This window comes from Roseovarius sp., from assembly GCF_040223625.1.
GTDB lineage: Bacteria > Pseudomonadota > Alphaproteobacteria > Rhodobacterales > Rhodobacteraceae > Roseovarius.
This window is the reverse complement of record NZ_JAVKFX010000039.1, coordinates 111,615-202,046: the sequence shown is the minus strand read 5'-3', so window position 1 is coordinate 202,046 and position 90,432 is coordinate 111,615. Positions and strand designations below refer to the sequence as shown.

Here is a 90,432-nt window from a genome sequence, read left to right as displayed (position 1 = left end):
GAAGACGACGCCTTCGACACCGCCTATTACTGCGAGTGGATCACCGTCTACGACTACTACGGCAACTGGGTCACCGTCTGGCAGTGCTACTGAGCGAACCCCCGCCCCAACCAAAAAGGCCCGCCACACTGGCGGGCCTTTTCCCTTTCCGACGGAAACGCCTCCCTCCCACGTAGGACTTGAAACCAGGCCCCGGCTGTGGCTGTCTTGAAAAAAGAGAAGGGTCGCGCGCGACATGGCGACTGTGTTCCTGAGCCACGCAACCAAGGACGACGCCCTGACCGGCGACCTGTTGCGATGGCTGCACGAGAACGGCTTCCGCGACACCTTCGTCGACCATCTCGACATTCTCGGCGGCGACAACTGGACAGACCGCCTCCGCGACCAGGCCGCCGCCTGCCGGGTGGTGATCTGCGTGCTGACGGAGAACTGGCTCACCTCCTCGGATTGTTTCAACGAGTTCCAAGCGGCGTGGTACATGGGCAAGAGCATCCTGCCGCTGTTCTTCGTCGACATCGACGCGCCCGGCACCGGCGAACCGGCAAGGCGGCTCGGCCGGGTGCTGGCGGAAACGCAGGGCATCGACCTGCGCGGCGCGCTGGCCCCCGACGGCACGATCGACCTCTCCCGCGATCCCGGCACCGCCGACCTGCTGGCCCGCAGCCTGCGGGCCTTCGGCGCGCAATCCGAGATCGGCCTCGACCCGACGGCGTTTTCGATCGACCCCGCCGCGCGGCCCACGCCCTTCCCCGGCCTCGTCTCCTTCGGCGACCGCGATGCCGACGCCGCGATCTTCTACGGCCGCTCGCGCGAGATTGCCGAGGCGATCGAGGAACTGCGCTCGATGCGGGCAAATGCCGACCGGAGGCCGCTGGCGATCCTCGGCGTGTCGGGGGCGGGGAAATCCTCGTTCCTCAAGGCCGGTATCCTCCCGCGGCTCAGGCGCGAGCCGCGATCCTGGCTGCCGCTGCGCGTCTTCCGCCCCGGCATCGACCCGCTCGACGGGTTCGCGCGGGCAATCTCGCAAACGCTGGCCGATCACGGCGCGGCCGAGGCGCCGGGAGAGATCCGCGCCGCGCTGGAGGGCGCGCTGGCCGCGGGCCCCGGGGGCGACGCCCTCGGCAACACCCTCGACCAGCTCTCCAAGAAACTCCGCACCGCCGCCGGCTCCCCCGGCGCGACCATCCTTATCAGCGTCGACCAGGTCGAAGAACTGCTGCGCGATGACAGCCCCGCGGCCGCAAGGCTCATCGCCTGCCTCGCCGCCGCCGGCGAGGGCCGGCGCGGCTGGATGACCGCCATGACCATCCGCGCCGACCGCCTGCCCGACCTGCAGGCGCATCCGGGTTTCGGCCGGCTCAAGACCCGCGGCTACGACCTGCGCCAGATGCCGCCCTTCCGGTTCAGCGACGTGATGGAACAGCCCGCCGCCCGCTACGGCGTGCGCCTTGCGCCCGAGCTGGTCGACGCGCTGATGGACGACGCCCCCGAGCGCGACGCGCTGCCGCTCCTGGCCTTCGCGCTGCAGCGCCTGTGGGACCAGTTCAGCGCCGACAAGGAATTGCTGCTGGAGGATTACCAGCGGCTTGGCCGGCTGTCGGGCCTCTTGCGCGACGCCGCCGAACGGGCCTTGGCGGGCGTGGCGCCGGGCGACGACACCGGCCCGCCGCCCGGCCAACAGAAGGACCGCGCGGCGCTGGCCGAAACCTGCTTCATCCCGGCCCTCGTCGATGTCGATGCCGACGGCAAGGCCACCCGGCGCACCGCGCTCTGGGCCGAATTTTCCCCCGAAGAACAGGCGCTTCTGCGCCAGTTCGAAGCGTGGCGCCTGGTCGTCCGCCGCGGCGTGGGCGAGGAGGCGACGGTCGAGGTCGCGCACGAGGCGCTCTTCCGCGAGTGGGACCGGATGCAGGCCTGGCTGGAGCCGGAAATCGCCCGCATCGCCACCCTGCGCGGGATCGGCGATGCCGCCCGCGCCTGGGAGCAGTCGGGCCGCAATCCCAGCCTCCTGACCCATCGCGGCCAGCGCCTCGCCGACGCGCGCGCCCTGCTGGCCAACCCGCGCTACCGCGACCGGCTGGATACCACCGACCGGGCTTATCTCGCCGCCTGCGCGCGGCTGCGGCGCCGGGGCATCCTGACCACCTCCATTGCCGCGGGCGTGGCCGTGGCGGCGGTCGGGCTTGGCGTCTGGTCGTGGCAGCAATCCGAACGCCGCATGGTCGCCGAGCGCGAGGCCGGGTTCGACGAACGCGTCGCCGCTGCCATGCAGGCACAGGACATCAACACGCTGGAAAGCTTCACCTATTACATCCTGCAGGACCCCTACGCCCGCACCCGCGAGGACCGCTTCGCCATCCTGCGCCGGGTGCTGAGCTCCGCGCAGACAACGGTCGATTCCGAATACGCCATCGCCGATTTCGCGCTCGAGGCGCTGGATGCCCCGGAAAGCAGCCTGTTCGAGCTGGAGTATTCCTCCGAACGCGGCGTCGATGCAGAGCTCTTCCCAATCCTCTGGCGCCCCCGCGCCGACCGGATCGCCGGGGAGTGGGGCCTGCCGGTGCCGGGCTTCCTGCAACTGGTCGAGAACCCGGCCTTCCCGCCCCGCCGGGTGGTGATCCGCCGGGCGGGCGAGGTGGTGTTCGACGCCATGCTGCCCGAAACCGACGGCCGGCACATCCTCGACGCCTCCAAGCTCGACAGCGACGACCTGAAAACGTTCTTCGAGGCCAACCGCGCCAGCTTCGCCCCCGCAAAGGCGGTGACCGGCTCGCCCGACCATTACTACGTGCCCGACTGGAGCGTGCCGATCTGGAATGCCGGGCGCGACCGCGAGGCGGGCAGCCGCGTGCTCCCGCCCGGCGCGGATTTCACCCTGCTGCTGGGCAATCTCATCGTCGACAACCCGCAGATCGTGCTCGACACGGCGGCGGTCGACTATTTTTTCCGCCGCTTCCCCGAGGCCTATGACATCACCGTCAACGAATACCTCGCCATCCGCGGGCCGCATGTGCGCGAGGACATGCTGGCATGGCTCGACGCGGGGCATTCGCTGGACGACATGCTCTTCAGCCTCGGCCTGATCGCCAGCCATGGCCCCGGCGCGCGCGAGATCGACATGGCCGCCGCGCATGAGGGCGCGGGCTGGCAGGCGGGGCTTTACATGCACGGGCCGATCCGCCGCACGCGCGAGGTGGCGGCGCTGAGCGAGGAGAACGACCCCTTCGCGGCGGGCAGTTTCGGGCAATCCGCCTACAGCCGCCCCTCGGCCCCCGCCTCGATCGCGCCGGACCGGGGCGAGCGGGTCACGCTCCGCACCGCCGAGCCGGAGGAAGCCGTGACCGGCCCCGGCCGCGAGATGACCGACCCGCTGACCGCCCCCGTCCGCCTTCTGCTGCCTACGCCCGATGCCGGCCAGCCCTTCGAGGCCTGGCACCCGGTGGCCCAGGCCCTCTACCGCGACAGCACGCTGCAGCTTTCCGCCACCTTCCTCGACACCCGCGACGCCACGCTCGACCGGCTCCGGCGGAAGACCGGGCTGGTCACGCTCGACATTGCCGTCCGCTCGGATGCGCGGCTGGGGCCGGGGGACGTGGCGGTCGAGATCCTCGACAGCGACTGGACCGAGCCGCTCACGCCGCAAACCGACGACCCCATTGCCACCATCGAGGCCGTCTTCCGGGCGCTGGAAACCCGCGTGCTATCCGACCCGGCCCGCTTCGTCTTTCCGCATGACATGGCCGGCTACCTCGACAGCGCCGCGCCGGGCCGGAAGCGCTGGGCGCTGGAAACCTTCGCCCATACCGACCTGATGCAGCTCGTGGCCGGGCTCGTCCGGCACGAAACCTCCGGCGCGCGCCCCGACGGGGCCGATGCCGCCCACCTGCCGCGGTTCGACTGGCTGCTGGGCGCGCTGGTCTTCTCCGTCGCGGCCCATGGCGTAACGGATGGCGAGGCCCACCTCGCCCTCTGGCGCGACCTTTCCGACCGGGCGGCAGGGCCCGACCCGTCCACCGCACCGGAATCAGCCGCCACCGCGGCCGTCGCCGACGGCGTGGCGCATCTGCTGGCCGACGACATCCCGGCCGCCAAGGCGGCCTTCGAACGCGCCATCACGCAGGACGCCGAAGCCGCCCGCGACAGCTTCCTCACCGCCTATGCCAAGGCCGCCCCCGACATACTGGCCGACCGCCTGCGCGACGACTGCCGCGCCCCCACCCGGCCCGACCTCGGCCAGCTCGGCATCCAACAGCTCGACCTCGTCCTGGGCACGAACCCGGCCCCCGACGACAGCACCCTCTTCGGCCTCTGCCGCCTCGCCGCACAGGACAAGGCCGGCACGCGCGACTGGCTCGACGCGGCGATCGCCTATGCCGCCACCCTCCGCGCCGAGGACGACCTCGACCCGGAAGAGGCCGTCTGGCTCGGCCGCACCATCTGGCAGCGGCACGATCCCCTCTCGGAAACCCCCGGCGCGCTGGCGGTGGGCCAGCGCTTCCTGCAAGGCGGCGTCTCCCGCATCGACGACCCCTCCCGCACGGACGCGCTCGGGCAGACGCTGGCCACCGATTGCCACGACCGGATCGACACCCGCCCCTGCATGCGCCGCGTGATGGCGCTGGCCGAACAGGCCGGCAAGCCCGAGATCGGCCTCTTCGCCGCCGAGGCGCTGGCCGCCTCCCGCGACCCGGCCGACCGCCAGCGCGTCACCGCCATGCTCGACCTCTTCCAGGCCGCGCGAGGCCTGGCACCCGGCTACGCCGGACCAAAGGCCGACTGGTACGCCGCCTATGTCAGCTTCCTGCGCGGACTCGTGGCACAGGCGGCGGGCGACGGCGACGCCAAAGCCCACCTGGCCCGCGCCATGGGCCACCCCGCCTTCCGCTTCGCCGTCCTGCCGGCTTTGACACAGGTCACCGCGGCCCATGATGGCCCCGACGCCGCCAGTGCGCTCATTGAAGACGCCCTGTCTGCCGCCGACGTGGCCTCGGTCGACCCCGCCAACCTTGCCAATCTGCACGCCCTGCACCTCGCACAGGCCATCGAGGCCGGTACGGGCGAGGACGTATTGCCCGCCATGGTCGCCCTACCCCGCGAGACCGACTGTCTTCAGGACTATACCGGCCCCTGCGCCGCCCCGTGGCTCTGGCGCGCCGCCGCGCAGGTGCTCTACCGCTACCAGGACTGGCAGACCGTCGCCCGCACCGTCACCGACCGCGTCGATCACCCCTATGCCCGGCTGGTGGCGCTGATGCTCTACGCGCAGGGCGGCGAACTGGCCGGGGCCCCCGCCCTCCTGCGGCGCAACTGGCAGCGGGTCGACCCGGCGACCTGGGACAGGCGCCTCGCCCTCGAGGATTCCGCCGTCTGGCGCGAGGTCCTGCTGGCCGCGGCGCTGGGGGAAGAGGTGGAAGGCTACCGGCTGGATCACCTGATCGGCCTCCTGCAGGATCCCACGCAGTTCAAGGGCCACGCCCTTTCGAAGATCGGCCTGCCCCGCGAGGAACTGCTGACCGAGGCACTGTTCTACTCCGCCATGCGGGAGATCGCTCAGGGCCGCACCGAGGATGGCCTGACCCTCCTCCGCCAGACGCGCGAGACGGGCTACGCCCCGGCGCTCGAACACGCTTACGCCAAGCGCTTCCTGGCCCAGCTTGAACAGGCCGAACGCTGACGCGCCTCAGCCGATGGGCACGAGGTGATTGTCCCACGCGCAGTCATGCCGGGCCAACTCGCGCGCCGCACCGCTATCGGTCAGCACCCGCCCCTCGCCGGTGGTGAACACGAACCCGCCCGCCCCCGGCGCCGCACCACAGATGTCACGCTGGTCCAGCCGCCGCGCCACCCGGCCTTCGACATCGGCGATCACCGCCATCCCCCCGCGCGGGCCGGTGACGGCGATCTCCTCGCCGCTGCCGGAAAACGCCACGCTGCCAAGATAACCCTGCAGGTCACCTTCCACGCCCGGCCCCAACCGGTGAAACGCCAGCGGCCCGCCCATCCGGTGCGTCGCCAGAAGCGGCGGCACCTCCGTCATCGCGCCCTGCCACTGGCAGGCGATGGCCACCAGCCCGTCGCTCCGCACCGTGATATGGCGCACCGAATTCTTGTGCCACGCCTCGGGCGGTTCCACCCGGTCCAGCAACGTCCCGTCAAAGGACAGGTAGCTCAGGTTCGGCCGCATCGTCGGAATGTTCAGCTTCTGCCGCCCGGCCTCCGGATGCGTCTCGATCCCGCCATTGGCAACCACCAGCGTCTCGCCATCCGGCATCAGCCGCAGCTCATGCGGCCCGAGCCCGCCCGACGGCATGGCCCCCAGCCGCGCGAACCCGGCGTCGGCATCCCAGATCCCGACCATCCCGCGACCGGTCTCGTAATCGTTCTCGGTGGTGAACAGCACCGCCCCATCCGCCGAGAACGCCCCGTGCCCGTAGAAATGAAACCCCTCCGGCGTATCCAGCCGCCGCACCGTCTCGCCGCTCGCACAGTCGATCACCAGGGCGAACTGCCCCGGCCGCCGGGCGAAGGCCACCGCCAGCGGCCGGCTGGGATGGGCCGCCGCCGCATGGCCGCGCCCCGGCAGCGGGATCTCGAACAACCACTCTCCGGCCGCGCCAAGCCCGATGAGCGTGAACACCCCCGAAGGCAGCCTCGCCGCCGCAAGGTAGGCGGGGCTGCCGGCATCGGCCCAACTTGCACGAGGGGCCAGCCCGGAGGCCAGCAACCCGGCAAGGAACGCGCGCCGCGTGGCCCCGGCCATCAGTCTCCGTCCATCGCATTGAACCCCGCCGAAACGCCCAGCGCCGGGCCAAGCGCACCCTGCACGACCTCGCGCACCTCCCGCAGGTCGGTCTGCAACGATTCCAATCGGAACCGGCCCGCCGGCTCGGCCACCGACGCAAAGACCGGATCGTCCAGCGCATCCGCACTGTCGTGAAAATCCTCGAGCTCCGCCGCAAGCCGCGCCTGCAACGCCGCATCCCCCTCCGCCAGTTGCACCGCCAGCCCGCCCGCGCCGCGCACCGCCGCCTGCAACAGCGCCAGGCTCAACCCAGACCGATACGCCTCGGCCCAGTTCGGGCGGGGCCGCTCGAACGTACCCAAAGGCCGGCCAAGCCGCATGTCCACGGCGAATTCCAGCCCGGTGCCGGCCGACTTGTAGAGCACCTGCAACACCTCCTCCTCGGTCCGGTAGGGGCTGTCACCGCCCGGCTCGGTCAGCATCGGCGCAAAACCCTCCCACGCCTTGGCCAGCTCGCCCGTCGTGCCGTGGATATCCGCCACGACCGCCCGGACCAGCGCGCAGCGGTAGTCCGGCGTGCCGATCTCCGCGAGGTCCTCCTCGTGCACCAGGTAATCCAGCGCATAGAACCCGCGCGCCGCGATCGACATGTCGGCATAGGCCTCCGGCGCAAGCACATCCTCGTTGCCCTCCGCCAGAAGCTTGCGGATCGCGCTGGCCGTCCGCCCGCGCGGGTCAGGCCAGAAGGCCAGCGCGAAGGCCCGGTTCTCCTCCTCCGACGGGCCAAAGCGCAGGTGGCTCACCCTCGCCCAGGCCAGGAACGCGGCGGTATAGCTGTCGTGCAGGCCCGGGTGGGTGCAATCCTGTCCCGCCGCCTCGACCATCCGACCGGCGGCCCGGTCCAGCTCTGCGAACCCGCCGACGATCTCCTCCTCGACGATGCCGCGGATCATGCCCGCCCGGTCCTGCGCCAGCGCGGCCAGCGGCAGGGCAATCAGCAAGGCGACAATCAATCGCTTAATCACAGGCTCTCCAGAAACGCGATCAGCGCCGCACGGTCCTCCGGCGCCATCTCCACCACAGCATCCCGCTGCGCCTGCGCCTCGCCGCCATGCCACAGAACCGCCTCGAGCAACGACCGTGCCCGCCCGTCATGCAGGAAATACGTGTGTCCCGACACGCGCTCGGTCATCCCCACGCCCCAAAGCGGCGCCGTGCGCCATTCCCGGCCCGTCGCCCGCGCCTCGGGGCGGTGATCGGCCAGCCCCTCGCCCATGTCGTGCAGCAGCATGTCGGTATAGGGCCAGATGAGCTGAAAGCTCTGCTCCGGCTGATCCTCCAGCCGGTGCGTGACATAGGCGGGCGTGTGGCAAGAGGTGCAGCCGGTCTCGTAGAACACTTCCTTGCCGCGCAGCACCTCCGGATCGTTCACGTCCCGCCGCGCCGGCACGGCAAGGTTGCGGCTGTAGAAGGTCACCAGCTCCAGCCCCTCGCCATCGATCTCGTGCAGTCGGTCATCCCCGTCGCCATGCGGCCCGGCGCGGCAATCGGCCTGCGCCTCGGTGCACTTCCCCCACGGATCGGGGAAGAGTGGGTTGGAAATCCCGATATCACCGGCAAAGGCCGAGGCCGTCTGGTGCCGCACCGTCGGCGCGCCGGCCTTGTGCCCGAACCGGCCCAGCATCGGCATGTCGAATTCCAGCGACCAGATGATGTTCGGCCGCCCCGAGATGCCGTCGCCATCCACATCCTCGGGATCGGCTCTCTCCATGATATCCGCCGCCGGGATCGCCTCGAGCAACCCCAGCCCGATCATCTGCGGCGCCACCCGCGGGCTCAGCATTGCGTCGGGGTGCAGCGGGCCATAGCCCAAATCGGCGACCTCGTAAGTGGGCACCCGCAGGCGGGCCACCTCGCCGCCCGACAAGGCCACCTCGCGCTCCTCGTAGGTCACCTTCAACCGGTACTCGGCCTTGTGCCCCGGCAGGCTGAAATCCTGCAATTGCGCGCCATAGGTCGGCTCCGGCGAGGTCGAGATGTAATCCTCGATCTCCGCCATCGCCTGTGCCTCGCCGCCCGGCACCGACACCCGCAGGAACATCGACACCGCCGAATCCTCCGGCCCCTCCGGCGGATGGCCGCGCCCGTCCTTCAGGTGGCACCGCTGACAGGACCGCGCGTTGAACAGCGGCCCCAGCCCGTCCGAGGCCAGCGTCGAAGACGGCGAAGAGACCCACAGCTTGCGGAACAGCCCGTTGCCCACCTTGAAATCAAGCTCGTCGGCAAAGGGCATATTGCCGGAAGGCTGGGAAAACGCGTCCGGGTTGTCGCGCGGGCGCACCGTGGCGGCCCCGGCGGACATCTCCTCGAAGGGCTGCGGTTTGGTGAAATCCCGCGGAAAGGCCAGCGCCCTGTCGATCCGCTCCTGCTCGGCCCCGGTCCGCGGCACGATCCGCAAATGCGGCTCGTCCAGCACGCCGGCCCACGCGGCCGCCCCGCCCGTCAGCACGGCAAGCCCGAGCCCCGTGCAGGCAAGCCAGCGAAGGTGCAACGGATGTGCCATCGGTCTCGGTTCCGGCTCTGCGGTGACGGGGCGCGAAGCCCCTTACTGGAACACCGCGCCGGGATTGTCGAGGCTGTCCGACCCCTCGAACGCGATGCCGTCGAGCCCCAGCGCGGATACGACCCGCTCGATCGAGCGGGTCTGGTCGATCAGCGCCTCGACCCCGCCCATCACCAGTGCCTCGCCCCTGTCATTGCCGGCTTCCAGCATCTGGTCATAGGCAAACCCGGCCTCGGCCGCCGTCTTGATCTGCCCAAGCTCGCGCATCGTCGCCGACAGCTTCGCCTGCATCTCGGCATCGAGCGCCTCGTCGGCCTCGGCCACCATGTCGGAAAGCGACGTCCCTTCGACCACGGTGCCGTCGATACGGACATATTCGCCGAGGTAGACGTTCTGGATGCCAAGCCCGTCATAGTAATGGCTGTTATGGGTGTTGTCCGAGAAGCAGTCATGCTCTTCCTCGGGGTCGTTCAGCATCAGGCCAAGGCGCATCCGCTCCCCCGCCTGCTCGCCATAGGAGAGCGAGCCCATCCCGGTCAGGATCGCCGAAAGACCGGCCTTCTCGTCCTCCATCAGCGCCGCACGGGCCTCTCCGCCCTCCTGCCACTGCGCGGTCATCCATTCGAGGTCGGAGACCAGCAAATCCGTCGCCGCCGTCAGGTAATCCCCCCGCCGATCGCATTTCCCATTGCTGCACTCCTCGCCCGTCGCATAATCCGTCCACGGCCGGTCGCCCGCGCCGGGGGCGTGCCCGTTCAGGTCCTGCCCCCAAAGCAGGAACTCGATCGCGTGATAGCCCGTGGCCACGTTCGCCTCGATCCCGTCTGCCTCGTGCAAGGACCCCTCCAGCAGCTCAGGCGTGATCTCGGCCGCGTCGATCTCCTCGCCCGACAGGGTGAAGCTATCGTTCGCCACCACGTTCAGCGCCGCCAGCTCATTGGCATCCGACGGCCCACCATAGGCGGCATCGACATAATCGATCAGCCCTTCATCCAGCGGCCACGCGTTCACCTTGCCCTCCCAGTCATCGACGATGGCGTTGCCGAAGCGGTAGACCTCGGTCTGCTGGTAGGGCACCCGCGCCGCCAGCCACGCCGCTTTCGCAGCGCCCAGCGCCTCGGCCGACGGATCGGAGACCAGCGCGTTCACCGCCTCCTGCAGCCGCTTGGCGGTGGTCAGGCTGTCCTCGTACTTGGCCGCCGCGATGTCGGCATAGGTGGTCAGGACATCCGCCTCCGCCGTCTGGGCGGCGGCAAGGCCCGCCTGCCCGATCGCGAAACCGAGCGCCAGCGCGCTTGTGCTGAGCATGGGGGTGGTCATCGGAAATCTCTCCTTCTTGATGGGCGGCCTATGCGGGAAATGACAAGTAGCTCGCGAAGAACTTGAGTTGTTTTGTCGGATTTGTCAAACCGCCACCGCGCCGGCCGGTTATGTTATAAAACCTTCATTTGAGAGTTCCGAAGCCGCGTGGTTGTTTACCGCCACACCATGCCGGGCCGCTGCCCGGCTTTCCAACATTTTGACTTCTTCGGAGACCGACGATGAAATCCCATACTTCCATCGCCGCGCTTGCAGCGTCGCTGGCATTTGCCGCCTCGCCCGTGCTGGCGCAGACCGAAATCAATTTCTGGCACGCCATGGGCGGCGCCCTCGGCGAGAAAGTCGAAGAAATCGCCACCAATTTCAACGAGATGCAGGACGACTACAAGATCGTCCCCACCTACAAGGGCAACTACACCGAGAACATGACCGCCGCCATCGCCGCCTTCCGCGCCGGCGAGCAGCCGCATGTCGTGCAGGTCTTCGAAGTGGGCACCGCCACCATGATGGCGGCGCAAGGCGCCGTGAAGCCGGTCTACGAGGTGATGGGCAACGCCGATATCGACTGGGATGCCGACGCCTACCTGCCGGCCGTGAAATCCTACTACACCACGCCCGAGGGCGACCTGCTCTCGCTGCCCTTCAACTCCTCGACCCCGGTAATGTGGTACAACAAGGACATGCTCGACGCCGCCGGTGTCGAAGAGGTGCCCCAGACCTGGGACGCGATGTTCGAAGCCGCCGAGAAGCTCAAGGCCAACGGCGCCGACTGCGCCTTCTCCTTCGGCTGGCAGTCCTGGGTGATGGTGGAAAACTACCTCGCCTGGCATGACCAGCCGATCGGCACCCAGCAGAACGGCTTCGCCGGCACCGACACCGAGTTCGTCTTCAACGAAAGCCAGGACCTGACCGAGCTGCTGCAGCGCATCGCCGACAGCCAGGCCGACGGCATGTTCAAGTATGGCGGCCGCCGCGGCGATTCCCTCCCGCTCTTCACCACCGGCGAATGCGCCATGTGGATGAACTCCTCGGCCTACTACGCCGGCATCTCCGAACAGGCCGAGTTCGAATTCGGCCAAGCCATGCTGCCCGTGAACAGCGCCGTCCGCGACGAGGCCCAGAACTCGATCATCGGCGGCGCCACCCTCTGGGTGCTCGAAGGCCATGACGACGCCGAATACCAGGGCGTCGCCGAGTTCTTCAACTACATGTCCACGCCAGAAGTGCAGGCCGACTGGCACCAGTCCTCGGGCTACGTGCCGATCACCACGGCGGCCTATGAACTCTCGCAAGAACAGGGCTTCTACGACGAGAACCCCGGCACCGACACCGCGATCAAGCAGCTTTCGCTGAACGAGCCGACCGAGAATTCGCGCGGCATCCGCTTCGGCAACTTCGTCCAGATCCGCGACATCATCAACGAAGAGCTCGAAGCCCTCTGGGCCGGCGACCAGACCGCGAACGAGGCGCTCGACAAGGCCGCCGACCGCGGCAACCAGTTGCTGCGCGAGTTCCAGGACACCAACAGCTGATCCCAACCGATCGGTAACACGAAAGCGGCCCGGCGCGCCCGGGCCGCTTTTCCGCACGATCCAAGACCGGAGCCCCGCATTGCGCGCCAAGAGAGTCACCTTCCGGCACCGCTGGCTGCCCTACGCGCTGATCGCGCCGCAGATCATCATCACCCTCGTCTTCTTCCTCTGGCCCGCCAGCCAGGCGATCTACCAGTCGCTCTTGCGACAGGACGCCTTCGGCCTGCGCACCGAGTTCGTCGGGCTGAAGAACTTCGCCCGCCTCTTCGCCGACCCGCTCTACCTCGACAGTTTCATCACTACGATCGTCTTCAGCACGCTGGTCACCGCCCTGTCCATGCTGATCGCGCTGGTTCTCGCCGTGATGGCCGACCGCGTCCTGCGCGGCGCGCTCACCTACCGGACGCTGCTGATCTGGCCCTACGCCGTGGCCCCCGCCGTCGCGGGCGTGCTCTGGTGGTTCCTCTTCAACCCCACCATCGGCATCATCGCCTACGCGCTCGACGGGCTGGGCTATGACTGGAACCATTACGTCAGCGGCACCGACGCCATGGCCCTCATCGTCATCGCCGCGGCCTGGCGACAGGTCAGCTACAATTTCCTCTTCTTCCTCGCCGGGCTGCAGGCCATCCCCCGTTCCCTCACCGAGGCCGCCGCCATCGACGGCGCAGGTCCGGTCAAACGCTTCCTCACCATCCAGCTTCCGCTCCTGTCGCCTACCGTCTTCTTCCTGCTGGTCGTGAACCTCGTCTACGCCTTCTTCGAGACCTTCGGCGTCGTCCACGCCACCACAAGCGGGGGCCCCGGCAACGCCACCAACATCCTTGTCTACAAGGTCTGGCGAGACGCGTTCGAGGGGCTCAACCTCGGCTCCTCGGCCGCGCAGTCCGTGGTGCTGATGGTGATCGTCATCGCCCTGACGGCGATCCAGTTCCGCTATATCGAACGCCGGGTGGAGTACTGAGATGGTCGAAAACCGCCCCCTCCTCAGCATCGTCCAGCACGGGCTTCTGATCCTTGGCACAGCACTCTTCGCCTTCCCGATCTACGTGGCCTTCATCGCCTCGACCCACACCGCCCGCGAGGTGGGCAGCGGCATACCCCTCCTGCCGGGCGGCGAGCTCTTCACCAACTACGCGCAGGTGCTGGGCGAAGGCCTCTCCTCCGTCGGCGCCCCGCCCATCGGCCTGATGCTCCTGAACTCGGCGATCATGGCCATCGCCATCACCGCCGGCAAGATCGCCATCTCGCTCCTTTCGGCCTTCGCCATCGTCTATTTCCGCTTCCCCTTCCGCGTACTGGCCTTCTGGACGATCTTCATCACCCTGATGCTGCCGGTCGAGGTGCGCATCCTGCCCACGTATGAGGTCGTTGCCCAGCTCGGCATGCTCAACTCCTATGCCGGCCTCTCCATCCCGCTGATCGCCTCGGCCACCGCCACCTTCCTCTTCCGGCAGTTCTTCATGACCGTCCCGGACGAGCTGACCGAGGCCGCCCGCGTCGACGGCGCCGGCCCGCTGAAATTCTTCCGCGACATCCTGATCCCGCTCAGCCGCACCAACCTCGCCGCCCTGTCGGTGATCCTCTTCATCTATGGCTGGAACCAGTATCTCTGGCCGCTCCTCGTGACCACGGATGAAAGCTATTACACCGTCGTCATGGGCATCCAGCGCATGGCCAACGCGGGCGAGGAACAGCCGCTCTGGAACCTGATCATGGCCACCGCCATCCTCGCCATGCTGCCCCCCGTCATGGTCATCATCGGGATGCAGCGCCTCTTCGTGCGCGGCCTCGTCGAAACCGAGAAGTAAGAACAATGTCAGACATCGCCATCGAACACGTCCGCAAGGTCTATTCCGGGGGGGTCGAGGTGATCCCCGACCTCTCCCTCTCCATCGACGCGGGCGAGCTTTGCGTGCTGGTCGGCCCCTCGGGCTGCGGCAAGTCCACCCTCCTGCGCATGGTCGCAGGCCTTGAAACCGTCACCGGCGGCGAGATCCGCATCGGCGGGCGGCGCGTCAACGATCTCGAACCGGTCGAGCGCGACATCTCCATGGTCTTCCAGAACTACGCGCTCTACCCGCACATGACCGTCTACGACAACATGGCCTACGGCCTGCGCAACCGGGGAGAGCCGAAGGACCGGATTGACGCGGCCGTGCGCGAGGCGGCGCAAACCCTCGGCCTGTCCGACTTCCTCGACCGCAAGCCCCGCCAGCTTTCCGGCGGTCAGCGCCAGCGCGTCGCCATGGGCCGCGCCATCGTCCGCGACCCCACCGCCTTCCTCTTCGACGAACCGCTCTCGAACCTCGACGCCAAGCTGCGGGTGAAGACCCGCGTCGAGATCCGCGCCCTGCAACAGCGCCTCGGCACCACCTCGATCTACGTCACCCACGATCAGCTCGAGGCGATGACGCTCGCCGACAAGCTGGTCATCATGAACGCGGGCCAAATCGAACAGGCCGGCCCGCCCCTCGAAATCTACGAAAACCCCGCCTCTGTCTTCGTCGCGGGCTTCATCGGCTCGCCGCCGATGAACTTCCTGCCCGGCACCGCCACCGGCGAGGGCGTCACGCTCGAGACCGGCCAGCAACTCACCCCCGACCGCCCCGCCATCGGCCCGGTCACCATCGGCATCCGCCCCGAGCACCTGTCGCCCAGCGCCAATGGCCCTCTGCTCCTTCAGGTACAGGTCGTCGAACGCCTCGGCGCCACGGCCAACGTGCATGGCGTGCTCAAGGACACCGGCACCGAACTGGTGGCCAGCGTCACCGGCCCCGACATTCCCCGGCCTGGCGACACCCTGCCGCTCGCGCCGCATCCCGGCGCGCTGCATTTCTTCTCGGCCGAGACAGGCCAGCGGCTGGAATAGCCAGCCCCGCTCACATGTCCACGATCGCGTAATACTTCCGAAGCGGCACGTCGCTTTTCCAACTGCAGACCGTGCCCTTCGGGATGAACAGGAACTCCCCCGGCCCGAACCGGTGCTCGGTGCCGTCCTCCTCGGTGATCACCGCCTCCCCTTCGAGGATCTGGCACATCTCGTGGACCGAGAACGGGCCCATCTCCGTCTCGAACGGCGTCGTCTCCCACATGCCGACGAACATCGTGCCGTCATCGTTGGTGAAGGCCGGCGCATCGCGCTGCTCGCCACCGCCAAGCGACTCTGCCTCCGGCGCCAGCTTGCCCTCCAGCGCCACCGGGTCCATCACCACGACACCGCCCTCGGCGCTGTCGATCTCCGGCACGGCCTTCTTCTCGTCATGCAGCAGGAGGAAGAACTTGCGCAGATACGGCGCCTCCTGAGTCCAGCTCACCGGGACGCCGTTGCGCACGGCAAAGGATTGCCCGGTCTCGACCGGCACGGTCCCGCTATCGCTCACCATGTCCAGCCGCCCGTCCAGCAGGTACATGAACTCGTCCCCCGGATAGGGGCCGGGCTTCTCCTGCATTGCTGTCGAGGTCCACACCCCCACGGTCAGCCCGATGCGCTCGTCGGTAAAATACGCGTGGATCGTCTGCTCCGGCACGTCCGAGCCCGGCGCGAACCCCGCCGGGTCCACCTCCATCGGCTGAAGCCCCTCGCCCACCGGGCCGTCCGGTTCAAACCGTATCACACCTGTCTTCGTCATCCTTCAACCTCCCTTGTTGCCGCCGGAACCGTCACCCGGCCCGGCGCTTCGTTTCCCATTCGGCCCTCGTGATCGAGAACCCGCAACAGTCGCAGTCATAGGCGCGGCGCATCCCCTCATGCCGCAGCCCGCATTTCGTCAGCACATGCTGCGAGGCCACGTTGCCAGGGTCGGTCGTGGCCTTGATCTCGTCAAGAATGGTGCTCTCGAAGGCGAATTCCAGAAGGCGCGTACAGGCCTCCGTTGCGAATCCCTGCCCCCACGCCTCGCGCACCAGCATGTAGCCCACCTCGATCTCCGCCTCCGGATAGCGCTCCGGCACCACCAGCGACCAGTCGGTATCGTCAAGCTCCACCGGCAGCGGCAAGAGGATCGACGAGCCGATCTTCTCGCCCGTATCCTTCCGCGTCACCGTCCAGATCCCGATCCGCCCGCCGGCGCCCCGCCGGGTGATCACCGGCATCTCGGCCGCCAGCTCCGCCTCGGTGAAAGTATCGCAGACATAGCGCACCACCTCCGGGTCGGTGAACAGCCGGACCGACAGCGCCAGGTCACCGGCATCACCGGCCAGCGGCCGCAGCCTCAGCCGGGGCGTTTCGAGCACCAGCTCGGCCGGCGAAAGCGGTACGATACCGCACGAAGTCATGTCCCTCTCAGCCATCGCACCGCCCTCCGGCCCGCGCGGGGCACCCCCGGCACGAGGCGGCAAAACAATGTTTCGCACCCGCGCGGGCCAACGTGTAAATAGCTGGAAAACAAGACATTTTTTACCTCACCTAAGATTGCCCAATCCTTGGGCAACCCACCACCCTGCGATCAGGATACCCGAATATTGTATTGACTCGCGATCCAAAGCAACTCATCCATTGAATGAGTATTCAATTGGTTTCGGCCCGATCCGGCCGCCGCCAAGGGGGTGCCACCACAACGAAAAAGACCCGAACGCGCCGCAAGACGCGCGACGGGACAAAGACGAAAACTCATAGGACGGCCGCCAACAGGCCGACACAACAGGGAGACCACCAAATGGATGTCTTGGACCAACTCGGTTCGGTGCGCGAAGGCAAGCTCAGCCGCCGCGCCTTCACGAAATCACTGCTCGCCGCCGGCGTTGCCGTCACCGCGGTGCCCATGGGCGGCCGCCGCGCGATGGCCGCGCCCGACGATCAGGCGACCTTCTTCACCTGGGGCGGCTACGACATTCCCGACCTTTTCGGCGAGTATCAGGAGAAACACGGCGAACTGCCCAACTTCTCGATCTTCGGCGGCTCGGAAGAGGCGCTCACCAAGATGCGCGGCGGCTTCGTCGTCGATGTCTCTCACCCCTGCAACCAGGCCCTGCCGCGCTGGGTGGCCAGCGAGCTGTTCCAGCCGGTCGAAACCTCCAAGCTCGACCACTGGGGCGACGTGATGCCCGAACTCGTCGACCTGCCCGGCAACGATGCCGAGAACGGCAATGTCTGGATGGTGCCGTTCGATTGGGGCCAGACCTCGATCACCTACCGCACCGACCTCGTCGATGTGGAGGAAGAGAGCTGGGACATGCTCTGGAACGAGGAATACAAGGGCAAGCTGGGCAGCCTCGCGGCCGGGGCCGACGCCTGGTGGGTCGGCGCGATCAAGGCCGGCATCCCGTTCGAGGAGCTCGACACGCCCGAAGCCTTCGAGAAGATCGCCGCCGTCATGCGCGAACAGCGCCCGCTGATCCGCACCTATACCGACGACACCACCACGCTTGAACAGGCGCTCGCCTCGGGCGAGCTGGTCGCGGCGATGACATGGAACAGCTCCGCCGCCCTGCTGAAATCCGAGGGTGTGCCGGTCAAGTTCGCCGACCCCAAGGAAGGCGCGATGACCTGGGTCTGCGGCGTCATGATGCACAAGGACGCGCCGAAGCCCGACCGCGCCTACGACGTGATCGACTCGCTGCTCAGCGTCGAGACCGGCAAGTTCATGATCGGCGAGTACGGCTACGGACACTCCAACGCGAAGGCGTTCGAGGCGTTCGACCAGGAAACGCTGGCCGGCCTGGGCCTGAGCTCGAACCCGGCCGACATCCTGCAGGCGGGCCACTTCCAGATCCCGCAGTCGCAGGAATGGGAAACCAAGATGAACGCCATGTTCGAAGAGATCAAGGCCGGCTTCTGAGCCGTCCCGATCGGGGCCCGCGGCACCCAACCCGTGCCGCGGGCCGGTTTCGACAGCCGCGCCCGCCGGCCCACCTGGGCCGGACGGCGTGCCAACAAGGCGGACCCCTTCCCAATGAGCGACCACTCCCTAAGCGCCTCCACCTCCGACCCGGATCCTGAAAGGCCGGCCCCGCGGGCCGGCTGGTTCGAACGCCTGATCTACCGGTCCGAGGCGGCCCGCGGTTTCGGCCTGCTGGCCCCCACGCTGATCTTCATGCTGACGGTCATCCTGGTGCCCTTCGCCATCCTGATCGTCATGAGCCTGTGGAGCGCGGCCGGCTTCGACTTCGACACCACGCTGACCACCAAGAATTACCAGCAGGCCTTCGAACGGCCGATCTACATGGCTCTGCTCGGGCGCTCGCTCTACATGTCGGCCATCGCCACGGTGGCCACGGTCATCCTGTGCTACCCGATGGCCTATTACGTCGCCTTCCACGTCCATCGCAACAAGATGCTCTGGATCGTGCTGATGACCCTGCCGTTCTGGACAAGCTACCTCCTCCGGGTCTTCGCCTGGAAGGTGGTGCTGGGCTACGAGGGCGTCATCAACTCCGCCCTCATGACCGCCGGGCTGATCAACGAACCGCTGCAATTCCTGCTCTACAGCCAGGAGGCGGTGATCATCACGCTGGCCCATGCCTGGGCGGCCTTCGCCATCCTGCCGATCTACGTCTCGCTGGAAAAGATCGACCGCTCGCTGCTCGAGGCGGCAACCGACCTGGGCGACGGCCCGGCGATGCGCTTCTTCCGCATCACCCTGCCGCTCTCGCTGCCCGGCGTGATCGCCGCCAGCCTGCTGATCTTCATCCCGACCACGGGCGATTACATCACCCCGGCACTGCTCGGCGGGCCTGACGGGGCGATGATCGGCAACCTCATCCAGAAGATGTTCGGCCCGATCAACAACTGGCCCATGGGCGCGACGCTCTCGATCGTGCTGATGGTCGTCATCACGCTGATCTGCCTGCTCTACGTCTTCATCATGCTGCTGGTGCGGAGGAAAATCTCATGAGCGACTCCTATATCCGCAAACGCAGCCGCCCGCTGCAGATCTACGCGATCATCTTCATCATCGTGCTCTACGTGCCGGTGCTGTTCATCCCGCTCTTCAGCTTCAACGACTCGATCTACGTGCGCTTCCCGCTCGAAGGGTTCACGCTCAAATGGTATGCCGAACTGTTCCAGCGCGAGCCGGTCTGGAACGCGCTGATGAACAGCGTCAAGGTCGGGCTGGCGGTCTCGGTCATCTCCACCGCCTTCGGCATCTTCGCCGCCAAGGCCATCGCCCGCTACCGCTTCCCCGGGCGCGGGCCGCTGGTGGGGTTCATCATGCTGCCGCTCGTCGTTCCGCTCATCATCTTCGGCGTGGCGCTCCTCGTGCTGCTCAGCCGGCTGGGCATCCCCCTGTCGCTCTGGACGGTGGGCCTCGGCCACCTGATCGTCTGCATGCCCTTCTCCATCGCCACCCTCCTGCCCCGGTTCGAAGGCTTCGACCCGGCGCTCGAGGAAGCCTCGGCCGACCTCGGCGAGAACGCGCTCTGGACCTTCTGGCGCGTCACCCTGCCGATGATCTTCCCCGGCGTGATCGCCAGCCTGATGCTGACCTTCACCGTCTCCTTCGACGAGTTCATCATGGCCTTCTTCCTGAACGGCACGCAGCCCACCCTTCCCCTCTACATCTGGGGCCAGCTGCGCTTCCCGCAGGAATTCCCGTCGGTGCTGGCGCTCTCGTCCTTCGTCATCGCCGCCTCCTTCGTGATCGTCTTCATCGGTCTCTGGATCAACCGCAGCGCCCATGCCGGCGCCATCAAGGTAGAGTAACCCACCATGACGGATGCCTTCATCTCGATACAGAATGTCGACAAGTATTTCGGCAAGTTCCAGGCGATCGACAACGTCTCGATCGACATCGGCCATGGCGAGTTCTTCTCGCTGCTGGGCTCCTCCGGCTGCGGCAAGACCACGCTCCTGCGGATGCTGGCGGGGTTCGAGAATCCCTCCTCGGGCGAGATCTACATCGACGGCCAGCCCATGTCGGACGTGCCGCCGCACTACCGGCCCGTGAACATGGTGTTCCAGAACTACGCCATCTTCCCCCACCTCAACGTGCGCGACAACATCGCCTACGGCCTGCGCCGGCAGAAGCTGTCCCGGGCCAAGCGGAACGAGATGGTCGACGAGATGCTGGCCCTCATCAAGCTGCCCGAATACGGCGACCGCAAGGCCAACGAGCTCTCCGGCGGCCAGCGCCAGCGGATCGCGCTGGCTCGCTCGCTGATCCTGCGGCCCAAGGTGCTGCTGCTCGACGAACCGCTGGGCGCGCTCGACAAGCAGCTGCGCGAGCAGATGCAGCTCGAACTGCGCCAGTTGCAGCGCACCGTCGGCATCACCTTCGTCTTCGTCACCCACGACCAGGAGGAGGCGCTGACGCTCTCCGACCGGATCGCCGTGATGTCGCAGGGCCGCGTGCTTCAGCTCGACACGCCCACCGGGCTCTACGAACGGCCCGGCTCGCGCGACGTCGCTTCCTTCATCGGCACGATGAACTTCTTCGAGGGCAAGGTCTCGAAGGTCGAGGGCACGAAGATCTCGGTCGATGCCGAGGGTCTCGGCGCCATCCAGGGCGACCGCGGCGAACGCGCCTTCGCGGAGGGTGATCGCATCCAGGTCGCCATCCGCCCCGAGAAGCTGGAACTGACCGAGGAGAAACCCAATGGCGGCACCGCGACCGTGCAGGGCACGCTGAAGGATTCCGCATACCTCGGAGAGCGCAGCCACTTCTTCGTCAAGCTCGACGGTCTCGAAAAGCCGGTCGCCGTCTCGACCCAGAACCGGGTCAACGCGATCTCGGCCAGTGGCGAGGCCCGGCCGATCTGGCTGAGCTGGAAGCCCGAAGCCGTCGTCCTGCTGGGCGCCGACTGATCCGATGGCGACACCTTTCGGCATAACACGGGGCGGGCCATGGCGGATGTGAACGGGCGCACGACCAAGCCCGCGAAACCCACCGGCCGCACCGCCTCGCGCGAGGTGCGGCGCCAGCAATTGATCGAGGCGACGATCGAGTCGATCGCCAAGCACGGCATATCCGGCACCACCATGACCACGGTCACGGGCTTCGCCGGCCTGTCCCTAGGCATCGTCAACTTCCACTTCCAGAACAAGCAGAACCTCTACGAGGAAACCCTGCGCCACCTCGCCGACGAACACCGCGACCAGTGGCTCAAATCCGTCCAGAAGGCCGAGCTGACCCCGGTCGCCAAGCTGCTCGCCATCGTCGATGCCAATTTTCACCCGCGCATCTGCAACCGCAAGAACCTCTCCGTCTGGTACAGCTTCTTCGGCGAGGCGCCCTATCGCCACGTCTACCGCAAGATCATGGACGAGATCGACGCCGAGCGCCTGCACTCCATGCGCGAGCTGTTCGAGCGCATCATCGAAGACGGCCAGTACGACGATATCGACGCCGCCGACGTGGCCAACACGATGGAGGCGCTCTACGACGGCTATTCCATCAACATCCTGATCTACCCCGAGAAATTCTCCGGCGCCGATGCCCGTGTGAGGATCCGCGAATTCCTCGCCAACACCTTCCCCCGGCATTTCGATCCGCCCGCCGAACCGGCCCGCAGCAACTGAAATCATGACCCGAGATCCCCGCTACGACATCCTTTTCGAGCCGGTGAAGATCGGCCCCGTGACCGCCCGGAACCGCTTCTACCAGGTTCCGCACTGCAACGGCATGGGCCGCACCTTCCCCTCCTCGATGACCGAGATGCGCCGCGTGAAGGCCGAGGGCGGCTGGGCCGTCGTCTGCACCGAGGAAGTGGAAATCCACCCCTCCGCCGACCACACGCCATGGGCCGGCGGCCGCCTCTGGGAAGACCGTGACATCCCCCTCTTCGCCCGCATGTGCGAGGGCATCCACGAATTCGGCAGCCTTGCCGGGATCGAGCTGAACCACGCCGGCGTCATGACCGCCAACCGCTACAGCCGGATGGCCCCGATGGGCCCCTCGCACCACCCCGTGGCCCTGGCCGACCCGGTGCAGGCCCGCGCCATGGACCTCTCCGACATCCGCGAGTTGCGCCGCTGGCACCGCGACGCCGCCCTGCGCGCCCGCACCGCCGGGGCCGACATCGTCTATGTCTACGCGGGCCACCAGCTCTCGACCATTTCCCACTTCCTCTCGCCCTACCGCAACCGCCGCTCCGACCAGTACGGCGGCTCGCTGGAAAACCGTGCCCGCCTCCTGCGCGAGGTGCTGGCCGACACCAAGGATGCCGTCGGCGACACCTGCGCCGTGGCCCTCCGCTTCGCCGTCGACGAGTTGATGGGCGGCGAGGGCATGACCTGCGACGGCGAAGGCCGCGACCTCGTCGAGATGCTCGCCGAAGAGCCCGACCTCTGGGACGTCAACATTTCCGGCTGGGAGCATGACAGCGCCCCCTCCCGCTTCAAGCAGCAGGGTTTCCAGGACGACTACGTCGCCTTCGTCAAGGGCGTCACGTCGAAACCCGTGGTCGGCGTCGGCCGCTACACCTCGCCAGACGCGATGGTCTCGCTGGTCAAGGGCGGCAAGCTCGATTTCATCGGCGCCGCCCGCCCCTCCATCGCCGACCCGTTCCTGCCGAAGAAGATCGAGGAAGGCCGCATCGAGGACATCCGCGAATGCATCGGCTGCAACATCTGCATCTCGGGCGACATGGGCTTCGCCCCCATGCGCTGCACCCAGAACCCGACAATGGGCGAGGAATGGCGAAAGGGCTGGCACCCCGACCGCATCCCGCCGAAACGCACCGAGGACTCGGTGCTCATCATCGGCGCCGGCCCCGCCGGGCTGGAAGCCGCCCGCGCCCTCGGCCAGCGCGGCCACGAGGTCACCCTCGCCGACGCCCGCTCCGAGGCCGGCGGCCGCCTTGTGGACGAGCGCCGCCTGCCGGGCCTGTCGGAATGGGGCCGCGTGGTCGATTACCGCACCTACCAGATCAGCCAGATGGCCAACGTCCACCTCTACCTCGAAAGCGAGCTCACCGCCGAGACCGCCACCGAGTTCGGCGCCGACCGCATCGTGCTCGCCACCGGCTCGCGCTGGACAGCTGACGGCATCGGCCGCACCAACCCCCGTGGCATCGCCATCGACGAGGGCGCCACCGTCCTCACCCCGGACGACATCATGGACGGCACCGAGCCCTCCGGCCCCGTCGTCATCTTCGACGACGACAATTTCTACATGGGCGGGCTCATGGCCGAGAAGCTCCGCGCCGAGGGCCACGAGGTCACCTTCGTCACCGCCGCGCCCGAGGTGGCGGGCTGGTCCCACAACACGCTCGAACAGCACGTGGTCCAGAGACGCCTGCTCGAGGCGGGCGTGACCCTCATCCTCACCCACAACCTCACCGCCCTGCGCGCTGGCGAGGCCGAACTCGCCTGCGTTTACACCGGCACCCCCCGCACCATCCCCTGCGACACCGCCGTGCTGGTCACCATGCGCCTGCCCGTCGACACCCTCTACCACGACCTCACCGCGCAGAATATCCCCAACGTCACCCGCATCGGCGATGCCTACGCCCCCGGGATCATCGCCGCCGCCGTCTACGCCGGCCACCAATACGCCCGCGACCTGGGCGAGCAGGACAACCGCGCCATTCCGTTCCGCCGCGAACTCACCGAACTCTCCCCGGCCCCCGAACCCCGAAAGGCAGCGGATTGACCCGCGACCCACGCTACGACATCCTCTTCGAGCCGGTGAAGATCGGCCCCGTCACCGCGAAGAACCGCTTCTACCAGGTCCCCCACTGCACCGGCATGGGCTACATGCGCCCCCGGATGCTGGCCGCCATGCGCGGGATCAAGGCCGAGGGCGGCTGGGCCGTGGTCTGTACCGAGTACAACTCCATCCACCCCACCTCCGACGACCTGCCCCACCCCTCCGCCGCGCTCTGGGATGACAGCGATATCCGCGCCCACAGCCTGATGACCGACGCGGTGCATGAGCACGGCGCATTGGCCGGGGCCGAGCTCTGGTATGGCGGCGCCCGCACCGCCAACCTGATGACCCGCGAGGTCTCGATGGACATCGCCTCCATGCCCAACCTCGCCGGCCACCCCTACCAGACCCGCGCGATGGACAAGCAGGACATCCGCAACCTCCGGCTCTGGCACCGCAACGCCGCCATCCGCGCCCGCGATGCGGACTTCGACATCGTCTATGTCTACGCCACCCACACCTACCTGCTCTCCAACTTCCTCCACCCCCGCATCAACACCCGCACCGACGAATACGGCGGCTCGCTGGAAAACCGCGTGCGGCTGGTCCGCGAACTGATCGAGGAAACCAAGGAAGCCGTGGGCGACCGCTGCGCCGTCGCCGTCCGCTTCTCGGCGGACGAGGAGATCGGCGAAGACGGCAAGCCCATCCACGGCGAACGCCGCGACATGCTGGCCATGCTCGCCGACCTGCCAGACCTGTGGGACATCAACATCGCCAATTACTTCGTGGAAATGGGTGTCTCCCGCTACACGCAGGAAGCGGCGCTCGAACCCTACATGTCCTTCGTCAAAAGCGTCACCTCGAAGCCCGTCGTCACCGTCGGCCGCTTCACCTCGCCCGACACGATGGTCTCCCAGGTCAAGCGCGGCATCACCGATTTCATCGGCGCCGCCCGCCCCTCCATCGCCGACCCGTTCCTGCCGTCCAAGATCGAATCCGGCGCGCTGGACACCATCCGCGAATGCATCGGCTGCAATGTCTGCTACGCGGGCGACAGCCTCAGCGTGCCGATCCGCTGCACCCAGAACCCAGCCATGGGCGAGGAATGGCGCCGCGGCTGGCACCCCGAAAAGATCGAACCGAAAGGCTCCGACAGCTCCGTCCTCGTCGTCGGCGCCGGGCCCGCAGGCCTGGAAGCCGCCCGCGCCCTCGGGCAACGCGGCTACAATGTCATGCTGGCCGAGGCCACCCGCACCCTCGGCGGCCGCGCCACCCTCGAATCCGCCCTCCCCGGCATGAGCCCCTATGCCCGCGTCCGCGACTACCGCGAACAGGCGCTGCAACACATGCCCAATGTCGAGATCTTCCGCGAAAGCGCCATGACCGCCGACACCGTGCGCGAGGTCGGCGCCGATCACGTCGTCCTCGCCACCGGCGCCACATGGCGCCGCGACCGCTTCGACGGCGAGGTCTACAAACGCGTCGCCGGTCAGGACATCCCGCTCCTCACCCCCGACGACATCATGGCCGGCAACCTCCCCCAAGGCCCCGTCCTCGTCTACGATGAAGACCGCTACTACATGGGCGGCCTGATCGCCGAGCACCTGCGCGCCAATGGCCTCGACGTCACCCTCGCCACCCCATCCGAGGTCGTCTCCGAATGGGCCGGCAAGACCACCGAACGCTGGTCCGTCCGCACTCGCCTCATGCAGCAGGGCGTCGCCATCGAAGTCGCGCAGAACCTCGAACGCTACGACGGCACCGACGCCACCCTCTCCTGCATCTTCACCGGCACGGAAAAACGACTGCCGGTCTCCTCCGTCGTCATGGTCACCCAGCGCACGCCCAATGACACGCTCTACCACGACCTCCTCGCCTCCGCCGGCGGCGACGCCTCGACCCTCCCCTTCACCCTCAAACGCATCGGCGATTGCGAGGCACCCGCCATCATCGCCGCCGCCGTCCATGCCGGGCACCGCTACGCCCGCGACCTCGACCTGCCGGAAGAAACCACCTGCCTCACCCGCCACGACCGCGTCGACGTGGGCACCACGCTCTCCCAACCCGGCGCGGCCTATTTGGACACGCTGCTCAGGTACTATGAGGAAGAGATCGAGGGCGAAGCCTATTTCCACCGCATCGCCGACCGTCTCTCCACGCCGGACCACGCCGACAAGATGCGCCTGATGGGTGACGTGGAAACCTTCGCCGCCGCCGCAGTCCGCCCGCTGCTCGACAAGTACGGCCTGACCCCGCGACCCGCGGCCGACCTCCACGCGTCCGGCCAGGAACAGGCCGACCGCGAACCGACAGACTGGCCCACCCTCATTGCCGCCATGCAGCAAAGCTTCCCCGGCTATATCGGTGATTTCAAGGGCCTCGAAGCCATGGCCCCGCCCGAGGACCTGCCCGCGCTCAAGGTGCTCACCGCGCATGAATACGCCGCCATCGACTTCCTCGAGCTCGAGGCCTCCAGCGCCGTCGAAAGCACGGCCCCCCTCCGTCGCTACATGGAAACGGGCCGGGCATGAGATACACCCTCCTCGCCCTCCTGCTCGCCACCCCCGCGTTCGCCAACGGCACAGACGAAGCGCAGGACGCCACACCCAACATCTACGGCGAACCCCAGGCGCAATCCGAAGGCGTCCCCCGCGAATGCGACGTCTGCACCGCCCGCCACAAGAGCCTGCAACGCTTGCAGCAGCAACGCCTTTCCCTGCCCGATGAAAAGGCCGACCCCGACAATGACGGCTGACACCGCCTTCCCGACGCTCTTCTCCCCTCTCCGCGTCGGCCCCACCCTCCTCAAGAACCGCATCTTCTCCACCGGCCACATGACGGTGATGCTCGAAGACGGCGTGCCCTCGGCCCGCATGGCCGCCTACCACGGCGCCCGCGCCCAAGGGGGCGCCGGGCTCATCATCATCGAGGCCGCCCGCGCCCACCCCTCCGGCACCTCCGGCCGCGCGGCGATCACCGCCTATGACGACAGTTGCATCCCCGGCTACGAACGCATCATCGCCGCCTGTCGCCCCCACGGCTGCAAGGTCTTCGGCCAGCTCACCCACCCGGGCCGCGAGATGGGCGCTTTGGCCGACGGCACCCAGCCCGTGGCCTACGCCCCTTCCGCCGTGCCGAACGAGCGCTTCCACGTCATGCCCCGCGCCATGCCGCAGGCCCTCATCGCCGAGATCGTCGACGGTTTCGAAGCCGCCGCCGCCCGCCTCGCCCGCGCCGGCCTCGATGGCATCGAGGTACTGGCCTCCCACGGCTACCTCCTGGGCCAGTTCCTCAACCCCCGCACCAACATCCGGCAAGACGCCTATGGCGGCTCCCCCGAAAACCGCCTCCGTTTCATCCGCGAGGTCCTCGCCGCCACCCGTCGCGGCGCCGGCCCCGGCCTCGCCATCGGCCTGCGCCTCTCGGGCGAGGAAAAGGACCATGACGGCCTCGAACAGCCCGAGGTCCTCGCCATCGCAGAGGCCCTTGGCCAGGACGGCATCCTCGACTACCTCAACGTCACCGCCGGCACCTCCGCCGGGCTATCGGGCTCCACCCACATCGTCCCGCCGATGCATTACGAGACGGCCTACACCGCCCCCCTCGCCGCCGCCATCCGCGCGCGCGTCACCCTCCCGATCTTCGTCGCCGGCCGCATCAACCAGCCCCAGATCGCCGAGGAAGTGCTCTCCTCCGGACAGGCCGACATGTGCGGCATGACCCGCGCCATGATCGCCGACCCGCAAATGCCCGCCAAGGCGCAGGCCAACCGCCCCGACGACATCCGCGCCTGCATCGCCTGCAACCAGGCCTGTATCGGCCACATGCTGAATGGCCAGCCCATCTCCTGCATCCAGCACCCCGAGACCGGCCGCGAACTTGAATACGGCACACTCTCCAAGGCCCAAAACCCCAAGCGCGTCCTCGTCATCGGCGGCGGCCCCGCCGGCCTCAAGGCCGCCGCCATCGCCGCCGCCCGCGGCCACCACGTCACCCTCCACGAGGCCACCGCCAACCTCGGCGGCCAGGTCAACCTCGCCCAAACCCTCCCCGGCCGCGCCGAATTCGGCGGCGCCGCCACCAACCTTGCCCACGAGGCCAAATCCGCCGGCGCCGAGATCCGCCTCAACAGCCCCGCCGATCTCTCGCTGATCGAGCAAACCGCCCCCGACGCCGTGATCTGCGCCACCGGCGCCACGCCCTACACCCCCGAGATCCCCGGCGCCGACGAGGCCCATATCCTCACCGCCTGGGACGTCCTTCAGGACAAGGCCAATATCGGCGGCCGCGTCGTCATCGCCGACTGGAAGGGCGACTGGATCGGCCTCGGCCTCGCCGAACGCCTCGCCCGCAACGGCTGCCATGTCCGCCTCGCGGTCAACGGCACCATGGCGGGCCAGTCCATCCCCCAGTACGCCCGCGACGCCTGGCTCGGCACGCTCCACCGCTTGGGCGTCGAGATCCACCCCTACCTCCGCCTCTACGGCGCCGATGCCGAGGACGCCTATTTCCAGCACGTGCTCAGCGGCGAACCGGTGATGCTCGAAGGCGTCGACACGCTCGTCACCTCCCTCGGCCACCAGCCGGTCACGACACTCGCCGACCAGCTCGCCCACTGGCCGGGCGAGCTGCACCTGATCGGCGACTGCCTCACCCCCCGCACGGTCGAGGAAGCCGTCTTCGAAGGGCTCAAGGCCGGCGCCGCGCTCTGACGCGCTATCCCGACAATTTCGATTAGGTATTGCGCCACACGGGGATTTGTGGTGAATCCCATTGATAAACGCCAAGCTGGGACATACCCAAGCCAGGCACGAATCCGTTCAGATCCCATGTCCCGGAGCCCAGCATGACGCGCCACGCCTTCCGCCTTTTCCCCCTCGCCGCCCTCGCCGCCACCTGCCTCACCGCGCCCGCCGCGATGGCCCAGGACACGCCCATCGGCAAGAACGTCATGGTCGAGCTGAACACGGTCAAACCCGGCGACAACGCCTGCGCGCTGACCTTCCTCGTCATCAACGGCCACGACAAGCCGATCGAGAAGGCGGTCTACGAAACCGTCCTCTTCAACGCCGACGGACAGGTCGACCGCCTGACGCTCTTCGATTTCGGCGAACTGCCGCCGGGCCGGCCCCGCGTGCGGCAATTCTCCGTGCCGGGCCTCACATGCGACAATATCGGCCGCGTCCTGATCAACGGCGCCCACGCCTGCACCGCGCCCGAGCTTGACGAGAGCGCCTGCTCCACCGGCCTGCAGGTCAACAGCCGCACCGAGGTGGAGGTGGTCGGATGACCGGACTTCTCGAAGCCCTCCGCCAGGTCGCCGATCTCGGCGGGCCCGTCGTCATGGTCCTGATCGGCGTCTCGGTGCTGACGCTGGCGGTGATCCTCTACAAGCTCTGGCAATTCAAGGCCGCCCATGCCGGGCGCCACCGCGAACTGTCCGAGGCCGTCGCGGCCTGGGATCGCGGCGACCGCGCCGGCGCGCAACAGGCGCTCTCGCGCTCGCGCAGCTACCTCGCCCCGGTCATCGAGATGGCCTTCACCTCCGGCCCCGCCGACGCCGCAAGGCTCGAGGCCGAGGCCGAAACCCGCTTCGCCCGGCTCGAAAGCGGCTTTCGCCTGCTCGATTCCGTGGCCCAGCTCGCCCCCCTTCTCGGCCTCTTCGGCACCGTCCTCGGCATGATCGAGGCGTTCCAGTCGCTCCAGCAGGCCGGCGCACAGGTCGATCCCTCGCTTCTGGCGGGCGGCATCTGGGTGGCGCTCTTGACCACCGCCGTCGGCCTTGCCGTGGCCATGCCCACCGCGCTGGTGCTGAGCTGGTTCGAGGCCCGCATGGACGCCGAGCGCGTCACCGCCGGGCGCGCCATCTCCACCATTCTCTTCCCGCAAGGGGCCGCGCCGGCCGCCGCGCCCGCCCGCGGCGCGGTGCCCGCCGGTGCGTAGATCACGCGCCCGCAAGCGCCTGTCGATGACGTCGCTGATCGACGTCATCTTCCTGCTGCTGCTCTTCTTCATGCTGTCCTCGACCTTCTCGCGCTTCGCCGAGGTCGAGATCAGCGCGGCAGCCGGCGGCGCCGCGGCCCCATCCGACACGCCCCCCGCCTTCCTGCGGCTCAGCCCCGACACGCTCAGCCTCAACGGAGAGGACGTGGAACTCACCGGCCTGAAACCCGCCCTCGACGCGCTGCGCGAAACCGAGGAGACGGAAACCCCCGTCCTCGTCAGCCTGCGTGACGGCGTCAACGCCCAGCGCCTGACCGACCTGCTGGTCGCCCTGCGCTCGGTCGGGCCCGTCCGCGTCACCGTGCTGGGAACCGCCTCATGAGACGCGCGCGCGCCACCCAGAAACGCGAGCCCACCATCGCGCTCATCAACATCGTCTTCCTGATGCTGGTGTTCTTCATGGTGGCCGGCACGCTTGCCCAGCCGCTCGACGGCGATCTCGACCTCGTGCGCACCGCCGATCTCGAAGGGCGCGCGCCGCCCGACACGCTGGTCGTCCACGCCGACGGCCGGCTAAGCTACCGGGGCGAAACCCAGGCTTCGGCCACCGCCTACGTCGCCACCCTCTCCGAGGAGGAGCGCAAGACCATCCGCCTCGTGCCCGACCGCGAACTGCCGGCCCAGACCCTCGTCGACCTCACCCGCGAACTGCGCGGGCAAGGCGCCGAGCGCGTGCTCGTCGTCACCGAACGGGGGCTGCAATGACCGCCTCCTCCCGCCTCGCCAAGACCCTCGCCGCCGCCACGGCGATCACCGTGCACGGGCTGGCGCTCTGGGCCATCACCCCCGATATCGAGATCGAGATGGAAGGCTCAGGCGGTGCGATGCAGGCCAGCCTCGGCAATGCCTTCTCCGACATGGTCGAGGGCACCGTTTCCCCCGCCGAGACCGAGGATCTGACCGAGCCCGACGAGCCCGAGGCAGAGGCCGAACCGACCGAGGCCGATACGACGGAGGCCGACCGGACGGAAGAGCTGACCGAGGAAACACCCCCCGAGGAAACCGCGCAGGACCGGCCGGACGAGGCGCGCGAAGCCGACCCCCCCGAGCAGCAGACCGCCGAGACCACGCCCGAGGAAACCCGCCCCGACGCGCCCCGGCCGGTCGCACAGGACACGCCCGACCAGCCGCAACAGCCCCAACGGGCCGAAACCGCCACCGCGCCGGAAACCCCCGAGGTCGCCGCCGACGTGGCCGTCGCGCAGGACACAGAAACCCCCGAGCCCGAAACCCTGCAACAGACCGCCCCGAACGAGGTCCAGCCGGCAGAGCCGCAGGAAACACCCCTCGCCGCGCTAGAACCGACCCGGCCCGAACCGACCCTCGCCGAACCCGTCACCTCGACCAACCTCGCCGAAAGCGCCGAAACCATCGAGGCCGAGGCCGAAACCTCCCCCGCCGTCTCCCGCTCCCTGCGCCCGAAGACCCGACCGCAGGCGATCGAGGAAGAGCAGGAACGCCTCGCCCGCCAGCGCGAGCAGGAACGGCAGGAGCGGCAGGCCGAGCAGCGCCGCCAGCAGCAGCAACAACAGCAGCAGGCCGCCCGCCAACAGCCGCAGGGCAACGCCACCCGGAACGCCACCACCGGCGCGGCCACCGGCGCCGAGACCACCCGCCAGCAGGCCAACACCGGCACCGGCCGCTCGGCCCAGTCCGGCAACGCGGCGGCCAGCAACTACCCCGGCCAGGTCATGCGCCAGATCTCCCGCGTCCGCCGCCCGCAGGTGGGCTCGCGCGGCACCGCCGTCGTGGCCTTCACCATCTCCGCCAGCGGCGGCCTCTCCGGCCTGTCGCTCGCCCGCAGCTCCGGCAACGGCCGGCTCGATCAGGCGGCGCTCGGCGTCGTCCGCCGCGCCGCCCCCTTCCCGGCCCCGCCCCCCGGCGCCCGCCGCAGCTTCTCGATCAACATCAAGGGCGGCTGACCCGCCACCCTTCCTGCCCCATCCCGGCTTCTTCTTGGCCCAAATACTCCCGGGGGGCCGGGGGCAGAGCCCCCGAAAGGCCACCTCCCGGTCCACCCCCCGCAAAACCCCGCTTGCACCCCGCGCCCCGCTCGCCCAAACTCCGGCGCCAAAGGGAGAGCCAAGATGACCGACGATCCAGACCGCCACGCGATGAAGATGGCCAAGAAGAAGGCCGCCCGCGACAAGATCATGGCCACCAAGACCGACGAGAAGGGCCTGATCATCATCCATACCGGCAAGGGCAAGGGCAAATCCTCGGCCGCCTTCGGGATGATCTTCCGCTGCATCGCCCATGACATGCCCTGCGCCGTGGTACAGTTCATCAAGGGCGGCATGAGCACCGGCGAGCGCGACCTGATCCTGTCCAAATTCTCCGACGCCTGCGCCTTCCACACCATGGGCGAGGGCTTCACCTGGGAAACCCAGGACCGCGAGCGCGACACCGAGATGGCGCAGGCCGCCTGGGAAAAGGCGAAGGAGCTGATCCGGGACGAGAAGAACCGCATGGTCCTGCTCGACGAGATCAACATCGCCCTGCGCTACGACTATCTCGACGTGAACGAGGTGGTGGAGTTCCTGGTCGAGGAAAAGCCCGACATGACCCATGTCGTCCTGACCGGCCGCAACGCCAAGGACGAGCTGATCGAGATCGCCGACCTGGTGACCGAGATGGAGCTGGTGAAGCACCCGTTCCGCTCGGGCGTGAAGGCGCAGATCGGGGTGGAGTTCTGAGCGGCGCGGCCGCTCACGCCCCGCATTGACCCCCGGCCCCGGCAGGGCCATCATGCGCCATCCCCCGCCCTGCCGCCGCCCGGAGCGCCCGATGCCGTTTCACCGTGTCACCCCCGAAAAGCTCTCCACCGCCGTCACCCGGCAGGTGGAAAAGCTGATCCTGCGCGGCATCCTGCGCCCCGGCGAACGTCTCCCGGCCGAGCGGGAGCTGGCCGACCGCCTCGGCGTCTCCCGCCCCAGCCTGCGCGAGGCGATCGGCGAGCTGCAGGAGAAGTGCCTGCTCAAGACCCGCGCCGGCGCGGGCATCTACGTCGCCGACGTGCTGGGCAGCGCCTTTTCCGACGCGCTGATCCAACTGTTCTCCGAACATGACGAGGCGGTCTTCGACTATATCGGCTTCCGCCGCGACCTCGAGGGGCTGGCGGCCGAGCGGGCGGCGCGGCTGGCCTCCGACACCGACCTCAAGGTCGTGGGCGAGGTCTTCGCCAAGATGGAAGCCGCCCACGCCAAGACCAACCCCGCCGACGAGGCCCGCCTCGATGCCGAGTTCCACATGTCGATCATCGAGGCCAGCCACAACGTGGTGATGCTGCACATGATGCGCTCCATGTTCCAGCTCCTGCGCGAGGGCGTGTTCTACAACCGGCAGGTCATGTTCAAGCAGCGCACCACGCGCGGCGCCCTGCTGGATCAGCACCGCGCCATGAACACCGCCCTCCAGGCCCGCGACCCCGAGGCCGCCCGCGCGGCGGTCGAGACCCATCTCACCTATGTCGAGACCTGTCTCCAGGACCAGAAGAAGGCCGACCGGAACGAGGAGATCGCCCGCCAGCGGCTGGCCCACGAACAGTCGCGCTAGGGCGCGCCCCGCAGACAGGGCCTGCCGCAACAGGCTGCATGGCGCCCATTTTTTACCATTTGATAAAAAATAATCCTGTGTCATACTTCCTCAAAACACGGCCAACACGTGGAGGATATCTTGACCCACAACGCCCTTTCGCCGGGGATCGTCCCCGGCAGGCTGCAGGCACAGGATTACGAAGAGAATTTCGCCGACCTGCATGAACCTCTCGACGATCACGAGGCGCTGGTCGCCGCGGATCGTTGCTATTTCTGCCACGACGCGCCCTGCATCACCGCCTGCCCCACCGATATCGACATCCCCCTCTTCATCCGGCAGATCGCCACCGGCACGCCCGAGGCGGCGGCCGAGACGATCCTGGGCCAGAACATCCTCGGCGGCATGTGCGCCCGGGTCTGCCCGACCGAGACGCTCTGCGAAGAGGTCTGCGTGCGCGAGGTGGCCGAGGGCAAACCGGTCCTGATCGGCCAGTTGCAGCGCTACGCCACCGACACTCTGATGGCGAAGGGCAAGCACCCGTTCAAGCGCGCCGAGCCCACCGGCAAGCGCGTCGCCGTCGTCGGCGCCGGCCCCGCCGGCCTCTCCTGCGCGCACCGGCTGGCCATGCACGGCCATGACGTGGCGCTCTATGACGGGCGCGAAAAGCCCGGCGGGCTGAACGAATACGGCATCGCCGCCTACAAGACGGTCGGCGGCTTCGCCCAGGCCGAGGTCGACTGGCTGCTCCAGATCGGCGGCATCAAGGTCGAGACCGGCAAGCGGCTGGGGCGCGATCTGTCGCTCGATGCCCTGCGCGATCAGTATGACGCGGTCTTCCTCGGCGTGGGGCTCGGCGGCGTGAACGCGCTCGGGCTCGAGGCCGAGGACAAGGACGGCATCGCCGACGCCGTCGATTTCATCGCCGAGCTGCGGCAGGCCAGCGATCTCTCCGCCCTCCCCGTTGGCCGCGACGTGGTGGTCATCGGCGGCGGCATGACCGCCGTCGACGCCGCCGTGCAGGCCAAGCTTCTGGGCGCGCTTAACGTCAGCCTCGTCTACCGCCGGGGCCGCGACCGGATGAACGCCTCCGTCTACGAACAGGATCTCGCCGCCTCCAAGGGCGTGCGGATCATCACCAACGCCACCCCCGTCGCCATCCACGGCAACGGCGCCGTGCGCGAGGTCGAGTTCGAATATACCGACGACACCCTCGCCCCCACCGGCGAACGCTTCCGCCTTCCCGCCGACCAGCTCTTCAAGGCCATCGGCCAGGCGCTCGATGCCGACGGCCTGCCGAAACTCGACGGCCGCAAGATCGCCGTCACCGGCGCCGGCCGCACCAGCGTCGAGCGCGTCTGGGCCGGCGGAGACTGCGCCGCGGGCGGCGACGACCTGACGGTGACCGCCGTGGCCGAGGGGCGCGATGCCGCCGAAGATATCCACGCAAGCCTCGTTTCGTGATAGGTTTGGCCGACATGGTCATGACCCGCGAAAGGGATACCGCGATGGAGAGCCTCGAAACCCGTGTGGCCGATCACTACGCGGTCGACCGGATCGTCGACACGATCAGGAAGGCGCTGGAACGCGCCGGCGCCGATCCCGACGCGCCAAGGCCGGAAGACCTCAAGCCGGTGGACGAGTTCCACACCGGCGGGCAGGAGGCGACCGACGCGCTGCTGAACCAGCTCGACATCACGAAGGACACCCGCGTGCTCGACATCGGCTGCGGCATCGGCGGCACCGCCCGCCATGTCGCGGCGCGGGCGGGCTGCCACGTCACCGGCGTCGACCTGACGCCGGATTACATCACCGCGGCCAAGACGCTGAGCAAGCTGGTCGGTCTCGACACCCTCACCACCTTCAAGACCGGCAGCGCGCTCGACCTGCCGGTGACCGACAAGGCCTTCGATGTCGTCCTGATGTTCCATGTCGGCATGAATATCGACGACAAGAAAAGCCTTTTCGCCGAGGTCGCCCGCGTGCTCGCCCCCGGCGGCACCTTCGCCCTCTTCGACGTGATGCGGCTCTCCGATGCGCCGCTGAACTTCCCCTTTCCGTGGGCCGAAACCTCCGGGTACTCCTTCGTCGACCCGCCCGAGATGTACCGCGAGGCCGCCGAGAACGCCGGCCTCGGCCAGCTCGAGGAGCGCAACCGCCTCGACTTCGCGCTCGACTTCTTCAACCGGGCCTTCGCGCGCATGGAAAAGGCCGGCGGCGCACCGCCCCTGGGCATCCACCTGCTGATGGGGACCACCGCGAAGGAAAAGCTGCAGAACTACGTCACCCACATATCCGCCGGCGACATCGCCCCGGTCGAAATGATCTTCCGCGCGCCGAACTAGGGCGTGCAGGCAACAGGGAAAGGACCAGACACAATGGCCGATCTGACATCCAACTTCATCGGGATCAAATCCCCCAACCCGTTCTGGCTGGCCTCGGCCCCGCCGACGGACAAGGAATACAACGTCCGACGCGCCTTCGAGGCCGGCTGGGGCGGCGTGGTCTGGAAGACGCTGGGCGAGGAAGGCCCGCCCATCGTCAACGTGAACGGCCCGCGCTACGGCGCCATCTGGGGCGCCGACCGGCGGCTTCTGGGGCTCAACAACATCGAACTCATCACCGATCGCCCGCTCCAGACCAACCTCGACGAAATGGCGCGGGTCAAGAAGGATTACCCCGACCACGCGATCATCGCCTCGCTGATGGTCCCGGTAGAGGAGGAGAGCTGGAAGGCCATCCTCGAGAAGGTGGCGGCCACCGGCTGTGACGGGGTCGAGCTGAACTTCGGCTGCCCCCACGGGATGAGCGAGCGCGGCATGGGTTCCGCCGTGGGCCAGGTGCCCGAATACGTCCAGCAGGTCGCCGAATGGTGCAAGAAGCACACCGACCTGCCGGTGATCGTCAAGCTGACGCCAAACATCACCGATATCCGCAAGCCCGCGCAGGCGGCCAAGGATGGCGGCGCCGACGCGGTGTCGCTGATCAACACGATCAACTCGATCACCGGGGTCGACCTCGACATCTTCGCCCCCGAGCCCACCATCGACGGCAAGGGCGCCCATGGCGGCTATTGCGGCCCGGCGGTGAAACCCATCGCGCTCAACATGGTGGCCGAGATCGCCCGCACGCCCGAATTGCAGGGCCTGCCCATCTCGGGCATCGGCGGCGTGACCACATGGAAGGACGCGGCCGAGTTCATGGCGCTCGGCGCCGGCAACGTGCAGGTCTGTACCGCCGCGATGACCTACGGCTTCAAGATCGTGCAGGAGATGATCTCGGGCCTCTCGCATTACATGGACGAGAAGGGCTTCACCTCGGTCGACGAACTGGTGGGCCGCGCCGTGCCGAACCTCTCCGACTGGCAGCACCTCAACCTCAACTACGTCACCAAGGCCCGCATCGACCAGGACGCCTGCATCAAGTGCGGCCGCTGCTTTGCGGCCTGCGAGGATACCAGCCACCAGGCCATCTCGATGTCCGAAGACCGCGTCTTTGAGGTGATCGACGCGGAATGCGTCGCCTGCAACCTCTGCGTCAATGTCTGCCCGGTCGAGCATTGCATCACCATGGAACGGCTTGCCCCCGGCGAGGTCGACCAGCGCACCGGCAAGGTGGTCGAGGAGGACTACGCCAACTGGACGATGCATCCCAACAACCCCGGCGCCTGCGCGGCGGAGTGATCCGTCAGCCAAGCCGCGACAGAAGAAAATCGGCGCGCGCCCGCACGCCGGTTTTCGGCAGGATGATGGCCTCGTAGCCCAGCGCCTCGAAGGCGGCGAGCAACCTTCGATACTCTGCTTCCGCCTCCGCCATGCCATGCCGCCGCTCGGCATCGGCGGCGAATATCTCCGGCCACGGCGGCGTCAGGAACACCTCGCGATGAAAGCGGGGCACATCGCCCAGCGTCTCCGCCACCGGCCCCCCCGCCGCATGCTCCAGCGCCACCGCCGCGTCGATCAGGCCGCGGTCGAAGACCACCCAGCCCTGACGCCCCGCCACCGTCGCCCGATCCTCCCCCGCAAGGGCCACCGCCCGCCGGGCAAATGCCGCCATGTCCACCCACGGCAACGCCCGGCCCTCGCCCCGGCTCTCCTCGGCCACGATGCGCCGGCCCGGCTCCGGCACGGTCGCAATCCCCCGCCGCGCCAGCTCGTCGAGCAACGTGGATTTCCCGCCACCGGAGCAGCCGGACAGGATGACATGGTTTGAGGTATCGGGCATGGGAAGCTCCTTAACGGTCAGGCCCAAACATCAGGCTGCGACAGAAAATGGGCGGGGAAACACCAACAGGCCAGTTGCCCACCCGCGAAGCACCAAGACCTGCGCGAACACGCTTGGCCCCGCCCGCCCCGGGCTTGACCCGGGGCCTCTGCTTCCATGCCACGGGGCCCCGGGTCAGGCCCGGGGCGCGAAGATCTCATATTACCGCCACTCGCAAAACTCCGCCGCCCCACCTTGATCCCACCCCCGAACGGATCACTTCCCCTTGAATGAAACACCTGCTTCTCCTTTCCCTCCTCTTCCTCGCCGCCTGCGGCCGCGGCGTTCCCGATCAGGCCCGCATCGTCGTCGCCGGCGATTCCGTCATGGCCTGGAACCGCTCCGCCGGTGCCTCCGTCGCCGACCAGCTTCAGGCGCGGCTCGGCGAACCGGTGGGCGATGTCTCGCTCCCGCTGGCCAGGGTGACGGGCGGCGCCGGCCCTCTCAACATCCCCACCCAGCTTCAAGGCATCACCGTCAGCCACGTCGTCCTGAACGGCGGGGCCAACGACCTGACCAGCTGTGAGTGCGGCCGGTGCAGCGCCATTCTCGACCGGCTGATTTCCGAGGACGGCACGAGCGGCGCGATCCCCGCGCTGGTCGCCGATCTGCGGCGGCGCGGGTCGCGGGTGATCTGGGCCGACTACTACACCTCGCCGAGATACGCAGGCACGGCCTGCGAGCCCCGCTACAAGGTGCTGGAATCGCGCCTTGGCCGGATGGCCGCCCGCGACCCCGGCGTCACCCTCGCCGACATGGACGACGTCTTCCGCCCCGACGACCTGACCCTCTTCGCGTCGGACAAGACCCACCCCTCGCAGAAGGGCTCGGCCCGCATCGCCGACCTGATCGCGCCGTTGCTGACGCGCCGATGACGATTTCTTCGCCATCGCCCTTGACCCTCCAGTGACTGGAATCCTTATCTGGGGCATATGACCCAGACCCGCCCCTTCCGAATCGAGATCGACGACATGTCCTGCGCCGGCTGTGCCGGGCGGGCGGAGCGGGCGATCTCCTCCGTCCCCGGCGTCTCGCAGGCGCAGGTGAACTTCGCCACCCGCGTGGCCGAGGTCACCGCCGCCCCCGGCACCGAACCCGCCATTGTCGCCGCGCTCGACCGGGCCGGTTACCCGGCCCGCACCGACATGGTCACGCTCGAAGTGTCGGAGATGACCTGCGCCTCCTGCGCCTCGCGCGTCGAGAAGGCCCTCGCCACCCGGCCCGGCGTGGTCGATGCCGCCGTGAACTTTGCCGCCGGCACCGCGACCGTTCAGATCCTCACCGGCGCCGCCACGCCACAGGACCTCGCCCGCGCCGGCACCGATGCGGGCTACCCGACCGTCCCCGCCGACGACACCCCGCGCCCCGACGGGCCGGCCGACGAGGCCACCCCGGCCCTCCGCCGCACGCTGATCGCTGGCGCGCTCACCCTGCCGGTCTTCATCGTCGAGATGGGCGGCCACCTCGTCCCCGCCTTCCACCATTTCGTGCACCAGACCATCGGCCAACAGACCTCGTGGCTCCTGCAATTCGTGCTGGCAACCATCGTGCTCCTCTGGCCCGGCCGCGAATTCTTCCTCAAGGGCGTGCCCGCCCTCCTGCGCGGCGCGCCCGAGATGAACTCGCTCGTGGCCCTCGGCGCCTCCGCCGCCTGGGCCTTCTCCACCGTCGCCCTCTTCGCCCCGTCGCTCCTCCCCGACGGCACCCGTGCCGTCTATTTCGAGGCCGCGGCGGTGATCGTGACGCTGATCCTCCTCGGCCGCTGGCTCGAGGCCCGCGCCCGCGGGCAGGCCGGCGCCGCGATCCGCAAGCTGGTGGGCCTCCAGCCCAAGACCGCCCGGGTCGAACGGAACGGCGGCTACGAGGATATCCCCCTCGAAACCGTCCAGCCCGGCGACATCCTCCTCGTCCGCCCCGGCGAGAAGATCGCCGTCGATGGCGAGGTCACCAAGGGCACCTCCTATATCGACGAAAGCATGATCTCGGGCGAGCCCGTCCCGGTCGCCAAATCCCCCGGCGACCGGGTGATCGGCGGCACGGTCAACGGCGACAGCGCCCTCACCTTCCGCGCCACGCATGTGGGCCGCGACACCATGCTCTCGCAGATCGTGGCCGAGGTGCAGCGGGCCCAGGGCACCCGCCTTCCCATCCAGTCGCTCGCCGACCGCGTGGTCGCCGTCTTCGTGCCCGTGGTCATCGCCATTGCCGTGCTGACGGTGCTGATGTGGCTGGCCGTCGGCCCCAGCCCGGCCCTTGGCCTCGCGCTGGTCGCGGGTGTCTCGGTGCTGATCATCGCCTGCCCCTGCGCCATGGGCCTCGCGACGCCCACCTCGATCATGGTCGGCACGGGCCGTGCCGCCGAACTGGGCGTGCTCTTCCGCAAGGGCGACGCCCTCCAACGGCTCGACGAGGCGCGCGTGGTGGCCTTCGACAAGACCGGCACCCTGACAGAGGGGCGGCCCCGCCTGACCCGGCTGGAAACGGTCGCGGGGCAGGACGAGAACACCGTGCTCCGCCTCGTCGCGGCGGCCGAGGCGCAGTCCGAACACCCCATCGCCCGCGCCATCACCGAGGCCGCCAGCGAGCGCGGCCTGACCCTGCCACAGGCCACCGAGATGCGCGCCATCGGCGGCCACGGGCTCTCGGCACGGGTCGACGGGCATGACCTGCTGATCGGCACGGCGCGGCTGATGGAGCGCGAAGGCATCGCGCTCGACACGCTGAACGAAACCGCCGAGGATATATCGAACAACGGCCAAAGCCCCGTCTTCATCGCCCTCGACGGCCGCCTCGCCGGCCTCATCGCCGTCGCCGACCGGGTCAAGCCCACCACCCGCGCCGCGCTCGATGCGCTGCGGCGAGACGGCTTGCAGATCGCCATGATCACCGGTGACACCCCGGCCACCGCCCACGCCATCGCCGCCGACCTGGGTATCGACCATGTCGAGGCCGGCGTCCTGCCCGCCGACAAGCGCCGCACGGTGCAGGCCCTGCGCGACACCCACGGCGCCGTGGCCTTCGTCGGCGACGGCACCAACGACGCCCCCGCCCTGGCCGAGGCCGATATCGGCATCGCCGTGGGCACCGGCACCGATGTCGCCATCGAATCCGCCGACGTGGTGCTGATGTCGGGCGACCTGACCGGCGTCGCCACCGCCCGCCACCTGTCGCACCGCACCATGCGCAACATCCGGCAGAACCTGTTCTGGGCCTTCGCCTACAACGCCGCGCTGATCCCGGTGGCGGCGGGCGTGCTCTACCCGCTGACCGGCACGCTGCTGTCGCCGATGCTGGCCGCCGGCGCCATGGCGCTCAGCTCGGTCTTCGTGGTCACCAACGCCCTGCGCCTGCGCCGCGTGGGCCGGGGCGTGACGGAACAAGCGACCAAGCCCGCGCCGGTCCTCCACCCGGCCGCGGCAGAATGACGGAGAGCGCGATGAACATAGGCGACGTATCGGAACGCACCGGCCTGCCGGCCAAGACCATCCGCTATTACGAGGATATCGGCCTCGTCCGCCCGGCGCGCGACACCAACGGCTACCGCGTCTTCCGCGACACCGACGCGCACAAGCTGGCCTTCCTCGGCCGCGCCCGCGCGCTGGGGTTCTCCATCGAGGATTGCCGCACCCTTCTGGCGCTCTACGAGGATGACGACCGCGCCAGCGCCGACGTCAAGCGCGTGGCCACCGAACACCTCCACCAGATCGAGGACAAGATCGCCCAGCTTCAGGCCATGCGCGACACGCTCAACGAACTGGTCCGCTGCTGCGCCGGCGACAACCGCCCCGACTGCCCGATCCTGAAAGACCTCGCCCGGCAGTAAGGCTTACATCTCCCGCCCCGCCTTCATCTCGCCCCACCGGATCACCGCGTTGGCCCCGAGATACGTCACCGGCCCCGGCGGCAGCCGCTTCGGCGGATCGAGCGCCAGCACCTCGGCCAGCAGCTCCGTCCGGTGACCCGCCGCCAGGTCGGCCGTCACCATCCCCAGCATCGTGCCCTTCGCCGTGCCCAGCCCGTTCTGGCAGCACGCCGAATAAAGCCCGGTCTCGACCTCGCCGGTCGCCGGTACGCTGTTCCAGCTCAGGCACAGCCGCCCGCCCCAGCGATACTCCATCCCGACGCCCTTCAGCGTAGGGAACCGCGCCGCGAAGGCCCTGTCATGATCCCGCCCGACCCGCGCGATCCGCGCGGCGCTCACTTCCATCGAGGGGTCACAGGTGAACCGGTTGCGGATCACCAGCCGGTCGCCCCCGGTGCCCGAAATCCGCCGCACCGTGGTGCCCATCGGATCGGCCGGCGTCACCCCCCAGCGCGGGGTACCGCCCAGCGTCCGCACTTCCTCCGCGCTCAGCGCCCGCGTCATCGAGGCATAGGTGAAGACATGCAGCAACTGCCGCTTGAAATACCCGAAACTGTTGGCATGCCCGTTCACCGCCAAAATCACCTTCGGCGCCACCACCCGGCCCTTCGGTGTCACGGCATTCCACGCGCCCTCGCGCTTCAGCTCCGTCACCGGCGAGTTCTCGAAGATCCGCACCCGGTTCGACCGCAACCCCCGTGCCACCCCCCGCACGAAGAGCGCCGGCTGGATCATCGCCGCGCCGGGCGTGAACAGCCCGCTCCGGTAATACGCGCTGCCGGTCAGCTCGCGCATCTGCGCGGCATCCAGCATCTCGTGCGCCTCGCCCATCGCCGTCAGGTGCTTCGCGTAATCGAGGTTGTGCCGGTGCCCCTTGTCGCTCGCCGCCGCGTTGATCTTGCCCGGCCGCGCGAAGGCCTCCTCGCCCAGCCCGAACGCCTCGGCCATCTCCCCGGCAAAGTCTATCCCCGCCCGGTTGGCGCGGGTCTGCGCCTTATCGGCCTCCACCGCCCCGCCATAATCGTCGGAGGCAAGGTCATGCGGCAGGTCGATCATGAAGCCTGAATTCCGCCCCGCCGGCCCCTCGCCGATCCGCCGCGCCTCCAGCAGCACGATCCGCGCGTCGGGGTGCAACTGCGAAAGCCGCCGCGTCGCCGCCAGCCCGGCATAGCCCCCGCCGATGACAAGGAAGTCCGCCGTCGTCCGCTCCTCCAGCACCTCCGCAGCCTCCGGCGCGGGCAGGATCTCGTTCCACCCGGACAGGCCGGGATCGACAGGCAGGCGCGTCACCTTCATGGCAGGCTCAACTGGGCGGTCCGACCGCCGTCGATGGTATAGACCTGCCCGGTCACGAAACTCGCCTCGTCCGAGGCCAGCCAGCAGATCAGCCGCGCCACCTCCTCTGGCGCACCGGTGCGGCGCAACGGGTGGATGCGCCCGATCCCCTTGCGGAACGCCGCCGGGTCGCCAAGGCTCTCGATGAACGCCTCGTTCAGCGGCGTGTCGATCCAGCCCGGCGCCACGGCATTGCAGCGCACCCCGTGCTGGCCCGCGTCCACCGCCACTGCCCGGGTCAGCCCGTGCAACCCGGCCTTCGACGCGCCATAGGCCGGGTGCCGGGGGTTGTTGCCCAACCCCTCGATCGACCCGGTATTGACGATGGCGCCCCGCGCTTCCTTCAGAAGCGGCATCGCGGAACGGATCATCAGGAACGGAATGGTCAGGTTCAGATGAAGCTGCGCGTCCCAGTCTTCCTCGCTGGTCTCTTCCACCGTCCCCTCGCGCATCATGCCCGCGTTGTTCACAAGGATATCGAGCCGCCCCGCCGCCTGCCGCACATGCTCCACCACCCGCGCGGGCGTCGCCCGGTCGGAAAAATCCGCCCCGATGCGCTCATGCGCCGTCCCGCCGCGCTGCGCCGTGAACACCCGCGCGCCGCCCTCGGCCAGAAGGTCCGCCGTCGCCGCCCCCATGCCCGAGGACGCGCCGGTCACCAGCGCCACCTTTCCCGCGAACCGTGTCATATGACGGGCTTGCCTCCATGCACTTCCAATAGCGCCCCGGTCATGTACCGCGCCGCATCCGAGGCCAAAAACAGGATCACGTCGGCAATCTCCTCCGGCTCGGCAATCCGGCCGATCGGCACGGTCGCGTTCAGCTCGGCAATCGCCTTGTCGAGGTCGAACCCCCGCGCCGCGAACCCGCTGCGCAGCATGGCCGTGTTCACCTCGTTCGGACACACCGCGTTGACCCGGATCCCCTCATGCGCATGATCCCGGCCAAGGCATTGCGTCAGCGAGGCCAGCGCCGCCTTCGACATCACGTAAAGCGGATGGTTCGGCCCCGGCCGCAAGCCCCAGCAGGACGCGGTGTTGACGATGGCACCGCCGCCCTGCCCGGCCATGATCGGAATCGCCGCCCGGCACAGGCGGAAGGGTGCCGCCACATTCACCGCCATGGTCAGCGCGTAATCGGCATCCGTCACCTGCGTGATCGGCCCCCGGGTGATCACGCCGGCATTGTTGCAAAGCAGGTCGATGCCGCCCAGCGCCTCCGCCACCTGCCCCGGCAAGGCATCGCAGAACGCGCCATCGCACAGGTCGCCGTCGAAATACGCCTCGGCCTCCAGGTGCGCCGTCTGCCGGTCGGTCACCGCCACGCGCGCCCCCTCGGCCCGCAGCATCTCGACCACCGCCGCGCCGATCCCGCCGGCGGCGCCCGTCACCAGCGCCCGCTGCCCCTCGAACCGCATCAGCCGACCTCGTACCTGATGGGCAGCCGCCGCGCGCCCGTGTTGCCGCTGTCGGGAAGCCATTCCGGCGCCCCGTCATACTCCACCGTGGCAAAGGTCTGCCGCAGCGCATCCAGCGCACAGGCCGTATCGGTGCGGGCCACGAAATGCCCGATGCAATGATGCGCCCCGCCGCCAAAGCCGAAATGCTTCCGCCGCTTGGCGGTGATGTCGAAGGCCGGGTCGGCGCAATATTCCGGATCGCGGGCCGAGGCATGCACGAAAAGATGCAGGATCGTGCCCTTCTCGATCACCTGCCCGTTCATCTCCACATCCTCCACCGCCTCGCGCGTGGCCCATGTCGTCGTCGGCCGCGCGCGGATGAACTCGTCCACCGCCGCGGGGATGAGCGACGGATCGTTGCGCAGCAACTGCCACTGCTCGGGATGCTCGATGAACAGCGAAAGGCCCAGCCCCAGCAACGCCCGCGTCGTGTCGACCCCGCCGAATATGGAAATCACGATGGTGTTCAGCAGCTCCTCGTGGCTGCAATCGCCATTGGCGTCGAACTCCGCCACCATGCGGGCGACATAGCTCTCGCCATCCCCCCCCCGCCGCACCCGCGACACCAGCTCGTCAGCCAGGTTGAACAGCCGCGTACAGGCAGCGTTGAACCGCTCCTGGTGCTGCGGCGCCTCGATCCCCATCGCCAGCCCCAGATCGCTCGCATCATGCGCCACCTCGGGCCACCGTTCCCGCGACAGGCCCAGCAGCGTGGTGATGGCCTGCCCGGCAAACGGCTCGCAGAACGCGCTCTGGAACTCGCAGCCCCGCGTCTGCCGCAGCCCGTCGCACAGGTCCCGCGCGATCTCGTCGAACGCCGGCTTCAGCCCCAGCACGTAATCCTCGGACAGCGCCGGCACCGCCAGCGCCCGCAATTTGCGATGCGCGTCCCCTTCCCGGCCAATCACCGAATCCCGCCAGAAATCGGCAAACCGCCCCTCGATCCCCACCGTGTCGGGCCAGGCGTGGCTGCCCTGCCGGAACCGCCGGTCGCGCAGGATGCGTCCCACCTCCATGTAGCGCAGCACCGCCAGCCCATAGGGCGTCTCGGCACACCAATGCGCCTCCCGCGCCGCCATCACCTCGGGCCCCCGGGTGGAAAACCCCGGATCGGTCAGGTCGAGATAGGGCAGCGCGGACATGGATCAGTACTCCTGGTTCAGCGCGTCGGCGGCCGGTATCTCCCTCTCGCGGCGCGCGATGTAATCGAGCAGCGCCTCGTTGACGCCCGCGTCGAGTGTCGGCTCTTCATAGGCTTTCAGCAAGTCCCGCGCGTGGTTGACGGCCCGGATATTGGTATCGACCCCGCCTTCGGCCACCCATTGTTCATAGGCATTGTTGTCGAACAGGTCGGGCATGAAGAACGCCCGCTGGAAATTCGCCAGCGTGTGCGCGTGGCCAAGGTAATGCCCCCCCGGCCCGATATCGGCGACAGCCGCAACCGCCTCGTCGAAATCGTCCCAGCGGATGCCCTCGGCCATCCGGTAGGCCATGGCGCATTGCTCGGCATCCACCACGAACTTGGCCATCGAACAATGCATCCCCGCCTCGTTCCAGCCGGCGGCGTGCCACATGTAATTCGTGCCCGCCATCTGCAGCGCCATCAGCGTGGTCGCGCTTTCATACCCCGACTGCGCGTCCAGCACCTTGGCCCCGCCGAGGTTGGTCGAGGACCGCCACGGCACGCCATAGAATCGCGCCATCTGGCCGATCATCATGTTCATCAGGCTGATCTCCGGCGTCCCCGCCATCGGCGCCCCGGATTTCATGCTGACGGTCGACAAATAATGCCCGTAAATCGCCGGGCACCCCTTGCGGATCACCTGCGTATAGGCCAGCGCCGACAGCGCCTCGGCATTGAGTTGCGCCACCGACGGCGCCACCGACGCGGGCGTGTTCGCCCCGCCCAGCACGAAGGGAGAGCACAGCACCGGCTGGTTCTTCCGGCAGAACGCCCGCATCGCCCCCAGCATCGTCTCGTCCCACACCAGGGGCGAGTTGCCGTTGCAGTTGCCGGTCGCGACCGGATGATCCTCCATGAACGCCTCCCCGAACAGGATCGCGCACATCTCCATCACGTCCTCGGCGTTCTTCGGGCTCGTCGTCATGCCCATGAACGTCTTGTCCGAATGCTTCATCGACGAATAGGTGATCCGCAGATGCCGCTGGCTGATCGGGTGGTCGTAGGGCTCCACGATATGATGCGCCGAGCTGTGCAGCGCCGGCAGCATATGCGCCAGCTTGTGGAAATTCGCCAGGTCCTCCAGCGTCGGGTTCCGCCGCACGTCATCGAGGTCGCGCAGATAGGGCGCGCCGGTCATCGGCACGAAGATCGCGTGATCCTTGCCGAACGGCAGGTTATTCGCCGGGTTGCGCGCATGATAGGTGAAGGTCTCCGGGATCGTCCGGATCAGCTCCCGCACCAGCCCGCGGTCAAGGTAAACGGTCTCGCCATCCACCTTGGCACCCGCCTTGCGCCAGTCCGCCAGCGCAATCTCGTCGCGGAACACCACGCCCACATTCTCGAGGATATGCATCGAGGCTTCGTCGATCCGCTCGACCTGCTCGCGGTCCATCGGCTCGGTCAGCGGCATCCCCCGCTTCAGCGCGGGCAACATCGTGAAATCACGCGTGCGGCGGGCGGAGGTCCGGGCCCCCCGGCCCCGGCGCGCGGGCTTTTCTGCAATCTCGGTCATGTTTCTTTGTCCATGCTGTCGGAGATGGAAGTCAGGATGGCAGGCAGGCCGTCGAACGCGCCCTGTTCCGCCAGCCCCTCGACCATCCGTAGGTTCAGGGTGTTGGGCGTGGCCAGCGCCATCATCTCTTGGTGCAGCTCGCCCCCGCGGTCACGCGACAGGCCGTTCAGCACCCCGGTCACCAGGTTGGAAACGTAGATCTCCGCCGCCTCCGGCTTCCCCGTCTGACCGGCCAGCCAGTCGGCCCCGCCTTCTAGCAATCCCAACGCGGCCGCCACCATTGTCGACGCGGCGAAATGGTGGTTCAGCGCGCCTTCATCGGCCTGCGGCAGAACCGGGTTGTCGTCGCCGAACAGCGCCTGCACGACGCCCGGATCGCCCGCCACCGGCAGGGGACAGCCGCCGTGTTCGATGAACCCGTAAGGGATGGTCACCGAAATGTCCGGGGCCGGCGCACAGGCCGCCGCGATCTCGGCCATCGGCACACCGGCCATGACCGACAGGATCTTCTGATCGGCGCGGAAGGGCAGGTCGCGCACGATCTCGCCCCAGACCGCCGGGCGCAGGCACAGCAGAACGATATCGCTCTGCGCCACGACATCGGCATTGTCGGCCACCGTGATGCCCAGCCCGCTTTCGGCCAGCGCCGAGGACACGGCCTCGCTTCTCCGCGAGACGGTCACCTCGTGCCCCTTGCGGGCCAGCGCCCGCGCCACCGGGGCGGCGATATGCCCCGTGCCCAGAAACCCGACCCGGCTCATCCGACGTTGTCCCCGTCCTTCGGGTCGGTCAGGTCGATCCAGATGGTCTTCATCTCGGTGAACTGGTCATGGGCATGCACGGAATTGTCCCGCCCGCCGAAGCCTGATTGCTTGTACCCGCCGAAAGGCGTGGAAATATCGCCCTCGCCATAGCAATTGACCGTCACGGTGCCCGCCCGGATCTCCCGCGCGGCACGGATCGCCCTGCGCACGTTCCCGGTAAACACCGACGCGGCCAGCCCGTACTCGGTATCGTTGGCGAGCTGGATCGCCTCCTCCGTACTCGCCACCTCGATCACCGACAGGATCGGCCCGAAGATCTCCTCCTTGGCCTTCGCGTCGGTCTTCTTCACCTCGTAAACGGTGGGCTCAACGAAATTCCCCTTGGGCTTGCCACCGCCCGCGACCGCCGTGCCTTTCAGGTACTTCGACACCTTCTTGCAGTGCTCGCCATCGATCAGCGCCCCCAGATGCATCGCCGGATCCAGCGGATCGCCCGTCTTCCAGTCGCGCATCCGCGCCACGATCCGCTCCAGCAACGCGTCCTTCACCGCCTTGTGCACGATCAGCCGCGAGGTCGCCGAGCAATTCTCGCCCATGTTCCAGAAGGCCGCGTTCACCACGTGGCTTGCCACGTGATCGAGGTTCTCGGCATCCTCCAGGACAACGGCGGGGTTCTTGCCGCCGCATTCCAGCGTGACCTTCTTCATGTTGCTGTCCGCCGCATAGCGCAGGAACCGCTTGCCGGTCTCGGTCGAGCCGGTAAAGCTCACCATGTCGACGCCCATGTGCAGGCCCAACGGCTCGCCCACCCCCGGCCCGTCGCCCGGCAACACCTGCAGCACGCCGCGCGGAATGCCCGCCATATGCGCCACCTCAGCCAGCCGCAGCGCGGTCAGGCTGGTCTGCTCGGCCGGCTTCACGATCACCGAGTTCCCCGCCGCCAGCGCCGGCCCGATCTTCCACGCCATCATCAGCATCGGGAAGTTCCACGGCAGCACGGCGGCCACCACGCCCAAAGGCTCGCGCACGATCATCGAAATCGCGTCATCGCCCGACGGCGCGGTCTGGTCATAGATCTTGTCGATCAGCTCGCCATGCCATTTGATCGTGTGGATCGTCTCCGGCACGTCGATCGTCTCGCAATCGCGGATCGGCTTGCCGCTGTCGAGGCTCTCCATCACCGCCAGCTCGTGCCGCCGCCGCGTGATCAGCTTGCAGAACCGGATCAGCACATCCTTCCGCTCCGACGGGTGCGCGCGCGACCACTCGCCCCGGTCGAACGCTTCCCGCGCCTTCCTGACGGCGAAATCCACGTCCTCGGCATTGGCGGTCGAGATTTTCTTCAGCACCTCGCCCGTCGCCGGGTTCACCGTCTCCATCACCGGGCCGTTCCCCTTGCGGAACTTCCCGTCGATGAACGGCGCGGCGGGCAGGTCGAGGTCGGCTGCGATGGCGGCATATTCCTCGCGGGTCAGAAGGTCAGTCATTGCGGCATACCCCGTCTTTGATCCCGTCCCGGGCCTGACCCGGGACCTCTTGCTCGGCGTGGAGGTCCCGGCTCGGGGGCCGGGACGCGCTGCGACATGTGTCGAAAGGTCCGGTCATTTTCCCTCTCCCGTGATCGCGGCGATGGAGGTGTCGAGCGTGCGGATCACCTCTTCCAGCGCGCGCTTGTCGTCCTTGTTGAGCGGTTGCAGCGGCTTGCGGGGCGGCCCGGCCTCGATGCCGCGCATGGTGACCCCGTGCTTGATGCACTGGATGAACTTGCCGCCCTGTTCCAGCACGCTCATCAGCGGCATCATCGCCGACATGATCCTGCGGCCCTTGGTGAAATCGCCCTCCAGCACGCAGGCCTTGTAGAGCGCCACATGCGCATGCGGTGCGAAATTCGAGCCGGCACAAACCCAGCCCCTCGCCCCCCAGGCAAAGAACTCCAGCGCCTGGTCATCCATCCCGCACAAGAGGCCCAGATGCGGATACTCCCGCGCGATCAGGTGCAACCGGTTGATATCGCCGCTGCTCTCCTTGATCCCGCAGAAATTCGGGCTCCGGCCAAGGCGGTCGAGCGTGTCCTCGTCCATGTTCACGCCCATCCGGCCGGGATAGTTGTAAAGCATCACCGGCATGTCGACCGCCCGGTCGATCGCCAGCGCATGCAGCGCGATCTCCCGCCCCGTCGGCACCGAATAGGGCGGCGTGGCGACAAGAATGGCCTCGGCCCCCACATCCTTCGCCATCTTGGCAAACTCGATGCTGTCCTCCGTGCGCAGCGCGCCGGTGCCCACCACCAGCGGCACCCGCCCGCCGATCATCTCCTTCGTGATCTTCGCCAGCCGCGCCCGCTCCTCGAACGTCTGGGCGTAATACTCGCCGGTGGTCCCGGCCGAGATGATCCCGTTCACGCCACCGGCGATCAGGTACTCCACCACTTCGGCCAGCGCCGCCTCGTCGACCGAGAAGTCCTCCTTCAGCGGCGTCACGATGGGCGTCCAGATCCCTTCAAACTGCATGCTTGCGGTCCTCTTTGGAAAGCACGTCCAGCGGCAGCGGGTCAGGGGTGACAAACCGCTCCAGCCGGTCGCGCGACAGGTTCCAGTGTTCGATGGTCAAATCGACGATGCCGTCGGCGTCATGCGCCTCGATGGCGGCGATCATCGCGTCGTGATGGTCGATGGCCGCCCGCACCCTTGCCGTCTCGTCCTCCGAGGCCGGGCGATAGAAGGTCTGGCTCAACCGCGTATGGTCGATCAGCATCCGGTTGAGACTGGCCAGCAAATAGGGGTTATGCGCCATCTCGCCGATCTGCCGGTGAAACCGGTGATTGAGCAGCGCGGCCTGACCCGCATCCCCCGCCCCGGTCGCCGCCCGAAACTCTTCCTGCGTGGCCTGCAGCGGCCCGATCTCGTCCGCCCGCCGGTTCTCCGCCGCCAGCCTTGCGACGTTGGCATAGATCATCGGCGCGGTCTGGAAGAACATGCGCATCACGGCAAGGTCCATCGACGCCACCTTCGGCCCTCGGTTCTGGCCCTGCGTCAGGTACCCCTCCCCCGCCAGCCGCTGGAAGATCTCCCGGACGGGCGTGCGCGACAGCCCGTACTCGGCACAGATCGCCGCCTCGTCGAGATCGGCGCCCGGCGCAATCTCCTGCCGCAGGATGCGCATCCGCAGATCTTCGAGGCACTGGGTCTTCCGGTCGGGGGCCATGCGAATCCTTTCTGAATACGCAATGTATACATTCTGTATTCACATGTCGAGAAGATTCAAACGACGCCGCCCGACCGCAAGGCCGGACGCCTTCGGCGAGAGTATTTTCGGAACAGTGAAAGCACAGGAGCCACGCCCCAGCTTCTTCTGGCGAACAATATCCCGGGGAGTTTGAGGGGCTGGCCCCTCAAGGCCTGCGTGGCCCGAACGCAAACCAACCGGCCGCGCCGCAAGGCGCGCCGTTCAGGTCAGGCGATCTTCGGGTCCGACGTGCTGTTTTCCCAGTCCGGCTCGAAGCCCAGAACCACCGTGTCTCCCGGAATGCCGGGGTTGAACAGCCGGTTATGCGCCATCGTCGCCTTGTGCAGAAGGTTGTGCGGCGCCAGCCGCCAGACCTTGCAGTCAAGCTCGAACCGCTGGGAATACGCCTCGAAGACGAGCGTACAGCGCCCGGCCTCGTGGATCTGCGCCGCGCCGGGCGAATCCGGCGGGAAGGTGGCGGTCAGGATGTCCGAGAACTCCGCCGCCTGCTGGTAATACCCCGCCGCGAGAAACCGGATCGCCTGCTCGCGCCGCTGCGCCGGGTCGTTGGTCTTGGCCGCCATGTGCTCCAGCTCCGGCGTCACCGAATAGCCCGGCGCCTTGCTCATCACCGTGATCACCGCGCCCAGCGGCTCGTCCTGCCCCGGCAGGAACACCTCCGGCATGATCGCATCATCCGGCCGCCCGTCCTTGTCGCGCATCGCCATCTGCCGCACCCGGCATTGCCAGCGCAGGAACCCCATGCGCAGCGGGTGGTCGGAAAAGCTCTGCCCGAATTGAGAGGCCAGCGAACTCATGCCACGCTCCTGTGCGAGGAATTGGAAAGGGTGAAGGGCCGGTCGTTCATAAGGCTGGGCACGCGCCCCTCGGCCTCGGCCACGGCGTCGAGGTCGATCCGCGCCTGCACCACGCCCGGCAGGGTGCCGCCATCGCAGATCACCTCGCCCCACGGGCTGATCACCAGCGAATGGCCGTAACTCTCGCCCCCGCCCGGCACGGGGCCGATGGCACAAGCGGAAATGACGAACCGCGTCGTCTCGATCGCCCGCGCCCGGTTCAGCACGTGCCAATGCGCCTCGCCCGTCTTCTTCGTGAACGCCGCCGGGCAGATCAATATCTCCGCCCCCGCCTGCGCCAGCGTCCGGAACAGCTCCGGAAAGCGCAGGTCGTAACAGATCGTGTGCCCGATCCGGGCATAGGGCGTGTCATGGATCACCGCCTTCGACCCGGGGCTCACCCGGGCGCTCTCGCGGTAGACCTCGGTTTCCGACAACTGGATGTCGAACATGTTGATCTTGTCGTACCGCCCGCGAATCTCGCCCGCATCGTCCAGCATGAACCCGCGGTTGATGATCCGCCCGTCCGGCCCATCGACGGCAATCGACCCGAGGTTGACCCACACCTTCCGGTCCCGCGCAAACCCCTGCATTTCCTGCAAAAACGGATGCTTTTCTTCGGGCGCCGAAGGCGGCGCCACCGCCGCCCCTTCCGTCGCCAGCCCGCCGCAATATTCCGGCAGGAAAAGGATATCCGCGCCCGCCCGCGCCGCCGTGTCGGCCAGCGGCAAGGCCTCGTCCAGCGCCGAACGGAATTCGGGCCGGGGCCGTGTCTGCAGACAGGCGATATCGAGCGGGCGCGGCATCAGGGCTTCAGAACTTCATGTAAGCCTTGCGCAGCGCCACCAGCGGGTGCCGGTCGGACATCTGGAACTTCAGAAGAAGCTCCCGCGCGATCATGTCCCGGTCCTGCTGGTTGTCGGGCAGGTCGAGCGTGTCCGGCACCCGGATCCAGCCGTTGTTGTTCCGGTCGAACACGGCAGGGGCGCCTTCCTCGTAGCCCATGTGCACGTCTTCCAGCCAGTTCAGATCGTCCCAGCCCATGACCTCCATGTATTTCTGAAGATAGGGCGTGATCCGGTCGTAATCCGGCACCAGGTTCACGTCATAGCGATAGCCGATATGCTGGCCGATTTCCTTCTCACGCTCCGAGCCAAGCCCGTCGGCGTCCTTCAGGAACTGGTCGACATCGGTGATCTCCGAGCCGCGGTACTGTGTTCCAGCCATTGTCTGTCTCCTTGTCGGAAAGGTGGGTCGTCCCACCCCACGGTCAACCCGTAGGGTGGGTGCGAACCCACCATTTAGAAGTGGTGATAATCCGCGATGCCCACGGTATGGTTGGTGCCCGCAAGCGGCACACCGGCCATGGCCGAGGCTTCCATCGTCAGCGCGGCAATATCCTCCGGCTCCAGCGAGTGGATGTAGGTCTTGCCACAGGCCCGCGCGAAAAGCTGCGCCTCGATGGTCAGCGTATGCAGGAAGTTGTAGACCCGCTCCGCCGCCGCATCCGGATCAAGCCGTTCGCGCAGCTTGGGGTCCTGCGTCGCCACGCCGACCGGGCAGCGGCCCGTGTGGCAGTGGTAGCAATAGCCCGGCTCCGCGCCGATCTCCTCGGGGTAGTTGGCCTCGGGGATATCCTTGTTGCAGTTCAGCGCCATCATCGCCGAATGGCCGATGGCGATGGCATCCGCGCCCAGCGCGATGGCCTTGGCCACGTCGGCCCCGTTCCGGATACCGCCCGCGTAGACAAGGCTGATCTCGCCCCGCTTGCCAAGGTCGTCGATCGCCTTCCGCGCCTGGCGGATGGCGGCCATGCCCGGCACGCCGGTATCCTCGGTGGCAAGGTGCGGGCCGGCGCCGGTGCCGCCTTCCATCCCGTCGATATAGATGCTGTCGGGATCGCACTTCACTGCCATGCGCACGTCGTCATAGACCCGTGCCGCCCCCAGCTTGAGCTGGATCGGGATCTGCCAGTCGGTCGCCTCGCGGATCTCCTGGATCTTCAGCGCAAGGTCGTCCGGGCCCAGCCAGTCGGGGTGACGCGCCGGCGAGCGTTGGTCGATGCCCGCGGGAAGCGAGCGCATCTCGGCCACCTGGTCGGTCACCTTCTGACCCATCAGGTGCCCGCCAAGGCCAACCTTGCAGCCCTGCCCGATGAAGAACTCGCAGCCATCGGCGAGGATCAGGTGGTTCGGGTTGAAGCCATAGCGCGACTGGATGCACTGGTAGAACCATTTCGAGCTGAAGCGCCGCTCGTCCGGGATCATGCCCCCCTCGCCCGAACAGGTCGCCGTGCCCGCCATCGTGGCGCCCCGCGCCAGTGCGGTCTTCGCCTCGTAGCTGAGCGCGCCAAAGGACATGCCGGTGATGTAGACCGGGATATCCAGCTCCAGCGGCTTCTTGGCGCGCGGACCGATCACCGTCTTGGTCTCGCATTTCTCGCGATAGCCCTCGATCACGAACCGCGTCAGCGTGCCCGGAAGGAAGGTCAGGTCATCCCAGTGCGGGATCTTCTTGAACAGCGAGAACCCCCGCATCCGGTAGCGGCCAAGCTCGGACTTGATGTGGATGTCGTCCATCACGTTGGGCGGGAAGATGAAACTGTCGCCCAGCCGGTAATTGTCGCGGCCCAGGGGCTTTTTCTGTGGCAGATCTCCGTCAGCCATAATGTGTCCTTTCACATGCGGCGTTCGCCGCCTCGGTCATCCCGTCCCGGGCCTGACCCGGGACCTCTGTTTCCTCGAGACCCCGGATCATGTCCGGGGTGATCCCGTGACACGTCACAGGATCAATTTCTTCTCGGTCGGCTCAAGATTGTCGTAGTTCCACAGCTGCTTGCCGGCCACGACCTTGGTGAAGTGATCCACCCCCTTCTCGGGCATCAGCCCGTACTGGGTCAGCTTCCGCTTCAGCCATTTCCTGTCGAGATCGGTCAGCTCGGCGGTGACGGCATCGACCCCCAGCGAGCGGATTTCGCCGCCCACGTAGATCGTCCCGTCATACATCGAGTCGCCGAGGTTCTTGCCGGCATTGCCGCAGACAACCATCCGCCCGCGCTGCATCATGAAGCCCGAGAGCGCCCCGGTGTCGCCACCGACGATGATCGTGCCGCCCTTCTGGTCGATACCGGTGCGCGACCCGACCGAGCCCTTGCAGACAAGGTCGCCGCCCCGCATCGCCGCCCCGAAGGTGGAACCGGCGTTCTTCTCGATCACCACGGTGCCCGCCATCATGTTCTCGGCGCAGGACCAGCCGACCCGGCCGGTGATCCGCACGTTGGGCCCGTCGATCAGGCCGACGCCGAAATATCCCGTCGAGCCTTCGATGATCAGGTTCAGCTTGCTCAGGATCCCCACGCCAAGGCTGTGCTTGCCGCGCGGGTTCTGCAGCACGATCGTGCCATAGCCCTCGCGCATCAGTTCGCGGATGCGGCTGTTCACCTCGGTGGTGGTCATCTTGTCGGTATCAAGCTCGGTGCGCTTGTTGAAATCGACATCCGGCGCCCAGGGATAGGTGAACCGTTCCTCGGCATCGGGGTCGAACTCGACATACAGCGACTTGCCCGTCAGCTGTTCGGTGCGCATGCCCAAGGCGGTCACCCGCTCCTCCTGGGTCATCTGCTTGAGGTCTTCGTCGCTTACCGCCATGTCTCAACTCCCTTCGCGACTGGTGTGCTGCCCGCCCCGGACTTGATCCGGGGCCTCTGGCCTGCGAGGTCCCGGGTCAGGCCCGGGACGCGGTGACGTCTCACGCCTGCCATACCCGCACCTCCTCGTCGTAGGGGTCCGTCGTGTCGATCTCCTGCGGAAGGATCGCCCGGATCGCCACCTCTTCCGAGGCCATCGCGATCAGGTCGTCGGATTCGTAGAGAACCAGCGGCTTCGCCGCCATCGTGTCCTTGGCCATGCCAAGCTGGTCCTTGGTCGCCACGAGATAGGTGAACACCCCGTCGATCTCCTCGATCGACTGCCGCAGGCTGTCCTCGAGTGACACGCCATTGGCCAGGTTATGCGCGGTATAGACCGCCAGCAGCTCGCTGTCGCAGTTCGACATGAACCGGTGGCCCTTGCGCTCCATCTGGCGGCGCATGATCCAGTAGTTGGTGATCTGGCCGTTATGCACCACGCTCACGTCGTTATAGGGGAACGCCCAGTAGGGGTGCGCCGACTTGATATCGACATCCGACTCGGTCGCCATCCGCGTGTGGCCGATCCCGTGCGTGCCCTTGAACTCGTTCAGGCCGTACTGGTTCGACACGACCGTGGCATCGCCCAGGTCCTTGATCAGCTCCAGCCCGTTGCCGAAGGACAGGATCTCGACGCCGTCGGTCTCTTCGATCCGCTCGGCCAGCTTGCCGGTGTCGTCGATATCGCTCAGCACGTAGCGCAGCGCATATTCCGTCGCCGCGTCCTTCGACTTCACGGTGACATTGTGTTCGGCCAGGATCTCGTCGACCGAAGCGATCCGGTCGGCGATCAGCTTGTGAACGCTATGGCCGCGCGCCCGGTCCTCGGCCTCGGCGACCTTGAGGCGCATGATGAACTCGCCTTCCTTGGGCTCGCCATAGACCGCGTAACCGGTGCTGTCCGGGCCGCGATGTTTGAGGGCCTGCAACATCGCGGTCATTTCCGACCCGACGTTTGCGCTCTTGCCCTTGTGGATCAATCCAGCAATTCCGCACATCTGGATGCGCCTCCTTTGGTTGTCTGGGTGTCGCGTTGCTGTTCAAGAAAGGCGGCAGGCAAGAGGGTCACCTGCCGCCTTGAGAATGGAATGCCTCAGGGCAGACACTCCATGTACATTTCGTTGTCCCACTCGGTGACGGTCGACATGAAGCGGGCGAACTCGTCCCGCTTGTACTCGTCGTAGAGCCGGTACATCTCGCCCGGCAGGCCGCGCTGCACGACATCGCTCGCCGCCAGCTTGTCGAGCGCCTCGCCAAGGCTCATCGGAAGCTTCTTCACTTCCTTGCCCTGCTCCATCGCCTCGTAGATGTTGCGCTCCTCCGGCTTGCCCGGGTCGAGATCGTTCTCCAGCCCGTCATCCATCGCCGCCAGCAGGGTCGACCCCATCAGGTAGGGGTTCACCATCGAGTCGACCGAGCGGTACTCGAACCGCCCCGGCGCCGAGACCCGCAGGCCCGTCGTCCGGTTCTGGAAGCCCCAGTCAGAGAAGACCGGCGCCCAGAAACCCGTATCCCAAAGCCGGCGGTACGAGTTCACCGTCGAACAGCCGATCGCGGTCAGCGCCTGCAGGTGATGCACCACGCCGCCGATCGCCTTCAGCCCTTCCTTGCCCGGCATCTGCGGGTCGTCCGTGTCGGGCATGAAGGTGTTCTCGCCGCCTTTCACGTACATGTAGTTGTCGGCCATCCCCGGCAGGTCGTCGGGGTTGTTGCCGCACTTGACGAACTCGTCCTCGCCGCCGCGCCACAGGCTCATGTTATGGTGACAGCCGCTGGCCGACACGCCCATGAACGGCTTGGTCATGAAGCAGGCGAAAATCCCGTTCTCCCGCGCCACCTGCGCACAGATCTGGCGATAGGTGGTCAGACGGTCGGCATTGCGCAGCACGTCGTCGAACATCCAGTTCAGCTCGAGCTGCCCGGGCGCGTCCTCGTGGTCGCCCTGGATCATGTCGAGCCCCATCTTCCGCGCGTAGCGGATCACCTGGAGCGAGACCGGCCGCAGGCTCTCGAACTGGTCGATATGATAGCAATAGGGCTTGGAATAGCCGTCCTTCGGCTTGCCGTTCTCGTCGAATTTCAGCCACATCATCTCCGGCTCGGTGCCGATCCGCAGCTTGGTGCCGTGCTTCTTGGTGAACTCGTCATGCAGCCGGCGCAGGTTGCCGCGGCAATCCGAGGTCAGGTAGCCGCCCGGATCCTTCTTTTCCTCGCGGTTGCGGAACAGCGTGCAGTAGAACCGCCCGATCTCGGGCGCCCAGGGCAGCTGCATGAAGGTTTCCGGCTCGGGGATACCGACCAGCTCCGCCGCTTCCGGGCCATAGCCGAGATAGTCGCCGCCCCGGTTCAGGAACAGGTTCATCGTCGCGCCGTAGACAAGCTGGAAGCCCTTCTTGGCCACCTGCTCCCAGTGATCGGCCGGGATGCCCTTGCCCATGATCTTGCCGGTGACCGAGACGAACTGCAGGTAGAGGTACTCGATCCCCAGCTCGTCGATCTTCTTCCGGACTTCCTTGATCTTCTCGTCGCGGCCCGGCGCTTCGACGAATTTCTCGATATCCATTTCAGCCACTGTCTTGCTCCCTGATGGTTGTGCCGCCTCTGGTCTGATGCCGTTCGGCGGCGTTGGCCTTTAAGTTGCGTGAACCAATCCTGTCATGTCCGGTACATCTCCCGACCCTTCCGGGAGGTGCGCAGCTTCCCTGCGGCACGCTTCGCGTGTAAACATGGGTGGATGACCCGTCCGATCATTTGTTCCAGATGTGCCAATGCGAAGCACTCCCAAACAAAGGTGTTGCCGTCCGCGATACGTCCGGCGCGGAGGTTTACCGCGTGATACAAGCTTTCCGCTGCGTCGGCCAAAAGTCAACCACTTTTGATCCAATAGGTAAGTTTCTGCTGGAAATTTCATCCTTTTGGTATATTTTTGGACTAATCGAGGGAGGGCGCGCATGAACGCACCGGGCGATCAGAAACTCGGCGCAGCCGATATCGCGGCACTGATCAGGCGCGAGATTTCCAAGGGAAATCTACAGCTTCACGACCGCCTGCCGCCCGAGCGCGTGCTGGCCGAGACCTATGGCGCCGCCCGCGGCACCATCCGCAAGGCTCTCACCCGGCTCGAACAGGAGGGCTATGTCGAGATTCGCGCCGGAAGCGGTACATATGTGGCCCACAAACCCGATCGAAGCACCACCGACGCGATCGAGAACGCCACCCCGCTCGAACTGATGGACACCCGATTCGCCCTCGAACCCCATGTCTGCCGCCTTGCCGTCCTCCACGGCCGCCACTCCGATTTCGACCGCATGGAAGAGCTCTGCACGCGGATGGAAGCCTGCACCGAGGATCCGGTCGGCTTCTCCGAGGCCGATACCGAGTTTCACCGCGCGCTGGTCGATTCGACGCGCAACGGCCTGCTCATCTGGATCATCGACCAGATCGGCAATGTCCGGAGCGAGGATGACTGGACCCGCATGCGCCACCTCACCCTCGATGCCCAGACCATCCGCACCTACAACGTCCAGCACCGCCAGATCATGAACGCCATCCGCACCCGCGAACCCGAGCGTGCGGCGAACATCATGAAGGAACATCTCGAAACCGCCCGCCTGTCGCTCACCCGCGCGTCGGAGACCTGAGCGAGGCACGCCTGCAAGGGCGTGACGAGCGGACGTTTCGACAATTCTCGAAATAACCCTTGCCCACACGCAAATACTTCGATATTTCTAGAATCATGAAACAATCACCCATCTCCGATCACGACCTCGCCCTCGCCGCTTCCACCTTCGCCGCATTGGGCAGCGAACAGCGCCTCGCCGTCCTGCGCACCCTCGTCCGCGCCGGCACCGACGGGCTGACGATCGGCGAACTTGGCCAACGCACCGGCGTCACCGGCTCCACCCTGACCCATCACATGAAAATCCTCGCCCAGTCCGGCCTCGTCACCCAGGAAAAACAGGGCCGCAGCATCATCTGCGCCGCCGTCGCCTATGACGAGCTGCGCGCCCTTGCCGATTTCCTCCTGCGCGAATGCTGCGCCGACAGCCCCAACCCCGCGGATCACGCCCGATGACCGACATCTCCCTCCCCGCCGCCCGCCTCTGGTGGCAGAAGACCGACAAGGCCTGGCTCGCCCTCGTCACCATCCTCGCGCTCACCGCCTTCTTCGACCCCGCGCAATTCCGCCCCACCCTCACCTTCACCGCCACCGCGCTCTGGCACACCGCCCCCTTCATCGCCTTCGCCGTCCTGGCCGTCGCCTACATGAAGGCCACCGGCGCCGAGACGCTGCTGGCCCGCGCCTTCGAAGGCCGCCAGGCCCGCTTGATCCTCCTCGCCGCGCTCTTGGGCGGCCTCTCCCCCTTCTGCTCCTGCGAGGTCATCCCCTTCATCGCCGCCATGCTCGCCCTCGGCGCGCCGCTCGGCGCGGTCATGGCCTTCTGGCTCGCCTCGCCGATCATGGACCCTGCGATGTTCCTCATCACCTCCGGCACGCTCGGCTGGGATTTCGCCATCGCCAAGACCCTCGCCGCCATCGGCCTCGGCCTCTTCGGCGGCTTCGTCACCATGGCCGCCGCCCGCTCCGCCGTCTTCGCCGACCCTCTGCGGGAAAAACCGCAGATCGGCGGCTGCTGCGGCGTGAAAAAACCTTTCCAGGGCAAACCCCTCTGGCGCTTCTGGCAGGAGGCCGACCGCCGCGACACCTTCCGCGAGAACGCCCTCGAAAACGCCGTCTTCCTCGTGAAATGGCTGGCCCTGGCCTATGTCATCGAAGCCCTGATGCTCGAATACGTCCCCGCCGACATGATCGCCCGCCTCCTCGGCGGGGACGGGCTCGGCGCCATCATCCTCGGCGCTCTCGTCGGCGCCCCCGCCTACCTCAACGGCTACGCCGCCGTGCCGCTGGTCGACGCGCTGCTGGCCCAGGGCATGAGCAACGGCGCCGCCATGAGCTTCGTCATCGCCGGCGGCGTCAGCTGCATACCCGCCGCCATCGCCGTCTGGGCGCTCGTCAAACCCCGCGTCTTCGCCGCCTATCTCGGCCTCGCCATCACCGGCGCCATCCTCGCGGGCCTCGCCTGGCAGGCCGTCGCCTGACCCCCCGCACCGGGCCACAATCTTTCCGCAACGGAAACAAAACCCGGTGCGCACCCGTGATTTTTGACGCATAATGACCTAAAATGGCCACGATTTATTGAAACATTCACCCGAATTCGGACATACTGAAGCACGAGGTTGGCTTTTCAGGCCTTAACGCAGCCCTGCCAAGAACAGGGCCGTCAGAGCAGCACCGGAGCCCTTGGATGCTCGAATTCGAGAATGTGAGCAAGTCTTTCTGGACGGGAAGCCAGCGCAAGGTCATCCTCGACCGCGTCTCCTTCCGCGTCGAGCTTGGCCGCAGCCTCGGCATCCTCGCGCCCAACGGCACCGGCAAGACCACCCTGATCAAGATGATGGCCGGGCTCGAGAAACCCGACGAGGGCGAGATCCGCCGCGGCTGCCGCATCAGCTTCCCGCTGGGCTTCATGGGCGGCGTCATCACCAAGGTCTCGGCGATGGAGAACTCCCGCTACATCGCCCGCCTCTACGGGCTCGACCCCGATTATGTCGAGGCGTTCTGCCGCTGGCTCTGCGGCCTCGGCGAATATTTCGACCAGCCCTTGGGCACCTACTCCTCGGGAATGCGCGCCCGCTTCACCTTTTCGCTGATGCTGGCGCTTGACTTCGATATGTACCTGATCGACGAAGGCATGCCGAGCTCGACCGATGTCGAGTTCAACCGCAAGGCCGGCGAGATCCTGAAAGAGCGGCTGGCGACCACCACCGTGGTGATCGTCTCGCACCAGCCGCAGACGCTCGAGAAATTCGCGCGCTCCGCCGCCGTCCTGAAAAACGGCAAGCTTCACATGTTCGACACCTTGGAAGAGGCAAGACAGCTCTATGACTACGAAACCCAAGGCTAGGAAATTCCGCATCCGCCGCACCCCGGCCACCCAGGCCGGGCCGGTGTCGGACACCGCCCGCACCCCCTCGCAAGGGCCGCAGGACGACGAGCGCGCGCATTACGAGCCGCCCGTCACCCCGCGCACCGAAACCCACGACACCTCCCACGAGGCGACGGAACCCCCCTCCCGTGCCGGCATGGTCTCCAGCGCCGCGGAAATGAGTGCCTCGCAGGATATCGACGCCATCCGCAACGAGGGCCTCACCGGCCGCCAGCTTCGCATGGCCCGCCGCATGGCCCAGAAGCACGGCCTCGCGCCCACCTCCGATTTCGACGCCGTCCGCCTTCTGCGCGCCAAGGGCATCGACCCGTTCCAGCGCTCCAACATCCTCGAGCTGGTCACCACCAACGGCCGCCAGCCCGCCGAGAGCGGAGAAGAGCGCATCCAGCTCCCCCAGACGGTGCCCGCGCAACAGTTCCACCTCCCCTCGACCGAGGTCACCCCGGCCGAGCGCCGCGCCTCCGAGATCATGCAGATCCAGCGCGACATCGGCCGCCGCCGCCGCCGCAAGCTGGCGCTGCTCATGTCGCGCCTGCTGGCCTTCGTCTTCCTGCCGACCTTCATCGTCGGCTACTACTATTTCAACATCGCCACGCCGATGTACTCCACCAAGTCGGAATTCCTGATCCTCACCGCCGACGGCTCCGCCGGCTCCTCGCCCGCCTCGGGCCTCTTCAGCGGCACGGCCTTCGCCACCGGGCAGGATTCCATCGCCACGCAGTCCTACCTGCAATCCAAGGACGCCATGCTGCGCCTCGATCAGGACGTGGGCTTCCGCGACCATTTCAGCCAGTCCTGGATCGACCCGATCCAGCGGCTCGACCCCGGCGCCACGAACGAGGCCGCCTACGGCATCTACAAGAAATATGTCAAGCTCGGCTATGACCCGACCGAGGGCGTGATCCGGATGGAGCTGTCCACCGCCGACCCCGAGGTCAGCCAGCAATTCTCGCAGAAGCTCATCGAATACGCCGAGGAACGCGTCGACCACCTCAGCCAGGAGAAGCGGCAGGACGCGGTCAAGACCGCCGTCGCCAGCCTCGAGGATGCCAAGGCCGAGCGCCGCGCCGCCCAGGAACGGCTGGTCACCCTTCAGGAAGGCTCGATCCTCGACCCCGAGGGCGAGGTCGCCAATATCCGCGCGTTGATCCAGAACGTCGAGCTGCAGCTTCAGGAAAAGCAGCTTGCCCTGAACACCCAGCTCAACAACTCCCGCCCCAACGCCGCCAAGGTCGAGGCCCTGCGCAGCCAGATCGAGGTGCTGGAACGCGAGCTTGCCAAGCAGAACGCCCGCCTGACCGACGCCACCGAAAGCTCCACCTCGCTCGCCTCGCAGGCGGCCGAGATTCAGATGGCGCAGGCCGACCTCGCCACCGCCGACCTCGTCCTCCAATCCGCGCTCGAGGCGAAACGCGCCTCCGAGATCGAGGCGAACAAGCAGGTCCGCTACCTCACGGTCAGCGTCACGCCCGTCGCTTCGCAAGATCCCTCCTATCCGCGGGCCTTCGAGAACACGGTTGTTGCGTTCCTGATTTTTGCCGGTATCTACCTCATGGTGTCGCTCACCGCGTCCATTCTGAGAGAGCAGGTATCGTCCTAACCCATGACGCATGTCGAAGTTTCCGACCTCACGATCGGCAATGACCGCCCCCTGACGGTCATCGCCGGCCCGTGCCAGCTTGAAAGCACCGACCACGCCCAGATGATCGCCGGCACCATGGCCGAGGCCTGCATGGAAGCCGGGGCACAGTTCATCTTCAAGGGCTCCTTCGACAAGGCCAACCGCTCGTCCATGTCCGGCAAGCGCGGCCTCGGCATGGACGAAGGGCTCAAGGTCATGCAGTCGGTCAAGGACACGCTCGGCGTGCCGGTGCTGACCGACGTGCACCTCCCCGACCAATGCGCCACCGTGGCGGGGGTCGTGGATGTCCTGCAGATCCCCGCCTTCCTCTGCCGCCAGACCGACCTGCTGCTGGCGGCCGGCGAAACCGGCGCGGCGATCAACGTCAAGAAGGGCCAGTTTCTCGCGCCCTGGGACATGGCCGGCGTCATCTCCAAGCTGGAAAGCACCGGCAACACCCGCCTGATGCTGACCGAGCGCGGCACCACCTTCGGCTACAACGCGCTTGTCGCCGACATGCGCGCCCTGCCGCAGATGGCGAAAACCGGCTACCCGGTGGTGATGGACGCCACCCATTCCGTGCAGCAGCCCGGCGGCCTTGGCGGCTCCTCCGGCGGACAGCGCGAATTCGCGCCGGTCATGGCACGGGCCGCGGTTGCCATCGGGGTCGCCGCCGTGTTCATAGAAACCCATGAAGACCCCGACAGCGCGCCCTCCGACGGGCCCAACATGATCCACCTCGCGCAGATGCCCGCGCTGATTTCAACGCTCATGAAATTCGACAGGCTGGCCAAGGAAAACCCCCTCGGCCTCTGATATCCAGAAGGATTTTGCCGTGACCAAACCGCTGCCCGACGTCACCCCCAATACGTGGTCCTTCCTGCGCGACCCGATGATCAAGCCCACGGGATTCCGGGAATACGACGCGCGCTGGAAATACCCTGACGAGATCAACCTGCCCGGCATGACCGCCCTCGGCCTCGGCCTCGGCACCCAGATGCACAAGCGCGGCATCGCCCCCCTCATCGCCGTGGGCAACGACTACCGCGACTATTCTCTGTCGATCAAGAACGCCCTGATCGTCGGCCTCATGCAGGCCGGCATCAAGGTCAAGGATATCGGCCCGGCCCTTTCGCCCATGGCCTATTTCTCGCAGTTCCACCTCGACGTGCCGGCCGTCGCCATGGTCACGGCCAGTCACAACCCCAACGGCTGGACCGGCGTGAAGATGGGCTTCGACCGCCCGCTGACCCACGGACCGGACGAAATGGGCGAACTGCGCGACATCGTCCTGAACGGCGAGGGCGAGAAACGCGACGGCGGCGCCTACGAATTCGTCGACGGCGTGCGCGAGGCCTATCTCGACGACCTGATCGGCGATTTCCGCATGTCCCGCAAACTGAAGGTGGTCTGCGCCACCGGCAACGGCACCGCATCGGCCATCGCGCCCGAGCTCTTCGAACGCCTCGGCGTCGAGGTCGTGCCGCTCCACACCGAGCTCGACTACACCTTCCCCAACTACAACCCCAACCCCGAAGCCATGGAAATGCTGCACGACATGGCCGACGCCGTGCGCGCCTCGGGTGCCGATTTCGCGTTGGGCTTCGATGGCGACGGCGACCGCTGCGGCGTGGTCGATGACGAGGGCGAGGAGATCTTCGCCGACAAGGTCGGCGTCATCCTGGCCCGCGACCTCTCCAAGCTCTACCCCAACTCCATCTTCGTGGCCGACGTCAAATCCACCGGCCTCTTCGCCGCCGATCCCGAATTGCAGAAGAACGGCGTCACCGCCGATTACTGGAAAACCGGCCACAGCCACATGAAGCGGCGGGTGAAGGAAATCGGCGCCCTCGCCGGTTTCGAGAAATCCGGCCACTACTTCCTCGCCGAACCCGTCGGCCGCGGCTACGATTGCGGGATGCGCGTCGCCGTCGAGATCTGCAAGCTGATGGACCGCAACCCCGACATGTCCATGTCCGACCTGCGCCGCGCCCTGCCGCAGACATGGTCGACCCCCACCATGTCGCCCTATTGCGGCGATACCGAGAAATACGAGGTGCTCGACCGCATCGTCGAGAAACTGGTCACCAAGGCCGAGGATGGCGAAAAATTCGCCGGCCGCGACGTCAAGGAAGTGGTCACCGTCAACGGCGCCCGCGTCATCCTCGACAACGGAAGCTGGGGGCTGGTCCGCGCCAGTTCCAACACGCCCAACCTCGTGGTGGTCTGCGAAAGCGCCGAAAGCGACGCCGAAATGCGCGCCATCTTCGAAGAGCTCGACACGGTCATCCGCACCGAGCCCTCCGTCGGCGAATACGACCAGAAAATCTGATCCCAGACGACACCCGCCCCGGGCCCGACCCGGGGCCTCGCCCCACAAGGCACACCCGCCCCGGGCCCGACCCGGGGCCTCGCCCCACAAGGCAAACCCGCCCCGGGCCCGACCCGGGGCCTCGCCCCATCATCCGCTCGGCAAGCCAACCAGAGGCCCCGGGTCAAGCCCGGGGCGCTTCCACCCTCACTCCGCCAACCCGTCCATCTTCCGGGCCAGCTTGACATCAAGCGAGCTCAGCCCGTCGACGTCATGCGTGGTCAGCGTCACCTTCACCGTCTTGTAGACGTTCGACCATTCCGGGTGGTGGTTCCACTTCTCCGCCCACATCGCGCATTTCGTCATGAAGCCGAACGCCTCGACGAAATTGCCGAACTCGTAGGTCTTGTTGATCGCGTCGCGTTCGCCATCCATCTCCCAGCCGGCCTCGAGCAGCGGCTCAAGCGTGGTCTTGCGGGCAGTATCGCTGAGTTTCTCGGTCACTGGCGTTCCTCTCTATTGTCTTTCCGGAACGGGCCGTAACTTGTGAGGATCTCGATATCCTCACTCACCGCGTTCCTCTCCGCCTCTAGATAATGCGCAATCGCCTCGGCGAAACCCGCATCGCGCATCCAGTGCAGGGAATATGTCTCTGCCGGCAGGTATCCGCGGGCCAGCTTGTGCTCCCCCTGCGCCCCCGCCTCGACCCGTGCCAATCCCTGTTCGATCGCGAAATCGATGGCCCGGTAATAGCACAGCTCGAAATGCAGGCACGGGTGATGCTCGGTACAGCCCCAGTACCGCCCGAACAGCGCCTCCCGCCCGATCATGTTCAGCGCGCCGGCCACGGGCCGCCCCTGCCGCTCGGCCAGGACCAGCAGGATATCGTCGCGCAGCCCCTCGTGGGCAATATCGAAAAACTCCCGCGTCAGGTAGGGCATCCCCCATTTCCGCGCGCCGGTATCCTGGTAGAAGGTCCAGACCGCGTCCCAATGCTCCGGCTCGATATCCCCGCCGGTCAGCATCCTGATCTCGCCGCCGAAACCATTGGCCTCCCGCCGCTCCTTGCGGATGTTCTTCCGCTTGCGCGACGACATCGAGGCCAGGAACGCATCGAAATCCTCGTACCCCCGGTTCCGCCAGAGGAATTGCTGCGAGGCCCGCGGCATCAGCCCCATCGCCTCGCCCGCCTCCGCCTCGGCCGCGGTGCAGAAGGTGACATGCAGCGACGAGATGCTGTTGCGGTCCGCCAGCTGCACCGCCCCCTGCACCAGCGCCGCCTGCCCCGCCTCCTCGTAGCCCGGCCGGGTCAGGAACCGCCGCCCGGTGACCGGCGTGAACGGCACCGCCACCTGCAGCTTGGGATAATACCGCCCGCCCGCCCGCTCATAGGCATGGGCCCAGTTGAAATCGAAGATATACTCGCCCTGGCTGTGGGTCTTGGCATAAAGCGGCGCACAGGCGATCACCTGCCCGTCGATCTCGGCCGCCATGTATTGCGGGTGCCACCCGGTGCCCCGCCCGACCGATCCGCTATCCTCCAGCGCCTTGAGAAACCGGTAGGTCGTGAACGGATCATCGGGCGGCCCGCCATCCTCCGCCTCCGGACAGGCGCAACCGTCCCAGTCCGCCTGACCGATCTGGTCAAGCCGGTCATGCACCGTGATGGTGACCGCCTGCCCGTCCATTGCTTGCCGCCTTCGCCGTGAGTGTTCCGCCTAGACTTGTGCCCCGCGGGCCCGAGTTCAAGCCGGAATGGCCGCGCGGTACCCCTCGAAGGTCACGTTATCGGCAACCTGCCGGGCCTCTGCCTCCGCCTCGGGCGTCTGGATCGTCCAGCACAGAACCGCCGCACCCCCGGCCTTCAGCGCCGTTACCCGGTCACGGCCCAGGTCGGGCGCGTGATGGCTGATGAAGGAACACCCGGCGGCCTCGTAATCGGGTATCTCCCGCAGCCGCCTGCGCGTGGCCACCTTCAGCAGCGGCCAGTCCATGGCCCTGAACCCACAGCTCACGATTCCCCGCGGCCATTCCGGCGCCAGCTCCGCCATCCGCACCACCATGTGCGGGTTGAACGACATCAGCGCCAGCGGCCCGTCATACCCCTGCAAATCCGCCGCCGTGGCCTGTTCCAGCGCCCCGTCGGTCTCGCCCATCTGCCCGTGCTGGTCCTTCAACTCCACCAGCAACGGCACCCGGCCATCCACCAGCTCCAGCACCTCGGCAAAGCTCGGAACCCCCTCCTGCCCGCCCAGCAGCCCGATCCGCGACAGCTCCGCCGCCTCGCGCTGGCGGATCGGCCCCTTGTCGCCGGTCAGCCGCCCGAGGTCATAGTCGTGAAACACCATCGCCCGGCCATCCAGGCTGAGCTGCAGGTCGATCTCGATGCCATAGCCGGCCGCGATCGCCGCCTCGATCGCGGCGCGCGAATTCTCCGGCCGCCCGTCCGCCACATCGTGCAACGCCCGGTGCGCGATCGGCAGCCGCAGGAAACTTTCCGGAAGCCCGCTCATCCGATCTGGAAGATGCCTTCGATCTCGACCGCCACGCCGAAAGGCAGCGACGCCGCCGAGACCGCCGAGCGCGAATGCCGCCCCGCCTCGCCCAGCGCCTCGGCCATGAAATCCGACGCGCCGTTCACCACCATCGGCTGCTCGCCATAGTCCGCCGTCGAATTGACGAACCCGATCAGCTTCACCACCCGCTTCAGCCGGTCAAGATCGCCGCCACAGGCCGCCTTGACCTGCGCCAGAAGCGCGATGGCACAGACCTTCGCGGCCTCCGCGCCGGCGGCGGTGTCCATGTCGTCCCCCAGCTTGCCGGTGATCAGCTTGTCACCCGCCTTGGGAATCTGGCCCGAGACATAGAGCGTGTCGCCCACCTGCACGTACGGCACGTAATTGGCCGCCGGCGCCGGCGCGTCGGGCAGGCTCACGCCCATCTCGGCCAGCTTCTTCTCGAATTGTCCCATGGGTTCCTCCGCCACTGGTCCTGTCGCGGCGGACGCTACCCGCGCGGGTCCGGGTTGAAAACCCTATTCGTGCGGGCGCCGCCGGAATTCGCCGCCGTCGCCGGAATGCCCCGTTGCGCGGCCCACAACATCTCGCGTGTTGCGCCCGGAACGGCGCATCAACCCCTGCCGATACAGACCCCGACACCGACGCGATACCGACGAAATACCGACGTGATACCGACGTCGGCTTCCCTTCAAAACAAGGCCGTTAACCATCGAATCACGCCGCGGCGCGGCACCGCCCTCATTCCGGCACCAGCTCCAGCACGAACCGCACCACCTTCTCCTCCGGCATCTCGCAGGGCTTCACCCTCGCCCCCTTCGCCAGCCGGTAGAGGTTCAGACTGACGTAATCCCCCCCGCCCAGCTCCTCCGCCACCAGCTTCTCCACCCGCCCGCCGGCAAGGGCCTGCCTGACCACGCCATAGCGCCGCCCCCCGGCCCGACCGGTGAAGTACCCCATGGGCAACGCGTTGAAAGCGTTCAGGAAATTCTCTATCGCTTCTCGCCGATCTTGGGCTCGGCCCCGTCCTTGATCCGGGCGATATTCTCCCGGTGCCGGACGAAGACGAGGATCGTCAGGATCACCCCCAGCACGAACATCCGCGGATGCCCCAGCGCAAAGACCCACATCGTCGACAGCGCCGCCGCCATCAGCGCCCCCATCGAAGACGTCCGCGTGACGGCGACGGTTATCGCCCAGGTCAGGCAGGCCGCGATCCCCACCGGCCACGCCAGCGCCAGCAATATGCCAAGGAAAGTCGCCACCCCCTTGCCCCCCCGGAACCCCAGCCATACCGGGAAGCAGTGGCCCAAAAATGCAGCCAAACCAGCAAGTTGCGCGGCATCCTCCCCGGTCATCCACCTGGCCAGAAGCACCGCCACGGCCCCCTTGGCACCATCCAGCACCAGCGTCGCCGCCGCCGCCCGCTTGTCACCGGTGCGCAGAACATTGGTCGCCCCGATGTTCCCCGACCCGATCTCGCGCAGGTTTCCCAAGCCCAGCCAACGTGTTAGCAGTATCCCGAACGGGATCGACCCCAGCAGGTAGCCGATCACGGCCCACAGCAGGAGAAGCATGATCGGTGTGTCCATCAAGGGCATGTGAAAGCGCCTCTTCCGTATTCAGTGATATCACTCGTCAGGCAGTAGATACGCCGCGCCGTTCTCCGGGACAACCATGACCGGCGAAACCACGTCACGCCCCCGGACAACCTCGAAAACTAGACGCGATTGCGGATGGCTCTCGGTGATGAATAGCCGCACCACTTCGGCCATCATGTCCTCGGCATGAACCAGCCGCGGATCGGTGAAAAAGACCCTCTCCCGACACGGATGCGCGACCCAGCAGCGCTCCATGCCGTTTCCGGCCATCATGTCCTGGAACAGCTTGTCATGTGCCAGAAGGGTGGGCGTCATCCACTCGTCCGACCCTTCGTAATAGAAGGCTGCCAGCCCCGCCTCGTTGACATCCTCCATACAGATCTCGCGTGCGATGCCTCGCTCGTTTTCCATTGCCCGTTCAAGGGCTTGCGGCCCAGTCAGCCCAAGTGCCCCGAGGTGCTCTCGCGTCACCGGATGCACGGTGCCCGGCGTTTCCAGCGCGGCCATCCAGACAAGGTCGCCGGCAAAGGGCGCGGCCCAGACCCCGGAGTGATCGGCCGGAAGATCTTCCCCGTTCTCGAAAAGCGGTCGCGCGATTTCCGCGTCCCGCCCCATGTAGCCGATGTGGCGGATCAGGGGCCGCAACATGCCGGCCCCCACGGTGATGTTATCCGGGTCTTCCGCCATTGCGGCGGTGAACTCGCGCAACAGGTCGTCCGTCTCCAGGCCGTCTTCGAGCATGGCCCTGTATGTCTTCCATATGTTCGTCATGTCGACGGTCGTGGGGGCCTCCTGCTGCTTGGAATGCCATAGATGCAGCCCGGCCTCCCCCTCGCTCGCGACCCTGGCTACACTGGCAGAGTCCTGAATCCGCGAACCTATCTCGTCCCGGAACGCCTTCAGGGACATTCCCCGTCTTCGGCCAAACAACTTCCTGAGCATGAGTTTTCCAAATAGATTTTCAGTTCCGCTATTCGGCGAAAACGCATTCGCCACCCACGTAAGTCGCCAGCACACGCCCCTGCATGCGCTGGCCGTCAAAGGGCGTGTTCTTGGATTTCGACCGCAGCGTTTCGCGGTCCATGATGAAAGGTTTGTCGGGGTCGAACAGCACCAGATCGGCCGGCGCCCCCTTGCCCAGACGCCCGCTTTCCAGCCCCAGCCGCTTGGCGGGATTGAGCGCCAAGGCCTTGAAAAGCTGGGGCAAACTCAGGTCGCCCGAGTGATAAAGCCGCATCGCCGCCGGCAGCAATGTCTCCAGCGCCACCGCCCCGCTCGCCGCCTCCTCGAAGGGCAGGCGCTTGCTTTCCTCGTCCTGCGGCGTGTGCATCGAACTGATCGTGTCGATCAACCCCTCGCGCACCGCCTCGACCACCGCCATCCGGTCCTCCTCGGACCTGAGCGGCGGCTTGACCTTGAAGAAGGTCCGGTAATCGGCCACGTCCAGCTCGTTCAGCGTCAGGTGATGGATCGAGGTCCCGGCGGTCACGTCGAACCCGTTATTCTTGGCCCTCTCCAGCGCCGGCAGCGCCCGCGACGCGGTGATCTGGTCGGCATGATACCGCGCCTTCGTCATCTCGATCAGCGCGATATCCCGGTCCAGCCCCATCCGCTCCGCCATCGGCGACACGGCCGGCAACCCCTTGAGAGAAGAGAACTTTCCGCTCGTGGCCGAGGCCCCGGCCGACAGCACCGGCTCCTGCGGATGGGCGATCACCAGCGCGCCAAGGCTGCGCGCATAGGTCAGCGCGCGGGTCAGCACCTTGGTATCGGTCACCACGTGGTCGCAATCGGTAAAGGCCACGGCGCCGGCATCCATCAGGAAGCTGATCTCGGTCATCTCCCGCCCCTCGCGCCCCTTCGTGAGCGCGGCCATGGCCAGCACGGTCACATCCGCCGCCTCCTGCGCCCGCCTTGCCACGAATTCCAGCGTTTCCGGGCTGTCGATCGCCGGCATCGTATCGGGCCGCGTCACCATCGTCGTGACCCCGCCCGCCGCCGCCGCCAGCCCGGCCGAACGATAGCTCTCCTTGTGCCGCTCGCCGGGCTCGCACACCTTCACCCCGATATCGACAATCCCCGGCGCCAGGCACTTGCCCCCGCAGTCGACGACCTTCTCCGCCCTGGGCGCCTCGCCGCTGCCCCGGTCCAGCACGCGGCCACCCTCGGCCAACAGCCATCCGGGCGTATCCGTTCCGGCCTCCGGATCGATCAGCCGGGCGTTGTAAAAAAGGGTTTTCAAACCGCCTGCCCCTTCTGAATGTCGCGCATCATCCGATACACCTCCGCCCCGTTCTCGATCCGTTCAAAGCCCACGTCAACGCGGTAATGACCGTTCTTCTTCCGCCGCATTTCGTGGTTGAACATGATCGAGGCCGGCGTACCACCCTCATAGTCGATCACCGTCGATTTCGTGATCGGATAGCTCTTCAGGCTGCGCCCGCGGAACGGCAGATCCGTCGCGATGAAAGCCCGCCGGTCGGTCAGCGTGTACCACGTATGCCGCCGCCGCCACGCGCTCCAGAAGGTCGATCCGAAGGCCACGCCGACCCCCACGAAGAAATGCAACAGCCCGAACATCCAGAAGAACCCGCCCGCCTGCGAGGCCAGCACCATCCACACCAGCGCAAAGCCCGCAAAGAACAGACCGAACAGGAAGCCCACGATATTCTTGGCTTTCAGCGTCATGCGCCCGTCGGGCCGCCCCTGCCAGATCACGGTCTCATCGTCGTCGAGAATACCTTCCCAGCCCTCGGCCTGCGTCATCCGCCCCTCCCCGAGCGGGCCCCGTCGCTCACCGGGCCACCAGCACGAGGGTCACTATGATCGCCAGCGCGACCACCCCCGCCACGGCCCAGAGCCAGTTGCGCTGGCGCGGCGTCACGGTCTCGCTGGCCCCGCCCGACACCGTGCCCTCCGCCGACCCCGACGGCAGCGTCTCGAAGGACACCGGCGGGCGGTCTTCCGAGAAGCTCCCGATCAGGCGCAGCGGCGCGCGCGGGGTCAGCGTCTGCGCCTTGCCACCAAGGGCTTTCGACGTCACCACCATCACCCAGCCCTGTTGCCCGTCAAGCCGGGCGCGCACGTCCTGAAGCTGTTCCCGGGGGATGCCCATCCCCTCCTCGAGATAGCCGGCAAGGCCCACCCCCTCGAGGTCGCTCGCCTGGAACACCTCGACATGCTCGGGGTCGAGCGTGTCGGCCCCCAGCGCTTTCTGCGCGGGCCATTCGCCGTTCCGGCGGTTGAAATTCGCGGCCTCGTCGCCTTCGAGGTCGACCGCGAAGACCCATACAAGGCCGCGATCACTTGCCTTCACGTTGATCTTGTCGCTCATACCATCACCTCTCTGGTTCGGCTGGCGCGAAGGTTCCGCGCCAGAAGGTCCATCGCCGCCATACGCACAGCGACCCCCATCTCCACCTGATCCTGGATGACGCTGCGGTTGATGTCGTCGGCGATCTCGCCGTCGATCTCGACCCCCCGGTTCATCGGGCCCGGATGCATCACGATGGCGTCGTCCTTGGCATAGGCCAGCTTCTCGGCATCCAGCCCGTAGCGGAAATAGTATTCCCGCTCCGAGGGGATGAAGCCGCCGTCCATCCGTTCCTTCTGAAGCCGCAGCATCATCACCACGTCGACGTCGCGCAGCCCTTCCTTCATGTCCTCGAACACCTCGACGCCGAAGTCGGAAATGCCCGAGGGCATCAGCGTCGGCGGCCCGATCAGGCGCACGCGGTTCTCCATCTTGTGCAGCAGCAGGATATTCGACCGCGCCACCCGCGAATGGGCGATATCGCCGCAGATCGCGATGCTGAGGCGATGCAGCCGCCCCTTGGCCCGCCGGATGGTCAGCGCATCCAGCAGCGCCTGCGTCGGATGCTCATGCCGCCCGTCGCCCGCGTTCAGCACGGCGCATTTCACCTTCTGCGCCAGCAGGTCCACCGCCCCGGAATGCGGGTGCCGCACGACCAGCAGGTCGGGATGCATCGCGTTCAGCGTCAGCGCCGTGTCGATCAGCGTCTCGCCCTTTTTGATCGAGCTGGCCTGCATCCCCATGTTCATCACGTCCGCGCCCAGCCGTTTGCCCGCCAGTTCGAAACTGGCCTGCGTGCGGGTGGAATTCTCGAAGAACATGTTGATCTGGGTCAGCCCGGCCAGCGCGTCGCCGTGCTTCATGTTGGACCGGTTGAGATCCACATAGCGCTCGGACAGGTCGAGAATGGTGCTGATTTCCGGGGCCGCAAGGGGCTCGATCCCCAGGAGATGGGTTTGTGAAAAGCTCATCCGCCACTCTCTCTTGACTGCCCGGGTTATAGGAACGCCGCGGTGCGGAGTCTAGCGCATCACGAAGACGTTGGCTTGCGGCGCCCATGGCGCGAACATATAGTGAACACCATGGCCGCGATGACCCTCGATCAGAAACTGGCGATTCTTTCGGACGCTGCGAAATACGATGCCTCCTGCGCATCGAGCGGCGGCGCGAAGCGTGACAGCCGCGATGGCAAGGGGCTGGGCTCGGTCACCGGGTCGGGCATCTGCCACGCCTATGCGCCCGATGGCCGCTGCATCAGCCTGCTCAAGATCCTGATGACGAATTTCTGCATCTACGACTGCGCCTATTGCATCAACCGGGTCAGCTCGAACGTCAAACGCGCGCGCTTCTCCCCCGAGGAGGTGGTGCATCTCACCCTCGAATTCTACCGCCGCAACTATATCGAGGGGCTGTTCCTCAGCTCCGGAATCATCCGCTCGCCCGACGACACGATGGCCGACATGGTGCGCATCGCCTGCACCCTTCGGACCGAGCACCGCTTTCGCGGCTACATCCACCTCAAGACGATCCCCGACGCCGACCCCAAGCTGATCGAGGAAGCCGGGCTCTACGCCGACCGGCTGTCGATCAACGTCGAGCTGCCCACTGACACCGCCGTGAAATCCTACGCGCCCGAGAAATCGCCCGACCAGATCCGCAAGGCGATGGCCGATGTGCGCATCCTCAAGGAGGAGCGGAAGGAGAAAAGCTTCACCGGCAAGCGCCCGCCGAAATTCGCGCCGGCCGGTCAGTCGACCCAGATGATCGTGGGGGCGGACGGCGCGAACGATGCCACCATCCTCAAAACCTCCACCCGGCTTTACAGCAGTTACCGGCTGAAACGCGTCTATTACTCGGCCTTCTCGCCCATCCCCGACGCCTCAGCCACCCTGCCGCTGATCAAGCCGCCGCTCATGCGGGAGCACAGGCTCTATCAGGCCGACTGGCTGCTGCGGTTCTACGGGTTCGAGCTGGGCGAGATCACCGGGGCGACGCCGGGCGGCAACCTCGATCTCGAGGTTGATCCCAAGCTCGCCTGGGCGCTGGCCAACCGCCATGTCTTCCCCGTCGACGTGAACCGGGCCGATCGGGAAACGCTGCTCCGCGTGCCGGGGTTCGGGACGCGAACGGTGACCCGCATCCTTGCCACCCGCCGCCACCGCAGCCTGCGCTATGAGGACCTGCAGCGCATGGGCGCCAACCTCAAGAACGCCCGCCCCTTCATCACCCTCCCCGGCTGGAGCCCGCGAAACACGCTCGACGCCGCCGACCTGCGTGCGCGTTTCGCGCCGCCGCCGGAACAACTGGCGTTGTTCTGATGCACCGGGTCGACCTGCCCACCGTCGGCACCTTCGAGGCATGGCGCGATGCGGCGCGGGGCTTGCTGTCGGCGGGGGTGCCGCCGGAGCAGGTAGTCTGGCAACATGGCGAGGGGGCAGGCGACCTGTTCGTTGACACCAGCCCTCTGCCGGAGGCCGAATCCCCCCGCCAGATCACTGTGCCCGAGGGTTTCCTGACCCTCACGCGCCTCGTCCTCTGGCACCGCGACCCGGAGCGTTTCGCGCGCGCCTACGCCCTGCTCTGCGCCCTGCAGGACAACCCCCGCCTGATCCACGACCGGGGCGATCCGCGCTTCGCCAAGCTCAACGCCATGGCCAAGGAGGTGGGCCGCGACAAGCACAAGATGACCGCCTTCGTCCGCTTCCGCGAAATCGGCGAGCCTGACGCCCCGCGCCGCCGCTTCGCCGCCTGGTTCGAGCCCTCGCATTTCATCACCGAACCCACCGCGCCCTTCTTTGCCAAGCGCTTCGGCGACATGGACTGGACGATCTTCACCCCCAACCTGACCGCGCATTTCGAGGACGCCAACCTGCGCTTCGCCCCCGGCGCGCCCAAGCCACCGCTGGCCGAGGACGACACCGAAACGCTGTGGCGCACCTATTTCCGGTCGATCTTCAACCCGGCGCGGGTGAAGCTCAAGGCGATGCAGGCGGAGATGCCCAAGAAATACTGGAAGAACCTGCCCGAGGCCGACCTGATCCCCGAGATGGTGGCCACCGCCCGCGCCCGCGCCGCGGGCATGGCCGAGGCCGCGCCGACGCTGGCGCCGGCGCGTGCCGGTCGTATCCTGCACCGCCTGCACAACAAGCGGGAGGAAGGGCCGCCCATCGGCAGCGAGGCCGAGTTCCGCGCCGCGCTTCAGGGCTGCCGCCGCTGTCCGCTTTGGGAATACGCCACCCAGCCGGTACCGGGCGAAGGGCCGCTCGATGCCAAGCTGATGTTCGTGGGCGAACAGCCGGGCGATCAGGAGGATCTGACCGGTCGGCCTTTCGTCGGCCCCGCCGGGCGGCTCTTCGACGAGGTGCTGGGCGAGGCCGGGATTGACCGGGCCGAGGCTTACGTCACCAATGCCGTCAAGCACTTCAAGTTCAAGCCCCGCGGCAAGCGCCGCCTGCACGAACCGCCCAATTCGCACGAGATCCAGCATTGCCGCTGGTGGCTGGATATCGAGCGCAGGCGTGTGCAGCCCGGCCTGATCGTGGCGCTGGGGGCGACGGCGCTTGAAAGCCTGACCGGCAACCGGAAGGGTTTGCTCAAGCGCCGCGGCAGCGTCGAAGCCGCAGATGACGGCACGCCCGTCTTCATCACCGTCCATCCCAGCTTCCTGCTGCGCCTGCCCGACCGGGCGCAACAGGCCGACGAACGCGCCAGGTTCCGCGACGACCTGCGCGCCGCCGCCGCGATGGTGGCCTGACCCGCTTTTCCGGGTTCAGGCCCGCCCGGCCTTGAGATACGCTGCGACCGTGGAATCGGAGCTTTCATATCACGCCGCCCGCGCCCTGCTGGAATGGCATATCGAACTCGGCGCGACCGAGGCGATCGGCGATCTGCCGGTCAACCGCTATGAAATCCCGGCCGCCGCGCTTGCGCCCAAGCCCGCGCCGGAAGCCCAGCCCACGCGGGCAACGCCCCCCCTGCCGCCACAGTCGCCCGAGGTCGACCCGGTCGACGTGGCCCGCGCCGCCGCCGCCGATGCCGCCGACCTGGGGGCGCTGGAGGCGGCGATGGCGGATTTTGCCCATTGCGACCTGAAGATGGGCGCCCGGAACCTCGTGTTCTTCGACGGCAACCCCGCCGCCCGCGTGATGATCATCGGCGAGGCGCCGGGGCGCGACGAGGATATGCAAGGCAAGCCCTTTGTCGGCCGCGCCGGGCAGTTGCTCGACCGCATGCTGGCGGCGATCGGCATGGCCCGCCATGCCGAGGACCCGGCCCGCGCGGTCTACATCACCAACGTCCTGCCCTGGCGCCCGCCCCAGAACCGCGATCCGACGCCCGAGGAGATTGCCATGCTGCTGCCCTTCGTGCAGCGCCACGTGGAGCTGGTCGATCCGGAGCTGGTCGTGCTGATGGGCAACACGAGCTGTCAGGCCGGGCTGGGCCGGCGCGGCATCACCCGGCTGCGCGGCACGTGGACACAAGCCTATGGCCGGCCCGCCCTGCCGATGTTCCACCCGGCGGGCCTGCTGCGCAATCCGCATAACAAGCGGCATGCCTGGGCCGACCTGCTGGAACTTCAGGCGCGGCTCGAGGGGCAGACATGAGGATACTGGCCTTTTCCGACCTGCACCTCGCCCGGGCCCGGGCCGCCGCGCTTGTCGAGGCCAGCAACGACGCCGACCTCGTGATCGGCGCGGGCGATTTCTGCAACATGCGGCAGGGGCTGGCCGAGGCGATGGACCTGCTGGACGGCATCACCGCCCCCTTCGTCGTGGTCCCCGGCAATGCCGAAAGCTTCGAGGAGTTGCAGACGGCGGCCAACCCGGGGATGCGCGTGCTGCACGGCACCGGGGTCGACGTGAACCGGCTGAAGGTCTTCGGGCTGGGCTACGGCGTGCCGGTGACGCCCTTCGGCGACTGGAGTTGCGACCTGTCCGAGGACCAGGCGGCGGAGATGCTTGGCCCCTGCGAGACAGCCGACATCCTTGTCCTGCATTCGCCGCCCAAGGGCGTGGCGGACGTGACCTCGGGCGGGCAGTCGGTCGGCTCGACGGCGATCTACGAGGCCATCGAGCGCATCCAGCCCAGGCTCGCCTTCTGCGGCCACATCCACGATAGCTGGGGGCAATCGGGCCGGATCGGCAACACGCAGGTTGTCAATCTCGGCCCGCGCCCCAACTGGTTCGACCTGTGATGGTCGATCTGCTGACCCTTCTCGCCTTCGTGCCTGCCGCCGTGGCGCTGAACCTGACGCCGGGGGCGGACATGATGTTCTGCCTCGGGCAGGGCCTGCGCGCCGGCCCGGGGCCGGCCATTGCCGCCAGCGCGGGCATCGCGCTGGGGGGCATGGTGCATGTGACGCTGGCGGGGCTCGGCCTCGGCGCGGCCGTCGCCACCCTGCCGTGGCTCTTCGACGTTATCCGCTGGGCCGGGGTCGCCTACCTGCTCTGGCTCGCCTGGCAGGCCCTGCGCCATCCGCCGCAAGCCGGCGATGCGCCCAAGGTACGCCCGGCCCGCGCCTTTCGCGACGGGATGGTGGTGAACCTCACCAACCCCAAGGTGATCCTCTTCGTGCTGGCCTTCCTGCCGCAGTTCATCGAACCGGCAAAGGGCAGCGTGTTGTTGCAGTTCCTGATACTCGGCTCAGTGATCGGGGTGGGCGGTTTCATCGTCAATTCCGCCGTCGGCATCTTCGCGGGCGGCCTCGGGCGCCGGATGACACAATCGCCCGCCTTCTCGCGCGGCATCGGCTATGTCTGCGCGACCATCTTCACGGGCCTCGCCCTGCGCCTTGCCCTGATCGAAAGGACCTGACCCGCCATGAGCCGCATCGACGACAGCCGGGAGTTCATTCCCGTCCGCATCGCCGTTCTGACCGTCAGCGACACGCGCGACGCCGCCGACGACCGCTCCGGCAACACGCTGGCCGACCGGATCGAGGCGGCGGGTCATGTCCTGGCCGACCGGATGATCGTGCGCGACGAGCGCGACCAGATCGTCGAGCAATTGCGCGAATGGGTCAATGACGACCGGGTCGACGTGGTCATCTCCACCGGCGGCACCGGGCTGACCGGGCGCGACGTGACGGTCGAGGCGCATCGCGAGATCTACGAGAAGGAGATCGACGCCTTCGGCACGGTCTTCACCATCGTCTCGATGCAGAAGATCGGCACCAGCGCCGTACAGTCGCGCGCCACCGGCGGCGTGGCGAACGGCACCTATCTCTTTGCCCTGCCCGGCAGCCCCGACGCCTGCAAGGATGCGTGGGACGAAATCCTGCAGCCGCAGTTCGATTATCGCCACCGCCCCTGCAATTTCGTGGAAATCATGCCGCGGCTCGACGAAAATCTGCGACGGAAGTAGCGGCCCCGCCCGTAGAACCCTCGTGCACTTGGCATTAACGCCATTCCGACTACTATCACCGGACGCCCCGAGGGGCCCGTTTCAGGGGTTCTACGAAGCCGTATGAGATTTCTCCGCCAAAGCCTGACCGGCCTGCTGTTGCTGTCGCTGACGCTGGGTCTGCTGGTCTATGCCGGCCAGATCGTGTTTTCCGCCGTTCAGGAACGGATGGCGGACGAACCGCGCGTGCCCGAGCGGCGCGAACGGGTCTTCGCCGTCAACGTGGTCGAGGCGCGCGAACAGACGATCACGCCGGAACTGACCGCCTATGGCGAGATCCAGAGCCGCCGGACGCTGGAAATCCGCGCCAAGACGACCGGCACGCTGGTGACTTTGGCCGATAATTTCGAGGAGGGCGGCGTGGTCGAGGCGGGGCAGCTTCTGGCACAGGTCGACCCGGCCGATGCGGAGTTTGCCCTGAACCGCGCCGAGAGCGAGCTGACCGACGCGCAGGCCGAGAAGAAGGAAGCCGTGCGCGGGCTGGAACTGGCGCAGGACGAGCTCGACGCGGCCGAGGAACAGGCCACGCTGCAGGAAAAGGCCTATCAGCGGCAGGTCGACCTGGAAGATCGCGGCGTCGGCACCTCGGCGGCGGTGGAAACCGCCGAGCTTGCGGCGGCGCAGGCGCGTCAGGCGGTCATCGCCCGGCGGCAGGCACTGGCCGTGGCCGAGGCCCGCATCGATCAGGCCGACACCAGCCTCGCCCGCGCGCGCATCGCCTTCGAGGAGGCCGAGCGGCAGTTGGCCGACACCCGCATCGTCGCCGGCTTCTCGGGCACGCTGAGTGACGTTTCCGTGGTCGAGGGCGGGCTCGTCTCGGCCAACGAACAGCTTGGCACGCTGGTCGACGGCAACGCGCTCGAGGTCTCCTTCCGCGTCTCCACCCCGCAATACGGCCGGCTTCTGGACGAGACCGGCAGCCTGCTCAAGGCGCCGGTTTCGGCCTATCTCAGCGCCTACGGGCTCGACTTGGAAGCCAGGGGCGTGATCAGCCGCGAAAGCGCCGCCGTGGGTGAAGGCACCACAGGCCGCCTGCTGTTCGCGCGGCTCTACGAGGCGCCGGCGATGAAACCCGGCGATTTCGTCACCGTCCGGATCGAAGAGCCCTCGCTTGAACGGATGGTGCGCCTGCCCGCCTCCTCGCTGGGGCCGAGCGGCACGGTGCTGGTGCTCGACGAGGAGAACCGCCTGAAGACGCTTCAGGTCGAGCTGCTGCGGCGGCAGGGCGACGATATCCTCGTGCGCGGCGACGACCTGCCCGGCGCCCGCGTCGTGGTCGAGCGCACGCCGCTTCTGGGCGAGGGCATCCGGGTGCGTCCGCTGACCCCCGGTGTTCCGGAGGAGGAGGCGGCTGACCCAAGCACGCTGGAGCTGTCTGCCGCGCGCCGCGAGCGGCTGATGGAATTCGTCGAGGCTAGCGCCGACATGAGCGAGGAGGTCAAGCGCCGCCTGCTGGGCCAGCTTGAACAGGAACGCGTGCCGGCGCGGGTCGTCGAACGGCTTGAACGCCGGATGGGGGGCTGACGCCTTGGCCCGCGTCCCCTCTCCGCGCGTGGCCGGCGTGCTGTCCTACTTCACGCGCCACCGCACCGCCGCCAACCTCCTGCTCGTCGTGCTGGTGGTCCTGGGCCTTGCCGCCCTGCCGAAGATGCGGGCGCAGTTCTTTCCCGACGTGGTCATCGACAGCATCAGCATCTCGGTCACCTGGGACGGCGCCAGCGCCGAGGATGTCGACAACGCCATCGTGCAGGTGCTCGAACCCGTGCTGCTGGCGGTCGAAGGCGTCGAAAGCAGCGAGGCCGACAGCCGCGAGAACGCGGCGTCCATCGCGCTGGAATTCGAGCCCGGCTGGGACATGAGCCGCGCCGCCGACGAGGTGCAGGGCGCGGTCGACACCGTGACCACCCTGCCCGACGATGCCGAGGAACCCGAGGTCCGGCGCGGGGCCTGGCGCGACCGGGTGACCGACGTGGTGATCACCGGACCGGTCGGGCCCGAACAGCTTGGCCTCTTCGCCGACGAGCTTGTCAGGCGCCTGTTCGACGCGGGCGTCACCCGCACCACGATCCGGGGCATCGCCGCGCCCGAAACCATCGTCGAGGTGCCGTCGACCAACCTCATCGCCTACGACATCACCATGGCCGAGATCGCAGCCGCCGTGGGCGCCGAGGTCGATGCCAACCCGGCCGGCGACGTGGAAGGCTCCAACACCCGCGTGCGCACCGGTACCGAGAAGCGCAACGCCGACCAGATCGCCGATATCGTCCTGCGCTCGAACCGCGACGGCACCAAGCTGACCGTGGGCGACGTGGCCACCGTGCGGGTCGAGGGGGTCGACCGGAACCGTCAGTATTTCGTGGGCGAGAACCCGGCCATGTCGGTGCGCGTCGACCGCTCGGCCCAAGGCGACGCCATCGCCATCCAGCAAACGGTCGAGGAGGTATCGGCCGAGCTGCAGAACACCCTGCCCGAAGGCGTGGAACTGTCGCTCATCCGCACGCGGGCCGAGGCGATCTCGGGCCGGCTGAGCCTGCTGCTCGACAACGGGCTGACCGGGCTGGCGCTGGTGGTGCTGCTGCTGTTCCTGTTCCTCAACGCGCGCACCGCCTTCTGGGTGGCGGCGGGCATTCCGGTGGCCCTGCTGGCGGCGGTGGCGATGATGTACCTGGGCGGGCTGACCTTCAACATGATCTCGCTTTTCGCGCTGATCATCACGCTGGGCATCGTGGTCGACGACGCCATCGTCGTGGGCGAACATGCCGACGCGCGGGTGCGCAAGCTGGGCGAATCCCCCGTCGAGGCGGCCGAACGCGCCGCACACCGGATGGCGCTGCCGGTCTTCTCGGCCACGCTGACCACGCTGATCGCCTTTTTCGGGCTGGTCGCCATCGGCGGGCGGTTCGGCGACCTGATCATCGACATTCCGTTCACCGTGATCGTGGTCTTGATGGCCTCGCTGGTGGAATGCTTCCTGATCCTGCCCAACCACATGTCGCACGCGCTGGCCCATTCGGCCAAGGCGCACTGGTACGATATGCCCAGCCGGGTCGTGAACCGCGGCTTCGTCTGGGTCCGGGAGAAACTGTTCCGGCCGTTCATCGGAATGGTGATCCGGGCGCGCTACGTGGTTTGCGCCCTGATCGTCGTGATCCTCGCGTCCCAGGCGGCCCTTTTCATCAAGGGGGACGTGACGTGGCGGTTCTTCAATTCCCCCGAGCAAAGCAGCGTCACCGGCAATTTCATGATGGCGCCGGGCGCCACGCGCGAGGATTCGGTCGAGATGATGCGCGAGATGCAGCGCGCGACCGAGGCGCTGGGGGCCGAGTACGAGGAACGCTATGGCCGCAACCCGCTGGCCTTCGTGCTGGCCGAGATCGGCGGCAACAGCGGCCGGGGGCTTTCCGGATCGGACACCAAGGACGAGGACCAGCTCGGCGGCATTTCCATCGAATTGATCGACGCCGACCCGCGCCCCTATTCCAGCTTCGCCTTCGTCGGAGAGCTGCAGGAGCGGGTCGAGCCGCACCCGATGGCCGAAACCGTCAGCTTCCGCGGCTGGCGTTCGGGCCCGGGCGGCGATGCGCTCGATGTCGAGTTCTTCGGCGCCACGGCCGAGACGCTCAAGGCCGCCTCCGAAGCCTTGAAGGCCGCGCTGGCGCAGTTTCCCGAGGTGTCGGCGGTCGAGGACAACCTCGCCTATGACAAGGAAGAGCTGATCCTCGACCTCACCCCGCAGGGGCAGGCGCTTGGGTTTACAATCGACGAGCTGGGCCGCGTGCTGCGCAACCGGCTGACCGGGATCGAGGCCGCCACCTATCCCGACGGACCGCGCAGTGCCGAGGTGTGGGTCGAGCTGCCCGAGGGCGAGCTGACCGCCGATTTCCTCGAACGGATGCAGATGCGCACGCCGTCGGGCACCTACGTGCCGCTGGCCGATATCGTCAGCGTCGACCGGCGCACCGGCTTTTCCACCGTCCGGCGCGAGAACGGCCTGCGGCTGATCAACGTGACCGGCGACATCTCGGAGGACGATGCCGCCCGCGCCTCGGAGATCATGGAGGCGCTGGAGGGCGAGATTCTGCCCGACATCGCCGCCACGCACCAGGTGGAATGGAGCCTGTCGGGCCTGTCCGAACAGGAAGACGAGTTCCTCAACGATGCCCGGTTGGGGCTGATCCTGACGCTGACGGGCATCTACCTCGTGCTGGCCTGGGTGTTTGCAAGCTGGACCCGGCCGATGGTGGTGATGGCGGTCATCCCCTTCGGCCTGATCGGCGCCGTCTACGGGCATTGGGTGTGGGACGTGCCCCTGTCGATGTTCACGGTGGTGGGCCTTCTGGGCATGACCGGGATCATCATCAACGACTCGATCGTCCTGGTCACCACGATCGACGAATACGCCAGCGAACGGGGCGTGATCCCGTCGATCATCGACGGCGCGGCCGACCGGCTTAGGCCGGTCATGCTGACCACGCTGACGACGGTGCTGGGGCTGGCGCCGCTGCTGTTCGAGCGCTCGCAACAGGCGCAGTTCCTCAAGCCGACGGTGATCACGCTGGTCTACGGGCTGGGCTTCGGGATGGTGCTTGTGCTGCTGCTGGTGCCCTCGCTGATCGCGATCCAGCACGACATCAAGCGCCGCACCGGTTCCTTGCGGCGGGCACTGGCCGCGCCGGTGGCGTCGGTCCGGCTGACCGTGGCAGGTTCACTGGCGGTCGTGGTGGCATGGCTGGTGGCGACCATGGGCCTGACATGGGCGACCGGGCACCTGCCGCAACCCTTCACCGAGGCACTGCCGATGCTGAACGGCGCCTCGCCGATGATGGCGGCGCTCGGCCTCTACCTTGCGGGTGCGCTGCTGATCGTGCTGCTGGTGCTGACCGGCGTCGGGATCGCCTTCCTCCTCCGCCGGCGTCAGCCGGCCGGGCAGCCCTGAATATCTACCGCCCGCGACTGGCCCACCACGGTGATCCGGATGCCCGAACGGTTCAGGGCAAAGGAGCGCCCCTCCACATGGTAGAGCTTCGTCTCGGCCACCAGTCGGCCACCCTGCCGCACGGTGCGGGCGGGCGCGACCCAGATGCGCGGGTCGTCCACCTCGACGATCGCCGTCTCGGCGCCGCCGGTGCGGGGCATGTCGATCTCGGCCCGCAGGCCGATGCCGTCCTCGATGGGCGAGATGCGGCACGAGACGCGGGCCACCTTCGCCTCCTTCGCGGTATAGGGCCGGCTGGCCAGCGCCGCGGCAATGCGCGGGTCGGGGGTGCGGCTGTCGCCGGGCAAGAGGCCCGAGACCTGCAGCTCGACCGGCACGCAGACATCCTTGCAGACGCCCATCTCGACCCGGCCGTTCAACGCCACGTCACGCCCCGCCTGCCCCGGCGCCACGCGGATCGGCAGGATCACCGAATCCTTGTAGCCGATGGTCCGCAGCCCGCCCTCGACGGTCACGCTGGGGGTGGGCCAGACGATCTCGACCCCCGACAGGTTGCCGGAGCGGCGCCAGTCGAACTGTGGCGGAATGCCCGAGTCGCCCGGCGCGCGCCAGTAGGTCTTCCACCCCGGCCGCATCCGCACCTCGAGCCCGGCCATATGCACGCCGCTCGCCGTGCGCCAGCCCGGCAGCACGCGCATCTCGACAAGGTCCGATCCCTGCTGTGCCTGTGCGGGCCCCAATGAAAGCGCCGCGCAGAAGGCGGCGGCGAAAAGGCGAAAAGCTTTACCCATCATGAACCCGAAATGGGCGATAAGCGTTGAAATGCCAAGTCACTTTACGGCGAGACGCCCGCGGCAATCCCGCCGCGGCGCGGAACGCGTGCTTGCACTGGGGCAGGCCAGCCCCCATCATTGGGGGGACAGACAGTTGCGGAGATACGGTTTGAGCGAGATCGACCTGAACGGAAAGCTGCTGATTGCCATGCCGGAAATGGGCGATCCGCGTTTTGCCTATTCGGTCATATTCCTGTGCGCCTATTCCGAGGAAGGCGCCATGGGGCTTGTGATCAACAAGCCTACGGATGACTTGCGGCTGACCAATCTGCTCGAACAGCTTGAAATCACGCAAAGCGACGACGCGCGCGATATCGCGGTGCATTTCGGCGGGCCGGTGGAACACGGGCGCGGCTTCGTGCTGCACGATTACGGCTATCACTCGTCGATCTCGACGCTGGACGTGACCGAGGATTTCGCCATGACCGCAACGCTCGACATCCTCGAAGATCTGGCACAGGGCCGCGGGCCGGGCCACGCGATCATCACGCTGGGATATGCCGGCTGGGGGCCGGGGCAGCTCGAGGGCGAGATTGCCCAGAACGCCTGGCTTACCTGCGAGGCCGATACCAAGCTGGTGTTCGAGACGCCCGATGCGATGAAATGGGAGGCGGCGCTGAAGAAACTCGGCGTCAGCGCCCTGACCCTGTCGGCGGAGGCGGGGCGCGCCTAGCCGCGCCCGCGCCCCGGTTCAGTTGGCGTAGTTCGAGCCTTCCTCGTTGAGGATCGCCATCAGTTCGGCCAGGTGACGATTGGCCTGGCTGGGGTAGTCCTCGATTTCCTGCGCCGTCTTCTCGGCGATCTCGTCCGACAGAACCCGCAGCGGCCGGCCGGTCTGAAGCGCGCGGATATAGGTCTCGGCGGCGCGTTCGAAATAGTACATCCGGTTGAACGTCTCGGCCACGGTCGCGCCCATCACCAGGATGCCGTGATTGCCCATGATCATCACGGTTCTCTTGGGGTCCTGCAATTGCGCGGCACAGCGGTCGCCTTCCTCCTCGAAGGCCAGCCCGCCATAGCCGTCGTCGATCACGTAGCGGTTGAAGAAGGCGGCGCAGTTCTGGTCGATCGGCGGCAGGCTGCTGTCGGCAAGGCTGGCCAGAACGGTCGCGTGAATGGAATGCACGTGCATGACACAGCGGTGATGCGGGCATTGCCGGTGGATCGCGCCGTGCAGCCCCCAAGCCGTGGGATCGGGCGCACCCGGAAGCTCGAGCGTCTCGGGGTCGTTGGCATCCAGCAGCAGCAGGTCGGAGGCCTTGATGCGGCTGAAATGCACCTGGTTGGGGTTCATCAGGAACTGCGTCCCATCCTCGTTCACGGCGAGGGAAAAGTGGTTCGCCACGGCCTCGTGCATGTTAAGGCGTTCGGTCCAGCGGAAGGCGGCGGTCAGCTCGACACGCTCCTGCCAGTGCGAGATGTTGGGGGTGTGGGCGGTCTGTGCGGCGCTTGTCATTTCGGGCTCCTGTTCAGCTTTGCCACAGGGTGCCAGCCCGCGCGGCGCTTTACAAACGATGGATTCGGCGGCATGCCATTAGGAAAACTAATGGATATGTCGTGCGTCCCTCATGAGCGGAAATGCCTTCCCTCCCCTGTCTTGGCTCCGCGCCTTCGAGGCCGCGTCGCGGCACCTTTCGTTCACCCTCGCCGCGCAGGAGCTGAACCTCACCCAGTCGGCGGTCAGCCAGCATGTGCGCAGCCTCGAGGATTATCTCGGGCGCGAACTCTTCATCCGCCGCACCCGCGCGCTGCAGTTGACCGAGGCGGGCGCGAACTACCTGCCCACGGTGCGCGAGGCCTTCGAGGTGCTGGCGCGGGGCACGCGCCGGTTCACCGGCGGCGACCAGAGCAACGCGCTGATCCTGCAATGCAACATGGCCTTCTCGGTCTTCTGGCTGGCCCCGCGCCTTCACCGGCTCTACGCCGCGCATCCGTGGCTGGTGCTGAACATCGTCACCGCCCTGTGGGACCCGGAAACCCGGGCGCGCGAGGCGGCGGTGGAGGTGCGCTTTGGCCGGCCGGGCGACATGTCGGGCATCGCCACCCGGCTGACGGCGGATGTCTGCCGGCCGGTCTGCCGCCCCGACTACATGGGCGGCGCGCCCGACCTGGCGAAGGCGCGGCTTTTCGACTGTGCGGGGATCATGGGCAACTGGGAATCCTGGGCGGGCCATACCGGGCGGCGCTTCGGCGAGGAGCGGGCGGTCAACCTGGCCTCGACCTATGTCGTGGCGATCGAGGCCGCGCTCAACGGGGCGGGGATGGCCATGGGGCACGACACGCTGACCCATGACCTCGTGCAATCCGGGCGGCTGATCGAGCCGTTCGGCGACACCGCACCGCTGCCCGAGGGATATTTCCTCCTCCTGCCCGCCCAGCACGAGCAGACCCCGGCCACCCGCGCCTTTACCGACTGGCTGACCGGGGAAATCGCCGCCTGCCCCTATGCTTTCACCGGTTGAACCGCAGCGGACCTGACGCCCGATGCAAGGCCGTCCGTCAGGCCCTTCGCCCCCGGCTCCGGCACAGTGTCGGGGGGGCGTCTCACTCGCGCGCCCGACGCTTCGAGACGTAGGGCTGGACGAACATGTAAAGCCCCGTCAGCAACAGCAGGAACAGCGGCACCAGCGCCAGCATGTAGACCCAGACCGGCGGCTCCTCTCCGCCGAAGGTGGCGGCGAAGTTGTAGATCACGGCCAGCGTAAAGACGATGCAGATCCAGCGATGGCTCTGCCGGACCCATTTGTTCAATCTCATCTCGATCTCCTTTCCTTGGCTCAGTCGAGGCGTTCCAGAACCAGCTCGAGCCGGTCGAAGAATTGCGGCCACCCGGCCCGCGCACCGCCGTAGTAACGCGGCTGGTCGCGCTTGAAGCCGGTCTGTTCCATCTTCAGCCTCGTGCCGCCGGGCACGGGGGTCAGGGTCCATGTCACCACCGATTGCAGCTCGCCGGCGTTCCAGCTGTAGACCAGCACCCGGTGGGGATCGGCCTCCTGCACCTCGCAGTCCACCTCGCCCCATTCGGCGGAGAAGGTGAAGCGGTGGCCGACCTCCGGTACAAACTCGGTTTCCATCAACCACTCGCCGATCAGATGCGAGCGGGTCAGCGCGCGCCAGATCTTCTCGGGCGAGTGCGGCAGGTCCCGTTCGACCACAACGGTGCGCGTGTCGGGGTGCGTGTCGGTCATTGATCCATCCTTCTGAGCAGGTCTTCGAGATCGTCGAACCGGGCCTGCCAGAACCCCTTCATCTGCCTCGCCCAGTCGTTCAGTGGCTCGAGCGCCTCTGGCCGGGCGGCGTAGAACGTCCGGCGACCATCGGGGCGGCTTCCGACCAACCCGGATTTCTTCAGCGCGCCAAGGTGTTTCGAGACGGCGGGCTGCGAGATGCCGGCCTGATCGGTGAGCGAGGCCACCGTCTGTTCGCCGCCGCGGCACAGACGTTCGAAGATGGCGCGTCTCGTCGGGTCGGCGAGCGTCCGGAAGACGATGTCGTGAGGGTCTGGCATGATCGACTCATATCCATTCAGTTATGAATCAACTCATAACCCTGCCGCTATGATGACGCAACCCTAAGCGGCAGACGGCGCCCCTCGGGCGCACAAACCCCCGGCACGCATCGGCCCGGCGACAGGTTCGGGCCAACGCGAGGCGCCGCACGCATTGTCCCTCCCGCGAAAGCCTGTAGCTTGGCCGAAAGACTTCGGAGACGGGCAGGATGCAGGCACCTCGACAAGACACCACCGACCCTACCCCCGACCTGATCGTGATCGGGGCGGGCTTCGGCGGGATCGGCATGGCGGCGCACGCGCTTCGGGCGGGGCTGCGGGTGCTGGTGCTGGAACGGGCCGGCGATGTGGGCGGCACGTGGCGCGACAATATCTACCCCGGCTGCGCCTGTGACACGCAATCGCATCACTACAGCTTTTCCTTCGCCATGAACCCCGACTGGTCGCGCATCTATGCCCCCCAGCCGGAAATACTGGCCTATCTCCGGCGCACGGCCGACGAGCTGGGCGTGACCGAAAACCTGCGCTGTGGCGCCGGGGTGCGCCATGCGCGCTGGGACGAGGATGAGGCGCGCTGGCATGTCACGACGGAGGATGGCGCGACGTATTCCGCGCCGTTCCTCGTTTCGGCGGTGGGCCAGCTCAACCAGCCGATGATCCCGGACTTCGCGGGGCGCGAGACCTTCGGCGGCAAGCTGATGCATACGGCCGAATGGGACGCGGGCTATGATCTTACGGGCAAGCGCGTCGTGGTGATCGGCAATGCCGCCAGCGCCGTGCAGGCGATCCCGCAGATCGCCCGCGTGGCCCGCCACCTGACGGTGCTGCAACGCTCGCCCAACTGGCTGGTGGCCAAGGGCGACCGGCCGTTCGAAGAGCGCGAGAAGCGGCGGTTCCGGGCCTTTCCGCTACTGCAACGGCTCTGTCGCTGGTCGATCTACTGGCAATGGGAGCGGAGCTGGCCCGAGTTCATCGACGGCTCGCGCCAGTCGCGGCGTCAGACCGAGGCAAACCGCCGCCACATCGCGGCAGAGGCAGGAGAGCTCGCACCAGAGCTGACCCCCGATTACCCGCTGGGCTGTCGCCGCATCCTGCTGGCCGATGATTATTACCCGGCGCTCCACCGCGACAACGTGAGCCTCGTGACGGACCAGGTCGACCGGCTGACGCCGGAGGGGCTGCTGACGAAGGGCGGGCAGCGGATCGAGGCCGACTGCATCGTGCTGGCAACCGGCTTTCACGCGCGGGATTTCCTGCCGGGGATGACGGTCGAGGGCCGTGATGGCCGGAGGCTCTCCGACACGTGGGACCAGGCCGATGGGCCGGAGGCCTATCTCGGCATGGCGGTGCCCGGTTTCCCGAATTTCTTCCTGCTGTATGGCCCGAACACCAATCTCGGCCACAACTCGATCATCTTCATGCTGGAATGCCAGGTCCACTACGTGCTGCGCGCCATCGCCCGGCTGCGCTGGCGCGGCGCGCGCCGGATCGAGGTCACGCCGGAGGCCCTGCAACGGCACCGCCGGGCGCAGGCCCGCGAACTGGCCCGCACGGCATGGGCGGGGCGCTGCACGAGCTGGTACAAGACCGCGACCGGCAAGATCATCAACAACTGGTCGGCGGGGACGGTGAAATACTGGTGGCAGACACGCCGGCCGAAGGCGCGCGACTTCACTACGCGGTGAGGCGTGGGGGTGATCGTTTAGACTGTTGTGGGGGTTGGTAGCGGAGGAGGGACTTGAACCCCCGACACATGGATTATGATTCCACTGCTCTAACCAACTGAGCTACTCCGCCGGACCGTGGCGCTAGGTAAGGCAGCCCGGCGGCCCCGTCAAGCCCGAATTGGCCGGGTTTTCGCCGGGTTGATCCGCGCGGCAGAAGCGCCTCGATCCGGCTGGTGATCTCGGGCGATTCCGGCACCGTGGCCGAGCCCCACGTGCCCGCGACGGAGCCGTCGGGCGCGATCAGCACCTTGTTGAAATTCCACGACGGCTGCCAGCCTTCGG

Annotated in this window: 85 protein-coding genes and 1 tRNA gene (1 of these 86 cut by a window edge); 45 read left to right on the top strand and 41 right to left on the bottom strand. The window is 67.3% G+C overall.

Features of this window, described 5'->3' with window-relative positions:
• Positions 1-235 precede the first annotated feature (235 nt).
• Complete coding sequence (locus RLN94_RS12500) at positions 236-5,674, top strand: nSTAND1 domain-containing NTPase (RefSeq protein WP_350128742.1); 5,439 nt, start codon at positions 236-238, stop codon at positions 5,672-5,674.
• A gap of 6 nt (positions 5,675-5,680) precedes the next feature.
• Here the strand turns inward: RLN94_RS12500 and RLN94_RS12495 are convergent, their stop codons facing one another.
• The 4 genes from RLN94_RS12495 to RLN94_RS12480 are packed head-to-tail and all read right to left on the bottom strand — an operon-like array spanning position 5,681 to position 10,625.
• Entirely contained in the window at positions 5,681-6,760 is a 1,080-nt protein-coding gene (locus tag RLN94_RS12495; protein ID WP_350128739.1) for a DUF1513 domain-containing protein, read from the bottom strand.
• Positions 6,760-7,767 (bottom strand): imelysin family protein, encoded by a 1,008-nt coding sequence (locus tag RLN94_RS12490; protein WP_350128736.1) that lies wholly within the window; start codon positions 7,765-7,767, stop codon positions 6,760-6,762. Before RLN94_RS12490 ends, RLN94_RS12495 begins: the two co-directional genes overlap by 1 nt.
• Positions 7,764-9,305, bottom strand: coding sequence for a di-heme oxidoreductase family protein (locus RLN94_RS12485; RefSeq protein ID WP_350128733.1), 1,542 nt, complete (start codon positions 9,303-9,305; stop codon positions 7,764-7,766). The genes RLN94_RS12490 and RLN94_RS12485 overlap by 4 nt, the downstream gene beginning before the upstream one ends.
• Before the next feature lie 42 nt (positions 9,306-9,347).
• Entirely contained in the window at positions 9,348-10,625 is a 1,278-nt protein-coding gene (locus RLN94_RS12480; RefSeq protein ID WP_350128730.1) for an imelysin family protein, read from the bottom strand.
• 221 nt (positions 10,626-10,846) lie between these two features.
• Between RLN94_RS12480 and ugpB the strand changes: the two genes are divergently transcribed.
• The 4 genes from ugpB to ugpC all read left to right on the top strand — a co-directional run bounded on the left by ugpB (position 10,847) and on the right by ugpC (position 15,029).
• Complete coding sequence (gene ugpB, locus RLN94_RS12475; RefSeq protein WP_350128727.1) at positions 10,847-12,157, top strand: sn-glycerol-3-phosphate ABC transporter substrate-binding protein UgpB; 1,311 nt, start codon at positions 10,847-10,849, stop codon at positions 12,155-12,157.
• 79 nt (positions 12,158-12,236) lie between these two features.
• Positions 12,237-13,121 (top strand): sn-glycerol-3-phosphate ABC transporter permease UgpA, encoded by an 885-nt coding sequence (gene ugpA / locus RLN94_RS12470; protein WP_350128724.1) that lies wholly within the window; start codon positions 12,237-12,239, stop codon positions 13,119-13,121.
• Between the two features lies 1 nt (position 13,122).
• Positions 13,123-13,968, top strand: a complete 846-nt coding sequence (ugpE, locus tag RLN94_RS12465) for a sn-glycerol-3-phosphate ABC transporter permease UgpE (protein WP_350128721.1) — start codon at positions 13,123-13,125, stop codon at positions 13,966-13,968.
• A 5-nt stretch (positions 13,969-13,973) separates the two neighbouring features.
• Positions 13,974-15,029: a sn-glycerol-3-phosphate ABC transporter ATP-binding protein UgpC gene (gene ugpC, locus RLN94_RS12460; RefSeq protein ID WP_350128718.1), complete on the top strand. Its 1,056-nt coding sequence runs from the start codon at positions 13,974-13,976 to the stop codon at positions 15,027-15,029.
• Positions 15,030-15,039: 10 nt separating this feature from the next.
• Here the strand turns inward: ugpC and RLN94_RS12455 are convergent, their stop codons facing one another.
• Together RLN94_RS12455 and RLN94_RS12450 are read right to left on the bottom strand one after the other, a co-directional pair.
• Positions 15,040-15,789, bottom strand: coding sequence for a cupin domain-containing protein (locus RLN94_RS12455; RefSeq protein ID WP_350128715.1), 750 nt, complete (start codon positions 15,787-15,789; stop codon positions 15,040-15,042).
• Between the two features lie 31 nt (positions 15,790-15,820).
• Positions 15,821-16,435 (bottom strand): GNAT family N-acetyltransferase, encoded by a 615-nt coding sequence (locus RLN94_RS12450; RefSeq protein WP_350169044.1) that lies wholly within the window; start codon positions 16,433-16,435, stop codon positions 15,821-15,823.
• 380 nt (positions 16,436-16,815) lie between these two features.
• On the opposite strand from RLN94_RS12450, the gene RLN94_RS12445 reads away from it, so the two are divergent.
• The 19 genes from RLN94_RS12445 to preA all read left to right on the top strand — a co-directional run bounded on the left by RLN94_RS12445 (position 16,816) and on the right by preA (position 36,911).
• On the top strand, positions 16,816-17,937 hold the full coding sequence (locus RLN94_RS12445) for an ABC transporter substrate-binding protein (protein WP_350128709.1): 1,122 nt from the start codon (positions 16,816-16,818) through the stop codon (positions 17,935-17,937).
• 114 nt (positions 17,938-18,051) lie between these two features.
• The gene (locus RLN94_RS12440; protein WP_350128706.1) at positions 18,052-18,993 is read left to right on the top strand and encodes an ABC transporter permease; all 942 of its coding nucleotides are present in this window, start codon (positions 18,052-18,054) and stop codon (positions 18,991-18,993) included.
• Positions 18,990-19,802 carry an ABC transporter permease gene (locus RLN94_RS12435; protein ID WP_350128703.1) on the top strand — a complete coding sequence of 271 codons (813 nt, stop codon included), beginning with the start codon at positions 18,990-18,992 and terminating at the stop codon, positions 19,800-19,802. Before RLN94_RS12440 ends, RLN94_RS12435 begins: the two co-directional genes overlap by 4 nt.
• Before the next feature lie 6 nt (positions 19,803-19,808).
• Positions 19,809-20,903: an ABC transporter ATP-binding protein gene (locus RLN94_RS12430; RefSeq protein WP_350128700.1), complete on the top strand. Its 1,095-nt coding sequence runs from the start codon at positions 19,809-19,811 to the stop codon at positions 20,901-20,903.
• A 39-nt stretch (positions 20,904-20,942) separates the two neighbouring features.
• Complete coding sequence (locus tag RLN94_RS12425) at positions 20,943-21,617, top strand: TetR family transcriptional regulator C-terminal domain-containing protein (RefSeq protein ID WP_350128697.1); 675 nt, start codon at positions 20,943-20,945, stop codon at positions 21,615-21,617.
• Between the two features lie 4 nt (positions 21,618-21,621).
• Positions 21,622-23,691: an oxidoreductase gene (locus RLN94_RS12420; RefSeq protein ID WP_350169042.1), complete on the top strand. Its 2,070-nt coding sequence runs from the start codon at positions 21,622-21,624 to the stop codon at positions 23,689-23,691.
• Positions 23,688-26,222 (top strand): oxidoreductase, encoded by a 2,535-nt coding sequence (locus tag RLN94_RS12415; RefSeq protein WP_350158473.1) that lies wholly within the window; start codon positions 23,688-23,690, stop codon positions 26,220-26,222. The genes RLN94_RS12420 and RLN94_RS12415 overlap by 4 nt, the downstream gene beginning before the upstream one ends.
• Positions 26,219-26,446 carry a hypothetical protein gene (locus RLN94_RS12410; protein ID WP_350128688.1) on the top strand — a complete coding sequence of 76 codons (228 nt, stop codon included), beginning with the start codon at positions 26,219-26,221 and terminating at the stop codon, positions 26,444-26,446. The genes RLN94_RS12415 and RLN94_RS12410 overlap by 4 nt, the downstream gene beginning before the upstream one ends.
• Complete coding sequence (locus RLN94_RS12405; protein WP_350128685.1) at positions 26,436-28,403, top strand: oxidoreductase; 1,968 nt, start codon at positions 26,436-26,438, stop codon at positions 28,401-28,403. Before RLN94_RS12410 ends, RLN94_RS12405 begins: the two co-directional genes overlap by 11 nt.
• Positions 28,404-28,537: 134 nt before the next feature.
• Positions 28,538-28,981 carry a hypothetical protein gene (locus RLN94_RS12400; protein ID WP_350128682.1) on the top strand — a complete coding sequence of 148 codons (444 nt, stop codon included), beginning with the start codon at positions 28,538-28,540 and terminating at the stop codon, positions 28,979-28,981.
• The gene (locus RLN94_RS12395; protein ID WP_350128679.1) at positions 28,978-29,634 is read left to right on the top strand and encodes a MotA/TolQ/ExbB proton channel family protein; all 657 of its coding nucleotides are present in this window, start codon (positions 28,978-28,980) and stop codon (positions 29,632-29,634) included. The genes RLN94_RS12400 and RLN94_RS12395 overlap by 4 nt, the downstream gene beginning before the upstream one ends.
• Positions 29,635-29,659: 25 nt before the next feature.
• Positions 29,660-30,016: a biopolymer transporter ExbD gene (locus RLN94_RS12390; RefSeq protein WP_350128751.1), complete on the top strand. Its 357-nt coding sequence runs from the start codon at positions 29,660-29,662 to the stop codon at positions 30,014-30,016.
• Positions 30,013-30,399 carry an ExbD/TolR family protein gene (locus tag RLN94_RS12385; protein ID WP_350128676.1) on the top strand — a complete coding sequence of 129 codons (387 nt, stop codon included), beginning with the start codon at positions 30,013-30,015 and terminating at the stop codon, positions 30,397-30,399. Before RLN94_RS12390 ends, RLN94_RS12385 begins: the two co-directional genes overlap by 4 nt.
• On the top strand, positions 30,396-31,616 hold the full coding sequence (locus RLN94_RS12380; protein ID WP_350128673.1) for a TonB family protein: 1,221 nt from the start codon (positions 30,396-30,398) through the stop codon (positions 31,614-31,616). Before RLN94_RS12385 ends, RLN94_RS12380 begins: the two co-directional genes overlap by 4 nt.
• Before the next feature lie 165 nt (positions 31,617-31,781).
• Positions 31,782-32,390 carry a cob(I)yrinic acid a,c-diamide adenosyltransferase gene (cobO, locus tag RLN94_RS12375; RefSeq protein WP_300891190.1) on the top strand — a complete coding sequence of 203 codons (609 nt, stop codon included), beginning with the start codon at positions 31,782-31,784 and terminating at the stop codon, positions 32,388-32,390.
• A 91-nt stretch (positions 32,391-32,481) separates the two neighbouring features.
• Positions 32,482-33,249, top strand: a complete 768-nt coding sequence (locus RLN94_RS12370; protein WP_350128670.1) for an FCD domain-containing protein — start codon at positions 32,482-32,484, stop codon at positions 33,247-33,249.
• 120 nt (positions 33,250-33,369) lie between these two features.
• The gene (locus RLN94_RS12365; RefSeq protein ID WP_350128667.1) at positions 33,370-34,692 is read left to right on the top strand and encodes an NAD(P)-dependent oxidoreductase; all 1,323 of its coding nucleotides are present in this window, start codon (positions 33,370-33,372) and stop codon (positions 34,690-34,692) included.
• A gap of 20 nt (positions 34,693-34,712) precedes the next feature.
• Entirely contained in the window at positions 34,713-35,573 is an 861-nt protein-coding gene (locus RLN94_RS12360) for a class I SAM-dependent methyltransferase (RefSeq protein WP_350128664.1), read from the top strand.
• 33 nt (positions 35,574-35,606) lie between these two features.
• Positions 35,607-36,911, top strand: a complete 1,305-nt coding sequence (gene preA / locus RLN94_RS12355) for an NAD-dependent dihydropyrimidine dehydrogenase subunit PreA (protein WP_350128661.1) — start codon at positions 35,607-35,609, stop codon at positions 36,909-36,911.
• A 4-nt stretch (positions 36,912-36,915) separates the two neighbouring features.
• On the opposite strand, the gene RLN94_RS12350 is transcribed toward preA, so the two are convergent.
• Positions 36,916-37,452, bottom strand: a complete 537-nt coding sequence (locus RLN94_RS12350; RefSeq protein ID WP_350128658.1) for an AAA family ATPase — start codon at positions 37,450-37,452, stop codon at positions 36,916-36,918.
• A gap of 269 nt (positions 37,453-37,721) precedes the next feature.
• Here RLN94_RS12350 and RLN94_RS12345 point away from each other — a divergent pair, with 269 nt between their 5' ends.
• From RLN94_RS12345 to cueR, 3 genes are read left to right on the top strand one after another with little or no spacing between them, the layout of a single operon-like run.
• The gene (locus RLN94_RS12345; RefSeq protein ID WP_350128655.1) at positions 37,722-38,366 is read left to right on the top strand and encodes an SGNH/GDSL hydrolase family protein; all 645 of its coding nucleotides are present in this window, start codon (positions 37,722-37,724) and stop codon (positions 38,364-38,366) included.
• A 57-nt stretch (positions 38,367-38,423) separates the two neighbouring features.
• Positions 38,424-40,916: a heavy metal translocating P-type ATPase gene (locus RLN94_RS12340; RefSeq protein WP_350128652.1), complete on the top strand. Its 2,493-nt coding sequence runs from the start codon at positions 38,424-38,426 to the stop codon at positions 40,914-40,916.
• Positions 40,917-40,927: 11 nt separating this feature from the next.
• Complete coding sequence (cueR, locus tag RLN94_RS12335) at positions 40,928-41,314, top strand: Cu(I)-responsive transcriptional regulator (RefSeq protein ID WP_350128649.1); 387 nt, start codon at positions 40,928-40,930, stop codon at positions 41,312-41,314.
• 3 nt (positions 41,315-41,317) lie between these two features.
• On the opposite strand, the gene RLN94_RS12330 is transcribed toward cueR, so the two are convergent.
• From RLN94_RS12330 to RLN94_RS12255, 16 genes are all read right to left on the bottom strand, one after another.
• On the bottom strand, positions 41,318-42,649 hold the full coding sequence (locus RLN94_RS12330; protein ID WP_350128646.1) for an NAD(P)/FAD-dependent oxidoreductase: 1,332 nt from the start codon (positions 42,647-42,649) through the stop codon (positions 41,318-41,320).
• Positions 42,646-43,377, bottom strand: a complete 732-nt coding sequence (locus RLN94_RS12325; RefSeq protein ID WP_350128643.1) for an SDR family NAD(P)-dependent oxidoreductase — start codon at positions 43,375-43,377, stop codon at positions 42,646-42,648. The genes RLN94_RS12330 and RLN94_RS12325 overlap by 4 nt, the downstream gene beginning before the upstream one ends.
• Positions 43,374-44,105, bottom strand: coding sequence for an SDR family NAD(P)-dependent oxidoreductase (locus tag RLN94_RS12320; RefSeq protein ID WP_350128640.1), 732 nt, complete (start codon positions 44,103-44,105; stop codon positions 43,374-43,376). The genes RLN94_RS12325 and RLN94_RS12320 overlap by 4 nt, the downstream gene beginning before the upstream one ends.
• Positions 44,105-45,289, bottom strand: a complete 1,185-nt coding sequence (locus RLN94_RS12315) for a cytochrome P450 (RefSeq protein ID WP_350128637.1) — start codon at positions 45,287-45,289, stop codon at positions 44,105-44,107. The genes RLN94_RS12320 and RLN94_RS12315 overlap by 1 nt, the downstream gene beginning before the upstream one ends.
• Positions 45,290-45,292: 3 nt before the next feature.
• Entirely contained in the window at positions 45,293-46,843 is a 1,551-nt protein-coding gene (locus RLN94_RS12310; RefSeq protein WP_350128634.1) for a trimethylamine methyltransferase family protein, read from the bottom strand.
• Positions 46,840-47,604 (bottom strand): NAD(P)-binding domain-containing protein, encoded by a 765-nt coding sequence (locus RLN94_RS12305; RefSeq protein WP_350128631.1) that lies wholly within the window; start codon positions 47,602-47,604, stop codon positions 46,840-46,842. The genes RLN94_RS12310 and RLN94_RS12305 overlap by 4 nt, the downstream gene beginning before the upstream one ends.
• Positions 47,601-49,094 carry an aldehyde dehydrogenase gene (locus tag RLN94_RS12300; RefSeq protein ID WP_350128628.1) on the bottom strand — a complete coding sequence of 498 codons (1,494 nt, stop codon included), beginning with the start codon at positions 49,092-49,094 and terminating at the stop codon, positions 47,601-47,603. Before RLN94_RS12300 ends, RLN94_RS12305 begins: the two co-directional genes overlap by 4 nt.
• Before the next feature lie 114 nt (positions 49,095-49,208).
• Positions 49,209-50,117, bottom strand: a complete 909-nt coding sequence (gene dapA, locus RLN94_RS12295) for a 4-hydroxy-tetrahydrodipicolinate synthase (RefSeq protein ID WP_350128625.1) — start codon at positions 50,115-50,117, stop codon at positions 49,209-49,211.
• A complete protein-coding gene (locus RLN94_RS12290; protein ID WP_350128622.1) occupies positions 50,107-50,811 on the bottom strand; it encodes a GntR family transcriptional regulator in 705 nt (234 codons plus the stop codon). The genes dapA and RLN94_RS12290 overlap by 11 nt, the downstream gene beginning before the upstream one ends.
• A gap of 248 nt (positions 50,812-51,059) precedes the next feature.
• A complete protein-coding gene (locus tag RLN94_RS12285) occupies positions 51,060-51,650 on the bottom strand; it encodes a hypothetical protein (protein ID WP_350128615.1) in 591 nt (196 codons plus the stop codon).
• A complete protein-coding gene (locus RLN94_RS12280) occupies positions 51,647-52,495 on the bottom strand; it encodes a carbon-nitrogen hydrolase family protein (RefSeq protein WP_350128612.1) in 849 nt (282 codons plus the stop codon). Before RLN94_RS12280 ends, RLN94_RS12285 begins: the two co-directional genes overlap by 4 nt.
• Before the next feature lie 7 nt (positions 52,496-52,502).
• A complete protein-coding gene (locus RLN94_RS12275) occupies positions 52,503-52,916 on the bottom strand; it encodes a hypothetical protein (protein ID WP_057816268.1) in 414 nt (137 codons plus the stop codon).
• A 74-nt stretch (positions 52,917-52,990) separates the two neighbouring features.
• A complete protein-coding gene (locus RLN94_RS12270) occupies positions 52,991-54,355 on the bottom strand; it encodes an FMN-binding glutamate synthase family protein (RefSeq protein WP_350169034.1) in 1,365 nt (454 codons plus the stop codon).
• 114 nt (positions 54,356-54,469) lie between these two features.
• Positions 54,470-55,336: a GltB/FmdC/FwdC-like GXGXG domain-containing protein gene (locus tag RLN94_RS12265; protein ID WP_350128608.1), complete on the bottom strand. Its 867-nt coding sequence runs from the start codon at positions 55,334-55,336 to the stop codon at positions 54,470-54,472.
• Between the two features lie 100 nt (positions 55,337-55,436).
• Entirely contained in the window at positions 55,437-56,372 is a 936-nt protein-coding gene (locus RLN94_RS12260; protein WP_350158619.1) for a class II glutamine amidotransferase domain-containing protein, read from the bottom strand.
• Positions 56,373-56,467: 95 nt separating this feature from the next.
• On the bottom strand, positions 56,468-57,937 hold the full coding sequence (locus tag RLN94_RS12255; RefSeq protein WP_350128748.1) for a glutamine synthetase family protein: 1,470 nt from the start codon (positions 57,935-57,937) through the stop codon (positions 56,468-56,470).
• Positions 57,938-58,325: 388 nt separating this feature from the next.
• Here RLN94_RS12255 and RLN94_RS12250 point away from each other — a divergent pair, with 388 nt between their 5' ends.
• The 7 genes from RLN94_RS12250 (at position 58,326) to RLN94_RS12220 (ending at position 65,335) form a co-directional block, all read left to right on the top strand.
• The gene (locus RLN94_RS12250) at positions 58,326-59,015 is read left to right on the top strand and encodes a FadR/GntR family transcriptional regulator (protein ID WP_350128602.1); all 690 of its coding nucleotides are present in this window, start codon (positions 58,326-58,328) and stop codon (positions 59,013-59,015) included.
• Between the two features lie 95 nt (positions 59,016-59,110).
• Positions 59,111-59,449 (top strand): ArsR/SmtB family transcription factor, encoded by a 339-nt coding sequence (locus RLN94_RS12245; protein ID WP_350128599.1) that lies wholly within the window; start codon positions 59,111-59,113, stop codon positions 59,447-59,449.
• A complete protein-coding gene (locus RLN94_RS12240; RefSeq protein ID WP_350158618.1) occupies positions 59,446-60,474 on the top strand; it encodes a permease in 1,029 nt (342 codons plus the stop codon). Before RLN94_RS12245 ends, RLN94_RS12240 begins: the two co-directional genes overlap by 4 nt.
• Before the next feature lie 206 nt (positions 60,475-60,680).
• Positions 60,681-61,340, top strand: coding sequence for an ABC transporter ATP-binding protein (locus tag RLN94_RS12235; protein ID WP_300891239.1), 660 nt, complete (start codon positions 60,681-60,683; stop codon positions 61,338-61,340).
• The gene (locus RLN94_RS12230; RefSeq protein ID WP_350128592.1) at positions 61,318-62,982 is read left to right on the top strand and encodes a KpsE/RkpR family capsule polysaccharide export protein; all 1,665 of its coding nucleotides are present in this window, start codon (positions 61,318-61,320) and stop codon (positions 62,980-62,982) included. The genes RLN94_RS12235 and RLN94_RS12230 overlap by 23 nt, the downstream gene beginning before the upstream one ends.
• 3 nt (positions 62,983-62,985) lie before the next feature.
• Complete coding sequence (kdsA, locus tag RLN94_RS12225; protein ID WP_350128589.1) at positions 62,986-63,819, top strand: 3-deoxy-8-phosphooctulonate synthase; 834 nt, start codon at positions 62,986-62,988, stop codon at positions 63,817-63,819.
• Positions 63,820-63,838: 19 nt separating this feature from the next.
• Positions 63,839-65,335, top strand: a complete 1,497-nt coding sequence (locus RLN94_RS12220; protein WP_350128586.1) for a phosphomannomutase/phosphoglucomutase — start codon at positions 63,839-63,841, stop codon at positions 65,333-65,335.
• Positions 65,336-65,521: 186 nt separating this feature from the next.
• Here RLN94_RS12220 and RLN94_RS12215 read toward each other — a convergent pair whose 3' ends face one another.
• The 11 genes from RLN94_RS12215 to RLN94_RS12165 all read right to left on the bottom strand — a co-directional run bounded on the left by RLN94_RS12215 (position 65,522) and on the right by RLN94_RS12165 (position 73,715).
• Positions 65,522-65,818 carry a 4a-hydroxytetrahydrobiopterin dehydratase gene (locus RLN94_RS12215; protein ID WP_300896112.1) on the bottom strand — a complete coding sequence of 99 codons (297 nt, stop codon included), beginning with the start codon at positions 65,816-65,818 and terminating at the stop codon, positions 65,522-65,524.
• Entirely contained in the window at positions 65,815-67,002 is a 1,188-nt protein-coding gene (locus RLN94_RS12210) for a GNAT family N-acetyltransferase (RefSeq protein WP_350128583.1), read from the bottom strand. The genes RLN94_RS12215 and RLN94_RS12210 overlap by 4 nt, the downstream gene beginning before the upstream one ends.
• 57 nt (positions 67,003-67,059) lie before the next feature.
• Positions 67,060-67,827 (bottom strand): glycerophosphodiester phosphodiesterase family protein, encoded by a 768-nt coding sequence (locus RLN94_RS12205; protein ID WP_350128580.1) that lies wholly within the window; start codon positions 67,825-67,827, stop codon positions 67,060-67,062.
• The gene (locus tag RLN94_RS12200; RefSeq protein WP_350128577.1) at positions 67,824-68,285 is read right to left on the bottom strand and encodes a RidA family protein; all 462 of its coding nucleotides are present in this window, start codon (positions 68,283-68,285) and stop codon (positions 67,824-67,826) included. The genes RLN94_RS12205 and RLN94_RS12200 overlap by 4 nt, the downstream gene beginning before the upstream one ends.
• 286 nt (positions 68,286-68,571) lie before the next feature.
• A complete protein-coding gene (locus RLN94_RS12195) occupies positions 68,572-68,790 on the bottom strand; it encodes a hypothetical protein (protein ID WP_350128574.1) in 219 nt (72 codons plus the stop codon).
• 32 nt (positions 68,791-68,822) lie between these two features.
• Positions 68,823-69,431, bottom strand: a complete 609-nt coding sequence (gene plsY, locus RLN94_RS12190) for a glycerol-3-phosphate 1-O-acyltransferase PlsY (RefSeq protein WP_350128571.1) — start codon at positions 69,429-69,431, stop codon at positions 68,823-68,825.
• A gap of 30 nt (positions 69,432-69,461) precedes the next feature.
• A complete protein-coding gene (locus RLN94_RS12185; RefSeq protein WP_350128568.1) occupies positions 69,462-70,340 on the bottom strand; it encodes a hypothetical protein in 879 nt (292 codons plus the stop codon).
• 61 nt (positions 70,341-70,401) lie between these two features.
• Positions 70,402-71,673, bottom strand: a complete 1,272-nt coding sequence (pyrC, locus tag RLN94_RS12180) for a dihydroorotase (RefSeq protein ID WP_350128565.1) — start codon at positions 71,671-71,673, stop codon at positions 70,402-70,404.
• Positions 71,670-72,197, bottom strand: a complete 528-nt coding sequence (locus RLN94_RS12175) for an aspartate carbamoyltransferase catalytic subunit (protein WP_350128562.1) — start codon at positions 72,195-72,197, stop codon at positions 71,670-71,672. The genes pyrC and RLN94_RS12175 overlap by 4 nt, the downstream gene beginning before the upstream one ends.
• 28 nt (positions 72,198-72,225) lie before the next feature.
• A complete protein-coding gene (locus tag RLN94_RS12170; RefSeq protein ID WP_350128559.1) occupies positions 72,226-72,765 on the bottom strand; it encodes a hypothetical protein in 540 nt (179 codons plus the stop codon).
• On the bottom strand, positions 72,762-73,715 hold the full coding sequence (locus tag RLN94_RS12165; protein ID WP_350128556.1) for an aspartate carbamoyltransferase catalytic subunit: 954 nt from the start codon (positions 73,713-73,715) through the stop codon (positions 72,762-72,764). Before RLN94_RS12165 ends, RLN94_RS12170 begins: the two co-directional genes overlap by 4 nt.
• Before the next feature lie 111 nt (positions 73,716-73,826).
• On the opposite strand from RLN94_RS12165, the gene RLN94_RS12160 reads away from it, so the two are divergent.
• The 8 genes from RLN94_RS12160 (at position 73,827) to RLN94_RS12125 (ending at position 84,082) form a co-directional block, all read left to right on the top strand.
• On the top strand, positions 73,827-75,062 hold the full coding sequence (locus RLN94_RS12160) for a putative DNA modification/repair radical SAM protein (RefSeq protein WP_350128553.1): 1,236 nt from the start codon (positions 73,827-73,829) through the stop codon (positions 75,060-75,062).
• A complete protein-coding gene (locus tag RLN94_RS12155; RefSeq protein ID WP_350128550.1) occupies positions 75,062-76,498 on the top strand; it encodes a UdgX family uracil-DNA binding protein in 1,437 nt (478 codons plus the stop codon). The genes RLN94_RS12160 and RLN94_RS12155 overlap by 1 nt, the downstream gene beginning before the upstream one ends.
• A 49-nt stretch (positions 76,499-76,547) precedes the next feature.
• Positions 76,548-77,348 carry a uracil-DNA glycosylase gene (locus RLN94_RS12150; RefSeq protein WP_350128547.1) on the top strand — a complete coding sequence of 267 codons (801 nt, stop codon included), beginning with the start codon at positions 76,548-76,550 and terminating at the stop codon, positions 77,346-77,348.
• Positions 77,345-77,938 carry a metallophosphoesterase family protein gene (locus RLN94_RS12145; RefSeq protein WP_350128544.1) on the top strand — a complete coding sequence of 198 codons (594 nt, stop codon included), beginning with the start codon at positions 77,345-77,347 and terminating at the stop codon, positions 77,936-77,938. Before RLN94_RS12150 ends, RLN94_RS12145 begins: the two co-directional genes overlap by 4 nt.
• Positions 77,938-78,558, top strand: a complete 621-nt coding sequence (locus tag RLN94_RS12140; protein WP_350128541.1) for a LysE family translocator — start codon at positions 77,938-77,940, stop codon at positions 78,556-78,558. The genes RLN94_RS12145 and RLN94_RS12140 overlap by 1 nt, the downstream gene beginning before the upstream one ends.
• A 6-nt stretch (positions 78,559-78,564) precedes the next feature.
• On the top strand, positions 78,565-79,107 hold the full coding sequence (gene moaB, locus RLN94_RS12135) for a molybdenum cofactor biosynthesis protein B (RefSeq protein WP_350128538.1): 543 nt from the start codon (positions 78,565-78,567) through the stop codon (positions 79,105-79,107).
• Between the two features lie 102 nt (positions 79,108-79,209).
• Positions 79,210-80,670: an efflux RND transporter periplasmic adaptor subunit gene (locus RLN94_RS12130; protein ID WP_350128535.1), complete on the top strand. Its 1,461-nt coding sequence runs from the start codon at positions 79,210-79,212 to the stop codon at positions 80,668-80,670.
• Positions 80,671-80,674: 4 nt separating this feature from the next.
• A complete protein-coding gene (locus RLN94_RS12125; RefSeq protein WP_350128532.1) occupies positions 80,675-84,082 on the top strand; it encodes an efflux RND transporter permease subunit in 3,408 nt (1,135 codons plus the stop codon).
• On the opposite strand, the gene RLN94_RS12120 is transcribed toward RLN94_RS12125, so the two are convergent.
• Positions 84,061-84,873, bottom strand: a complete 813-nt coding sequence (locus RLN94_RS12120) for a protein-disulfide reductase DsbD domain-containing protein (RefSeq protein WP_350158615.1) — start codon at positions 84,871-84,873, stop codon at positions 84,061-84,063. The genes RLN94_RS12125 and RLN94_RS12120 overlap by 22 nt on opposite strands.
• A gap of 160 nt (positions 84,874-85,033) precedes the next feature.
• On the opposite strand from RLN94_RS12120, the gene RLN94_RS12115 reads away from it, so the two are divergent.
• Positions 85,034-85,588: a YqgE/AlgH family protein gene (locus RLN94_RS12115; RefSeq protein ID WP_350128745.1), complete on the top strand. Its 555-nt coding sequence runs from the start codon at positions 85,034-85,036 to the stop codon at positions 85,586-85,588.
• Between the two features lie 18 nt (positions 85,589-85,606).
• Here the strand turns inward: RLN94_RS12115 and RLN94_RS12110 are convergent, their stop codons facing one another.
• Complete coding sequence (locus tag RLN94_RS12110; RefSeq protein WP_350128526.1) at positions 85,607-86,371, bottom strand: class II aldolase and adducin N-terminal domain-containing protein; 765 nt, start codon at positions 86,369-86,371, stop codon at positions 85,607-85,609.
• Between the two features lie 112 nt (positions 86,372-86,483).
• On the opposite strand from RLN94_RS12110, the gene RLN94_RS12105 reads away from it, so the two are divergent.
• Positions 86,484-87,377 carry a LysR family transcriptional regulator gene (locus RLN94_RS12105; RefSeq protein ID WP_350128523.1) on the top strand — a complete coding sequence of 298 codons (894 nt, stop codon included), beginning with the start codon at positions 86,484-86,486 and terminating at the stop codon, positions 87,375-87,377.
• A gap of 82 nt (positions 87,378-87,459) precedes the next feature.
• Here RLN94_RS12105 and RLN94_RS12100 read toward each other — a convergent pair whose 3' ends face one another.
• The 3 genes from RLN94_RS12100 to RLN94_RS12090 are packed head-to-tail and all read right to left on the bottom strand — an operon-like array spanning position 87,460 to position 88,423.
• Positions 87,460-87,672, bottom strand: a complete 213-nt coding sequence (locus RLN94_RS12100) for a hypothetical protein (RefSeq protein WP_350128520.1) — start codon at positions 87,670-87,672, stop codon at positions 87,460-87,462.
• 20 nt (positions 87,673-87,692) lie between these two features.
• Positions 87,693-88,103, bottom strand: a complete 411-nt coding sequence (locus tag RLN94_RS12095) for an SRPBCC family protein (protein ID WP_350128517.1) — start codon at positions 88,101-88,103, stop codon at positions 87,693-87,695.
• Positions 88,100-88,423 (bottom strand): ArsR/SmtB family transcription factor, encoded by a 324-nt coding sequence (locus RLN94_RS12090; RefSeq protein ID WP_350128514.1) that lies wholly within the window; start codon positions 88,421-88,423, stop codon positions 88,100-88,102. Before RLN94_RS12090 ends, RLN94_RS12095 begins: the two co-directional genes overlap by 4 nt.
• Before the next feature lie 209 nt (positions 88,424-88,632).
• On the opposite strand from RLN94_RS12090, the gene RLN94_RS12085 reads away from it, so the two are divergent.
• Complete coding sequence (locus RLN94_RS12085; RefSeq protein WP_350128511.1) at positions 88,633-90,108, top strand: flavin-containing monooxygenase; 1,476 nt, start codon at positions 88,633-88,635, stop codon at positions 90,106-90,108.
• A 35-nt stretch (positions 90,109-90,143) separates the two neighbouring features.
• Here the strand turns inward: RLN94_RS12085 and RLN94_RS12080 are convergent.
• Both RLN94_RS12080 and RLN94_RS12075 read right to left on the bottom strand, forming a co-directional pair.
• Positions 90,144-90,220 (bottom strand) — tRNA-Met (locus RLN94_RS12080).
• Positions 90,182-90,432: the end of a glutathione peroxidase gene (locus RLN94_RS12075; RefSeq protein ID WP_502949402.1), read on the bottom strand. 355 nt of this gene lie beyond the right edge of the window; 251 of the gene's 606 nt are visible here — the last part of the coding sequence; its start codon lies off the right edge, out of view; the stop codon is at positions 90,182-90,184. Before RLN94_RS12075 ends, RLN94_RS12080 begins: the two co-directional genes overlap by 39 nt.

Excerpts from the sequence above, each read along its gene's own strand:
- RLN94_RS12500 (WP_350128742.1), top strand. The coding sequence starts at position 236 with ATGGCGACTGTGTTCCTGAGCCACGCAACCAAGGACGACGCCCTGACC.
- RLN94_RS12495 (WP_350128739.1), bottom strand. The coding sequence starts at position 6,760 with ATGGCCGGGGCCACGCGGCGCGCGTTCCTTGCCGGGTTGCTGGCCTCC.
- RLN94_RS12485 (WP_350128733.1), bottom strand. The coding sequence starts at position 9,305 with ATGGCACATCCGTTGCACCTTCGCTGGCTTGCCTGCACGGGGCTCGGG.
- RLN94_RS12480 (WP_350128730.1), bottom strand. The coding sequence starts at position 10,625 with ATGACCACCCCCATGCTCAGCACAAGCGCGCTGGCGCTCGGTTTCGCG.
- ugpB (WP_350128727.1), top strand. The coding sequence starts at position 10,847 with ATGAAATCCCATACTTCCATCGCCGCGCTTGCAGCGTCGCTGGCATTT.
- ugpE (WP_350128721.1), top strand. The coding sequence starts at position 13,123 with ATGGTCGAAAACCGCCCCCTCCTCAGCATCGTCCAGCACGGGCTTCTG.
- ugpC (WP_350128718.1), top strand. The coding sequence starts at position 13,974 with ATGTCAGACATCGCCATCGAACACGTCCGCAAGGTCTATTCCGGGGGG.
- RLN94_RS12455 (WP_350128715.1), bottom strand. The coding sequence starts at position 15,789 with ATGACGAAGACAGGTGTGATACGGTTTGAACCGGACGGCCCGGTGGGC.
- RLN94_RS12450 (WP_350169044.1), bottom strand. The coding sequence starts at position 16,435 with ATGACTTCGTGCGGTATCGTACCGCTTTCGCCGGCCGAGCTGGTGCTC.
- RLN94_RS12445 (WP_350128709.1), top strand. The coding sequence starts at position 16,816 with ATGGATGTCTTGGACCAACTCGGTTCGGTGCGCGAAGGCAAGCTCAGC.
- RLN94_RS12440 (WP_350128706.1), top strand. The coding sequence starts at position 18,052 with ATGAGCGACCACTCCCTAAGCGCCTCCACCTCCGACCCGGATCCTGAA.
- RLN94_RS12435 (WP_350128703.1), top strand. The coding sequence starts at position 18,990 with ATGAGCGACTCCTATATCCGCAAACGCAGCCGCCCGCTGCAGATCTAC.
- RLN94_RS12430 (WP_350128700.1), top strand. The coding sequence starts at position 19,809 with ATGACGGATGCCTTCATCTCGATACAGAATGTCGACAAGTATTTCGGC.
- RLN94_RS12425 (WP_350128697.1), top strand. The coding sequence starts at position 20,943 with ATGGCGGATGTGAACGGGCGCACGACCAAGCCCGCGAAACCCACCGGC.
- RLN94_RS12420 (WP_350169042.1), top strand. The coding sequence starts at position 21,622 with ATGACCCGAGATCCCCGCTACGACATCCTTTTCGAGCCGGTGAAGATC.
- RLN94_RS12410 (WP_350128688.1), top strand. The coding sequence starts at position 26,219 with ATGAGATACACCCTCCTCGCCCTCCTGCTCGCCACCCCCGCGTTCGCC.
- RLN94_RS12405 (WP_350128685.1), top strand. The coding sequence starts at position 26,436 with ATGACGGCTGACACCGCCTTCCCGACGCTCTTCTCCCCTCTCCGCGTC.
- RLN94_RS12400 (WP_350128682.1), top strand. The coding sequence starts at position 28,538 with ATGACGCGCCACGCCTTCCGCCTTTTCCCCCTCGCCGCCCTCGCCGCC.
- RLN94_RS12395 (WP_350128679.1), top strand. The coding sequence starts at position 28,978 with ATGACCGGACTTCTCGAAGCCCTCCGCCAGGTCGCCGATCTCGGCGGG.
- RLN94_RS12390 (WP_350128751.1), top strand. The coding sequence starts at position 29,660 with ATGACGTCGCTGATCGACGTCATCTTCCTGCTGCTGCTCTTCTTCATG.
- RLN94_RS12385 (WP_350128676.1), top strand. The coding sequence starts at position 30,013 with ATGAGACGCGCGCGCGCCACCCAGAAACGCGAGCCCACCATCGCGCTC.
- RLN94_RS12380 (WP_350128673.1), top strand. The coding sequence starts at position 30,396 with ATGACCGCCTCCTCCCGCCTCGCCAAGACCCTCGCCGCCGCCACGGCG.
- cobO (WP_300891190.1), top strand. The coding sequence starts at position 31,782 with ATGACCGACGATCCAGACCGCCACGCGATGAAGATGGCCAAGAAGAAG.
- RLN94_RS12370 (WP_350128670.1), top strand. The coding sequence starts at position 32,482 with ATGCCGTTTCACCGTGTCACCCCCGAAAAGCTCTCCACCGCCGTCACC.
- RLN94_RS12360 (WP_350128664.1), top strand. The coding sequence starts at position 34,713 with ATGACCCGCGAAAGGGATACCGCGATGGAGAGCCTCGAAACCCGTGTG.
- preA (WP_350128661.1), top strand. The coding sequence starts at position 35,607 with ATGGCCGATCTGACATCCAACTTCATCGGGATCAAATCCCCCAACCCG.
- RLN94_RS12350 (WP_350128658.1), bottom strand. The coding sequence starts at position 37,452 with ATGCCCGATACCTCAAACCATGTCATCCTGTCCGGCTGCTCCGGTGGC.
- RLN94_RS12345 (WP_350128655.1), top strand. The coding sequence starts at position 37,722 with ATGAAACACCTGCTTCTCCTTTCCCTCCTCTTCCTCGCCGCCTGCGGC.
- RLN94_RS12340 (WP_350128652.1), top strand. The coding sequence starts at position 38,424 with ATGACCCAGACCCGCCCCTTCCGAATCGAGATCGACGACATGTCCTGC.
- cueR (WP_350128649.1), top strand. The coding sequence starts at position 40,928 with ATGAACATAGGCGACGTATCGGAACGCACCGGCCTGCCGGCCAAGACC.
- RLN94_RS12330 (WP_350128646.1), bottom strand. The coding sequence starts at position 42,649 with ATGAAGGTGACGCGCCTGCCTGTCGATCCCGGCCTGTCCGGGTGGAAC.
- RLN94_RS12325 (WP_350128643.1), bottom strand. The coding sequence starts at position 43,377 with ATGACACGGTTCGCGGGAAAGGTGGCGCTGGTGACCGGCGCGTCCTCG.
- RLN94_RS12320 (WP_350128640.1), bottom strand. The coding sequence starts at position 44,105 with ATGCGGTTCGAGGGGCAGCGGGCGCTGGTGACGGGCGCCGCCGGCGGG.
- RLN94_RS12315 (WP_350128637.1), bottom strand. The coding sequence starts at position 45,289 with ATGTCCGCGCTGCCCTATCTCGACCTGACCGATCCGGGGTTTTCCACC.
- RLN94_RS12310 (WP_350128634.1), bottom strand. The coding sequence starts at position 46,843 with ATGACCGAGATTGCAGAAAAGCCCGCGCGCCGGGGCCGGGGGGCCCGG.
- RLN94_RS12305 (WP_350128631.1), bottom strand. The coding sequence starts at position 47,604 with ATGAGCCGGGTCGGGTTTCTGGGCACGGGGCATATCGCCGCCCCGGTG.
- RLN94_RS12300 (WP_350128628.1), bottom strand. The coding sequence starts at position 49,094 with ATGACTGACCTTCTGACCCGCGAGGAATATGCCGCCATCGCAGCCGAC.
- dapA (WP_350128625.1), bottom strand. The coding sequence starts at position 50,117 with ATGCAGTTTGAAGGGATCTGGACGCCCATCGTGACGCCGCTGAAGGAG.
- RLN94_RS12290 (WP_350128622.1), bottom strand. The coding sequence starts at position 50,811 with ATGGCCCCCGACCGGAAGACCCAGTGCCTCGAAGATCTGCGGATGCGC.
- RLN94_RS12285 (WP_350128615.1), bottom strand. The coding sequence starts at position 51,650 with ATGAGTTCGCTGGCCTCTCAATTCGGGCAGAGCTTTTCCGACCACCCG.
- RLN94_RS12280 (WP_350128612.1), bottom strand. The coding sequence starts at position 52,495 with ATGCCGCGCCCGCTCGATATCGCCTGTCTGCAGACACGGCCCCGGCCC.
- RLN94_RS12275 (WP_057816268.1), bottom strand. The coding sequence starts at position 52,916 with ATGGCTGGAACACAGTACCGCGGCTCGGAGATCACCGATGTCGACCAG.
- RLN94_RS12270 (WP_350169034.1), bottom strand. The coding sequence starts at position 54,355 with ATGGCTGACGGAGATCTGCCACAGAAAAAGCCCCTGGGCCGCGACAAT.
- RLN94_RS12265 (WP_350128608.1), bottom strand. The coding sequence starts at position 55,336 with ATGGCGGTAAGCGACGAAGACCTCAAGCAGATGACCCAGGAGGAGCGG.
- RLN94_RS12260 (WP_350158619.1), bottom strand. The coding sequence starts at position 56,372 with ATGTGCGGAATTGCTGGATTGATCCACAAGGGCAAGAGCGCAAACGTC.
- RLN94_RS12255 (WP_350128748.1), bottom strand. The coding sequence starts at position 57,937 with ATGGATATCGAGAAATTCGTCGAAGCGCCGGGCCGCGACGAGAAGATC.
- RLN94_RS12250 (WP_350128602.1), top strand. The coding sequence starts at position 58,326 with ATGAACGCACCGGGCGATCAGAAACTCGGCGCAGCCGATATCGCGGCA.
- RLN94_RS12245 (WP_350128599.1), top strand. The coding sequence starts at position 59,111 with ATGAAACAATCACCCATCTCCGATCACGACCTCGCCCTCGCCGCTTCC.
- RLN94_RS12240 (WP_350158618.1), top strand. The coding sequence starts at position 59,446 with ATGACCGACATCTCCCTCCCCGCCGCCCGCCTCTGGTGGCAGAAGACC.
- RLN94_RS12235 (WP_300891239.1), top strand. The coding sequence starts at position 60,681 with ATGCTCGAATTCGAGAATGTGAGCAAGTCTTTCTGGACGGGAAGCCAG.
- RLN94_RS12230 (WP_350128592.1), top strand. The coding sequence starts at position 61,318 with ATGACTACGAAACCCAAGGCTAGGAAATTCCGCATCCGCCGCACCCCG.
- kdsA (WP_350128589.1), top strand. The coding sequence starts at position 62,986 with ATGACGCATGTCGAAGTTTCCGACCTCACGATCGGCAATGACCGCCCC.
- RLN94_RS12210 (WP_350128583.1), bottom strand. The coding sequence starts at position 67,002 with ATGGACGGGCAGGCGGTCACCATCACGGTGCATGACCGGCTTGACCAG.
- RLN94_RS12205 (WP_350128580.1), bottom strand. The coding sequence starts at position 67,827 with ATGAGCGGGCTTCCGGAAAGTTTCCTGCGGCTGCCGATCGCGCACCGG.
- RLN94_RS12200 (WP_350128577.1), bottom strand. The coding sequence starts at position 68,285 with ATGGGACAATTCGAGAAGAAGCTGGCCGAGATGGGCGTGAGCCTGCCC.
- RLN94_RS12195 (WP_350128574.1), bottom strand. The coding sequence starts at position 68,790 with ATGGGGTACTTCACCGGTCGGGCCGGGGGGCGGCGCTATGGCGTGGTC.
- plsY (WP_350128571.1), bottom strand. The coding sequence starts at position 69,431 with ATGCCCTTGATGGACACACCGATCATGCTTCTCCTGCTGTGGGCCGTG.
- RLN94_RS12185 (WP_350128568.1), bottom strand. The coding sequence starts at position 70,340 with ATGTCCCTGAAGGCGTTCCGGGACGAGATAGGTTCGCGGATTCAGGAC.
- RLN94_RS12175 (WP_350128562.1), bottom strand. The coding sequence starts at position 72,197 with ATGACGCAGGCCGAGGGCTGGGAAGGTATTCTCGACGACGATGAGACC.
- RLN94_RS12170 (WP_350128559.1), bottom strand. The coding sequence starts at position 72,765 with ATGAGCGACAAGATCAACGTGAAGGCAAGTGATCGCGGCCTTGTATGG.
- RLN94_RS12165 (WP_350128556.1), bottom strand. The coding sequence starts at position 73,715 with ATGAGCTTTTCACAAACCCATCTCCTGGGGATCGAGCCCCTTGCGGCC.
- RLN94_RS12160 (WP_350128553.1), top strand. The coding sequence starts at position 73,827 with ATGGCCGCGATGACCCTCGATCAGAAACTGGCGATTCTTTCGGACGCT.
- RLN94_RS12155 (WP_350128550.1), top strand. The coding sequence starts at position 75,062 with ATGCACCGGGTCGACCTGCCCACCGTCGGCACCTTCGAGGCATGGCGC.
- RLN94_RS12145 (WP_350128544.1), top strand. The coding sequence starts at position 77,345 with ATGAGGATACTGGCCTTTTCCGACCTGCACCTCGCCCGGGCCCGGGCC.
- RLN94_RS12140 (WP_350128541.1), top strand. The coding sequence starts at position 77,938 with ATGGTCGATCTGCTGACCCTTCTCGCCTTCGTGCCTGCCGCCGTGGCG.
- moaB (WP_350128538.1), top strand. The coding sequence starts at position 78,565 with ATGAGCCGCATCGACGACAGCCGGGAGTTCATTCCCGTCCGCATCGCC.
- RLN94_RS12130 (WP_350128535.1), top strand. The coding sequence starts at position 79,210 with ATGAGATTTCTCCGCCAAAGCCTGACCGGCCTGCTGTTGCTGTCGCTG.
- RLN94_RS12120 (WP_350158615.1), bottom strand. The coding sequence starts at position 84,873 with ATGGGTAAAGCTTTTCGCCTTTTCGCCGCCGCCTTCTGCGCGGCGCTT.
- RLN94_RS12110 (WP_350128526.1), bottom strand. The coding sequence starts at position 86,371 with ATGACAAGCGCCGCACAGACCGCCCACACCCCCAACATCTCGCACTGG.
- RLN94_RS12105 (WP_350128523.1), top strand. The coding sequence starts at position 86,484 with ATGAGCGGAAATGCCTTCCCTCCCCTGTCTTGGCTCCGCGCCTTCGAG.
- RLN94_RS12100 (WP_350128520.1), bottom strand. The coding sequence starts at position 87,672 with ATGAGATTGAACAAATGGGTCCGGCAGAGCCATCGCTGGATCTGCATC.
- RLN94_RS12095 (WP_350128517.1), bottom strand. The coding sequence starts at position 88,103 with ATGACCGACACGCACCCCGACACGCGCACCGTTGTGGTCGAACGGGAC.
- RLN94_RS12090 (WP_350128514.1), bottom strand. The coding sequence starts at position 88,423 with ATGCCAGACCCTCACGACATCGTCTTCCGGACGCTCGCCGACCCGACG.
- RLN94_RS12085 (WP_350128511.1), top strand. The coding sequence starts at position 88,633 with ATGCAGGCACCTCGACAAGACACCACCGACCCTACCCCCGACCTGATC.